The organism is Acidovorax sp. FJL06, assembly GCF_003852545.1.
In the GTDB taxonomy this organism is placed as follows: Bacteria; Pseudomonadota; Gammaproteobacteria; order Burkholderiales; family Burkholderiaceae_C; genus Acidovorax.
In genome coordinates this window covers 1-115,343 of sequence record NZ_QAJR01000025.1, presented here as the reverse complement: position 1 = coordinate 115,343, position 115,343 = coordinate 1, and the positions used below count along the sequence as shown (strand labels likewise).

The 115,343-nt window shown below is 63.3% G+C and carries 91 protein-coding genes, 1 tRNA gene, 1 pseudogene and 1 riboswitch (1 of these 94 running past the window's edge); of the genes and pseudogenes, 43 read left to right on the top strand and 50 right to left on the bottom strand.

What is annotated here, in order from left to right; translation table 11 throughout:
- From rimP to DBV10_RS14835, 5 genes are all read right to left on the bottom strand, one after another.
- Positions 1 to 17, bottom strand: partial view of a ribosome maturation factor RimP gene (gene rimP / locus DBV10_RS14855; RefSeq protein WP_124514387.1) — the beginning only. It extends 577 nt beyond the left edge of the window; 17 of the gene's 594 nt are visible here — the first part of the coding sequence; the start codon lies at positions 15 to 17; its stop codon lies off the left edge, out of view.
- Between the two features lie 272 nt (positions 18 to 289).
- On the bottom strand, positions 290 to 3,652 hold the full coding sequence (locus DBV10_RS14850) for a DEAD/DEAH box helicase (protein WP_124514421.1): 3,363 nt from the start codon (positions 3,650 to 3,652) through the stop codon (positions 290 to 292).
- Positions 3,653 to 3,814: 162 nt separating this feature from the next.
- On the bottom strand, positions 3,815 to 4,219 hold the full coding sequence (locus tag DBV10_RS14845; protein WP_124514386.1) for a thioredoxin family protein: 405 nt from the start codon (positions 4,217 to 4,219) through the stop codon (positions 3,815 to 3,817).
- An 83-nt stretch (positions 4,220 to 4,302) separates the two neighbouring features.
- Entirely contained in the window at positions 4,303 to 5,586 is a 1,284-nt protein-coding gene (locus DBV10_RS14840) for a cytochrome c (protein WP_124514385.1), read from the bottom strand.
- 17 nt (positions 5,587 to 5,603) lie between these two features.
- Positions 5,604 to 6,446, bottom strand: a complete 843-nt coding sequence (locus DBV10_RS14835) for a c-type cytochrome (protein ID WP_124514384.1) — start codon at positions 6,444 to 6,446, stop codon at positions 5,604 to 5,606.
- Between the two features lie 152 nt (positions 6,447 to 6,598).
- On the opposite strand from DBV10_RS14835, the gene DBV10_RS14830 reads away from it, so the two are divergent.
- The 3 genes from DBV10_RS14830 to DBV10_RS14820 all read left to right on the top strand — a co-directional run bounded on the left by DBV10_RS14830 (position 6,599) and on the right by DBV10_RS14820 (position 9,434).
- A complete protein-coding gene (locus DBV10_RS14830; RefSeq protein WP_124514383.1) occupies positions 6,599 to 8,086 on the top strand; it encodes a PLP-dependent aminotransferase family protein in 1,488 nt (495 codons plus the stop codon).
- Between the two features lie 223 nt (positions 8,087 to 8,309).
- Positions 8,310 to 8,660: a hypothetical protein gene (locus DBV10_RS14825; RefSeq protein WP_124514382.1), complete on the top strand. Its 351-nt coding sequence runs from the start codon at positions 8,310 to 8,312 to the stop codon at positions 8,658 to 8,660.
- Between the two features lie 210 nt (positions 8,661 to 8,870).
- On the top strand, positions 8,871 to 9,434 hold the full coding sequence (locus DBV10_RS14820; RefSeq protein ID WP_233589934.1) for an ATP-binding protein: 564 nt from the start codon (positions 8,871 to 8,873) through the stop codon (positions 9,432 to 9,434).
- Here DBV10_RS14820 and DBV10_RS14815 read toward each other — a convergent pair.
- Positions 9,431 to 10,399 (bottom strand): DMT family transporter, encoded by a 969-nt coding sequence (locus DBV10_RS14815; protein ID WP_124514380.1) that lies wholly within the window; start codon positions 10,397 to 10,399, stop codon positions 9,431 to 9,433. The two genes, DBV10_RS14820 and DBV10_RS14815, sit on opposite strands and share 4 nt — an antisense overlap.
- A gap of 95 nt (positions 10,400 to 10,494) precedes the next feature.
- Between DBV10_RS14815 and DBV10_RS14810 the strand changes: the two genes are divergently transcribed.
- Complete coding sequence (locus tag DBV10_RS14810) at positions 10,495 to 11,361, top strand: LysR family transcriptional regulator (protein ID WP_124514379.1); 867 nt, start codon at positions 10,495 to 10,497, stop codon at positions 11,359 to 11,361.
- A 108-nt stretch (positions 11,362 to 11,469) separates the two neighbouring features.
- Here DBV10_RS14810 and DBV10_RS14805 read toward each other — a convergent pair whose 3' ends face one another.
- The 3 genes from DBV10_RS14805 to DBV10_RS14795 are packed head-to-tail and all read right to left on the bottom strand — an operon-like array spanning position 11,470 to position 13,302.
- The gene (locus DBV10_RS14805) at positions 11,470 to 12,123 is read right to left on the bottom strand and encodes a DsbA family protein (RefSeq protein WP_124514378.1); all 654 of its coding nucleotides are present in this window, start codon (positions 12,121 to 12,123) and stop codon (positions 11,470 to 11,472) included.
- 3 nt (positions 12,124 to 12,126) lie between these two features.
- Positions 12,127 to 12,399, bottom strand: a complete 273-nt coding sequence (locus DBV10_RS14800; RefSeq protein ID WP_233589933.1) for a hypothetical protein — start codon at positions 12,397 to 12,399, stop codon at positions 12,127 to 12,129.
- Between the two features lie 36 nt (positions 12,400 to 12,435).
- Positions 12,436 to 13,302, bottom strand: a complete 867-nt coding sequence (locus DBV10_RS14795; protein WP_124514376.1) for an MBL fold metallo-hydrolase — start codon at positions 13,300 to 13,302, stop codon at positions 12,436 to 12,438.
- A gap of 117 nt (positions 13,303 to 13,419) precedes the next feature.
- Between DBV10_RS14795 and DBV10_RS14790 the strand changes: the two genes are divergently transcribed.
- Positions 13,420 to 14,313 carry a LysR family transcriptional regulator gene (locus tag DBV10_RS14790; protein WP_124514375.1) on the top strand — a complete coding sequence of 298 codons (894 nt, stop codon included), beginning with the start codon at positions 13,420 to 13,422 and terminating at the stop codon, positions 14,311 to 14,313.
- A 158-nt stretch (positions 14,314 to 14,471) separates the two neighbouring features.
- On the opposite strand, the gene DBV10_RS14785 is transcribed toward DBV10_RS14790, so the two are convergent.
- The 4 genes from DBV10_RS14785 to DBV10_RS14770 all read right to left on the bottom strand — a co-directional run bounded on the left by DBV10_RS14785 (position 14,472) and on the right by DBV10_RS14770 (position 19,589).
- Positions 14,472 to 16,592: an alpha/beta hydrolase domain-containing protein gene (locus DBV10_RS14785; protein ID WP_124514374.1), complete on the bottom strand. Its 2,121-nt coding sequence runs from the start codon at positions 16,590 to 16,592 to the stop codon at positions 14,472 to 14,474.
- A 176-nt stretch (positions 16,593 to 16,768) separates the two neighbouring features.
- Positions 16,769 to 17,764 carry a Bug family tripartite tricarboxylate transporter substrate binding protein gene (locus DBV10_RS14780; RefSeq protein ID WP_370451177.1) on the bottom strand — a complete coding sequence of 332 codons (996 nt, stop codon included), beginning with the start codon at positions 17,762 to 17,764 and terminating at the stop codon, positions 16,769 to 16,771.
- A gap of 58 nt (positions 17,765 to 17,822) precedes the next feature.
- A complete protein-coding gene (locus tag DBV10_RS14775; protein WP_124514373.1) occupies positions 17,823 to 18,197 on the bottom strand; it encodes a hypothetical protein in 375 nt (124 codons plus the stop codon).
- A 21-nt stretch (positions 18,198 to 18,218) separates the two neighbouring features.
- Entirely contained in the window at positions 18,219 to 19,589 is a 1,371-nt protein-coding gene (locus DBV10_RS14770; protein WP_124514372.1) for an acyclic terpene utilization AtuA family protein, read from the bottom strand.
- A 127-nt stretch (positions 19,590 to 19,716) separates the two neighbouring features.
- On the opposite strand from DBV10_RS14770, the gene DBV10_RS14765 reads away from it, so the two are divergent.
- Complete coding sequence (locus DBV10_RS14765) at positions 19,717 to 20,613, top strand: LysR family transcriptional regulator (protein WP_124514371.1); 897 nt, start codon at positions 19,717 to 19,719, stop codon at positions 20,611 to 20,613.
- 96 nt (positions 20,614 to 20,709) lie between these two features.
- Here the strand turns inward: DBV10_RS14765 and DBV10_RS14760 are convergent, their stop codons facing one another.
- The 4 genes from DBV10_RS14760 to DBV10_RS14745 form a co-directional block, all read right to left on the bottom strand.
- Positions 20,710 to 22,923 (bottom strand): ATP-binding protein, encoded by a 2,214-nt coding sequence (locus tag DBV10_RS14760; protein ID WP_124514370.1) that lies wholly within the window; start codon positions 22,921 to 22,923, stop codon positions 20,710 to 20,712.
- Positions 22,905 to 24,131: a hypothetical protein gene (locus DBV10_RS14755; protein WP_124514369.1), complete on the bottom strand. Its 1,227-nt coding sequence runs from the start codon at positions 24,129 to 24,131 to the stop codon at positions 22,905 to 22,907. Before DBV10_RS14755 ends, DBV10_RS14760 begins: the two co-directional genes overlap by 19 nt.
- Before the next feature lie 98 nt (positions 24,132 to 24,229).
- Positions 24,230 to 24,730 carry a hypothetical protein gene (locus tag DBV10_RS14750; protein ID WP_124514368.1) on the bottom strand — a complete coding sequence of 167 codons (501 nt, stop codon included), beginning with the start codon at positions 24,728 to 24,730 and terminating at the stop codon, positions 24,230 to 24,232.
- 41 nt (positions 24,731 to 24,771) lie between these two features.
- Positions 24,772 to 25,704 carry a hypothetical protein gene (locus DBV10_RS14745; protein ID WP_233589932.1) on the bottom strand — a complete coding sequence of 311 codons (933 nt, stop codon included), beginning with the start codon at positions 25,702 to 25,704 and terminating at the stop codon, positions 24,772 to 24,774.
- A 173-nt stretch (positions 25,705 to 25,877) separates the two neighbouring features.
- Here DBV10_RS14745 and DBV10_RS14740 point away from each other — a divergent pair, with 173 nt between their 5' ends.
- Positions 25,878 to 26,225 carry a FlxA-like family protein gene (locus DBV10_RS14740; protein WP_124514367.1) on the top strand — a complete coding sequence of 116 codons (348 nt, stop codon included), beginning with the start codon at positions 25,878 to 25,880 and terminating at the stop codon, positions 26,223 to 26,225.
- 31 nt (positions 26,226 to 26,256) lie between these two features.
- Here the strand turns inward: DBV10_RS14740 and DBV10_RS14735 are convergent, their stop codons facing one another.
- The 5 genes from DBV10_RS14735 to DBV10_RS14715 all read right to left on the bottom strand — a co-directional run bounded on the left by DBV10_RS14735 (position 26,257) and on the right by DBV10_RS14715 (position 32,778).
- Entirely contained in the window at positions 26,257 to 26,883 is a 627-nt protein-coding gene (locus tag DBV10_RS14735) for a hypothetical protein (protein ID WP_199740112.1), read from the bottom strand.
- Between the two features lie 104 nt (positions 26,884 to 26,987).
- The gene (locus tag DBV10_RS14730) at positions 26,988 to 28,640 is read right to left on the bottom strand and encodes an ABC transporter ATP-binding protein (RefSeq protein WP_124514366.1); all 1,653 of its coding nucleotides are present in this window, start codon (positions 28,638 to 28,640) and stop codon (positions 26,988 to 26,990) included.
- Between the two features lie 190 nt (positions 28,641 to 28,830).
- A complete protein-coding gene (locus tag DBV10_RS14725) occupies positions 28,831 to 29,880 on the bottom strand; it encodes an ABC transporter permease (RefSeq protein ID WP_199740111.1) in 1,050 nt (349 codons plus the stop codon).
- A 13-nt stretch (positions 29,881 to 29,893) separates the two neighbouring features.
- Positions 29,894 to 30,937: a microcin C ABC transporter permease YejB gene (locus DBV10_RS14720; RefSeq protein WP_124514364.1), complete on the bottom strand. Its 1,044-nt coding sequence runs from the start codon at positions 30,935 to 30,937 to the stop codon at positions 29,894 to 29,896.
- Positions 30,938 to 30,948: 11 nt separating this feature from the next.
- A complete protein-coding gene (locus DBV10_RS14715) occupies positions 30,949 to 32,778 on the bottom strand; it encodes an extracellular solute-binding protein (RefSeq protein ID WP_233589931.1) in 1,830 nt (609 codons plus the stop codon).
- 104 nt (positions 32,779 to 32,882) lie between these two features.
- Between DBV10_RS14715 and fabI the strand changes: the two genes are divergently transcribed.
- Positions 32,883 to 33,683, top strand: coding sequence for an enoyl-ACP reductase FabI (gene fabI, locus DBV10_RS14710; RefSeq protein WP_124514363.1), 801 nt, complete (start codon positions 32,883 to 32,885; stop codon positions 33,681 to 33,683).
- A 104-nt stretch (positions 33,684 to 33,787) separates the two neighbouring features.
- On the top strand, positions 33,788 to 34,696 hold the full coding sequence (locus DBV10_RS14705) for a DNA ligase (protein WP_124514362.1): 909 nt from the start codon (positions 33,788 to 33,790) through the stop codon (positions 34,694 to 34,696).
- Between the two features lie 90 nt (positions 34,697 to 34,786).
- Here DBV10_RS14705 and DBV10_RS14700 read toward each other — a convergent pair whose 3' ends face one another.
- On the bottom strand, positions 34,787 to 37,066 hold the full coding sequence (locus DBV10_RS14700; protein ID WP_124514361.1) for an arginine/lysine/ornithine decarboxylase: 2,280 nt from the start codon (positions 37,064 to 37,066) through the stop codon (positions 34,787 to 34,789).
- Between the two features lie 147 nt (positions 37,067 to 37,213).
- Between DBV10_RS14700 and DBV10_RS14695 the strand changes: the two genes are divergently transcribed.
- The 5 genes from DBV10_RS14695 (at position 37,214) to DBV10_RS14675 (ending at position 41,187) form a co-directional block, all read left to right on the top strand.
- Positions 37,214 to 37,639 (top strand): NfeD family protein, encoded by a 426-nt coding sequence (locus DBV10_RS14695; protein WP_124514360.1) that lies wholly within the window; start codon positions 37,214 to 37,216, stop codon positions 37,637 to 37,639.
- A gap of 42 nt (positions 37,640 to 37,681) precedes the next feature.
- Positions 37,682 to 38,599 carry an SPFH domain-containing protein gene (locus tag DBV10_RS14690; RefSeq protein WP_124514418.1) on the top strand — a complete coding sequence of 306 codons (918 nt, stop codon included), beginning with the start codon at positions 37,682 to 37,684 and terminating at the stop codon, positions 38,597 to 38,599.
- Between the two features lie 83 nt (positions 38,600 to 38,682).
- Positions 38,683 to 38,772 (top strand) — tRNA-Ser (locus DBV10_RS14685).
- 736 nt (positions 38,773 to 39,508) lie between these two features.
- Entirely contained in the window at positions 39,509 to 39,772 is a 264-nt protein-coding gene (locus DBV10_RS23400; RefSeq protein ID WP_370451176.1) for a helix-turn-helix transcriptional regulator, read from the top strand.
- Positions 39,769 to 41,187: a YfjI family protein gene (locus DBV10_RS14675; protein ID WP_124514358.1), complete on the top strand. Its 1,419-nt coding sequence runs from the start codon at positions 39,769 to 39,771 to the stop codon at positions 41,185 to 41,187. The genes DBV10_RS23400 and DBV10_RS14675 overlap by 4 nt, the downstream gene beginning before the upstream one ends.
- 279 nt (positions 41,188 to 41,466) lie before the next feature.
- Here the strand turns inward: DBV10_RS14675 and DBV10_RS14670 are convergent, their stop codons facing one another.
- Complete coding sequence (locus DBV10_RS14670; RefSeq protein WP_158616823.1) at positions 41,467 to 42,063, bottom strand: inovirus-type Gp2 protein; 597 nt, start codon at positions 42,061 to 42,063, stop codon at positions 41,467 to 41,469.
- A 436-nt stretch (positions 42,064 to 42,499) separates the two neighbouring features.
- Here DBV10_RS14670 and DBV10_RS14665 point away from each other — a divergent pair, with 436 nt between their 5' ends.
- From DBV10_RS14665 to DBV10_RS14645, 5 genes are all read left to right on the top strand, one after another.
- Positions 42,500 to 44,245 (top strand): class I SAM-dependent DNA methyltransferase, encoded by a 1,746-nt coding sequence (locus tag DBV10_RS14665; RefSeq protein ID WP_124514356.1) that lies wholly within the window; start codon positions 42,500 to 42,502, stop codon positions 44,243 to 44,245.
- Entirely contained in the window at positions 44,242 to 45,588 is a 1,347-nt protein-coding gene (locus DBV10_RS14660) for a restriction endonuclease subunit S (RefSeq protein WP_124514355.1), read from the top strand. Before DBV10_RS14665 ends, DBV10_RS14660 begins: the two co-directional genes overlap by 4 nt.
- The gene (locus tag DBV10_RS14655) at positions 45,585 to 46,451 is read left to right on the top strand and encodes a GIY-YIG nuclease family protein (protein WP_124514354.1); all 867 of its coding nucleotides are present in this window, start codon (positions 45,585 to 45,587) and stop codon (positions 46,449 to 46,451) included. The genes DBV10_RS14660 and DBV10_RS14655 overlap by 4 nt, the downstream gene beginning before the upstream one ends.
- A 28-nt stretch (positions 46,452 to 46,479) precedes the next feature.
- Positions 46,480 to 49,620, top strand: coding sequence for a type I restriction endonuclease subunit R (locus DBV10_RS14650; RefSeq protein ID WP_124514353.1), 3,141 nt, complete (start codon positions 46,480 to 46,482; stop codon positions 49,618 to 49,620).
- Between the two features lie 137 nt (positions 49,621 to 49,757).
- Complete coding sequence (locus tag DBV10_RS14645; RefSeq protein ID WP_370451175.1) at positions 49,758 to 50,843, top strand: DUF4184 family protein; 1,086 nt, start codon at positions 49,758 to 49,760, stop codon at positions 50,841 to 50,843.
- Between the two features lie 131 nt (positions 50,844 to 50,974).
- Here the strand turns inward: DBV10_RS14645 and DBV10_RS14640 are convergent, their stop codons facing one another.
- Both DBV10_RS14640 and DBV10_RS14635 read right to left on the bottom strand, forming a co-directional pair.
- Positions 50,975 to 52,885: a tetratricopeptide repeat protein gene (locus DBV10_RS14640; RefSeq protein WP_124514351.1), complete on the bottom strand. Its 1,911-nt coding sequence runs from the start codon at positions 52,883 to 52,885 to the stop codon at positions 50,975 to 50,977.
- Complete coding sequence (locus tag DBV10_RS14635) at positions 52,882 to 55,707, bottom strand: AAA family ATPase (protein WP_124514350.1); 2,826 nt, start codon at positions 55,705 to 55,707, stop codon at positions 52,882 to 52,884. Before DBV10_RS14635 ends, DBV10_RS14640 begins: the two co-directional genes overlap by 4 nt.
- 225 nt (positions 55,708 to 55,932) lie before the next feature.
- On the opposite strand from DBV10_RS14635, the gene DBV10_RS14630 reads away from it, so the two are divergent.
- Complete coding sequence (locus tag DBV10_RS14630; RefSeq protein ID WP_124514349.1) at positions 55,933 to 56,244, top strand: transposase; 312 nt, start codon at positions 55,933 to 55,935, stop codon at positions 56,242 to 56,244.
- 140 nt (positions 56,245 to 56,384) lie between these two features.
- Here the strand turns inward: DBV10_RS14630 and DBV10_RS14625 are convergent, their stop codons facing one another.
- From DBV10_RS14625 to DBV10_RS14605, 5 genes and pseudogenes are all read right to left on the bottom strand, one after another.
- Positions 56,385 to 57,410, bottom strand: coding sequence for a phage capsid protein (locus tag DBV10_RS14625; protein ID WP_124514348.1), 1,026 nt, complete (start codon positions 57,408 to 57,410; stop codon positions 56,385 to 56,387).
- Between the two features lie 111 nt (positions 57,411 to 57,521).
- On the bottom strand, positions 57,522 to 58,550 hold the full coding sequence (locus tag DBV10_RS14620) for a YqaJ viral recombinase family protein (RefSeq protein WP_124514347.1): 1,029 nt from the start codon (positions 58,548 to 58,550) through the stop codon (positions 57,522 to 57,524).
- Positions 58,551 to 58,690: 140 nt separating this feature from the next.
- Complete coding sequence (locus DBV10_RS14615) at positions 58,691 to 59,665, bottom strand: DUF932 domain-containing protein (RefSeq protein ID WP_121506776.1); 975 nt, start codon at positions 59,663 to 59,665, stop codon at positions 58,691 to 58,693.
- Between the two features lie 56 nt (positions 59,666 to 59,721).
- Positions 59,722 to 60,054, bottom strand: coding sequence for a hypothetical protein (locus DBV10_RS14610; protein WP_124514346.1), 333 nt, complete (start codon positions 60,052 to 60,054; stop codon positions 59,722 to 59,724).
- 193 nt (positions 60,055 to 60,247) lie between these two features.
- Positions 60,248 to 60,757: pseudogene (locus DBV10_RS14605) on the bottom strand (DNA/RNA non-specific endonuclease); the annotation flags it as partial.
- 952 nt (positions 60,758 to 61,709) lie between these two features.
- Here DBV10_RS14605 and DBV10_RS14600 point away from each other — a divergent pair.
- From DBV10_RS14600 to DBV10_RS14570, 7 genes are all read left to right on the top strand, one after another.
- Complete coding sequence (locus DBV10_RS14600) at positions 61,710 to 63,800, top strand: ATP-binding protein (protein WP_124514345.1); 2,091 nt, start codon at positions 61,710 to 61,712, stop codon at positions 63,798 to 63,800.
- A 410-nt stretch (positions 63,801 to 64,210) separates the two neighbouring features.
- Complete coding sequence (locus tag DBV10_RS14595) at positions 64,211 to 64,675, top strand: hypothetical protein (protein WP_124514344.1); 465 nt, start codon at positions 64,211 to 64,213, stop codon at positions 64,673 to 64,675.
- Positions 64,676 to 64,741: 66 nt separating this feature from the next.
- Positions 64,742 to 66,235 carry a DUF2779 domain-containing protein gene (locus DBV10_RS14590; RefSeq protein ID WP_233589938.1) on the top strand — a complete coding sequence of 498 codons (1,494 nt, stop codon included), beginning with the start codon at positions 64,742 to 64,744 and terminating at the stop codon, positions 66,233 to 66,235.
- A gap of 1 nt (position 66,236) precedes the next feature.
- Positions 66,237 to 67,211 (top strand): YafY family protein, encoded by a 975-nt coding sequence (locus DBV10_RS14585; protein WP_124514342.1) that lies wholly within the window; start codon positions 66,237 to 66,239, stop codon positions 67,209 to 67,211.
- A 66-nt stretch (positions 67,212 to 67,277) separates the two neighbouring features.
- A complete protein-coding gene (locus tag DBV10_RS14580) occupies positions 67,278 to 68,516 on the top strand; it encodes a DUF6361 family protein (protein ID WP_124514341.1) in 1,239 nt (412 codons plus the stop codon).
- Positions 68,510 to 70,342, top strand: coding sequence for a phospholipase D family protein (locus DBV10_RS14575; RefSeq protein ID WP_124514340.1), 1,833 nt, complete (start codon positions 68,510 to 68,512; stop codon positions 70,340 to 70,342). Before DBV10_RS14580 ends, DBV10_RS14575 begins: the two co-directional genes overlap by 7 nt.
- On the top strand, positions 70,339 to 73,665 hold the full coding sequence (locus tag DBV10_RS14570; RefSeq protein ID WP_124514339.1) for a helicase C-terminal domain-containing protein: 3,327 nt from the start codon (positions 70,339 to 70,341) through the stop codon (positions 73,663 to 73,665). Before DBV10_RS14575 ends, DBV10_RS14570 begins: the two co-directional genes overlap by 4 nt.
- A gap of 560 nt (positions 73,666 to 74,225) precedes the next feature.
- Here DBV10_RS14570 and DBV10_RS14565 read toward each other — a convergent pair.
- The 3 genes from DBV10_RS14565 to DBV10_RS14555 all read right to left on the bottom strand — a co-directional run bounded on the left by DBV10_RS14565 (position 74,226) and on the right by DBV10_RS14555 (position 81,185).
- Positions 74,226 to 76,439: a hypothetical protein gene (locus DBV10_RS14565; protein WP_124514338.1), complete on the bottom strand. Its 2,214-nt coding sequence runs from the start codon at positions 76,437 to 76,439 to the stop codon at positions 74,226 to 74,228.
- Between the two features lie 246 nt (positions 76,440 to 76,685).
- Positions 76,686 to 77,954: an integrase arm-type DNA-binding domain-containing protein gene (locus DBV10_RS14560; protein WP_124514337.1), complete on the bottom strand. Its 1,269-nt coding sequence runs from the start codon at positions 77,952 to 77,954 to the stop codon at positions 76,686 to 76,688.
- 468 nt (positions 77,955 to 78,422) lie between these two features.
- A complete protein-coding gene (locus DBV10_RS14555; protein ID WP_124514336.1) occupies positions 78,423 to 81,185 on the bottom strand; it encodes a DUF349 domain-containing protein in 2,763 nt (920 codons plus the stop codon).
- Between the two features lie 1,113 nt (positions 81,186 to 82,298).
- On the opposite strand from DBV10_RS14555, the gene DBV10_RS14545 reads away from it, so the two are divergent.
- The 4 genes from DBV10_RS14545 (at position 82,299) to DBV10_RS14530 (ending at position 86,253) form a co-directional block, all read left to right on the top strand.
- Complete coding sequence (locus DBV10_RS14545; protein ID WP_124514334.1) at positions 82,299 to 83,138, top strand: lytic transglycosylase domain-containing protein; 840 nt, start codon at positions 82,299 to 82,301, stop codon at positions 83,136 to 83,138.
- Between the two features lie 51 nt (positions 83,139 to 83,189).
- Positions 83,190 to 83,346, top strand: a riboswitch (ZMP/ZTP riboswitch).
- 35 nt (positions 83,347 to 83,381) lie between these two features.
- A complete protein-coding gene (gene glyA / locus DBV10_RS14540) occupies positions 83,382 to 84,626 on the top strand; it encodes a serine hydroxymethyltransferase (protein WP_124514333.1) in 1,245 nt (414 codons plus the stop codon).
- A gap of 21 nt (positions 84,627 to 84,647) precedes the next feature.
- Positions 84,648 to 85,097 (top strand): transcriptional regulator NrdR, encoded by a 450-nt coding sequence (nrdR, locus tag DBV10_RS14535; RefSeq protein ID WP_124514332.1) that lies wholly within the window; start codon positions 84,648 to 84,650, stop codon positions 85,095 to 85,097.
- A gap of 253 nt (positions 85,098 to 85,350) precedes the next feature.
- A complete protein-coding gene (locus DBV10_RS14530; RefSeq protein WP_124514417.1) occupies positions 85,351 to 86,253 on the top strand; it encodes a DMT family transporter in 903 nt (300 codons plus the stop codon).
- A 10-nt stretch (positions 86,254 to 86,263) separates the two neighbouring features.
- Here the strand turns inward: DBV10_RS14530 and DBV10_RS14525 are convergent, their stop codons facing one another.
- Positions 86,264 to 88,063, bottom strand: coding sequence for a bifunctional UDP-sugar hydrolase/5'-nucleotidase (locus tag DBV10_RS14525; protein ID WP_199740110.1), 1,800 nt, complete (start codon positions 88,061 to 88,063; stop codon positions 86,264 to 86,266).
- Between the two features lie 36 nt (positions 88,064 to 88,099).
- Positions 88,100 to 89,197, bottom strand: coding sequence for a chorismate synthase (gene aroC, locus DBV10_RS14520; RefSeq protein WP_124514331.1), 1,098 nt, complete (start codon positions 89,195 to 89,197; stop codon positions 88,100 to 88,102).
- A gap of 201 nt (positions 89,198 to 89,398) precedes the next feature.
- Between aroC and DBV10_RS14515 the strand changes: the two genes are divergently transcribed.
- Positions 89,399 to 91,633, top strand: a complete 2,235-nt coding sequence (locus tag DBV10_RS14515) for an EAL domain-containing protein (protein ID WP_124514330.1) — start codon at positions 89,399 to 89,401, stop codon at positions 91,631 to 91,633.
- 59 nt (positions 91,634 to 91,692) lie between these two features.
- On the opposite strand, the gene DBV10_RS14510 is transcribed toward DBV10_RS14515, so the two are convergent.
- Positions 91,693 to 92,142 carry a CBS domain-containing protein gene (locus DBV10_RS14510; protein WP_124514329.1) on the bottom strand — a complete coding sequence of 150 codons (450 nt, stop codon included), beginning with the start codon at positions 92,140 to 92,142 and terminating at the stop codon, positions 91,693 to 91,695.
- Positions 92,143 to 92,267: 125 nt separating this feature from the next.
- On the opposite strand from DBV10_RS14510, the gene DBV10_RS14505 reads away from it, so the two are divergent.
- Positions 92,268 to 93,578, top strand: coding sequence for an O-acetylhomoserine aminocarboxypropyltransferase (locus tag DBV10_RS14505; RefSeq protein ID WP_124514328.1), 1,311 nt, complete (start codon positions 92,268 to 92,270; stop codon positions 93,576 to 93,578).
- A gap of 2 nt (positions 93,579 to 93,580) precedes the next feature.
- A complete protein-coding gene (locus DBV10_RS14500) occupies positions 93,581 to 94,402 on the top strand; it encodes an alpha/beta fold hydrolase (protein WP_124514327.1) in 822 nt (273 codons plus the stop codon).
- A 30-nt stretch (positions 94,403 to 94,432) separates the two neighbouring features.
- Here the strand turns inward: DBV10_RS14500 and DBV10_RS14495 are convergent, their stop codons facing one another.
- Positions 94,433 to 95,683, bottom strand: coding sequence for a DUF418 domain-containing protein (locus tag DBV10_RS14495; protein ID WP_124514326.1), 1,251 nt, complete (start codon positions 95,681 to 95,683; stop codon positions 94,433 to 94,435).
- 189 nt (positions 95,684 to 95,872) lie between these two features.
- Between DBV10_RS14495 and DBV10_RS14490 the strand changes: the two genes are divergently transcribed.
- A complete protein-coding gene (locus DBV10_RS14490) occupies positions 95,873 to 96,211 on the top strand; it encodes an Mpo1-like protein (protein WP_124514325.1) in 339 nt (112 codons plus the stop codon).
- A 79-nt stretch (positions 96,212 to 96,290) separates the two neighbouring features.
- On the opposite strand, the gene DBV10_RS14485 is transcribed toward DBV10_RS14490, so the two are convergent.
- The gene (locus DBV10_RS14485; protein WP_124514324.1) at positions 96,291 to 97,553 is read right to left on the bottom strand and encodes a YihY family inner membrane protein; all 1,263 of its coding nucleotides are present in this window, start codon (positions 97,551 to 97,553) and stop codon (positions 96,291 to 96,293) included.
- Positions 97,554 to 97,574: 21 nt separating this feature from the next.
- Between DBV10_RS14485 and DBV10_RS14480 the strand changes: the two genes are divergently transcribed.
- The 4 genes from DBV10_RS14480 (at position 97,575) to DBV10_RS14465 (ending at position 100,617) form a co-directional block, all read left to right on the top strand.
- Complete coding sequence (locus DBV10_RS14480; RefSeq protein ID WP_124514323.1) at positions 97,575 to 98,009, top strand: DUF2069 domain-containing protein; 435 nt, start codon at positions 97,575 to 97,577, stop codon at positions 98,007 to 98,009.
- A gap of 67 nt (positions 98,010 to 98,076) precedes the next feature.
- Positions 98,077 to 99,492, top strand: a complete 1,416-nt coding sequence (locus DBV10_RS14475) for an FAD-binding oxidoreductase (protein ID WP_124514322.1) — start codon at positions 98,077 to 98,079, stop codon at positions 99,490 to 99,492.
- Between the two features lie 18 nt (positions 99,493 to 99,510).
- Positions 99,511 to 99,978, top strand: coding sequence for a GNAT family N-acetyltransferase (locus DBV10_RS14470; protein WP_124514321.1), 468 nt, complete (start codon positions 99,511 to 99,513; stop codon positions 99,976 to 99,978).
- An 18-nt stretch (positions 99,979 to 99,996) separates the two neighbouring features.
- A complete protein-coding gene (locus DBV10_RS14465; RefSeq protein ID WP_124514320.1) occupies positions 99,997 to 100,617 on the top strand; it encodes an SMI1/KNR4 family protein in 621 nt (206 codons plus the stop codon).
- A 59-nt stretch (positions 100,618 to 100,676) separates the two neighbouring features.
- Here DBV10_RS14465 and DBV10_RS14460 read toward each other — a convergent pair whose 3' ends face one another.
- A complete protein-coding gene (locus tag DBV10_RS14460; RefSeq protein ID WP_124514319.1) occupies positions 100,677 to 101,195 on the bottom strand; it encodes a hypothetical protein in 519 nt (172 codons plus the stop codon).
- Between the two features lie 206 nt (positions 101,196 to 101,401).
- Here DBV10_RS14460 and DBV10_RS14455 point away from each other — a divergent pair, with 206 nt between their 5' ends.
- The 4 genes from DBV10_RS14455 (at position 101,402) to xth (ending at position 104,357) form a co-directional block, all read left to right on the top strand.
- Entirely contained in the window at positions 101,402 to 102,256 is an 855-nt protein-coding gene (locus DBV10_RS14455) for a thymidylate synthase (protein ID WP_124514318.1), read from the top strand.
- A 110-nt stretch (positions 102,257 to 102,366) separates the two neighbouring features.
- Positions 102,367 to 102,975, top strand: a complete 609-nt coding sequence (locus DBV10_RS14450; protein ID WP_124514317.1) for a DUF4337 domain-containing protein — start codon at positions 102,367 to 102,369, stop codon at positions 102,973 to 102,975.
- A gap of 41 nt (positions 102,976 to 103,016) precedes the next feature.
- Positions 103,017 to 103,508 carry a dihydrofolate reductase gene (locus DBV10_RS14445; RefSeq protein ID WP_124514316.1) on the top strand — a complete coding sequence of 164 codons (492 nt, stop codon included), beginning with the start codon at positions 103,017 to 103,019 and terminating at the stop codon, positions 103,506 to 103,508.
- A 72-nt stretch (positions 103,509 to 103,580) separates the two neighbouring features.
- Positions 103,581 to 104,357 carry an exodeoxyribonuclease III gene (gene xth / locus DBV10_RS14440; protein ID WP_124514315.1) on the top strand — a complete coding sequence of 259 codons (777 nt, stop codon included), beginning with the start codon at positions 103,581 to 103,583 and terminating at the stop codon, positions 104,355 to 104,357.
- Positions 104,358 to 104,528: 171 nt separating this feature from the next.
- Here the strand turns inward: xth and ntrC are convergent, their stop codons facing one another.
- From ntrC to DBV10_RS14390, 10 genes are all read right to left on the bottom strand, one after another.
- Positions 104,529 to 106,172, bottom strand: a complete 1,644-nt coding sequence (ntrC, locus tag DBV10_RS14435; RefSeq protein ID WP_124514314.1) for a nitrogen regulation protein NR(I) — start codon at positions 106,170 to 106,172, stop codon at positions 104,529 to 104,531.
- Positions 106,173 to 106,226: 54 nt separating this feature from the next.
- Complete coding sequence (glnL, locus tag DBV10_RS14430) at positions 106,227 to 107,252, bottom strand: nitrogen regulation protein NR(II) (protein WP_124514415.1); 1,026 nt, start codon at positions 107,250 to 107,252, stop codon at positions 106,227 to 106,229.
- Between the two features lie 82 nt (positions 107,253 to 107,334).
- Complete coding sequence (locus DBV10_RS14425) at positions 107,335 to 107,838, bottom strand: hypothetical protein (RefSeq protein ID WP_124514313.1); 504 nt, start codon at positions 107,836 to 107,838, stop codon at positions 107,335 to 107,337.
- 213 nt (positions 107,839 to 108,051) lie between these two features.
- Positions 108,052 to 109,467, bottom strand: a complete 1,416-nt coding sequence (gene glnA, locus DBV10_RS14420) for a type I glutamate--ammonia ligase (RefSeq protein WP_124514312.1) — start codon at positions 109,465 to 109,467, stop codon at positions 108,052 to 108,054.
- 172 nt (positions 109,468 to 109,639) lie between these two features.
- Complete coding sequence (locus tag DBV10_RS14415; RefSeq protein WP_124514311.1) at positions 109,640 to 110,461, bottom strand: molybdopterin-binding protein; 822 nt, start codon at positions 110,459 to 110,461, stop codon at positions 109,640 to 109,642.
- Positions 110,458 to 111,381, bottom strand: coding sequence for an EI24 domain-containing protein (locus tag DBV10_RS14410; RefSeq protein ID WP_233589930.1), 924 nt, complete (start codon positions 111,379 to 111,381; stop codon positions 110,458 to 110,460). The genes DBV10_RS14415 and DBV10_RS14410 overlap by 4 nt, the downstream gene beginning before the upstream one ends.
- Before the next feature lie 35 nt (positions 111,382 to 111,416).
- Positions 111,417 to 112,430 (bottom strand): sterol desaturase family protein, encoded by a 1,014-nt coding sequence (locus DBV10_RS14405; protein WP_124514309.1) that lies wholly within the window; start codon positions 112,428 to 112,430, stop codon positions 111,417 to 111,419.
- A gap of 96 nt (positions 112,431 to 112,526) precedes the next feature.
- Positions 112,527 to 113,258 carry a polysaccharide deacetylase family protein gene (locus DBV10_RS14400; protein WP_124514308.1) on the bottom strand — a complete coding sequence of 244 codons (732 nt, stop codon included), beginning with the start codon at positions 113,256 to 113,258 and terminating at the stop codon, positions 112,527 to 112,529.
- 116 nt (positions 113,259 to 113,374) lie between these two features.
- Entirely contained in the window at positions 113,375 to 114,358 is a 984-nt protein-coding gene (locus DBV10_RS14395) for a YncE family protein (RefSeq protein ID WP_124514414.1), read from the bottom strand.
- Between the two features lie 169 nt (positions 114,359 to 114,527).
- Positions 114,528 to 115,277, bottom strand: a complete 750-nt coding sequence (locus tag DBV10_RS14390; RefSeq protein WP_124514307.1) for a 16S rRNA pseudouridine(516) synthase — start codon at positions 115,275 to 115,277, stop codon at positions 114,528 to 114,530.
- Between the last annotated feature and the right edge of the window lie 66 nt (positions 115,278 to 115,343).

Sequence of the window (115,343 nt, the reverse complement as noted above, 5' to 3'; positions counted from 1 at the left end):
ACTTGCTGTAGTGCCACGTGTTCAGTTCAATCCCGGAAAAACAAAAAACCCGATAACCCCCGGAGACTTCTCCGGCAGCTTCGAGCTCGAAAAGCAATCGACCAAAAAAAACGGGCGGTTGGTACCCGCCCGTTTGGTCGTGAGGCTCTTATTGTAACGCGTAAAGCATTGATTTGCAAAGATGGCGCGGGCGGCGCCCCCAGCACGCTGTTGTTAACACGCCCGCGCGGCGGCCCGGCGGCTTGGGCGCCTTGAAGACGCGCCCCGCTTATCCAGCAAGCGCTTTGCGCTACAACGACGATAGCGGCTGCAGCAGCTCTGCGAGGTCGCTCTCGGTAAACAGCGGCTCCTTGCGTGCGGCGGCCTCGCTGTAGAGGCTGCCCGCCAGCTGCGCCTTGCGCTCCTGCAGGGCCAGGATGCGCTCCTCGATCGTGCCCTGGGCCACCAGCTTGACCACCCACACGCTCTGCGTCTGGCCGATGCGGTGGGCGCGGTCGGTGGCCTGGTTTTCCACCGCCGGGTTCCACCAGGGGTCGAAATGGATCACGGTGTCGGCCTGGGGCAGGTTCAGCCCCACCCCGCCCGCCTTCAGGCTGATGAGGAACAACGGCACCTGCCCGCTGGTGAACTGCGCGATGATCGCATCGCGCTTGACGCTCTGGCCCGTGAGCTTGACCCAAGGCAGGCCGCGCTTCTTCAGTTCGGCCTCGATCAGCGTGAGCATGCTGGTGAACTGCGAGAACAGCAGAATGCGCCGCCCCTCGGCCAGCATCTCGGGCAACAGGGCCATGAGCTGCTCCAGCTTGGCCGAGGTGGCAACCTTTTTGGCCGCATCCAGCGGCACCAGCTGCGGGTGGCAGCACACCTGCCGCAGCTTGAGCAGCGCGTCCAGGATGGTGATCTGCGACTTCGCCAGGCCTTTGGTCTGCAGCGCCTCGCGCACGGTTTTTTCCATCCCCAGGCGGATGGTTTCGTACAGGTCGGCCTGTGGGCCGGCCAGCTCCACCGGCATCACCGACTCCACCTTGGGCGGCAGTTCGCTGGCCACCAGCGCTTTGGTGCGGCGCAGCATGAAGGGCGTGACCCGCGCGCGCAACTGCGCCAGGCGGGCGGTGTCGCCCAACTTTTCAATGGGCGTGCGGAACAGCTCCTTGAAGCGCTGCTGGCTGCCCAGAAAGCCCGGCATCAAGAAGTGGAACAGGCTCCAGATTTCGCCCAGGTGGTTTTCCATGGGCGTGCCCGACAGGCACAGGCGGTGGTGCGCCTTCAGCTCGCCCACCACCTGCGCGGCGTGGGTGCTGGCGTTCTTGATGTTCTGCGCCTCGTCCAGCACCACCAGATGCCAAGCCTGTGCCAGCCAGCGTTCGCGGTCGCGCTGCAGCAGCGAATAGGGGGCGATGACGATGTCGTGCTCGGTCACCGCGTCGGCCACTGCGTGGCGGCCCGCGCCATGCAGCACCAGGCAGCGCAGGCCGGGGCAAAAGCGCGCGGCCTCGCGCTGCCAGTTGCCCATCAGGCTCACGGGCGCAATGATGAGGGCGGGGTCCGTCAGGCGACCGGCATCCTTCTCGACCTGGATATGGGCCAGCGTCTGCAGCGTCTTGCCCAGGCCCATGTCGTCCGCTAGCACCCCGGCCAGGCCGTGAGCGCGCAGAAACTGCAGCCAGTTCAGGCCCTGCTGCTGGTACGGCCGCAGCAGGGCCTGCACGCCTGTGGGCACGGGCACCGTGGGCAGTGCGCTCGCGCCCTGCAGCTGCGCCACCAGGCTGCGCAGCGCATCCGCGCCCTCCCACACCGCCCCTTCGCCCAGTGCGGCGCTGGTGCGCAGCGCGTCCAGGCGCGAGAGCTTGAGGCTGTCGCCGCTGAAATCGTGCGCGCGGTCGCCCACCAGGTCCAGCAAAGCCGCCATCCAGGGGCGCAGGATGTCGGTCGGCACCCGCACAAAGCCCGATGCACCCGTGCCCCGCAGGTAGGCAAACGGCGGCAGCTGCGGCTGGCCCGTGGCGGGGTCTGGCGGCTGCTGGGCAGCGGCCGCGATCAGCATGGGCAGCAGCGGCAGGATGTTGTGGCGCACGCCATTGATTTCCATGCCCAGCGACAGTGCAAACCAGGGCGACGTGGCCTCGTCCTCACCACGGGGCTGCAGTGCCACGTCCAGGGTGTCGGCGTGGGTGATCCAGCCGTCCAGCGCCGCGTCCAGGGTCAGCGCAAAGCCGGCCTCGCGCAGCACGGCAAAGCCGTTGTCAAACCAGTGCATCCAGTCTTCCTGCGATTCCTCGCCGGGGATGCCGAACAGGCCGTCGTCGGTGGCCAGCAGGCCCAGGTCCATCAGGCGTTCGATGGCATCCAGTTCGGCCACCGCGTCGCGCTGCAGCAGCACCTGGCCGCCGTCGGCGCCGGTGACCAGCACGCCCAGCTCCTGTCCCGCCCACCAGCCCACATGGCCCTGGTAGTCAAAGCGCAGCCGGGCGGTGATGAGGCCGAGGCCGGGCACATCGGCTTCAGGCACGGGCGCCAGGTGCAGGCGTGCCACGGGCTTGGCGCCTTGCACCCGCGTGAGGGGGCTGAGCACCGGCGGCAGCGGCAGCACGCCGCCCAGGCGGCTGGCCACGTCGGCATGGTGCTTTTGCAGGGCAGCGGCGCCCAATGCGGGCGCCTGCAGCAGCATCAACAGCTGCGCGGGGCCCAGGCCCTCGGCCTGCACAGGGCCGCACAGACCCTGGGCGGCGTCCAGGTACAGCGGCGGGTGGTTGCCGCACAGCGTGGCGCTGCGGCTGGGCAATGTGGCCTGCAGGGCCCATGCGCTGTCGCCGCCCTGGGGGGCTGGCGCCTCCTTCCAGGCCCATGCAATGGACTGCGGCGCGCCCCAGCGCAACGGCGCCCCCACGGTGGAGCCCCCCGCATCGGCAAACAAACGGCCTGTGGCGGCGGCCTGCTGCAGCGCCAGCACGCCCACCGCGCCTTCCAGCACGCCCGACGGTGCGCCGCTGTAGGCCGAGTAGTAACCCAGGCTGCGCGGCATGGCACGCAGCAGTTGCAGCAGTTGGCGGTCGGCATCGGTGGCGCAGTCGTACACCGCCTGGCCGGGGCCAGGCTGGGTGCGGATGGCCTTGGGCTTGGCCCAGCCGCCAGTGACCTTGGGGTAGGACACCACGGCTTCGATCTGCATTTGCGGGGCACCAGCACGCGGGCGCCCCACGGTGGAGAGAAGGTACAGATAGCACTCGGGCCGGTCCGCCCGTGCGCCGGACGGTGCTGGCGCGGCCGTGCCTGCGGCCAGGTCCCAGTCGCTCAGCCAGCGCACCAGGCGCGCCTCGGCCTCGGCGCGGGCCTGGGCCTCCTTGCGGTCCTGCAGGGCCTGGAGGGCCTGCGTGGCCTGGGCCGCCCAGGGCTCTGGCGCCGGTCCCGGCCTGCGGCGCAGGTACGCAGCCTTGAGCGTCAAGGCCACTGCATGCTTGCAGTTCACCTCCACCGGGCAACTGCACTCGCCCGACCAGGCGGTGACCTGCCCATTGGGTGCCAGGGCCAGCTCCACAGACAGCGCATAGGGCTCAGGCAGGCTGCCTTGCACCTCGCCGTCGATCAACCAAACACCGTCATGGCCTTCGCGGATGTCGATACTGACCACGGCGTCACGGCGATGGAGGTCCAGGCCGCGCGACCATGCGCCTCTGTCGCACTGGGCCTGCAGCGAGCTGATCGGAAACCAGGGAGCGGGGGAGGAAGACACAAAATTCAAAGAAAAATGCCCCTTGCGCTCGACCACCAAGCGCAAAAAGCTATCAAAAAGTGAGCGATCACAGTACCTGGCGCCTCAGCGGCTGCGGGCGGCGCGCACACGCTCGAACACGCCCTGGGCCTCCTGCCCTGCCCCGGCACCGCTGCCGGCGGTGGCCGCCTGCAGGCTGGCCAACAGCCGCGCCAGCACCGGCGCCTGGGGCAGCAGCGGGCCCAAGAACAGCGCACGCTCGCCGTCGGCAATCAGCAGCGTGGGGAAGGTTTCCACGTCCAGGTCGCCCGCCAGATCGGATTCGTCCTCGATGTCCACCCATTCAAAACGCACATCTGGATGCGCGCGGGCCAGCTCGTCGAACAGGGGGCGGTACACGCTGCAGGTGCCGCACCAGCCTGCGCACAGGCACACGGCCCACCAGCCGCCGGGCGCGGGGGCCGCAGGGCTTGACGGGGTGGGTTCTGGCAACGCGGTCGGGCTTTGCATCAACGGGGCTCCTGGGTGGTCTGGGCTGTTTGCGCGCGGCGGGCGCTGCTGCCGGCACACACCGCCACCACACCACCTCGCCGCTACAAACCGCGCCGTTCGCGGGCGCGATAAACCTCGATGGTACCCACACCGGGCGCCTGGTTGCCCCAGCTGTTGCGCACGTAGGTGGCCACGGCCGCCACATCGTCGTCCGACAACAGGTGCTGGAACGGCGGCATGCCATGCGGGCGCGGGTTGCCCGCCGTGGCCGGCAGGTAGCCGCCCTGCAATATCACCCGCACCACGTTGGTCGGATCGGCCAGCAGCACGGCGCGGTTGCCGGCCAGCGCAGGAAAGGCGCCAAACTCGCCCCGCCCCTGGTCGCCGTGGCATTGCGCACACTGCTGTTCATACACCTTGCCGCCGCGCGCCATGGCCGCCGCGGGCGGTGGGGGCCGTGCCCCGGGCGCGGGGCGATCGGGCTGCTGCGGTAGCGCCTGCAGGTACACCGCCATGGCGTGCGCATCGGCGTCGCTCAGGTACTGCGTGCTGCGGAACACCACCTCGGCCATGGGCCCCAGCACCGAGCCATGGGGCGCGATGCCGGTTTGCAGCAGCGCCATCACGTCTTCGGTGGACCATTGCTTGACGCCCGCCTCGTGGGCCGCATTGAGCGCGGGCGCATACCAGTTCTGCACCGGGATCAGCCCGCCCGTGAAGGCCTTGGAGTCCGTGGTGGCGCCCAGCGCGTTGCGCGGCGTGTGGCAAGCCGTGCAGTGGCCCAGGCCGTTGACCAGGTAGGCGCCCCGGTTGTACTCGGCCGTCTGTGCAGGCTCGGCCACCGGCTCGCCGGGCACAAAGAACAGCGCCCGCCACACGGCCACGGCGGCCTGCGTGTTGAACGGAAAACGCAGCGCATGCGTGCGGTTGGCGTCGGCCGCAGCGGGAAGGCTCTGCAGGTAGGCAAAGATCGCGTCCGAGTCCGCGCGCGTGACCTGGGTGTAGTTGGGGTACGGAAAGGCGGGGTAGAGCAGCCGCCCGTCCTGGCTGCGGCCATGGTGCATGGCGCGCCAGAACTCGGCGGACGTCCAGCGGCCGATGCCGTGGCCCTGGTCGGGCGTGAGGTTGGGGCTGTGCACCACGCCAAACGGCGTCTCGATGCCACGCCCACCCGCAAACGGCGTGCCGCCCTGCGTGGTATGGCAGGCCATGCAGTTGCCCACGCGGGCCAGGTATTCGCCGCGTGCCACCAGCGCGGGCGTGCTCTGCAGCGTCTCGCTGGCGGGCAAAGGCTCTTCGCCGCGCAGGTTCAGGGTGACCAGTGCGGCGGCCGCGATGCCGAAAGCGGCCAACACGGAGGAAAGGGTCCAGAGGATACGTTTCATGGGCTGGGCGTCTCTTCTCAGCGTGCCGCCGCCGCAGCAGCCACCGGCACCTCGGCCACGCCGCCGCAGCGTGCCGGCATGGCCGCCGGCAGCGTGGTGGCGGGTTTGCCGCCGCCCGCCACGGGCTGGGCGGCCAGCCATGCGGACACGGCGCTCACGTCGTCGGGCGTGAGCTGCCGGGCGATGTCGGCCATGCAGTCGGGCGCATGCGCGCGGCGCTGGCCGGTCTTCCAGGCGCCCAGCTGGCTGTTGAGATAGTCGCGCGGCAGGCCCAGCAGGCCCGGAATCGAGGGCACGACGCCCATCATGGCGCTGCCGTGGCAGGCCACGCAAGCCGGGATGCGGCGCGCCGCGTCGCCCTGCTGCACCAGCACCCGGCCGCGCTCCAGCGTGGCGGGCGAGGCCTGCGAGGCCTGCGGGGCGGGCGGCGGCGGGTAGGGCAGGTCCAGCGCGGCGAAATGCGCGGCCATCTCGCGCAGGTAGTCGTCCGTGAGGTGCTCGATGAGGGTGCCCATTTGCGGGTAGCTGCGCCGGCCATCGCGGAAGTTGAGCAGCTGATTGGCCAGGTAGCCCGCCGGTTTGCCGGCGATGCGCGGGAAATAGCCTTCCTGCGTGGCCCGGCCTTCCTTGCCGTGGCAGGCGGTGCAGGCCAGCACGCGCGAGGCCATGGCGTTGGCGGCCGGGGAGGCGGCCGCAGAGGCGGTCGTGGAGCCCGGGGCCGCCACCGGCGGATGGCCGGGAGCGGGCAAAGCCCCGGGCGGCGCCGCGAACGTGGCGCCGCTGGCGCCGGCCCACAACAGCACGGCCAGGGCAGTCCGGCGGAAAACAGAGCGCAGCAAGCGGTGCGGGCGATCGATCATGGGGGGGGGGGTGGAACTGTGATGGGAATAGAAGGCCTTGCCGACTCTAAGCCTGCCCCCAAAAACAGTACAGATTCAGTTTCAAGTTAAAAATACAGATCAGTTTGCCCTGCATCAAGGCCGAAAACCGGTTTTTACGCCTCCCTATTTTTATGAAACGCTACGAGCGCCACGCCGATGCGATGGCCCAGCTCATCCACAGCGGCGCCCTGCGCCCGGGCGACCGCATCCCCTCGGTGCGCGAAGCCAGCCGCACGCGCGGCATCAGCCCCTCCACCGTGTTCGAAGCGTATTACCTGCTGGAGGCCCAGGGGCTCATCCATGCGCGGCCGCGCTCGGGCTACTACGTGAGCGCCCGGCTGCCTGCCGCCGCCGGGCCCCGTCCGGCCGAGCCCCAGCCCTCGCAGCCCGCGCCCACCTCCACCGGCGTGGCGGTGAGCGGGCTGGTGTTCGAGGTGCTGGGCCTGGCGCGCGAACGCGACCTGGTGCCGCTGGGCTCGGCCTTTCCGGGGCTGGAGCTGTTCCCGCTGGAGCCGTTGGCGCGCTGCCTGGCCACCGGCATGCGCAAGCTCGACCCCTGGAACATCGTGCAGAGCCTGCCGCCCGGCGACGAGCGCCTGCGCCAGCAGATCGCGCTGCGCTACGGCCTGCACGGCAGCGCGGTCGACGTGCAGGAGATCGTCATCACCAACGGCGCGATGGAGGCGCTCAACCTCTGCCTGGAGGCCGTCACCCGGCCCGGCGACGTGGTGGTGGTCGAGTCGCCCACCTTCTATGCCGCGCTGCAGGCGCTGGAACGGCTGAACCTGCAGGTGCTGGAAATCGCCACGCACCCGCGCGACGGCATTGACCTGAACGCCCTGGCCGAGGCGCTCCGGCGCCAGCCCCCCCACCAGCCCATCAAGGCCTGCTGGCTGATGCCCAGCTTCCAGAACCCGCTGGGCAGCCTGATGCCCGAGCACCACAAGCGCGCACTGGTGGCCCTGCTCGCGCGCCACCAGGTGCCGTTGATCGAAGACGACGTGTATGGCGAGCTGCACTTTGCGCCGCAGCGCCCGCCCCCGGCCAAGGCCTTCGACAGCGAAGGCCTGGTGATGCACTGCAGCTCGTTCAGCAAAAGCCTGGCGCCTGGCTACCGCGTGGGCTGGGTGGCGGCGGGCCGCTTTGCCACGGCGGTGCAGCGGCTCAAGCTCATGACCACGCTCTCGGCCGCCACGCCCTCGCAGCAGGCGCTGTCGGAGTACCTGGCCCAGGGCGGCTACGACCGGCACCTGCGCCAGCTGCGCCGCAGCCTGGCCCAGCAGCAGGCGATGGCACTGGCGGCGGTGGCCCGGCACTTCCCACCGGGCACGCGCGTCTCGCAGCCCGAGGGCGGGTACTTCCTGTGGGTGGAGCTGCCCGCGCGAGTCGATGCGCTGCAACTGCACCACCAAGCGCTGCAGCGCGGCATCAGCCTGGCGCCAGGACAGATCTTTTCGGCCGACCGCCACTTTGCGAACTGCGTGCGCATCAACTACGGGCACCCGGCGCAAACCCGTTTTGAAGCCGCCCTGACAACGGTAGGAGCACTGGCCACGGCGCTTGCAGCCCCAGGCACCGCCGCATCAGATGCCAAAAAAAATGAAGCACCCAGCGTTTGATGGATCAGCGCCGCAGGGGGTTCAAGGCACAAGAAAAAGCCCCACCCAACAGCACCAGCTTGCACCACACTGACAGGCCCCAGGCACCGTTGGATGCGCCCAACCTCGGGTTCTCCCCACATGGGCACGGCACATGCCCCGGCATACTGACGGCCGCCCGGCTCCCGGGCCCGCAACAGGGCGGCCCCCGCCCATCCGCACCGCAACCCCTTACGCCCCATCCATGGCCGCACCCCAGCATGTCCCGTTTCTGACGGTAGAAGACGAAGATGACTGGGTCGTCTCCTTTGCCCTCGGCCCCCGGGGCGCCCACCGCCTCACGCTGGTGCGCACCCCCCGGCTGGAGTTCATGCTGCGGCCCGAGCAGCGCGGCGTATCGGTAGGCGCCGAGGCCGGCCAGCGCCCCGCCCTGCTGGTGGCCGTGCAGTGGGGTGCCAAAAGCGTGGACGTGGTGTCCACCGCCAAGCGCTACAGCCTGGACATCAGCAAGGTCGACACCACCACCCGTGCCGCCGCACTGAGCTTGCTGGGCAAGATGAATTTCGACCAGCGGTTCCAGTTGGCCAACGCCTGAGTGCCAGGGGCGCCGCAGCCCCCACACAATGGGACGGCAGGTTGACGCCGCCCGCGCCCACCACCTACACTGTCTCTATCGCATCCGATCTTGGAGATCGGATGCGATGCGCACAGCCCTCCCCCCGGTCGAGGGCTTTTTTTCGTCCCTCGCATTGAAAGCTCTCCCTGCTTGCAGAGAGGGCTTTTTGCATTTCTGGAGCCCTTTCCCGTGCACACCACCACCTCACACGCAGGCCCCGACGCCGCTGCAGCCAGCACACCCCGCATTCACCTGGTCATAGGCCCGGTGGGGGCGGGCAAGTCCACCCATGTCCGCCAGCTGGTGCAGCAGCACCATGCCGTGCCGCTGAACCTGGATGACTGGATGGCCACCCTGTTCTCCCCCGACCGACCCGATGCCGATGTGATGGCCTGGTATGTGGCCCGCACGCTGCGCTGCCTGGAACAGATATGGAAGACCGCCGAGGCGGTGCTGAGCACGGGGGCGGATGTGGTGCTGGAGGTGGGCCTGATCCAGCAGCACCAGCGCGATGCCTTCTATGCGCGCATGGGGCCGTGGGCAGGCGCCATGGTGCTGTATGTACTGGACGCCCCCCGCGATGTGCGCCGCGCCCGTGTCAGCCAGCGCAATGCAGAGCGGGGAGAGACCTACTCGATGGCCGTGCCGCCCCACATCTTTGAGTTGGCCAGCGACCTGTGGCAGCCGCCGGGCGAGGCCGAATGCACGCAGCGGACGGTGGTGTTCGTGCCACAGACGGTCGGCCTGCGCTAACCCCCCCGTCCCTCGGTGCCGGCCACCGCCCGCCCCGGCCGCCGAATGCCCCACAGCGCCGCCGCCATCAGCACCACGCCCCCCAGTTGCACCGGGCTCAGCGTGCGGCCATACACTGCCCAGTCCACCAGCACCGCCGTGAGCGGGTAGACGAACTGCAGCACCGCAATGCGCCCGAGCGCCAGGCGTGCCATGCCGGCAAACAGCACCACATAGGCCAGGCCCGTGTGCAGCACGCCCAGGCCCAGCAACCACGCCCAGGCGGCCCCCTGCTGTGGCCAGCCCAGCACAAAGGGGGCCCAGGCCAGAGCCACGGCACCCACCAGGCACTGCCACAGCGCCATCGCAAAGGGGCTGATGGCTTTCTGCGTATTGGCCAGCAGTGTGACCCCCGCGTAACACAGCGAACCGCCCAGACACATCAGCACGCCAGCCAGATAGCCTCCGCCGGTGTGGGCGGATGCTGCGATGGCCGTGCCATCCAGCAGGCCGGTGGTCAGCACCAGGCCGCCCAGCGCGGCCAAGGTGGCCAGCCACTGCGCGGGCGCGACGGCCTCGCGCAGGAAGAGCGCACCGCACACGATGACCCAGATGGGCTGGATGTGGAAGATCACCGTGGCCACGGCGATCGACGTGCGCGGGATGGCCGCAAAGAACAGTGCCCAGTTCATCACCATGAGCACGCCGGTGGCACAGGCCACCCAGCGAGCGCGGCCATGCAGCAGAAGTTGTCGCCCGCGCCCCGTGGCCAGGCACCAGGCCAGCAGCGCCAGGGCACCAAACGCGCAGCGGAACCACACGGTGACGAGCGGGTGCTGGCCCGCCTCTTCCACAAACACGCCGATGGTGCCCAGCAGCACGCCACCGGCAATGAGCAGCCACTGACCGTCCCGCTCGCGGGCGGGGTTGTGCAGGGGCTGAGTGACAAGGGGGGAGGACGCGGCGGCGCTGGTGGGCTGGCTCATGGCGGCAATGGTCGAAGATCCAAGCCATCGAGTAAAGCGCATAGTTCGAACGTTTATCATCCGATAACCGAATACGTCGTACAACGCCTGCCTGCATGAACTACCCGGACTTCCAGATCGACTGGCTGCGCGCCTTGGTGGCCGTGGTAGATGCGGGCTCGCTCTCGGGCGCGGCGCCGCTGGTGCACCGCTCGCAGTCGGCGGTGAGCATGCAGATCAAGAAGCTGGAGACCGCGCTGGGCCGCCCGGTGCTGCTGCGCGGTCCGCGCCATCTGGAGGTGACGCCTGCGGGCGCAGAGCTGCTGTCCTACGCGCGCCGCGTGCTCGACCTGCAGGCCGAGGCACAGGCCGCGCTGTTCGGCCCCCAACTGGCGGGCCGGGTGCGGCTGGGCGTGCCGGACGACTACGCCAGCGCCTACCTCACGCCCGTGCTGCGCAGCTTTGCGCACCGCTACCAGGGCGTGGAGATTGAACTGACCTGCGAGCAGTCCACCGCACTCATCCCCCGCGTGGTGAAGGGCGAACTGGACCTGGCGCTGGTATCGCGCGACAAGCCGCAGCGCGGGCATTTCTTGTTCGACGAGCCACTGGTGTGGGTGGGCGCCGCTCAGTACGAGGTGTGGCGGCGCGACCCGCTGCCCATTGCGGTGTATGAATCGGCCAGCATGGCGCGGCAGGCCACCTTGTCGGCGCTGGCGGCGCGGCGCCGGGCCTACCGCATCGTGTACCACAGCTCCAGCCTGGCGGGCCAACTGGCCGCCGTGGAAAGCGGCCTGGCCGTGGCCGTGCTCACGCGCTGCAGCGTGCCGCCCCATCTGCAGATTTTGCAGAACCTCCCAGCCGAGTTTGACCTGCCTCCGCTCGATGCGATGCACGTGGCGGTGCTGCGCAGCAAGGTGTCGCAGCGCTCACCGGCGGTGGATGCGATGTATGAGCAGATGGTGCGGACGCTGTCGCGGTGAGTGGGGTGGCAGGCCCTTGCTCCATTCGCCCTGAGCCCGTCGCAGGGCTTTCCATCCGCGTGCCCTGGCTTCGACGGACTCAACCCGAACGGTTTGAGGAGCGACGCCTCAACCCACCAGAACCTGCGACAGCAAGCTTTCTCTCGGCCCCAGCAGCGCATCGCCGCCCAGCAAGCGCAGCGCCCCGCCCGGCCCCGCCACCACCAGCTGCGGCACACCGCGTGCCCCCACGGCACGCATCGTGGCCTGGGCGTGGGCCACATGCTCGGCCATGCGGCTGCGCAGCGCAGCATCGGGTGCCAGCGTGAGGGTGGCGGCATCGGCCAGGCCCAGGGTGTGCAGCACCTCCGCGATCACGGCCGGGTCGGTGTTGTCGCGGCCGTCCACGTAACGCGCGTGCTGCAGGGCATGCAGAACCTCCAGCTCGCGATCGGGCGCAGTCTGCGCCACCGCCGTCAGCGCCAGCGTGGCAGGGCCGGAATCAAATCGACCGTTGGCCGCGCCCAGGATCTGGTCACGGTAGGTCTGCGTGAACGGCTGACCCGTGAGCTGCTGGATGCGCTGGTCGTTGGCCCAGGCATAGGCGCCAAACTGCGCGTCCATGGGCCGAGCGCCCGCGCCTGCAAACAGGCCGGTAGGCGCCAGCGCAACCTGCACTCCGTCCTGGCCCTGCAGGTACTGTAAAGCGGGCGCGGCGGCATAGCACCAGCCGCACAAGGGGTCGAACAGGTAGGTCACCGTGGTGGTGGGCATGGCGGGCATGGGTCAGGATCTTTCTTCAAAGTCAGGTGGGGAGGATGCGGCCAGTGCGACCTCGAACGCAGCAATCTCTTCGGCCAGCGTGCCTCGGCTGCGGAAGTGGCGGGCGGCGCGGTCGTACCAGTTCTCGGCATCTTCGAGGTCGCCTTCCTGCAGGTGCAGGATGCCGTGCAGCCACGCGCCGAGCATCGAGCCGTCGTGCTGCACCAGATCGTGCGCCGCGTTCCAGCGCCCGGCGTGCAGGTGCTGCAGGACTTGCTGGAGCGGGTGCGTGGTCACGATCTGGTTCCTTTCAACAACTTGCTTTGACGGCCCTCACCACTTCATCTCACCCTTGTTGACCTTGGCGCCGATGTCCAGCGACAGGCCCATGGGCGCTGCAGGGTAGGCCTTCTTCATCGCGTCGATGAGTTCGGCACTGGTCTTGGTGGCGGCAGCGTTCTTCTCGAAGGCTTGCAGGTAGCCCTTGGTGTAGCTGATGTTGGCGGCATCCAGCGCGCCACCGGCGGGCATGTGGCCGGGCACAACCACGGTGGGCTGCAGCGCGGCCATCTCGTCAAGCTGGGCCACCCAGGCGCTGCGCTCGGCCACGGTTTGCGTGTCGGCCGTCCACACATGGGTGTTGGTGCCGAACACGCCGATGGTGCCGACCACGGCCTTGATGGACGGAATCCACGCATACGGGCGGTGCGCCAGCACACCGGTGGTGCCACGGATCTCGACCGCCTGGCCGTCCACGCTCAGCGTGTTGCCGGCAATGGCCTTGGGCAGCACGGGCGTGCGCGGCGCGTTGGCGCCCATCTTGGGGCCCCAGAACGAGAGCTTGGTGGCCAGCTTGGCGTTGATCTTCTCCAGCACGGCGGGCGTGGTCACCACGTCGGCCTTGGGGAAGATTTCCTTCAGGGTTTCCACGCCAAAGTAGTAGTCGGGGTCGGCCTGGCTCACGTAGATGGTTTTGAGCTCCTTGCCGGTGTCGAGCACGTTGGCGGCGATGCGCAATGCGTCGGCGCGGGTGAAGCCGGCGTCAATGACCATGGCCTCCTTCTCGCCGTAAACCAGCGTGGAGTTCACGTTGAAGCTGTTGCCGTCGGCGTTGTAGACCTTGACCTGCAGGGGCTGGGCGGCCTGCGCGCCGGTGAAGGCGATGGACAGTGTGGCGGCGATGAGGGTGGTGCGGAACATGGTGGTTTCTCCAGGGTTTGAAGGGGGTTTCGTCGTTGACGGGATGAAGTTTATTTGCACCAATCGATCCAATAAACCCAATAAAATGCGCATATTTGTTGCATTAATAGATCAAATATGGACCGCCTGACCGCCATGCGCGTGTTTGTGGAAGTGGCCACCAGCGGCAGCTTCAGCGCCACGGCCGACAAGCTCGATATGTCGCGCGCCATGGTCACGCGCTATGTGGGCGAGATGGAGCAGTGGCTTGAGGCGCGGCTCTTGCAGCGCACCACCCGCAGCGTGACGCTGACCGACGCGGGCGAGCACTGCCTGCGCCGCTGCCAGCAGATGCTGGCGCTGTCGCAGGACCTGGAGGAAGAAACCGCCAGCACCACCGAGGGCGCGCTGCGCGGCCAGCTGCGCATCACCTGCAGCGTGTCGTTTGCCTTTGCGCAGATGGGCGCGGCGATTGCGGACTTTCTGGCGCAGCACCCGCAGCTCAAGATTGATCTGGACGCGAGCGAGGGCTCGCTCAACCTGGTGGAGCGCCGCATCGACCTGGCCATCCGCATCAGCGCCGAGCCCGACCCGCTGCTCGTCGGCCGGCCGCTGGCGCGCTGCGATTCGGTGCTGGTGGCATCGCCCGCCTACCTGGCCGCGCACGGCACGCCGCAACGGCCCGCCGACCTGGCGCAGCACCGGTGCCTGAGCTATGCCAACTTTGGCAAAAGCGTGTGGACGCTGACCCGCGAGGCAGAGACCGAGCGCGTGGGCGTGTCGGGCCATTTCAGTGCCAACGAGGCCACCACGCTGATGCGCGCGGCGCTGGCCGGGGGCGGCATTGCGATGCAGCCCACCTACCTGGTCAACCCCTTGCTGCACAGCGGCGAGCTGCAGGCCGTGCTGCCTGCGTGGGACTTGCCGGTGATGACGATCTACGCGCTGTACCCGTCGCGCAGGCACCTGTCGCCAGCGGTGCGGGCGCTGCTGGATTTTTTGGTGCAGCGGTTTGAGGGTGTGCCTTGGTAGCCGCGCAAGGGCGGCGGCAAAAGCTACTATTTTGATAGCTGCTAGCGCTTGCTAGGGAAGCGCTGCGGGGTGTTTTTTCTTAAATCCCCACGGATACCCGAACGGGGTGGGACCTATCACGCCCCTCCCGCAAGGAGAGAGGGCGTGAAAGCGTCACCTCACGGCAGCACCGCAGCCGCCTTGGCCCGCGCAATCTGCAGGTCCGCGTCGCGCTGCAGCAGCAGGCGCTGCGCCACCAGCGCGTTGGCGGCCTCGGTCACGGCCGCCACGTAACCGTCTTGCGTGCCATACAGCTCTTCCAGCGACGGCCGCGCATCGCCCGCCGCCAGCCGCGCGGCACGCGTCTTGTGGAAGGGGATAAAGCTGCCCGTGAGGTTGGCCAGGTCGGTGATGCCGGGCGTGGCGACGTAGTTGAACTCGATGCTGGTGCCCAGCGGCGCACGCGCCTCCACGCTACGGATGCCGGCGCGGGTGAGGCCCGTGCTTGCATCGACCTGCGGCACCAGGATGGCGTAGTCGCGGCCCAGGTTGCGCGGAGGCAGCACGGTGGCAATGCCGGCTTCGTCCTGCGGGATGTACTGCGGGCCAAAGTCAAACAGCGGGAAGTTGTTGTACAGGCCCCGGTAGCTGAAGTCGGGGAGGGCCGTCTGCACACCACCCACGGCCCAGGTCAGCCCCTTCATGGCCGGGAAGGCCAGCGCCTCGGGCCGCACCAGCGTGCCGTTGTCGATGCGCGGCACCTGGCTGGCAGGCGGCTGCGTGCCGCGCACCACCCAGTCTTCCAGGTTCAAAAACAGTGCGCGGAAGGTGTCGTTGAACTGCACCACCGTGCCCGTGGGATAGGTGGCGCGCGTGGGGGCATAGGCGATGCTGGCCGTGCCCCCTGCCCCGCCGTGCTGGGTGCTGGCGTAGTAGTAGATGCGCGCGTTGTCAGGCTGCGCCAGGTCCTTGGTGCCGTTGGCATCGGTCAGCACGGGCGAGCCCTGCAGCTGCCAGAACTCGGTGCCCGACAGGCCCAGGAAGAACTTGGGGCAGGTGCTGGTGGCTGCGCAGCGCTTCATCACGCCGCCCTGGCGGCCGCTGATGTCGTCCTGGTAGTCCTTGTCCAGCCCGCGCGGTGCCGTCTGGCCGAAGGCCGTGTGGTCGGTGCGCAAGCCCCCGCCGCCGCCCGGCACGGCAAAGCGGGTGTTGATGTTCGTCTGGCGCGCGGCCACATGGGCGTACATGCCGTCGAACACCTTGCCACCATCGAGCGCCTGGTTGAAGCCCAGGTGCAGGAAGGTCTTCATCGCATTGCCCGACTGCGAGGTGCCCTGCCCCAGCGTGTACTGGATGCGGCCCGCCAGCGGGTTGGGGGTGCCGGTGGAGTCGGCCGCCTTGCTGCGGAAGAAGCTCACCGTGTCGCGCAGCGCGGCCAGGCCCACACCCATGACCTTGGGGTCTTTGGCGACATAGACCAGCTCGTACAGATAGGCCGGGTCGAACCCGCCCTTGAGACACACGCTGGTGGCGCTGGCCGTGCCAGGGAAGGCGTTGGTGCCCGTGTCGCAGGTGGCAAATTTCCAGTCGCTCGCGGGCACGGGCACGCGCGCATCGGTCTCGTTGGCGCGGCGGGTGAGCGAGTAGCCGGGCTGGGTGTTGTCCAGGCTCGCGGGTTCATACGGAATCATCGTGCCGTTGAACACGCCGCCGGGCAGCGTCATCGCGGGGCTGGCCACGGTGGGCACCAGTTCGGCACGGTAGGGGCCGGTGATGCTGCTGCCGTCCTTGTTCTTGGCCACGGGCACGGTCACCGTGAGGCGCGCGGCGGTGCTCTTGGGCACATCGCCCTGCCAGGCCGAATACAGCATCACGTAGCCGCGCTCCAGGTACACCGCATCGCTGGGCGTGGCCGTGGGGTTGAGCATGGTGAGGATGTTGCCGCGGTTGGGGGCGTCGTAGCGGAGTACCCCACTCGCCTTCGCCATGTTCTTGGGCTTGAGCATGACGAAGTCGGCCTGGTACTCGACCATGCCGTTGGCGTTGGTGGGTGCCAGCGCCAGGTCCTGGATGACGGCGTTCTTGGGGTCCTTGGGGTCCACCTCGCCGCTGATGGTGCCGGTCACGCGCTCGTATTCGCCCACGTCGCCATAGGTGCCCGGGAAGGCTTCGGTCGCTGTGATGGCCAGCTTGAGGGATGGAGCCTTGGGCGCGTCGCTGCTGCTGCCCCCGCAGGCAGCGATGGCTGCAGTGGCGGCGGCTGTCAGCGCGAGTTTGCCGAATGCGTGAATGGGTCTCATGTTGTCTCCTTGGGGGTTGATATGACCGCTTGAGCGGCTCTGAGAAAAAAAGCGGCGGCGTCCATAGCGCTGCGCGCGGGCAAGGCTTCGCCCAGACCTGCCAACAAAGGCAGGCCGCGAGAAGCACAAAGAAGGGGGTGAAACGGCCCGGCGTGCGGGCCTGCGGCTTACTCGGCTTATTCGGCCTCGATGCCGGCGGCCTTGATCACCTTGCCCCACTTCTGGGTTTCGGCGGCCTGGAACCTGGCCAGCTCATCGGGGGTGGTGGTCCAGGCCTCGGAGCCTGCGTTCTCGAAGAAGCTCTTGGCCGCCGCGCTCTTGGTGGCGGCCGTCAGCAGCTCGTTCAGGCGCGCCACCACCGGTGCGGGCGTGTGGGCGGGCAGGTAGGCCGCAAACCAGTAGCCCATGTCGTAGCCCTTCACGCCCGCTTCGTCGAGCGTGGGCACGTCGGGCAACTGCGCGCTGCGCTTTTGCGTGGAATAGCCCAGGGCGCGCAGCTTGCCCGCCTTGATCTGGGGGACGCCCGTGGAGGTGTCGGTGACCATCAGGTCGATCTGCCCGCCCAGCAGGTCGGTGATGGCCAGCGGGTTGCTCTTGTAGGGAACGTGCAGGATGTCCACGCCCGCGAGCTGCTTGAGCATTTCGCCCGCCATGCGGCTCGACGAGCTGCCGCTGCCAAAGCTCAGCTTGCCGGGGCTCTTCCTGGCGAAGGCCAGCAGCTCGCCCACGTTCTTGTACGGCGCGCTGGCGTTGACCACCAGCACCTGCCCGCCCTTGCCCAGGCCCGTCACGGGCGCAAAGTCCTTCACCGGATCGTACGAGAGCTTCTTGTACAGGTGCTCGTTGGCGGCGTGCGTGGTGTTGGTGGTGATGAGCACGCTGTAGCCGTCGGGCGCCGCCTTGGCCACGGCCGAGGCCGCGATCATGCCGCTGGCGCCGGCCTTGTTGTCGATGACCACGGGCTGCTTGGTATCGGTGGTGATGGACTGGCCCAGCGCGCGCGCCAATTGGTCAGTGGCACTGCCGGCGGCAAAGGGCACGACGAAGGTGATGGCCTTGGCCGGGTAAGCCTGCGCATGGGCAGCCCCGCCCTGCAGCGCGCCCAGCGCCAGTACGGCAGCGGCCATGGCGTGGCGCCGGCCCAGGCTCATCAGCGAAGTGGATCGGGTCATGTTTGTCTCCTTGTGCATAGGTATGAAAGCGAAAAGGGAAAGCTGAAAACGGGGCGCGCTAGGCCGCAGGGCCCACCAAGTGCGGCGCCAGCGATGCAGGCACTTCGACGGGCAGGTCCAGCAGCAGGTAGCTCAGCGCCTTGCCGTGGCTGTCGAGGTTGAGCGCGTCGTTCACGCCGCCGTCGAGCACGTCGTCCAGCACGAGGTTCATGGCCTGCAGCTGGGGCAGCAAGTAGCGCGTGACCTGGCGCGGCTGGCGCAGCGCGAACTGGCGCGCCACGGCGGCTTCGGTGACCTGCTCGACCAGCACGTCCCACAGCGCGGGGTGCCAGGCGATGACGCTGATGTTGGAGCGGTTGCCTTTGTCGCCCGTTCGGCTGTGGGCCAGGCGATAAAGCGGAACAGTGATCGCTGAATCGGTTGCGGAAGTCATGGTGCGGAGGTCCTTCATCGATCAATCGACCATTTCGAAGCGCACGGCCACGGCATCGCGCGGCACCAGGCACGACACAGTGCCCAGGCGGGGGCGCATGGCAGTGCGCACCCCGCCGCCGCCCGCAGGCCCGCAGGTGTAGAGCGCCGTCACCTCGCGCAGCAGGCGCTGGGCGGTGGCCCGGTCGCGGTGCTGCAGCGCCACGCGCAGGCGCACGTCGCGCGCGTTGTTGCGGGCGTCGTCGCCATCGCCTGCGGGGGCGTCCAGCCAGCGGCTGGCGTCGTCGCCCAGCACGCTGGTCACGCCGATCAGGTCGATGCGCAGCGGGCCCAGGCCGGCAAGCCGCTCGCGCAGCACCTCGCCAGCCAGGCGGGCGCGGGCACCGGCGCGGGCACCGGCGTAGGAGATCTCGCCCTCGGCAAACCAGCCCGATTCAAAACACACGTTGACCTTGAGCGTGGCGGGCCGCGCATGGCCCTGCACGCCGGTGAGCTGCACGGCGTCGGTGCCCACGGCCTGCACGCGGGCCTGCGTGATGTCGGCCACCACATCGGGCGTGAGGTAGGCCGCGGGGTCGTGCAGCTCGTAAAGCAGTTGTTCCTTCACCGTGCGTTCGGTGATGCAGCCGCCGGTGCCGGGGGGCTTGGTGATGGTGCAGTGGCCGTCGGCGTCGATCTCGGCGATGGGGTAGCCCAGCTGGGCCAGGCCGGGCACGTCCTTGTAACCCGGGTCCGCGAAGTAGCCGCCCGTGACCTGCGCGCCGCATTCGAGCAAATGCCCGGCCATGGTGGCGCGGGCCAGGCGGTCCCAGTCGTCCAGGGCCCAACCGTAGTGCGCCAGCGCGGGGCCCAGCACCAGCGAAGGGTCGGCCACGCGGCCACAGACCACGATGTCGGCGCCAGCGCGCAGCGCATCGGCAATGGCCTGTGCGCCGATGTAGGCGTTGGCGCTCACGATGGGCTCGGTGGGCATGGCATCGCCCAGCGCGCCCTGCAGCAGTGCGCGGTGTTCGGGGCCGCTCAGGTCGTCGCCTTGCAGCACGGCGATGCGCGGGCGGGAGAGGCCCAGCTCGGCCGCCAGGGCGTGGATGCGGCGGGCCGCACCGTGCGGGTTGGCCGCGCCAAAGTTGCTGACGATGCGCACACCGTGCGCCAGGCACAGCGCCAGCACGGGGCGCAGCAAGTCCACCAGCAGCGGCTCGTAGCCCGCATCGGGGTCGGTGCGGCGCGCCAGTTGCGCCAGTGCCAGCGTGCGCTCGGCCAGGGTCTCGAAGATGAGCACCGCCGGCTGGCCGCTGGCGATGAGTGCCTCCACCACCGGCAAGGCGGCATCCGTGCGGTCGCCCGAGAAGCCGGCGGCACAGCCCACCAGCAGTTTTGCGTTGTTCACCATGGATTCCTTGTCTCCTGGGCCCGACTGTAGGAACACTGCGGTATTCTGTGAAATCGATTGTTACGATCAATCCATCTGAAATTCAAATTAATTGGCCCAGCCGATTTTCCGGCCCGGGACCCACCGCATGAGTACCGCCCACCTCTCCAGCCGCCAGCTCGATGCCTTCATCGCACTGGCCGAGCAGCGCAGCTTCACGCGTGCGGCCGGCCTGTGCCACCTGTCGCAGCCTGCGTTCAGCGCCCTCATCCGCGCATTGGAGGACGACCTGGGCCTGCGCCTGTTCGACCGCAGCACGCGGCATGTGGACCTCACACCCGAGGGGCAGAACTTCCTGGAGTCTGCCCGCCGCATCCGTGCCGAGATCAGCAGCGCGCTGTCGGCCGTGCGCGATGCCGCCACGCTGCAGCGCGGGCGCGTGGCCGTGGCGCTGCTGCCGTCGCTGGCAGCGGGCTGGCTGCCGGGGGTGCTGGCGCAGTACCGCGCGGCACACCCGGGCATTGAGATCGACATTGCCGATGTGCTGTCCGAGCCCTGCATCGACCGGGTGGCCAGCGGCCATGCCGACTTTGCGCTCGCGGCCATCCGCGCCGACACCCCCGCCCTGCAGGCCGAGCCGTTCTGCAGCGACAGCTTCTACCTGGTGTGCCCCGCCGGCCACCCGCTGGCGCGCCGCCGCAAATCGGCCATCACGGCGCAGGACCTGGCGGCCTGGCCCTTCATCCACCTGGCGCGCACCAGCAGCGTGCGGCAGTACCTGGAGGCCGCACTGCACCCGCAGGCCATGCACACGGCGATGGAGGTGGAGCAGCTCGCCACCGTGATGGGCATGGTGCGCGCGGGGCTGGGCATCAGCGTGGTGCCCGCGCTCACGCTGTTCCACTTCGAGCAGCCGGGCCTGGTCACGCGGCCGCTGTCGCTGCCCGGGCTCACGCGGCAGATCTATCTGGTGCGGCGGCGGGACGAAAGCCTGTCGGTGGCGGCGCAGGCGCTGTATGCGCTGGTGATGGCCCAACGGCCGTGATGCGCGGCCTGGTCATCGTCAATGCAATGCAATGCACAAACTATCAAAACAATAGCTAGCAGCGCTTTATGGACAGGCGCTGGAGCCTGATTTCCTTCAAATCCTCATTGCACCGCGTGCCAGCACGGCCAGCTCCTGGTGCAGCAGCAGCTCCACCTCTGCGGGCTCGAACTGGTCCTGCAGCAGCGGGATGGCAAAGCGGTATTCGGCCTCGTGCTTGCGCAGCACATAGGCCAGCTGCAGGCGGGCCAGCGACTGGCGCAGCGCCTGCGCATCGCCCGCGATGCCATGGCTTTGCAGCAGATGGGACAGGGCCAGCAGGCTGCTGTGCCCGGCCTGGGCCGTGTGGTAGACCACGATGCGGTCCAGCCGGCAGGCGGCGTCGTCATGGCTCAGGCGGCCCCAGCCGGCCAGTGCGTCCTGCACGGCCTGCGAGCCCAGGGCCTGCGCGAGGTGCCGCGGCTCGATGGCGCGTTCGCCGGGCTGCAGGGCCTCCAGGCATTCCTGGCACAGGATGGCCACCAGGTTGGCGCGCTGGCCGCTGGCGTCCACGAGTTTTTCGACCAGGGTGTCACTCGCAAAACCCAGGCGCAACTTGCGCAACGGTTCGGTGGCCAGTTCGCGGCAGGCGGCGCGCTCCAGCCCGCCGATGGCCAGCACCTCGCCAAAGTTGCGCAGCGGGCTCTGGTAGTCCAGCACGGCCGTGGCATACAGGTCCCAGAAGCCCGCCAGCATGAACCAGCAGCGGCCCTCCTCGCTGAGCGCGCGCAGGGTGGAGAGCTGGACGTAGCCGTGGGCCGATTCGTCACGGAAGAACAGGTCGGCCTCGTCGATCAGCAGCACCAGCCGCTTGCCTTCGTACTGCGCCTGCAGGTGGTCCACGATGGCTTCCAGCGGCGTGTTGGCCGGCAGGCCGAACTGCAGCGCCATGCGCGGCGCCAGGCGGTGGTCGCGCAGCGAGACATAGTGGCACACGGTGTGCGGGTGGCCCTGCAGGCGCCGCTGCACGGCCTTGAGCAGGCTGCTCTTTCCCAGCTGGCGCCCGCCCACCACCAGGTAGTTGGCAGGTTCGCGGCTGACCACGCGGGCCAGCAACTGCGCGCGGCCGAAGAACGAGCCTTCGCGCGTCACGCCTCCCCGCGTCTGGTACGGCGAGATGCGCGTGATGCGCAGTTGCGCGGCCAGCAGGCGCAGCAGCACCTGCAGGGCCTCGCCGCCCACCAGCCATTCGGTCTGGCTGGCGCTGTCCACCACCACATGCAGGTTGGCGCGGTCATCCCCATGGGCCCGCAGCAGCGGCTGGGGGGCGTCCACGCTGTGTTCCCCCAGCACCAGCAGCACGTCGCTGCCGGTCTGCGCGGCGCGCAGCTGGCGCAGCACGGTGGCCTCGTCCACACCGGGCGTGGGCACGAAGACCAGGCAGCGGTCCAGCGACACGGGCAGGTCGGGCGGGAACTGCCATTCGAACACCTGCCCCGGCAACGCCCAGCCGGTGCTGGGCTGGCTGCGGGCCGAGACCCGCTCGGCCAGCGCACGCACCAGGCCCGCAGCACCATCGGCCGCGCCGGGCTGCGCGCACAGCACCGCACGGCGCCAGTCCACCAGGCGGATGTCGGCCGCCAGCAGTGTGGATTCGCGCCGCCCGGTCCAGCCCAGCAGCCGGTCCAGCCGGGGCAGCCGCGCCAGGGGCGTGCGCCGCAGCCGTGCGGGCTGTAGCTGCGCAGGCCCCAGCAAGGGATGCCGCGCCACCCAGACCACGGCGCCCGCGACGAAAATGCCAGCGCACCAGTAGATGAGCCTGCGCAGGCCTTCGAACGGATCGCGCTCGGACGGCGGCAGGGGCATGAAGTCGTCTGCCCGCCCCTCCAGGCAGTTGATGGGCAGATAGCCGGCGGGGATGGGCGGGCGCCCGGGCCGGCAGCTCCAGGTGGTCGTGCCAGGCTGGAGCTGCACCAGCACCTGCGTGCCGGCAAGCTTGCCCAGCTCGGGGTTCTGCGCAATGTCGGCCTGCAGCACGTAGGGCTTGGGCGAAGTCACGCGCAGCTGGGGGTTGCCGATGGGAGGCGCGTGCTTCTGGATGTCCTGCGGCCAGGCATCCTGCTCGTTGTGCGCCTGCATCATCGCCACGCGCCATTGCACCAACTCGCCCCAGACGATGCCCGCGTTCTCGGCGCCCAGCACCGAGCCCCGCGTGACCGGGTTGAGCTTGGGCGTGAGCAGCGCGCTGCCCACAAACAGCGTGAGGGCCGCGATCACCACCGCGCGGACCACGGCCTTGGACAGCAGCGGGCTCAAACGGTCTGCGAACATGAGTCCAGCACCATGAGGCCTGCGTCGCGGATGGTGGGGCTGCGCCAATGCAGCCGCGCGGCCTCGCCCGTGCCCCGCGCATGGACCAGGTTGCCCCAGAACAAACGGCGCAGCTCGTCGTCCTGCAGGTAGGGGCGCGCACGGCCCAGCTCTTCGGCCTGCAGCAGCTGCGCCAGGCGCTGGCGGGTGGCAGGCGCCTGCGCCAGCGGCAGGAAGGTTTGCCACAGGCGCGGGCTGCTGGCGAGGTGGCTGCGCAATGCGGCGGAGCGGGCCTGCGCCTCGTCCACGCCATGGTCCACCAGCCACTGCAGTCCCTCTTCGAACAGCGCGGGGTGGCCGCCGCTCAGCTGCTGCAGGGCCGCCAGCACCGGCTGCGGCCAGGCCTGCTCGGGCCAGCGCTGGCGGGCCAGTGGGGTGAGGTCTTCCAGCGATGGATCGGGCCAGTGGTTGACCTGGGCAATGTTGAGCAGCGAAAGATCACCGCTGCGGTACTTGAGGTCGGCCAGCGCCTCGCCGCCGCACAGCAGCAGGTGCAGGCGGCCGCTGTGCATTTCGCTCAGGCTGCGCAGGATGCCGGCCAGGGTTTCGCGCAGCTGCGGTGTGCCCTGCTCGAAACGGCTGACCAGGCAGAACAGGCGCTCACCCGCCTGCAGGCGGCGCTCCAGCGCGGACTCGAACTCGTAATCCGAAGCCACATCGCCCAGGCCACACTGGCGGCCGACGGCGGCGAAATATTCGGCCGGCACGGTGCTCACGCTGTAGGGCGGCTGGATGTGCAGCACCGCGCCTTCGCCGTACTGTGCCTTGGCGCGCTGCAGCAGCTCTTGCCGGAACGGTGGCTGGCCCCAGTGCGCGGGCGACAACAGCAGCGAGATGGGGTACGGCACGGCCTGCGCCAGCTGGGCAAACAGCCGGTCCTGGAAGGCCGCAAAGGGCTGCGCCGCGCCCGCCGATTCGGCCTGGAGCGGGAACTCGGGCGCCAAGCCGGCCGCGCTGAGCAGGCGGTTGGCCTCGGTCTCGGTCAGGCGCAGATACCGCGTGCAGGCCACCAGCTTGTCGCGCGAGCGTGGGTTGGGCGCCGACAGGCCGTTGCGCCAGTTGTTCACCGCCTCACGGCTCAGGCCGATTTCGGTGGCCACGCCGGAGGCGCTGGCGCGGATGCGCCGCATGTAAAGCGACAGCAGCTCGGAAAAAGAGTCTTGGGCCATGGACAGGGAGGGTGGGCGCCCCCGGGCGCCAGAAAAGAGGATGGGAAGAGGCAGTCAAAAAAAGGGCCTGCCCGGAGTGTGCCCGGGCAGGCCCCACCTCACAGCAGCCGCTGCACCATGGGCCAGACCTTGGTGCAGCCCAGGCCACAGGCCACCAGCACCGGGCTGTAGAGCACCAGCGCACCGACCACCGTCATCAGCCAGCCGGTCTCTTCGTCTTCTTCGGCTGGCTGCGGCTTCTTCTCTTTTTCTTTTTCTTCTTCTCCCTCCCTCTCCGACTTGTCATCCTTGGCGGCCTGGGCGGCTTTTTTCTCGGCGTCCTCCGGGCCGTCGCCCGTGATCTCCTGCACCAGCATCACCAGCACCACCGCCAGCGAAGCCCCCAGCAACCCCAGGTAACCGTACTGCAGCTCGGTGCGCGCCAGGGGGTAGAAGTACCCGGCCAGCACCACAGCGGGCAGCAGGAAGAAGGCGTGCATCTGCCAGCGGTACCAGTCGATGCCCTCGTCCTTCTTGTCGAGCGCGCCCATCACCAGCTTGTAGGTGATTGCGCCCAGCACGAAGATCAGCCCGCCCCACCATTCGATTTCTGTCAGCATCTTTGAATCGCTCCCTCGTAGTCCGTGAATGTGTGTGGCGCTCAGTGCCCGGCCTTGTTGCCGGTGTGGGCGGCGGAGTCCTCGCCTGCGGGCGGCTCGCCTTGTGGCGCCTCGGCGTCGCCCTCCTCGCCGCCCTCAGCATCGTCGTCACCGTCATCGCCGTGGATGTCCTTGTATTCGCTCAGCATGTAGTACAGCGGCAGCGCGATGGCCAGCACTAGGCCCAGGCCCAGCCACAGCCAGAAGCCCTTGAACAGCAGCACGGTGACCACGGTAAACACGATGGCCTGCAGCAGCCCCTTGAAGCCGGCGCGCAGCAGCAGCACCGCGATCAGGCCCTGCACGGGCGACTTGCCGCTCTTGCCCATGGCGCGGGCCATGTCGATGAAGGCCTGCGCGGCCTCTTCGGCTTTTTTCTTGCGCTCGGCCTCGTCCTTGCGCAGCTTGGCAACGCTGATGGGCTTGGCCGGGTCCTTGGAGTGGCCGTAGGGGTCTTCTTCGTCCCCGTCTGGCGCGCTGTCTGCGCCCCTGCCGCCTTCGCCAGCAGTGCTGCGCTCGTGCGCCGGCTCCACCACGGCGCGCCACTGGGGGTTGGACTCGAAAAAGGCCTTGCGCGAGACCCACTGGCCCTGGTCGAAGTGCATGCGCTCGGTCTCGCCCACCTGGTCGTAGAACACCTCCAGCACCGCCGAGCGCAGGCCATGGGCAAACAGCGTTTCCAGCGCGCGCAAGGGCAGGTCGTCGTGGGTGCCGGTGTCAAAACACAGCAGCAGGTGGGTGCGCTCGGCCGACACCTGCTGGTTGAACCATTGCGCGTCCCACAGGGCGGCCAGGTCTGCGCCGCCCAGCTTGTCGGCCCAGCGCTGCGCCTGCTCGGTGTTGCCGGCGGCCAGGTACTGGTAGACCAGTTGGCCCAGCTTGAGCTTGATCGGGTCTTCGAAGAACAGGTGCAGGGTATGGGCGTTTTGCGACATGGCTCTGGGGACGGGGTGGGTTCGGGTGAAAGTGCACGGATTGTTACCGCGCACCAAGGGCTTGTCCCTCTCGGCGTTGTCCACCGCCCACACCCCACGCTCCCCGCACACCTGACAGGATGTCAACCGCCGCCATGCCCTTGAGATTTCTGCCAGGATGCCGATAACCCGGCATGCAAATCTCCAGCGCCACGGCCTCATCGGGCACCGCCTCCAGCGCCAATGCCGCCAGCAACATCAACAAGCTGCAAAAGCAGCTGCGCGAGCTGACCAACGAGCTGCGCAGCGTGGCCGGGCAAGACATGGAGGCCAAGGCCAAGCAAGAAAAAATCAAGCTGCTGCAGGCCCAGATCCAGATGGTGCAGCAGCAGATTGCCGCCATCCAGCGCCAAGCGCAGCAGGAACAGATGGACAAGGCCCAGGCACAACAGCAGGCCCAGGCCCACCCGCAGGCGCCGGCCAGCACCGCCCCACCGCGCCGCATGCCTGGCCTCGGGGAATCCGTCGATACCTTTGCTTGAAGCGCTGGCAGCCCCCTCCCCCCGCAGGCAGCTACCGGCCTTCCATCAAGGTGATGGCGGCAAAGGGCATGTGGTGCATCAGCTCGCGCAAAACCAGCAGGCTGGCCGCGAAGGCGGGGCTGGCGGGCAGCCCTTCGTGCGCAGCAGGGCGGCCTTGGGCCACGGCCGCAAGCCGGTTGAACAGCCGCTCCATGGCCTCCAGCGACAGCACCCGGGCGGGCCCTGGCGCAATGCCCGCCAGGGTGGCGATCTCGTGCAGCGCGGGGTCGAGGGAACAGAGCAGGACCGTGGCCCCTTCGGGCACCCACTGGCGGTGGCGCACATGGGCCGCATAGACCTCGTCTTCCACCGAGGCGATGGCGTTCTCCAGCTCCAGCGGCGTGGGCAGGGCGCCACGGAAGAAATCACGCGCCGTCTTCTGCTGGCCCAGGGCCAGCGTGAGCATGACCGAAGGCCATGTCGGCTCCGGCCCCGTCGCCAGCACGCTGTGTTCGCCCCCCCAGTGCAGGGCCGTGACCCACTGGCCCGGGGCTGCGAGGGCATGGGCCTGGCGGTAGACCTCCGCAATATCCACCAGAAGCGCCTCGCCGCCGTCCTCGGGCAGGGCGGAAGCGCCCGGCAGCGGGGCCAAGGACTGGGCAGGCATCGATTCAGACATGGTGGCTCCGGCCAGGACACCCCTGCGGGCTGCAGGGAACAAGGGCATCTTTCCACGGCCCAGGGGCTTGCGCAACCGCAGGCAGTCAGGCCATCATCATCCCTTCACCCCGCAATTCCCGGCCCGCCGGCAGCCGCCACCAACCGCTGGGTGTAGGGGTGCTGCGGTGCATCCAGCACCGCATTCACACGGCCCCCCTCCAGCACGGCGCCATCCTTCATCACCACCACGTCGTGCGCCATGGCGCGGATGACATCCACATCGTGCGTGATGAGCAGGTAGCTCAGGCCTTTTTCCTTTTGCAGGCGCTGCAGCAGGCCCAGCACCTGCTGCTGGATGGTCACATCCAGGGCGCTGGTGGGCTCGTCGAGCACCAGCACCTGGGGCTGCACGATGAGCGCCCGCGCTATGGCCAGGCGCTGGCGCTGGCCGCCTGAAAACTCGTGGGGATAGCGCTCCAGCAGGCGGGGGTACTGGTCTTCGGCCAGGCCTACTTCGGCCAGCGCCGTCACCACGCGGGCGCGGCGCTGGGCCACGGTGAGCGCGGGCTCGTGCACCTTGAGCCCCTCGCCCACGATCTCTTCCACCGTGAGGCGCGGCGACAAGGACGAGAACGGGTCTTGAAACACCACTTGCACCCGGCGGCGCAACTGCTGGTTGGCCGGTGTGTTGCGCATGGCGGGCTGCTGCCAGGCCTGGCCCCCCACCTGCAGCTCGCCCGCGCAAGGCAGCAAGCCCAGGATGGCCTGCGCCAGCGTGGATTTGCCCGAGCCGGACTCGCCCACCACCCCCAGCGTCTGCCCCGGCAGCAGCTGCAGCGCCGCGCCGTGCACCGCCACGAATTCGCCCTTCTTGAACCAACCCTTGATACCAGGCAGCGGCGTGGGATAGGCCACGCGCAGGCCCTGCGCCAGCACCACGGGGGGCGTGCCGGCGGGCGGGGCGGCCTCGGCCACATCGCGGCGCGGCTGGCTGGCAATCAGGCGGCGGGTGTAGGCATGCTGCGGGGCGCCAAACACCTCGGCCACAGCGCCCTGCTCCACCAGCACGCCCTGCTCCATCACGGCCACGCGGTCGGCAAAACGGCGCACCAGGTTCAGGTCGTGCGTGATGAGCAGCACGGCCATGCCGGTCTGGCGCTGCAGGTCGCTCAGCAAATCCAGAATCTGCCCGCGCAGGCTCACATCGAGGGCGGTGGTGGGCTCGTCGGCCAGCAGCAGTTTCGGGCTGCTGGCCAGGGCCATGGCAATCATGGCCCGCTGGCGCTGGCCACCGCTGAGCTGGTGCGGAAAGCTGCCCGCCCGCCGCGCAGGCTCGGGGATGCCGGTCTGCGCCAGCAGCTCGATGGCGGCCTGCGCGCACTGGGCACCCGTGAGGCCGCGCTTGAGCTGCAATATCTCGGCAATCTGCGCACCAATGGTCATCAACGGGTTGAGCGCGGTCATGGGCTCCTGGAACACCATGGCGATGTCATCGCCACGCACGCCGCGCATCTCGCGCTCTGTCAGTGCCAGCAGGTCCCCACGCCCTTGCAGATGGGCCTGCCCGGTGATGACGGCATCGCCCACCAGGCGCAGCAGGCTCAGGGCGGTGAGGGTCTTGCCCGAGCCGGATTCACCCACGAGCGCGAGTTTTTCGCCCGCCGCAATGCTGAAGCTGACGCCCCGCACCACCTCCTTGGGGCCGAAGCGGACATGCAGGTTTTTCACCTCTAGCAGTGGCGCGGATGTGGGCGGCGGTGGGAGTGTGACGCTCATGGCTTATCTGTCGTTCACAATGGGCTGGCGTCGCATTGGGCGTCTGCAACTGGCACGCACGAAGCCAGCGGACGCCGCACAAGGGCCGCCAAGCCGCGCATGCGGCGCTCCGCTTGCTTGCGCTGGCGGCGTTCCCCCTCCCGGCGAAGCCAAGAGAGGGGGGAAGGCGCGAAGCGACTCAGGGGGGTGTTCATTGTTTTCTGGGGTCGAGTGCATCACGCAGCGCATCGCCCATGAAGGTTAGCAACAGCAGGGTTGTGACCAGCACGGCAAAGGTCGAGAGCGAAATCCACCACGCGTCAATGCTGTTCTTGCCCTGGCTGAGCAACTCGCCCAGCGACGGTGTGCCAGGCGGCACGCCCAGGCCCAGAAAATCGAGCGAGGTCAGCGCCAGGATGGCCGCACTCATGCGAAACGGCAAGAAGGTCACCACGGGCGTGAGGCTGTTGGGCAGGATGTGGCGCCAGATGATCTGCAGGTTGCCCACCCCCAGCGCACGCGCGGCCTTCACGTAGTCAAGCTGGCGGTTGCGCAGAAACTCGGCGCGCACGTAGTCGGACAGTCCCATCCAGCCAAACAGCGATAGCAGGATGAGCAGCAGCGCAATGCTGGGCGCAAACACCGCGCTGAAGATGATGAGCAGGTACAGCTCGGGCATGGAGCCCCAGATCTCGATGAAGCGCTGGAACGCGAGGTCGGTCTTGCCGCCAAAAAAGCCCTGGATCGCCCCGGTGAGCACACCCAGCAGCACGCCGGTGACGGTGAGCGCCAGGCCAAACAGCACGCTCACCCGAAAGCCATAGAGCAGCTGCGCCAGCAGGTCGCGCCCCCGGTCGTCCGTGCCCAGCCAGTTGTCGGCCGTGGGGGCCGACGGGTTGGGCGTCTTGGCAAAGTAGTTGAGCGTGTTGGGGCCGTAGGGGTTCAAGGTGTACAGCGCCCAGTTGCTGCCTGCACCCAGCCGCTCCTTGATGAACGGGTCGAGGTAGTCGGTGGGCGTCTCGAAGTCGCCCCCGAAGGTTTTTTCGGGGTAGTCCTTGAGCATGGGGAAGTAGGTCTGCCCCTCATAGCGCACGATGAGCGGCTTGTCGTTGCTGACCAGCTCGGCCCCCAGACTGACCAGCACCAGGGCGCAGAAAACGAGCAGGCTCCAGTACCCCAGCCGGTTGCGCCTGAAGCGCAGCCAGGCGCGGCGGGACGGGGAGAGCGAAGACGGTGTAGCAGCAGGACTCATCAGGGCCATCGGTGCGTTCGGGCTAGTCAAACTTCACGCGCGGGTCCACCCACACATAGCAAAGGTCGCTGATGAGCTTGGTCACCAGCCCGATCAGCGTGAACAGGTAGAGCGTGCCCAACACCACCGGGTAGTCGCGGCGGATCACGCTCTCATAGCTGAGCAGACCCAGGCCATCGAGCGAGAACAGGGTTTCGATCAGCAGCGAACCCGCAAAGAACGCGCCGATGAACGCCGCCGGAAAGCCGGTGACGATGGGGATGAGCGCATTGCGGAACACATGCTTCCACAGCACCTGCCGCTCGCTCAAACCCTTGGCGCGTGCCGTGAGCACATACTGCTTGCGGATCTCTTCAAGGAACGCGTTCTTGGTCAGCATGGCCGTGACAGCAAAACTGCCCAGCACCATGGCCGTGACCGGCAGCGCGATGTGCCACAGGTAGTCCACGATGCGCGCGCCCCAGGACAACTGCTCCCAATTGGCCGATGTGAGCCCCCGCAGCGGGAACCATTGCAGCTGCCCGCCGAAGATCACGAGCAGCGCCACGCCCAGCACAAAGCCGGGGATGGCGTAGCCGACGAGGATGAGCAGGGTGGTCACCAGGTCGAACCGCGAACCGGCCCGCACCGCCTTGGCCACCCCAAGCGGCACGGCAACAAGGTAGCTGATGAAGAAAGTCCACAGGCCCAGACTGATGGAGACGGGGAGCTTTTCACGAACGAGGTCCCACACCGCCTTTCGCTGATAAAAACTCTGCCCGAGGTCAAACCGCGCAAAGGAGGAGAGCATCTTCATGAAGCGCTCATGCGCGGGCTTGTCAAAGCCATAGAGCTCCTTGATTTCCTGGATTTGCTTTGGGCTCAGCCCTTGCCGGCCACGGTAGTCTCCCCCTGCTCCAGCACTGGGAGCAGCCCCCTCCCCGCCCGAAGAGCGCCCCTGGAGCTGAGACACCAATTGCTCGACTGGCCCGCCCGGTACGAATTGAATGACCACAAAGGTCAGCAACAGCACCCCCAGCAACGTGGGCACCATCAGCAGGATGCGTTTGAGTATGTAGCTGAGCATGCAGTCTGCACCTAGCGGTTGCTCGTCGACGCCCACCACGTGGCGGCGGCCCAGGAGTCCGGCTGGTAGAAGGGGGGGATGGTCGGCGGCAAGACAAAACCTGCCGGCCGGTAACCCACAAAAAACTCATCGCTGTACCACTGGGGAATCGAGTAGTAACCGTGCGACAAAACCCGGTCCAACGCGCGCATCGCGGCAGACACATCGGACTTGGTCGTTGCGGAGAGGACTGAGCGAATCAGGCTGTCCACCGCAGGATCGGCAATGCCCCACATATTGGCCGATCCCGGCGTGGCAGCGGCCTTGGATCCAAAGTACTCAAAGAGATCGCTCCCGGGTGAGCTTCTCCCGGGGATGCGGAGGCTGCCCAATTCAAACTCGAACTCATCCATGCGCTGTTGATAGAGGGCTCCATCCACATTGCGTATCTTCAAGTCAATCCCCAGCTTCTTTAAAGCAATCTGCATGGGGATCACCAACCGCACCGACGAGGGCTGCGAGTTCAGGTATTCCATCTGGAAAGCCTCGCCTTGGGCATTTCGCAGTGCACCATCGCGATAGACCCAACCGGCCTCTGCCAGCAGCTTTTTCGCCATGCGCAGGTTGTCGCGCAAACTAGAGGGAGGCAGCGTACTGGAAGAGAGCAACGCCGGGCCAAAAACCTCGGGGCGCAGCTTGTTTCGCAGAGGCTCTAGCAAGGCCATTTCTGCGGGCCCCGGCAACCCGGAGGCGTGGAATTCACTGTTGGGGAAGTACCCTTCCACCCGCTTGTACAAGCCGTAGAACATCTGGCGATTGAGCCACTCGAAGTCCATCGTCAGCGCGATGGCCTTGCGGACCCGGATGTCCTGGAATTTCGGATTTCGAAGATTGAAGGTGTAGCCCTGAAAGTCCCCAGGATTGCGGTGCTCAAACACCTGCTTTTTGACCGCACCGGAATCAAATGCCTTGCCCTTGTATTGGCGCGCCCAGTTTTTGGAAACGAACTCCCGCTTCAAATCATATTCACCGGCCTTGAGGCCCTCAAACCGGCTTGTATCGTCGAGGTAGAGCTTGTAGGTGATCCGGTCGAAGTTGTACTGCCCCTTGCGCACCGGCAAGGCGGCGCCCCAGTAATTCTTGTCACGAAGGTAGGTGACATCACGCCCCAGTTGCGCACTGGACGGACGATAGGGTCCTGACGCAATGGGCAGATCCGTGATCACGGCGTCAAATGATTTTCCAGCCCCCCATTTCCGGCTGAACACGGGAATGCTCCCGGCCAGCAGCGGCAATTCGCGGTTGGGGCTGGCAAAGTCAAACTGGACGAGGCGCTCTCCCAGCGCACGTACCGCCTTGATGTCCGCAAAAATGGTTCGAAACTGGGGCGACGCCTGCTTGCTCACCAGCGTGTTGAACGAATGCACTACATCGGCAGCGCCAACCGCAGACCCATCACTGAATCGCGCCTCCTTGCGTATCCGGAAAGTCGCCGATAGGCCATCAGGAGACACAGAAACATCTTCTGCAAGCAATCCATAGCCCGTGGAAGGCTCTTCGGAGTTGCCTGCGAGTAAGGACTCAAAAACCAATTCCAGCATGCCCGCAGGGGCAGTTCCCTTCAGCGTGAACGGATTGAACTTATCGAAATTGGTGACCGCAATGGGTGGCACCAGACGGATCTCCCCTCCCTTTGGGGCATCCGGATTAACGTAGTCGAAATGCGTAAAGCCCGGCGGATATTTCACGTCGCCAAACTGTGCATAGGCATGGGCCGCCCAGGAGGCCGAGCCGAACGCCATGCCACACATGGCGCACAACACGGCACGAACCCAGCGAAAACGGACAGCAACAAGGCACATGCGACAATTCTGCACTACGTTCATCGGCCACCGCAGCGAATAGCGCATAACCACATGCAGCGCGCCAGCGGGGCGCCTTTCCCCATTCCACAAGGAGAACAAACATGGGTTTTCTGACCGGCAAAAAACTGCTCATCACGGGTGTTTTGTCCAACCGCTCCATCGCCTACGGCATTGCCAAGGCCTGCCACGAACAGGGCGCCGAGCTGGCCTTCAGCTATGTGGGCGAGCGCTTCAAGGACCGCATCACCGACTTTGCGGCCGAGTTCAACTCCCAGCTGATCTTTGATTGCGACGTGGGCAGCGACGAGCAGATCGAACGCATGTTTGCCGAACTCTCGCAAACCTGGCCGAAGTTCGACGGCTTTGTGCACAGCATCGGCTTTGCGCCGCGCGAAGCCATCGCGGGCAACTTTCTGGAAGGCCTCTCGCGCGAAGGCTTCCGCATCGCGCACGACATCAGCGCCTACAGCTTCCCGGCCATGGCCAAGGCGGCCCTGCCCTACCTGAACGACAAGTCCTCGCTGATCACCCTGAGCTACCTGGGTGCGCTGCGCTCCATCCCCAACTACAACACCATGGGCCTGGCCAAGGCCAGCCTCGAAGCCTCGGTGCGCTACCTGGCCGAGGCCGTGGGCCGCACTGCAGACGGCCGCAGCATCCGTGCCAACGGCATCAGCGCGGGCCCCATCAAGACGCTGGCCGCCAGCGGCATCAAAGACTTTGGCAAGCTGCTGAGCCGCGTGGCCGATGCATCGCCCCTGCGCCGCAACGTGACGATCGAAGACGTGGGCAATGTGGCGGCGTTCCTGCTGTCCGACCTGGCCTCGGGCATGACGGCCGAGATCACCTATGTGGACGGCGGCTTCAGCCAGACCGCGGGCCTGAGCGCTGACCAGGTCTAAAGCTCTGCGGGGCTGAACAGGCTCAACTACAAACTAGCTTCTACCGCTTATCCAATAAGCGCTAGAAGCTATTTTTTTGATAGCAACCCATCACATATCGCTGTATGCACCGCAGACATTGCCTGGCCTGGCTGGGCCTGATGCCCCTCAGCCCCACCCTTCTGCTGGCCACGCGCCAGGCCTGGGCCGCCGACGCGCCCGCCTTGCTGCTGGCCAATGTGTACCGCCCCGGCATGCCGCTGGCCGACTACTGGGTGAGCGAGAAATACGACGGTGTGCGCGGCTATTGGGATGGCCACACGCTGCGAACGCGCGGTGGCGAAACGGTGGCCGCGCCCGCGTGGTTCACCGCAGGCTGGCCCGCCACCCCCATGGATGGTGAGCTGTGGGCCGGGCGCGGGCGCTTTGGGCACGCCCAGTCCACCACGCGCCAGCAGCAGCCTGATGATGCGGCCTGGCGGCAGATGCGCTTCATGGTGTTTGACCTGCCCGCCCAGGGCGGCCCGTTTGATGAGCGCCTGGCTGCGCTGAAAGCCCTGGTGGCCCAGATCCACCAGCCCTGGGTGCAGGCCGTTTCGCAGCAGCGCATCACCACCGATGCGGCCCTGCAGGCCCTGCTGCAGCGCACCGTGCGCGCCGGGGGTGAGGGGCTGATGCTGCACAAAGGCAGCTCGCTGTACCGGTCAGGCCGCAGCGACGATCTCGTCAAGCTCAAAACCCACGAAGACACCGAGGCGCAGGTGGTGGGCCACCTGCCGGGCAAAGGCAAGCATGCCGGGCGGCTGGGCGCGCTGCTGGTGGAGATGCCCACGGGCCAGCGCTTCAAGCTGGGCGCAGGGCTGACGGATGCCGACCGCGCCGATCCGCCGCCCATCGGCAGCTGGGTGACCTACCGCTTTCGCGGCACCCACGACGGTGGCCTGCCACGTTTTGCGAGTTTTGTGCGGATGCGGCTGGACATGCCTGCCGCAGTGCCCCCACAACCCCCACTCACTGAGCTATCAAAAAAATAGCTGCCAGCGCTTGATGGACAAGCGCTGGCAGCCTATTTTTATTCAAACCCTGTCCACGGCGTCGGCCGTGGATGGGCCTGCCAATGATGGTCAGGACTTGGCCACGCAGTCCGCATAGAAGCGGACCTGGCCGTTTTCATCCTCGACTTCCACCAGGCCGTGGATGTCGGTCTCGAAGCCCGGACACAGCTTGGCGAATTCGCGCGCGAACTTGAGGTAGTCCACGATCTTCTTGTTGAAGACTTCGCCGGGGATCAGCAGTGGAATGCCCGGCGGGTACGGCGTGACCAGGCCCACGGTGATGCGGCCTTCGAGCTGGTCGATCTCCACGCGCTCGGTCTTGCGGTGCGCGATGTGCGCATACGCGTCCGAGGGCTTCATGGCGGGCGTGAGGTCCGACAGGTACATCTCGGTCGTCAAGCGCGCAATGTCGTACTTGGCGTACATCTCGTGCACATGCTGGCACAGGTCCTTGAGGCCCATGCGCTCGTAGCGCTTGTGCTGCTGGCAGAACTCGGGAAGGATGCGCCACATGGGCTGGTTCTTCTCGTAGTCGTCCTTGAACTGCTGCAGCGCGGTGAGCAGTGTGTTCCAGCGGCCCTTGGTGATGCCGATGGTAAACATCACAAAGAAGCTGTACAGGCCCGTCTTCTCGACCACCACGCCGTGCTCGGCCAGATACTTGGTGACGATGGAGGCGGGGATGCCCGTCTTGTCGAACTTGCCATCCAGGCTCAGGCCGGGCGTGACGATGGTGGACTTGATCGGGTCCAGCATGTTGAAGCCGTCGGCCAACTGGCCAAAACCGTGCCACTTGCTGCCCTTCTTGCCCTTGGCATCGCTGCGGATGATCCAGTCTTCGGCGCGGCCCATGCCCTCGTCCACGAGCTTGTCGGGGCCCCAGACCTTGAACCACCAGTCGTTCTTGCCGAAGTCATCCTCGATCTGGCGCATGGCGCGGCGGAAGTCGAGCGCTTCCAGAATGCTTTCTTCCACCAGCGCGGTGCCGCCGGGCGGCTCCATCATGGCGGCAGCCACGTCGCAGCTGGCGATGATGCTGTACTGCGGGCTGGTGCTGGTGTGCATCAGGTAGGCCTCGTTGAACAAAGGCCGGTCGAGCTTCACCGTTTGCGAATCCTGCACCAGCACATGCGATGCCTGGCTGATACCGGCCAGCAGCTTGTGGATGGACTGCGTGGCATACACCACCGAGTGCTGGGGGCGTGCGCGCTTCTTGCCCATGGCGTGGTAGCTGCCATAGAACGGGTGGAAGGCCGCGTGCGGCAACCAGGCCTCGTCAAAGTGCAGGTTGTCCACGTAGCCATCGAGCATGCCCTTGATGGTCTCTGTGTTGTAGAGCACGCCGTCATAGGTCGATTGCGTGAGGGTCAGCACGCGCGGCTTGACCTTCTTGGCGTCCACGCCCTTGAGCAGCGGGTTGGCTTTGATCTTGGCCTGGATGGCTGCGGGCTCGAACTCGCTTTGCGGAATCGGCCCGATGATGCCGAAGTGGTTGCGCGTGGGCTTCATGAACACCGGGATGGCCCCGGTCATGATGATGCTGTGCAGGATGGACTTGTGGCAGTTGCGGTCCACCACCACCACATCGCCAGGGGCCACGGTGTGGTGCCAGACCATCTTGTTGCTGGTGCTGGTTCCGTTGGTCACGAAGAAGCAATGGTCGGCATTGAAGATGCGCGCGGCATTGCGCTCGCTCTCGCCGATGGCTCCGTTGTGGTCCAGCAGCTGGCCCAGCTCTTCCACCGCGTTGCACACGTCGGCGCGCAGCATGTTCTCGCCGTAGAACTGGTGGTACATCTGGCCCACGGGGCTCTTCAAAAACGCCACGCCGCCCGAGTGCCCGGGGCAGTGCCAGCTGTACGAGCCGTCTTCGGCGTAGTCCAGCAGCGCCTTGAAGAAGGGCGGCTGCACGCTTTCGAGGTAGCTCTTGGCCTCGCGGATGATGTGGCGCGCCACGAATTCGGGGGTGTCCTCGAACATGTGGATGAAGCCGTGCAGCTCGCGCAGGATGTCGTTGGGCAGGTGGCGGCTGGTCTTGGTCTCGCCATGCACGTAGATCGGCACCTCGGTGTTCTTGCGGCGCACCTCGCCAATGAAGTTGCGCAGGCTCAGCACCACAGGGTCAAGCCCCTCGCCCAGCGTGAACTCCTCATCGTCGATGGACAAAATGAATGCGCTGGCGCGGCTTTGCTGCTGTGCAAATTGCGACAGGTCGCCATAGCTGGTGACCCCGACCACCTCAAAGCCTTCGGCCTCGATGGCCTGCGCCAGGGCGCGGATACCCAGACCCGAAGTGTTCTCGGAACGATAGTCTTCATCGATGATGATGATGGGAAAGCGAAACTTCATGCGCAGCCTCCGTGCAAACGTGCCCTGCCCGGCCAAAAAACGAAATAGGCGCGAAGTGTAAGGAATAACGTTGACGCGCCTTTGAACTGCCTCCCTTTTGACCCAGAATGTGGTGCACTAAACACAACCGACCCAAGGAGGTTCAGCATGGAGGCATCCACCATCTGGTGGCTGGCAGCGGGGGCCGTGGTCGTTGCGGAGCTGCTTACCGGGACGTTTTATCTGCTGATGGTGGCGCTGGGGCTGGTTGCTGCAGCATTGGCCGCCCACATGGGCCTCTCGGCAACAATGCAAGTCGTGGCGGCTGCGGCGGTTGGCGGTGTTGCCGTGGTGGGCTGGTACTACTTCAAGAAGAAGCGCCCCGAAGACCCCTCAGCCCGCGCCGACCGCAGCGTGAACCTGGATGTGGGGGAAACCATTCTCATCAGCGAGTGGGGTTCCGACGGCACCACCCAAGTGAAATACCGAGGCGCAAGCTGGACCGCGATTCATCGCCCCGGAGTGACGCCTGCCACCGGAATGCACAAAGTTGTCGAACTTGTAGGCAACCGCCTGCTGGTAGAACCTTTGTAACCCTCTTCAGCAATCTCTCCCGAAAGGCTTGATATGGACGGCATTTACATCGCATACGCCATCGCCATAGTGGTCGTTGTCGTCGTGATCCGGAGCTTCAAACAGGTTCCCCAGCAAAACGCCTGGGTTGTCGAAAGGCTCGGCAAGTACCACGGCACGCTGGGCCCGGGTTTGAAGGTCATCATTCCCTTCTTCGACAAGGTGGCCTACAAACACAGCCTCAAGGAAATCCCGCTAGACGTGCCCAGCCAGATTTGCATCACGCGCGACAACACCCAGTTGCAGGTGGACGGCATTTTGTACTTCCAGGTGACGGACCCGATGCGCGCCAGCTACGGCTCCAGCAACTACATCGTGGCTGTCACGCAACTGGCGCAGACCTCGCTGCGCTCGGTCATCGGCAAGCTGGAGCTGGACAAGACCTTCGAAGAGCGCGACATCATCAACGCCCAGGTGGTGCAAGCGATTGACGAGGCCGCGCTGAACTGGGGCGTGAAGGTGCTGCGCTACGAGATCAAGGACCTCACGCCCCCCAAGGAAATCCTGCACGCGATGCAGGCCCAGATCACAGCCGAGCGCGAAAAGCGCGCACTGATCGCTGCCTCCGAAGGCCGCCGCCAGGAGCAGATCAACATCGCCACCGGCGAGCGCGAGGCCTTCATTGCCCGCTCCGAAGGCGAAAAGCAGGCCGTCATCAACAAAGCCCAGGGCGAAGCCGAATCCATCAAGGCCGTGGCCGAAGCCAATGCCCAGGCCATCGAACGCGTGGCCGCCGCCATCCGCCAGCCAGGCGGCGAGCAGGCCGTGCAGCTCAAGGTGGCAGTAAAGGCCGTGGACGCCTACAGCCAAGTCGCCACCAACGCCACCACCACCCTCATCGTGCCCAGCAACATGACCGAGGTGTCAGCGCTGATCGGCTCGGCCATGAAAATGGTGCAGGCGTCGCAGAAAGCGGGCTGAAAACAGGTACACACCAGTTTTTTTGTCCCAATCCCGCTCCGTGCCCAGATCGACCCAATCCTGTGGCTATAATCGAGGGCTTCGGAGAGGTGGATGAGCGGTTTAAGTCGCACGCCTGGAAAGCGTGTGTGGGCTAATCCCCACCGCGGGTTCGAATCCCGCCCTCTCCGCCAATAAGCAAGCAAACAAGCGCCTCTCGGGGCGCTTTTTTGTTTTGTATGCCATTTGGTATACCTTTTGTGCGTGGATAGAAATAGACGCCCTGGGATCACAACAGGCCCTTTGGCAGCGACGTCCCTGGTACTCCCGCATGGCACGCAGCCGCCTCTCACGAAGGTCCTTGCGCCCCCACCAACACGACAAACGGCATCACATTGTGATTGCGCATCGCTTGGAGCTCAGGTACACTGAGTTCACGAGGTCCATCCGCTTCGTGATTAAAAGTCCTAGATATGGATCAGGTCCGGCTTGACCGTATCAATCAGTCACTTGAGCAATTCAAGCGGCTCTGCTAAAAAGATCTACGGCTGGTTCAGGGTAAATCTCTAAATCGCAGCCATATCAATCAGCCGTGTGAGCAATTCACGTGGCGTTACAGAAAAGTCTTTGGCTCGTTCAGGGTTAACTCCCTGAACTACAGCCACATCTGAAGCTTGTTGACATCGCACACAGCGACCCAACCGAGCAAAACCTGATAGCCCTGCACTGTGCGTGAAGGCACGACCACCATGGTCCTGTCAGACACGAGCATCGCAGTCGGCGCCTCTGAGAGCCTTGGATCTGTTCAGACAGTTCTTCAGGCAAGCCCCACCTACAGACGTCTCACCTCGTCGCCAAAGAGCGGCTTGGAATTACCGCGTGATAGGTACGTGACGGCTGTGGCGCTTGGGGCGACAAAGCAGCGGTCACATGTTCGAAAGAAGGATTTCTTCGATGAATCGACTAGTTGTAATGGCACTCAAGTGCCCAGAGGCGGCAAAGTTCCTGGCAATGTCACGAGCCACGTTCTATGACATCCAGAATCCCAAATCGCCCCGCTTTGACCCAACCTTCCCAACCACAGCCAAAGTTCGCCTGGGCGCACGCTCAGTCGCGTGGCTAGCTTCAGACCTTCAAGCGTGGCTTGAAAGCCGCAGAGTCGGTGCACAACCAACCGGGAGGGCTGACCAATGAACGTCCCAGCACAACCATTGCCGACTGTGTTGCCTAGAGAACTCGACCTGCTGGTCAAAGAGATCGCTCAGACAACCCAGGCTCCCTATGAGTTGATCGTCAGCGTCCTGCTGTCGGCGACGGCGCTTTCAGTTCAGCATCGATGTCGTGTGCAACGCAAGCCTGGGCTGGATGGACCTATCGGCCTGTTTCTGATCACCATTTGCGACTCGGGTGAGCGCAAAAGTGCGGTACAGAAGCTGCTGTTCAAGGCCTTTATGGAAATCCAGCGCCGCTGGGGAGACGGGGCAATGCAAGCGGTAGCTAAATACAAGATAGACCGTGCGCTTTGGCGCGAAAAGAAGGAAGCGCTTTCCAATGCCTTGCAGCGGGCCATCAGCAAAGGAGCGCAGGTAGGTGATGTGGAAAAACAACTTCGGGAGCTCCTCGAAACCGAGCCGCAACCTAGCTTTGCACGCAAGCTGATCTATGCCGACACCACCATTGAAGCGCTGCTCGCGGGCCTGTCCGAGTGTGGCAACTCTGCGGCGTTGGTACACGATGAGTTTGCCCAGTTTTGCGACGGGCCTATGGCAAGGCAATTGGGGGCTCTCAATGCACTCTGGAGTGGCTTAGATTGGCCCGTGGATCGCAAAACGAGCGGAAGTTTTGTGCTGCATGACGCCAGCCTGACCTGCTTACTGCAGGCACAGCCAACCGTATTCCAACGTTTTGTTTCAAGACATGGAGTGCAGGCCCTTGGAAATGGCTTTTTTGCACGTGTGCTGCTGTGCTCTCCGATCTCGACACAAGGCCATAGGTTCGAGAATGGACACACGGCAGATAACACGCACATCAACTGGTTCTACGACCGGTGCAAAGAACTACTGGAAAAGAGCGAACCAAGGGTATTGAGGTTTTCAACGCAAGCGCAGTGGCTTTGGAATGATATTGCTAACAGCTACGAATCTAGCACACTACCAGGCGGCAGCTACCACGGAGCAAAGGACTTTGCGTCCAAAGCTGCGGAAAATATTGCAAGAATCGCTGCAGTTTTTCATGCCTTCCTCAATGAAGAGACTGATGAAATTTCCAGCGAAACATTGCAATATGCAGCCAACCTCGTTGACTACTACGGCGGGCAGTTTTTGCAGCTCTTAGGAAGAACCGACCCAGTCACCGAGCAACAATACGACCTAGCAGAACTTGAAAGGTGGATTAGATCAATTCTATATGAAAAGCAATGGAATTACGTCCCCAAAACACACATTCTACAATATGGCCCGAATCGCTTGCGCAACAAAGCAAAGCTAGATTTATTAATTGAAATTTTGGCGATAAATGGAAAAATAACCATCTGGAAGATAAACAAAAAAATTATCATCACAGCCAATGCGACTTCGATGGCAGCTATCCCCTTCAATCCGAACTATTAATAGGCCACAACTCAGATAGTTTCAATTAACTTGATGGTCACTCTGGCTTTTCCAGGGTGATCATTTTTCACGCTCAGATCAGCGCTGACCGACTCCAATCAATTGTCTAAAATCCAAAACTTACAGCCCGCTACCAGCGCTAATTTCCACTATTTTTAGCGGAAATAGCCACATCCGAGGGGTTCCACCCTCGCTCTCACTCAAACACTCTTGATTGAGTCGAAGAACACCCAGGCGTTACCCTGCAAAGGCTTCGACTGGGTGTTGTTGCTTGAGCCTCTAGTTGCGCGGACGTCCGGCGCTACTCTTTTTTTTGATACACACTCCTTTAGTCACAGACTTTTCACGCCCAGATTGCTTGATACCGTCGATGCTCTGCTCGTCTTTCAGCATATAGCCAATGACCTTTTCTTCGAGAGCTGCACGCTTGGCAAAGTCTGAATGATCAATCATGCCGATGCCACATTGCTCGTAGCGACCTTTGTCACGGTTACAGTTGTGAAAAACGCCATTCCCGTCGGTAATCTTTTCATTCCAATATTTGCCTATCTGATCTCCGAGGTGAGCATCCTTACATACCTTTTGCCCATTAAAAAGTAACAGCACATGTGCATGGGGACCTTTTTCTTTCGCGTCTTCGAACTTGAATATATAGCCGACCTGGTCCCGAAACAACGAATGATTTCCTCTGCGATTGTCGAGCATATGTTTGACATCTTTTTTTATCTTCTCCAAGCTACACTCGCTGCCATGCTCCTTGTTATAGCCCAGATCAATCCTCACCGCTAGAAGCTTTGAATATTCATCCTGCAACTCTCGGCAGTATTTAGTAACGCTCTCCAAGTTTCTTCCACTTGCTTTTTTAACTTTAGACATGAAAACACCTCGCATGAATACGACTGCAACCATTTGCAATCACATGATATACAAAGATGTTTACTCACAGTCAAAATGAGATGACCACACGGGATACTCCATCTCACAATGACCAAGGTTTAAAGCGGACATACTCAATTTAATTGTATTAATAACCTATATTAATCGCAAAATCAGTCGCAGGCATACCCAAGGCATCTGAGATCAAATCTCATATGCAACCTTGTATTCAAGATTGCAATAAATATACAAAGTTACGTATGAATAGAAATATGAAATCAAGCCCCCCCTTGCGGAACATAAAGGTAGCGCTGCAATATTCCCTAGCCCCACTATTTTCTTGAATCTAGGCGTCCCATCAGCAGAGCGCCTGCATGTCAGATGAAGTCCGTGAGGCATACTGCACCCAGTAAGCAAATGTCAGTTTCCTGAGCGCATGAACCAACAATCCCTCTCCGCCTTCATCTGGTCGGTCGCCGACCTCCTCCGTGGAGACTACAAACAGTCCGACTACGGGAAAGTCATCCTTCCGTTCACCGTTTTGAGGCGCCTCGACTGCGTGCTGGAGCCCACCAAGGCAGCCGTCTTGTCGGAGCTGGCAGAAAAAGAGGTGCAGGGCATCAATCCCGAGCCCTTCTTGTTGCGCAAGTCAAAGCAGAGCTTCTACAACCAGAGCCCGCTGGATCTGCCCAAGTTGCTGGGAGATCCTGACAACATTGCGCACAACCTGTTCACTTACGTGCAAGGCTTTTCGCCCGCTGTGCGTGATGTGTTCGAGCGCTTCGAATTTCAGGCTCAGGTTGAGCGGTTGGCCAAAGCTGGTCTGCTGTATCAGGTCACAGAGAAGTTCACCCAGATTGACCTGCACCCCGAGGTAGTCAGCAACATGCAAATGGGCCTGGTGTTCGAGGAGCTGATCCGCAAGTTCGCCGAAATCAGCAACGAAACCGCCGGGGAGCACTTCACTCCGCGCGAGGTCATCAGGCTCATGGTCAACCTCATCTTCATTGAGGACGACGACATCCTGAGCAAGCCCGGCGTGGTGCGCACCATCTACGATCCCACAGCTGGCACCGGCGGCATGCTGAGCGTGGCGGGCGAATACCTGGCCGAGCACAACCCGCGGGCACGACTCACCGTGTTTGGCCAGGAGCTCAACCCCGAGTCCTACGCCATCTGCAAGGCCGACATGCTGATCAAGGGCCAGGACGTGGCCAACATCGCCTTTGGCAACACGCTCAGCGACGACGGCCATGGGCATAAGAAGTTCGACTACATGCTCTCCAACCCACCCTTTGGCGTGGAATGGAAGAAAGTCGAAAAGGAAGTGCGCAAAGAACACGAGCAACAGGGGTACAACGGCCGCTTCGGTCCCGGCCTGCCCCGCGTGTCGGATGGCTCCATGCTGTTTTTGCTGCACCTGCTCAGCAAGATGCGTCCGACGGCTGAGGGCGGCAGCCGCTTCGGCATCGTGCTCAACGGCTCGCCGCTCTTCACCGGCGGCGCGGGCTCGGGCGAATCTGAAATCCGCCGCTACGTGCTAGAGAACGACTTATTGGAGGCCATCGTCGGCCTGCCTACCGACATGTTCTACAACACCGGCATCAGCACTTACGTGTGGATCATCAGCAACCGCAAGCCAGCAGCGCGCAAGGGCAAGGTGCAACTGATCGACGCCTCAGGCATGTGGCAGAAGATGCGCAAAAGCCTGGGCAGCAAGCGCAAGGAACTGAGTGATGCTCACATTGAGCGCATCACCCGCCTGTTTGGCAACTTTGTGGAGGCCAAAGAGGACGACGGCACTCCCATCAGCCGCATCTTCGACAACGAAGCCTTTGGCTACCACTCCATCACCGTCGAGCGCCCGCTACGCGACGAAGCGGGTAACGTAGTGCTGGGTATCAAGGGTAAGCAAAAGGGCAAGCCTCAGCCCGATAGCGCGCTGCGCGACACCGAAAACGTTCCCTACACCGAAGACGTGGGCGAGTATTTCAAGCGTGAGGTGCTGCCCCACGCCCCGGACGCCTGGATCGACCCAGAAAAGACCAAGGTGGGCTACGAAATCCCGTTCAACCGGCACTTCTACGTCTTCAAGCCGCCGCGCCCTCTGGCGGAGATTGATGCCGAGCTGAAGCAAACCACCGATCGCATTCTGGACATGATCAAGGGGCTGTCGGCATGAGTTTTCAGCGATACCCGGAGTACAAGGACAGTGGGGTGGCGTGGCTGGGGGAGGTGCCGGGGCATTGGGAAACCTGGAAAGTGGCGCATGCCTTCGGCTCAATTGGCAGTGGTACAACGCCGCCAAGCAGCGAGGAGCATTGGTATGACAGCGTCGGAACTCCGTGGGTGACAACGGGAGAGCTGCGTGAAAACATCATCTTTGAAACGAGCAAATCAGTCACCGACGCCGCTTTGGAAAAGTTCTCAGCTCTTCGCATTCATCCGGCCGGTTCACTAGTTGTCGCCATGTATGGCGCGACGATAGGGCGTCTTGGCATCCTTGGGGTCGATGCAGTGACCAATCAAGCCTGCTGCGTATTGAGTTCCCCAAGGCATCTGGACATAGCCTTTACTTATTACTGGTTGCAGGGATTCAAGCAAATCATTATTGATCTGTTCTCCACAGGTGGAGGACAGCCGAACATCAATCAGGACACAGTTGCCAGCCTACGCATTCCAGCACCAGGGTTACCAGAACAAACCAGCATCGCCACCTTCCTCGACCGCGAAACCGCCAAGATCGACACGCTGGTGGCCGAGCAGGAAAAACTGATCGCCCTGCTACAAGAAAAGCGCCAGGCCATCATCTCCCACGCCGTGACCAAGGGGCTGGACCCGAACGTGCCGATGAAGGACTCGGGCGTGGAGTGGCTGGGGGAGATACCTGCGCATTGGCAAATGTCCCCATTGAAATGGCTCACCCAACCTACGCGACCAATCATGTACGGGATTGTCTTACCGGGGCCTGATGTGGACGAAGGTATCCCCATCCTGAAGGGTGGGAACGTGAAACCGTCCCGTATGAATCTCACTGAGATGGCCCGGACGACGCCAGACATTGAACAACCCTACGCGCGCGCGCGCCTGAAGGCATCTGACCTCGTCTACTCAATTCGCGGAACCATTGGGGATTGCGAAGTTGTCCCACCTGAACTGGAAGGGTCGAACATTACCCAGGATGTAGCGCGTATTGCAATTGATACAAGCGCTTGTCATACGTGGGCTAGATGGACACTACTTTCAGCCCCAGTTCGCGAAGAACTAGCTTGTGGAAGCTTAGGGGCTGCAGTTCGAGGTGTGAATATTTTTGATCTGAAACGAGTAGCTTTTCCAACCCCTCCTCTTGCGGAGCAGGTCGCGATTGCCGCACATATTGACAAGGAGACCGGTCGGCTTGAAGCGCTATTGGCCGAAGCTCAGTCACTAATTGCTCTCCTACAAGAACGCCGCACCGCCCTGATCTCCTCCGCCGTCACCGGCCAGATCGACGTTCGTGGCATTGCCTCTCCACAAGCCGCATGAGCACAACGCCTAAAACCATCCAGATCTTCCTGCCGGGCGGCAGCCCCACAGGCATCCGCGTTGCAGAAATCACCACACGCATCGTCCAGGTCATCGACGTACCTCGAAAGCTGCTCTCGGACTTCTTGGAGATGCCAGAGAGCGATGAAGTCGCGGCCTATTTTCTCGTGGGCGAGTCAGACGACGGGACCGAGTTGAATGTGTACGTGGGCCAGACGGGCGATCTGCGCAAGCGTCTTGCCAAGCATGATGCAGATAAGCCGTTCTGGGAGCGCGCTTTGGTGCTCATCTCACGCACCAAATCCCTCACCCAAACACACGGCCTGTTTCTGGAATGGTGCAGCCTACAGGCCATTAGGAAAGTGAAACGGTACACGGACCTCAATGGAAACGGAGGATCGCGCCCGCACACCCCCGCTCCCATGGAAGCCGATTGCCTTGAAGTCTTTGAGACGGCTCGGACGCTTCTGGCAACCCTGGGGCATCCAATGTTTGACCCTGTTGTGCAGGCACCCCAAGATACGCCACCGCAAGACTATCTTTTTTGTACGGTCAGTGGAGTGGATGGCCGTGGCCTGTACACGCAAGAGGGATTCGTAGTCTTGGCAGGATCGGTGGGACGCAAGGAGAACATGCAGTCCATCGCAGGCACAAGCAACGCGAGCTTTAGAGACAAGCTGGTGGCCAACGGCACGCTCAGTGTGAACGGCGATGCGGTGGTCTTCACGAAGAACCACCTGTTTCGATCTCCCAGCATGGCGGCGGTGGCCCTACTCGGTACGACGGCCAATGGCTGGAACGTCTGGAAGGACAAAGACGGCAAAACCTTGGACGCCCTGAAGCGCCAAGCGATAGGCACCTGATAACAACGAAAGCGGTAGAGGGTAAGGGATGGCACTGCACAACGAAATCCAGTTCGAGCTCGACATTTGCAACCACTTGACCGCCAATGGCTGGTTGTATGGAGCACCAGGCAGCGAAGGCGATGCCAGTGGCTACGACACCCCTCGCGCACTCTTCCCGGCCGACTTGCTGACTTGGATTCAAGCCACACAGCCCGCTGCTTGGGATTCTCTTTCCAAGACCCACGGCAGCTCTGCCGAAGCCATGCTGCTCGACCGCCTGCGCAAGGCGTTGGACGAGCGCGGCACCCTGGAAGTGTTGCGGGTGGGTATCGATATGCTGGGGCTCAAAGTCCCCTTGAAGCTCGCCCAGTTCAAGCCTGCGCTGGCGATGAATCCCGATTTGCAGTCCCGCTACGCAGCCAACCGCCTTCGCGTGGTGCGACAGTGCCGCACCAACCACGACGACATCATCGACCTGGTGCTGTTCCTGAACGGCATTCCTGTGGCCACAGCGGAGCTTAAAACCGATTTCACGCAGGACATCAATGCGGCTGTAGACCAGTACCGCTTTGACCGCCTTCCCAAACCCAAAGGCAAGAACACCACAGAACCTTTGCTGGACTTCCCTCGCGGCGCATTGGTGCACTTTGCGGTCAGCAACCGCGCGGTGATGATGACCACCAAGCTGCAAGGGCCTGCCACCTATTTCCTGCCCTTCAACCTGGGTGATCAGGGTGGTGCGGGCAATCCGGCCAACCCCCACGGCCACCGAACTGCGTACTTGTGGGAGCAGGTGTGGCAGCGAGACAGTTGGCTGGAGATTCTGGGACGCTACCTCGTGACCCAACGGGATGCCAAGAAGAAGATCAAAGCCATTCTGTTCCCACGCTTCCACCAACTCGACGCGACGCGGGCATTGGTTCGGGCCGTGATCGCCGAAGGTCCGGGCCATAAGTACCTGATCCAACACAGTGCGGGTTCGGGCAAGACCAATTCCATTGCCTGGACAGCCCATTTCCTGGCGGATCTGCACGACGCCCAGAACAACAAGGTATTCAGCACGGTGCTGGTGGTCAGTGACCGCAACGTGCTCGACGCCCAGTTGCAAGAGGCCATCTTTGATTTCGAGCGGACGGCTGGCGTGGTGGCCACCATCAAGGGAGAGAGCGCCAGTAAAAGCGGTGAACTGGCAACTGCCCTGTCAGGTAGCAAGAAGATTGTGGTCTGCACCATCCAGACCTTCCCTTTTGCACTCAAGGCGGTACAGGAACTGGCCGCGACCCAAGGCAAGCGCTTTGCCGTCATAGCCGATGAAGCGCACAGCAGCCAGACTGGCGAGGCAGCATCCAAGCTCAAACAGCTCCTGAGCTCTGAGGAGCTCAAGGAACTGGCTGATGGTGGAGAAGTCAGTACGGAAGATTTGCTGGCGATCCAGATGGCGGCACGAGCTGGGCAGGACGCTGGCATCACCTATGTGGCTTTCACCGCCACTCCCAAGGCGAAGACCCTGGAGTTGTTTGGACGCAGACCGAATCCAGATCAGCCCGCAGGCCCGGGCAATCTACCTGCTGCGTTTCACGTCTATTCGATGCGCCAGGCCATCGAAGAGGGTTTCATCCTAGATGTCCTCAAGAACTACACCCCCTACAAGCTGGCTTTCAAGCTTGCCCACAATGGTCAAGAGTGGGATGAAAAATCCGTAGAGCGCAATGAGGCCATGAAAGGCCTTATGCGCTGGGTGCGTCTTCACCCCTACAACGTCAGCCAGAAGGTGGCGGTTGTGGTGGAGCATTTTCGTGAAAACGTACAGCCGCTCCTGAACGGAAATGCCAAAGCGATGGTGGTGGTAGGCAGCCGCGTTGAAGCCGTACGCTGGAAGCTGGCGATAGACAAGTACATCAACGACTACGGCTACAGACTCGACTCGCTGGTGGCCTTCTCTGGCGAGGTCAACGACCCGGACTGCACGCCCGATCCTGTCACCGAAGTCAGTGCCAAGCTCAATCCCAATCTCAAGGGGCGGGATATCCGCGATGCCTTTGCAACGGATGAGTACCAGATTCTGCTCGTCGCGAACAAATTCCAGACGGGGTTTGACCAGCCGCTGCTGTGCGGCATGTACGTAGACAAGCGTTTGGCGGGCATCCAAGCCGTGCAAACGTTGAGCAGGTTGAATCGCGCCTACAACGGCCCCCATGGGCTCAAAGACACGACCTACATCCTCGACTTCGTCAATGACCCCGATGAAGTTCTCGCCGCTTTTCAGACGTACTACGAAACAGCCGAGTTGGCGGGCGTCACAGACCCCCATTTGATCTACGACCTGCGCGCCAAACTGGACGGCAGCGGGCACTACGATGAATATGAAGTGGATCGCGTGGCCGTCGTGGAGCTCAATCCCAACGCGTCGCAATCGATGTTGGTCGCAGCCATAGAGCCTGTGGCGGACAGACTGCTCAAGCGGTACAAGGCAGCGCATCAAATTTTCGTCGCTGAAGAGTCCAAGAAGCCCGGCAGTGCAGAGGCCAAGGCAGCCAAAGATGAGCTCAACGCCTTGACCCTTTTCAAGCGCGACCTGGGAACTTTCGTTCGTGTGTACGCATTCCTCAGCCAAATGTTTGACTATGGAAACACCGCCATAGAGAAGCGGGCCATCTTCTTCAAACGCCTACTGCCCCTGCTGGACTTTGGCCGCGAGCGCGAAGGAGTTGACCTATCCAAGGTCGCCCTCACCCACCACAAGCTCAAAGAGCTTGGCAAGCGCGATCTCCCGCTGGATGAGGAAAGCGATACCGACACGAAGCTCAAGCCGCTGACGGACACAGGCGGCGGCGAGGTGCAGGAGCCCCTGAAGGTGAAGCTCTCTGAAATCCTGTCCAAGGTGAATGATCTGTTCGAGGGAGAACTCACGGACGACGACAAACTCGTCTATGTGAACAACGTCCTCAAGGGCAAGTTGCTCGAATCTGACCTGCTGCACCAGCAGGCCATGAACAACACCAAGGAGCAATTTGCAAATTCACCCGACCTGGCCAGCGAAATCATGAACGCCATCATGGATGCACTAGCAGCCCACGGAAGCATGAGCAAACAGGCACTGGGGTCAGACCGTGTCCGAACCGGACTCAAGGATGTTTTGCTGGGGCCTGCGGGGTTGTATGAGGCATTGAGGGAGCGTGGAGCGTAGTCCCTGCCCTACTGCTCATGAAGAACGGGTCATGTAGAAGCAAAAAAATAGCAAATGTGATTGCCTCAGCTCCGGACAGCCTTGGAACATCTTAAAGAATCACAGCAGATCAGCTAGACAACCTACCGGAGGATAAATTGCCCTTCACCCCATTGCACATGGGTGCCGTGCTCATCGTCAAGCCAAGCCTGGACCAACGGATTAGCCTGATCGCGTTTGGCCTTGCCCAAATCGCGATGGACTTGGAGCCTGGCATCCGCATGCTCATCGGCGCTGACGGGGTGCTTCACGGCATGACCCATACGATTCTTGGCGCGCTGATCATTGCCGCGGCGGTTGTCCTTATGGCACCGCCGATAGGACTTCTGATTCTGAAACGATGGAACAAGGAGGCCACGTACTACAAGCAGAAATGGCTAGTTCAGTCTGGGGTGATGACCAGAATATCCGTGGTGACAGGTGCCCTGTTTGGCACCTTGAGCCATGTGGCGCTAGACAGTCTTATCCATCAAGACATCCAGCCTCTGTTTCCATTTTCGCGAGCCAATCCGATGTTGGGACTACTTTCTCACGATACCGTCTACTTATTGTGCTTCCTGGCTGTAGCCTTAGGATTGATCGCCTGGGTCATCGCTAGGTGGAGATCCAGCAGGACTCTCGCTGATCGAATGCCCGCGCACGATCCAGTCAGTGTTTCTTCCGGGTTCTGGAAGACTTGGACATGGGATTTACGTTCCACCTGGTTCTGGATGCTGCTTTTTGCAGCAACGCCAGGTGTACTCTACGGGGCCTCTTTGTTTGCAATCTTGGCGCTAGTAGCGGCGTTGCTTCTGCATGTACCCCGCTCAAGATCGCGCATCTCAAACAAGGGTGGATCCGCAAAGGAAAATCTGAAGCGTCTGTCGATTGCGGTATTGATCCCCACTGTCACGCTAGCCTACGTCTTCACGGTCGACAAGCAGATCCCCAAATACGCCATGCCGATAGTTAAGGCCATCGAATCGTTCCGCGCTGAGGAAGGCCACTACCCCCCCACGCTTGAAGCACTGCGACCAGGATATCTGGTAAAGGTACCAAGCGTAAGAGCAACGGTGTTTCAGCCGCAGATCAGATACCGCGTGACCGACGGCAAGCCCTACCTCGCGATTCCCTCAGCCTATGGCGATGCATTTGCGGCCCATGAATATGACTTCAGTGCCAACGCTTGGGTTCATTACCAATAATTCATGCAAAGCGGCTCGTGATCCAGACGGTTATCAGTGGCTTACCTGATGATCTGCCCAGGGCTGGCGCCATGCCGGGCTAACACCGACAAAAACTTGGGCCTGCGATACGATGCCCAAGCGTCCTTTGGTCACAAACTAGACCCAGGCAATGCGTCAAGCGCAATCGCCTTCCAGCCCCAACTCCGGTGCTTCTTGTTGAAGTTGAGAATGGCCGTTCCGGCGACTTTCTGACCGTCCAAGAGTTGGCATTCAACAACCAACGGCGGGGGGATAAAGATGTCGCTGTCGGTGAATCCCATGCCGTTGGACAGGCGTACGGCCTCGTTGAATTCCTTGCGGACCTGGGGAGCTGGTCTCTCCTGCGTCGCCTCGGCATGCAGCACCCTGTACATCGTCCCCTTGTCTGTCGACCGTTTCGAGACCTTCACCGCGATCGCATCGCCTTCCTTGAAGGGACCGGGTAACTCGGCCAGGGGAATGACGCCGTCAATCGTCCGGTCGACGATGAAGTGCAGGACCTGCCTTTCCTTATTCACTTGATAGACAACGCCGACCCTCCTGGGAAAGATATCCCATCTGGCTTGGATGGGCCGGGCCTCCAGCGCATAGATCTGGAACCGCTTTTTCTCGTTGAACTCTCCCTTAACCTGCAGGCCATCGCCGATCGCCATGGCCTTGTGACCTAATTTCCATTCGGGGATGCTGGCTTCCAGCGGATCAGACTGCGTCTTGATAAAAATCTTGCGCTTGGGTTTGTTTTCCATGCCCGGGATAACAAAGCGGTCGCCGAGGTTGGCCTCGATCCAAGGCAACTGGCTCAGCAATAGTGTTTCGGCTGCGCCTGCATGCTCCCTGTAGTAATCGGCATTGGATGCGTTGGCAAGCGTGGATGCAAACCACGGCTGCGAAGCGATCCGTTCAGCGGCTTCGGGAACCCGTTGTCCCTCCCTCTCCTTCTGGCGCAAGACCGTCTCGACCTCCAACTTAGCTGCTGGAAAGTCATGCGTCTCGATCATGGATTGCGCGAGCTTGAGTCGGACTTTCCCTGTGAACTTGTCGTCGGCAGGACAGCACAAGGCCTTGCAATAGCAGCCCAGCGCAGCGGCGGGGTCGGTGAGGGCCACGATGTCGCCCAACAACTCCCAGGCCCAGTATTCGTTGGCTTTGGCCTTGGTGACCGCCATACCGAAAGCCAGCGCATCGTCATGCCGACCCAGGCCCAGGAGTCCCTTGGCCTTGTCTAACTTCAACCAGACGTTGTCCGGGAACCGCTCGATGGCCGCATCGAGGTAGGGCAGGATGTAGTTCAGGTCCTGGGCGTCTCCAGACGCTGCGGCTTCCTTGCCGGCCTGCTGAATGACTTTCTCTGCCAAGGACGGGTACTCCTTGCCGTCCTCTGCACGTTGGCGCTGGTAATCGTCGGCCCGCAGGTGCTGTAGGTCCCACAACGGCAAGAACTTCAGAAGGTTCAGCCTTTCCTGGCTGGCTAATTTCGCCGCCAGTTGAAGGAAGCAGGTGTGCAGCAGCGAAGGCTTCTCCACGTCCAGCTTGAGGTAGTCATGCAGGTTGCGCCTGATGGCACTGAAATCGACCGCTTCGGTGTCCAGCAACTGCTTGGCGTGACGATACAGATCCCATCCCAGATTGGTCTGGACCTGTGATTCGAGCGGGCCGAGCCTGCCTGCCTGCCGATACAGGGTCACCGCTTGCGCATGCTGCCCCTGTTTGCTCAGGGTCGAGGCCTGCTTGATCAACTGACCATTTGGGCTGCACAACAGCAGTGCGTTGCGGATCCCCTTCTGTAACACCTCATCGTCGGCAGCCACTTGGAGGCCCTCCAACTGGCGCCGGTAATGTTCCAGGTTCTCAGGGTGCCCTGCCTGCGCGTCACGTTTGATGAGGTCTACCAGGCACCATCCCAGCGCCTTGCGGTCCCATTCGTCCACCTCGGGCGAAGCCATCAACTGCAGCGCCAACTGGTACGCCTCGTCGATGGCTCCTTCCTTGCGCTTGGCAAACACGTCCTTGCTGGTGGTCATGCCCGCACCCCTTGCGTCAGCAATACGCCCACCTCACCCACCAAGGTGCCTGGCGAGCATGCGGTTGCCAGGGGCGCGCATTTCCCGATCTGACCTTTTCCGTTGTACCAAACGTCGTAGACAGCGACTTCACCCCATCGGGTGAACGTGTAGCGCAAGGACCATTGCTGCTCCATGACGGTGCGGATGACGATGCCAGCCTCAACGCACAACTCCGTCACTTTCCGGTGAAAATCATTGAGAAAGGGCTCGGAAAAGCTCTTTTCGCCCACCGCGCCACTCGCGACGGAATCCAGTGGCAACCCCTTCAGCGGCATCAGTAAGTTGACCAATTCAGAACTCAGTTCTGTCAGCAAAGGGGCGACGACATGGGTCACCTTGCATTTGCCGCTGTAGCCGATATTGACCCGAGCCAGTTCGACGCCACGCTTGAACACATAGGCTTCTTGGTACTGGTGGTGCTGGATGCTGTCGATCACGATGGCTGTCAGCTCGATGCTTTTGCGGACTGCGGCCAGCAGCGCCCACAAGAAAGTCGCGCTGTTGGGGATACCGAACGCACCCTCGACGCCCTGCAGGTCTGGAGCTGAACTCTGGGCAGCGCCAGTGGAGGGCGCAGGCGCACTGGTCGGCACCGAATTGGACACTCCAGGTGCAGCGACCACGCCAAGGCCAGGGTTCGAAACGAGTACGGAATCGCTCCAAGGCGTGAGGTTCGGCGGATCGAGTAGGTAGAGGTGTCCTGCCGTGCGGGTAATGGCCGTATAGAACCAGCGAAAGTAGTCGGAAGTCAACTGGCTCATGTGGCTCTTGCACTTGACGAACACATGGTTCCACTCACTGCCCTGGGCCTTGTGGCAGGTGATCGCGTAACCGAACTTGAGTCGCAAGGCATTGAAGTAGGGATCGGATTTCAGTGCGTGCTTGAACTCCACGCTCTTCCTAGGCAGGTCGGAGCTGCGGATACAGAAATCCAGGTAGAGCGCCTTGTTCTGGTCCGAAGAGAGGTTGGTCTCCTTGTTGTACAGGAGGTCTTCCAGGATCTTGGCTCGGAAGAAGTGTGACAGTCCGTCGAGGTCCTTGAAGCCGATCTCCACATCCCGGAACGTCAAGGGGACCTGGATTTCCTCGACGCGCTCGGTGTCCGGGGCCTTGCGCTTCAATGTGACGGTGCGCAGCTCCGGTTCGCCAAGCACCTGGCGGACCAACCCGAAATCGCCGTTGGAGATGAACAACCCATAAGCATCGCTGTTCGAGACAGCCATCACCTTATCGCCGGCTATCAACTGCGCATGGCCCGGGAAAAAGTGCTCGCGGATTCTTCGGTTGTAGTCAGCGACATCTGAGTTGGAGTGGGCGATGATGATGGATTCTCCATTGATCTTGTGGCCGCACGACCCCAGGTAGCGGGCCATCAGATCCTTGTGCGTCACCTCCTCGATGTCTGGGTATCCGAAGTCAATCGACAGTCGGTTGAAGACGCCTTCTTGCAGCGATTGCCGCAGCGGAATCGCGTTGGCGATCACGCCGCTCTCGGACTTCTGCCGGACCACCTGCGTCAACTCGAAGCTCGTCGAACGTACATGGTGTTCACGTAGCAAGTAGTCTTCGTCCAGTGCAGGCGAAAAATTCATCCCCACCGGCGGTAGTTGTGCGTTGTCGCCAATGAAGATCACCTTCTTGCTGTGATCGTTGTGGTCCAGGTTGACGAACTTGAGAAAATCCCGCAAGAGGAAGCCGGTACCGAAACGGAAAAATTCCGCCTCCTGATACACGTCGGAAATCATCGACGCCTCGTCGATGATGTAGACCGTGTCCGCCGAGAGATTGTTCACGCGCAACTGCGCGTAGAACTTGAACGTCTCCGTGCCCTCCTCCTCATCGTCGCGGTACTCGGCGATGTCCTCGAACGAGTAGATAGTCTTGTGGATCGTGTACGCCTCAGACTTGGTCTTGCTGGCGATCACCTTAGATGCCTTCCCTGTCGGTGCAGCCAGGATGAAGTTGCGCCCGATGGCACGGAAATACTCCGTCAAGCCCTTCGTGATGAAGGTCTTGCCGGTGCCCGCGTAGCCCTTGAGGAGGAAGACGCTCTGCGCATCGCTGTCCAGGAACTCCTCGAGTCGATCCACCAGTGCGGACTGTCCATCACTCAGGTCGAACTCGGAAAACGCGTCGCGGATACCGATTTGCTGAGGGGGCGCTGCTGGCTTGAAGTTGATTGACATCGAGGCTTGCGTCGCGTCGGCCTTGAAATCCTGGATCCTTGCTTGGTCCAGCGATTGATAAAGGGAGGCGGCCTTATTCAGGGCCGGCTCCTCAGCGGCCGCCAGACGCGCCAGTTGCTCTTTGGCTTCTGCCAGTTTCCTGGCCAGCTCATCCGGTGCCTCGGTGGGCCTGGTTGCGGGTTCGGGTGGGCGGAAGGGCGGGTAGTGGCCGGATATGTCGCCGCTGTAGGTCTTGTAAAACCACTGGCCGACAAGATAGGCTTCCTCAATCAGGTACAGCGAGGTCTGCGAGTTCATCGACCGGCCATGGGCGGCCTTGTTCCCCAGCAGGCGAACGGCGTGCAGTTTCTGGAGAATGGTCGGACCTACGAGGTCCTGGAAGTCGGGCGACTTGAGCTTTTCAAAAAAACCATCGCCTGGATCGCTGGGAAGCCTCAGGTCTTGGAAGATGATGCCGACGAGCACCTCCGCAAAGCAGCGTAGTTTGATAACGGCAGTCTGGGGGTCGGAATACGCATAACCTTCCGCAAAACGGGCATGTTCATACAAGTTTGGCCAGCGCGACTGAAGCGGGCGGAAATTGCTTAATTCCATTGTTCTTATAGAGCAGTGATGAGTGAATGCTACTTGCTAATCGCCCACCGAATCGCCCCGGATTTGAACTGCCCCTCAGAAGCTGGACAAACTCCAAGGGGTTTCATGAAGAGGTACAAAACAGAGTCCAAGCTGGTAGTGGTTCAAAGCTTCTTGGCACGCGAAGGCGGCGCAAAGCTCTTGGCCCGACGGTGGTCGGTTCCCGAGGAGAAGGTCCGCACGTAGGTGAACCACCACAGCCTGCACGACTTCTACGGTTTGAGCCCCAAGCGCAGCACGTACAGTGCGCAACTCAAGTTGCAGGTGCTAGCTCATCAGAATCGCGAGCAGCGTTCCAGCCGTCAGATCGCGACGCTCTATGACATCCGCAATCCCAACCAGATCGTGGTCTGGCTCAATCCCGATCAAGGCGGCCTGCAGGAGCGTGAGAGCGGGAATGAAGAACAGCCCAAGATAAAGCCAAAACGACGCTCTGACGCACCATCCAGCCCGCCACCACATGCCATTGCAATAGATCCTGCTCGGGAAACCGCATAGCCGCGGCAAGCGGTGCGGAAAGATTCTAGGCGCGGCATCGCGTCCACGCCATGACCATCGGCTCCGTCTCCCACCGCAGCCCCGCCGTGTACACCTGCACCAACGGTGCAGATCGACCGGCGCGCAGCCTCTCTGCTTTGTCAGCCGCTGCCATGGCCCACCCCTGCATCCACAACCGATCCAGAGCGAGTTGCCCCGATGGGCGCCATGCCCTGAGCCTTCAGCCGTTCCCCCAGCTTGTGGCCGAGGTTGCGATGGAGGCCGGATTGCCTCTGTCCTGCGCTCTGTAGCTGCGATGGCCCGTGCCCGGCATCCTGAGGGCCCTGGTCCAGCCCATCTCCGGAACCTCCTTCCGTGTCCGGATAAAACTCCTCGACCACGGTAGCCCCGTCCTCCTCGGACTCCTCAAACTCCCCAAGCGCAAACCCGGCCCTTGCCGCTTCATCCAGCGCCACCTGGTCCATCCCCGCAGCCTTGCGCGCCTCCCATTCCGTCCGGGCGCGCTGGATGGCCTGCACCAGCGTGGTCTCCGCCCTGAGTGTGAGGTCCACGTAGTAGATCGGCGTGCGATGCGATAGCGTGGTGGACTTGCCGCGCAAACGCAGCTCCAGTGGCAAGGTGGACAGCATTCCACCGGACACCGCTTGGAAATACCGCAGCCGTGCCGAGAGCGTGCGAATGCTGTTGAACCCGGTGGTGCGCAGCACAAAGCTGCCCAGTTCATCACTCCCGGTTCCTTCCACATCGACACGCACATTCAAGCGCCCGTAGGGCTTGCAGTTGCCGCCTTCGGCCAATGGACAGGACTGTGGTGACGGGCATGCAAAGCTCTGCATCCCGGACAGGGTGGCCCGCTTGCAGGTTTCCCCGTTGCCCACACACAGGGGCCGTCCGCTGGCGCGGTCGAACATCGTGTAGTTGGCCCGCAGGCTGAGATGAGGATCGTCAAACAACAGGCGCACGGGAATGCTGCGCAGCTTGGTGTTCTTGTCCTTGCGCAACTGCTCATCGAGCGGGTGGTTTACCCAGCCATCGCGGTTTTGCACCTGGCTGGTGATTGTGAATTCGTCATCCTTCTCCGGCAAGCGCTTGCCGTTCTTCTCCACGACTTTGCCAATCGATATCCGGCCAATGACCGGGGGTGTCAATGCCAAACCTTTGAGCATGGTGGTTCCTTTCGAGACAAAAAGAAGCGGACCCCCACCGATGTGGTGGAGGTCCGCTGTGAGTGGTTGATGGGTATGCGATGTGGTGCTCTGCGGTCTGTTTAGCTCCAGCTACTGCTGCACCAGAAACCGCCGACTCCCTGGCTTGGTGAGTGGGTAGGCCTGTGCCAGCTCGGGCTGGTCCTTGAGCAACTGCGCGGTGTCCAGGGCAGTTCCGTCCTTGCTGCGTTTCCAGGACACTTCCCCAGTCTCGAATACCGCCCGTGTGGCTTCGCCCATGCGCTGCTGGATGCGTTGCTTGAGTTGAGCTTCCAGTGCGGTCTGGGCGGTGATGACCTCCCGCACCGCCAGCAGGTCAGAGAACACGGCTGACATCTCCAGGTCGCTGGAGAGATCCAGCGTGGTGCCACTGTCACGGGGATAGAGACAACGCAGAGCCAGGTCCGCAGAGTCCGAGCCATCGGCTGGGGGCTCCTGGTCCCGCTCCACATAGCCCCAGAACTGCTGCTCCAACTGGATGAGCTGAGCGATCATCTCGGCGTTCCGTTCGATCCGGAACACCTGCAGTTCCTGCCCGCCCATGAGCACGGCCACATCGGCGGCCAGCTTGCCGGTCACGGCCAGTTGGTGCATTACCTGCAGTTGCACATACTCGGGCACACCATCGCGCCACAGCCTGGCCCCGTTGATGCCAGCCGTCTTGCATTCCAGGATCTGGACATCCGGAGCGCCCATGACCTCCCGGTCGAGGTTCGCCAGCATCCAAGGATGTTCAGGGTGCTGCAGCACCGCATTGACCCGCCGCACCCGATTGCCCGTGCGCCGGGTGTAGTGCGCTGCCACGATGGGTTCGAGCAGGGTGCCCCAGTACATCGGGCTCTGGTCATCATTGGGATCGACCACGGGCAAACCGGCATCGCGCCCGGTCTTCTCCATCCACAGTTGCAGCTGGGACTTGTAGGGATGCAGGCCCACAGCGGCGGCAGCGTCGGAACTGCCAATACCGCCCTTGCGAACTTCCAGCCAATCGTCACGCTTGAGGGTGTTGGTCTTGACCAGCTTCAAAGCGGGTCGGGCCTTGGGAATTGCCGAGGAAGACGGTGAAGAAACGGAATCCGTATGAACAGAGGGTTGAGACATGGTGACTCCTTGGATGTAGAAACTCCCGCACAACAAAAAGCCCCGGTCCCATTCAAGGGCCGGGGCTTTGCTGCGGAAGGGGGGAAAGAAAGGAAGGAAGGCTCTTTTGCTTCGGCGCTTTGGACCGTTGAACTTGGCACTCACGAAGCCAACTGCAGCGCCTGCTCCAGCGCACGTTGCTTGAGGGCTGCGCCCTGGCCGAACCAGGCGCTGTCGAGCCGGTATTCCTGGCTGCGAGCGCGCCGCTCGTGGTCCACGAACTCGGTGACGGCGCACAGCAGGCCCCAAGCAGTTCCTTTGGCAGCCTGGAGTTCAGCACCGCGGCCCTGGCCCTCGTACATCGCCTGGACCTTCTTGAGGGCGCGCTCGTTCGTGAGACCCATGGCCTGATCGGCATGGGCATCCGTCTGGCACAGCACCTTGAGGAAGTAGTTCATGGACTCATGGCTCTTGACCTTGCGCTCCGAGAGCGTCTTCATGCGGTACATGAAGCTGTCCCATTGGGAGACTGCGATGCCCAACTGCTTCTTCACGGCCTGGGCATCAAAGGTCGTGCTGTGAGGCACCTTGATGGCGCTGGTGGCACCACTGAGGGCAATCGACAGGGTGTTGTTGCAGACCACCCGGATCGTGGTGGGCGTGGCGGTGGTGGCCAGGCTACCGTCGCAGGAGGTGGCGAGCAGCAGATAGCCGTTGACCACATCGTTGCCCTTGAGGGCCGAGGTCTTGCCCGTGCGGGCCAGTGCCCAGAACTTGCGCCCGGCCTTGAGAACACCAGCGGTCTCGAGCTCGTAGCCAGAGACCTCCGTGAGATCCCGGTAGAACTCCAGCACCTCCTTGGGCTGGACCACCTGGTAGCGGCCCGACACCACGGACAAGGGGGCCTTCGTATCGCTGCGGTACAGCACCTTCTGGTCGGGAAACTCCATGGCTTCGCCGTAGAGGTTGGAGCTGTCGTCGGTGGCGAGATACCGCACCGGGGTCTCCCGGATGTGCCATTGCATGCCAGCGGCCTGTGCCCAGACGTCGATGGGTTGTTTCTTGGGCAGTGCATTGCCCAGTTGATGCCAGGGGGTCTGGCCGACATGGGCCATGGTTTCGATGAGGTGGGACATGAGGTGCTTTCGAAGTGAAGATGGGAGAGATGGAGGAAAGAGCAGCGGCCGCAGGGTCAAGAACGGGAGGGGCTAGTGAACACCGCCCCGCAGTCCTGGCATTCGCTGTTGCCGAGGTAGTGCTCGTCAACGACGTCGCCCAAACGGCTGCCAGCGACGGAGCCCGCCGTGGCGCCGAGCAGACCGCCCAGCAGGGCACCGGCGATGCCGCCGATAGCGATACCAACGGGGCCACCAACCGCCCCGAAAGAAGCGCCGACCTGGGCACCGGACCAGGTGCTGGCAGCGCCGCTGGCGGCTCCGGCGACACCGCCGAGGGTTCTTCCGGTATCGCGGCCGACTTGTCGGGTGGTCACGTGGGTGGATTTGCAGATGGGACAAACAGTCATGGAAAGCTCCTTGCGATGGACGCAAAAAAGCCCGGGGCACGCAAACGTGCACCGGGCTTGTGGGTAGGGTGAAATCAGACCAATGAGAGGCTGGTCAGGGCGGGGGTTACCTGGATGGCAATGGGTATATGTGGAACCCAACGGAATTCAAATGCAGCCTGATGCTTCGCGGGGCTGCTTGCGGAGCTGATGGTCAGTGCTGGAATGCGTTTCTTGGCAGGAACTCAACGCCTGTGCGGTTTACGAGCTCCTGATAGCTGATCGGCCGACCCATTGACTCACCGTCCCGGTTTTGTTGCCAATGTGCCCAAACCCGTTGGGTGGTGGCGTCATACACCAGCTTGAAAAGGTAAGTGGGCACCTTCACTCCGTTGGCGCCGATGCGTGGCCACGCATATGTGAACACCGGCCCAGTGATCACAAACACATCCCCCGTGGCACGTTTCACGTAGTGCCGTGTGTCCTGTTCGATCTTGCTCCAGGCGCCACTGTTGTGCTGGGCAATCTGGGGAACCATGTTGGCCAGACTGAAGCTTTGGGCCATGACCGTCGGTGTGTGCATATCCCCCGCAGGCGCCATGTGGCCTCGGCTGTAGCCAGAGTTCTTGTAATCCTCCAGTTCGGCACGCTCAGCACGGGGCAATCGCGCATCTGCAAAGAAGCGTTTGGCCCGCCTCTCATCCGCATCTTCGATGAGCCTGCGCTCGCGCGGCTTTCCCGATGCCCTAGTTTCTTGCCCTTGTGGGGGAGTTCATATACGACGGGTTAGGCGTCGCCTTTCGGAGGTAGCGGTGGGAGTACTTTTGCAGGCTTTCCCGACTCTGTAATGGCGTGCATCACACTCAGTCTTTTCTGAAGCTGCGTGTCAGAGGGGTGAGTGATCTGCACCTCTGGTGCAGTATAGACACCGGCCCAGCATAGAACTGCGTCCTCGGCCAAGTGATACTCCCTTGCGGCTTCTCTCTCTCCCCGGTAGCGGTCGTTCGAAAGCTTCACTTCTGCGCCGTGCTTTGACATCCAAGATAGGGTATTCAAATCCTTGTCGTATTGTGGGCGCGTTCGGGGTAAATACTTGATCTCCACCACACCGATAATCCTACGGGTGTGGCACACGACGATGTCTGGATACCTCGCATCTGGCTGATCAGCGAGGGACACCCGAGGCTCAATGAAAAGTCTTCGCTCGACACCAGAGTTCTTAAATTCGTCCAAGAGATGTCTACAAAAGTAGATCTGCAAACCCCGTTCCGAATTGATCAACTGATCCGAGTATTCACCTTCGATACAGCTATGCCATGCGCGTAGCAATTGGCTGCGGAGCAATGAGCGGGGTTGCATTGTGATGTCTAACGTGATGTGCACCGCAGAACCTGCGGGATAAACTGGATGGTACGGAACATTATGGATGCTGATTCGTCTTGGAAGTGTTGTGCTGTTCACGCATCCAGGTATCAAAATCCGCGACACTTGGCACGCTTCCACTGAGCAACCTGTAGCTTGAAAACCTGCTGCGAACTGACCGCCCCCGTCGGTTCGTATTCGAAGCGTGGCGGCCTGCGCGAGCACACAGTAGCCCTTCCACCCGCACTGCATGCGACACATTACGTCGCAGCCACCCGGATGATGGATCTCATCGACAAGGAGAGACCACCATCATGGCAAAACGTAGAGCGGCAATCTCATACAACCCAGGCAGCATTGAACCGATCATTCGCCTCTGGCTGCTTCGCGTTCTGGTTCCACTGGGGGGGTACCGCCAGTTTGTGCACCCCCATGGGTTCAACAATGACACCTTGGCAGATGTGATCGGGCTCGGTCACTGGATCGATCCCGAAACACGCGAGTTTGATCAGAAAGAAGTGCAATCCGAACTGCGCCAGTTGCACCAGAAGGCTGAGGGGCAGTGGTATGGGGAGCGCCAGTCAACCTTTCTGAGCCAAAACATCGATCAATTGTCCAACCTGGTGGGGTTGAGCATGATCGATTGCAAGGTGTTGGAGTTCACGGTGTCCATTCATAACGAGCGTCTCCTTGATGACGCGTCTGAATGGCTGGGCGATCTGTCTTCCGTCAAGATCATTCATGCCTTGTCCATCATTCTTGATCTGCCCGAGGCAGACATTCGCGCTTCGCTGAGCGCCACCGGCATTCTTGCCAGGTCGGGGTTGGTCATGATGGACCGGAGGGGGCGTGGCGCATTGCGCTACAAGCTGGATCTGCTCTCTGAAGGGTTTGCTGACCTGATGGCTGCCTCCAAAGCCGACCCTATCAGCCTGCTGCGCGGTACCGTGTCTGCGGCAGGCCCTGCTCAACTGAGCTTGGCCGACTACAGCCACATCCAGTCCTCCTTGGAGATTCTGTGTCCCTATCTGCGCAATGCCATGGCCACTGGTCGGCGTGGCGTGAACATCTTCCTGCAAGGTGCACCGGGAACAGGCAAGAGCCAGCTGGCGCGAGCCTTGGCCAAGGAGATGGGGTATGAGCTGTTCGAAGTCGCCAGCGAAGATGCAGACGGTGACCCGATCAATGGAGAACACCGCCTCCGGGCTTTTCGTGCTGCACAGAGTTTCTTCTCGCAACAGCAGGCAATGATCGCTTTTGACGAGGTAGAGGATGTTTTCAACGATGGAAACAGCTTCTTCGGCAGCAAGAGCACCGCCCAGCTGCGCAAGGCTTGGATTAACCGGATGCTGGAAGAGAACCCGGTGCCCACACTGTGGATGTCCAACTCCATGCGAGGTCTCGATCCCGCCTTCATTCGCCGTTTTGACATGGTGTTTGAGTTGCCCATTCCACCCAAGACGCAGCGCGAGCGGATTCTGCAAAGCAGCTGCGGTGAGCTTCTTGATACCAACCAAATTTCGCGCATCGCAGAGGCCGAAGCCCTTGCTCCTGCGGTGGTCGCAAAGGCGAGTTCAGTCATCCGCTTGATCCGGGACGACCTTGGCCCTCAAAAGACGGCAGCTGCCTTGGAGCGCTTGATCTCCAGCACCATGGAAGCCCAGGGACACGGTCCGCTGCTCTCGCACGATCCAAACAGACTGCCCGAGGTTTACGACCCACGCTTCATCCATGCCGATGTGGATCTGGCCGCCGTAGCAGCAGGCCTCGTCGCTGCGCGCTCCGGCAGGCTCTGTCTGTACGGGCCGCCTGGCACCGGAAAGACCGCCTACGGTCGCTGGCTCGCTCAACAGCTCGGCGTTCCTCTGCTCGTCAAACGCGCGTCCGATCTGAAATCCAAGTGGCTGGGTGAGAGCGAAAAGAACATCGCCAAAGCCTTCCGCGAAGCGCAAAACGACGGCGCAATCCTTTTGATCGATGAGGTGGACAGCTTTCTGCAGGACCGACGGGGCGCCCAACACAACTGGGAAGTGAGCGAGGTCAACGAAATGCTGACCCAGATGGAATCCTTCTCGGGGGTTTTTGTGGCCTCGACCAACCTGATGGAAGGGCTGGACCAGGCCGCGCTGCGCCGGTTTGATCTCAAAGTGAAGTTCGACTTTCTGCGTGCCGACCAAGCGTGGGGGCTGCTGTTGCGTCACTGCGACGGACTCGGATTGCAGCAACCGCTGCCGGAGGAGCGTGCCAGGATTTCACGAGTGGTTCCGCTGACACCGGGAGATTTTGCTGCCGTGGTGCGTCAACACCGATTCCGGCCCATCACGTCTGCTACCGCCCTCGTGTCGGCCCTCGAAGCCGAATGCGCGGTGAAACATGGCACGAATCGCTCCATTGGGTTTGTGTGAGAACAAACCCATGGGAAGATTTCATTCAAATATGCAGGAGTTGACCCTGGATGTGCTTTCCAAATCGAAGCCTCTGGCGCTTCGACGGCACAGGGGCTTGATGCGACCCACATCACGATGTGCGTCAGATGCGAGTTGACATGGACCGGCACGTCCTGAAGCACTCGTTCACACTCAGACGTACACACGATTGGATGTGCCCGACATGCGGAAAAGCGCCTCTTCGTATCCGTGAAGACTCATTCGTCAAGGAGGAGCAAAGTTCCTCGCGGGATCACTCCGACGAAGAATGGCAGCCTGAATGGATCCGGTATGTTTACTCCTGCATGCTGGTTTGCTCGAACGTTCAATGCAAAGAGGTCGTGGCGAGTAGTGGCACCGGTAGCGTGGATTGGCATGTTGAGGAAGACATGAACGGAGTACCTCAGCAGGTTCACGAAGATCATTTCAGGCCGAAGTTCTTTCAGCCGCACTTACAAATCTTCCAGATTCCAGAAGCATGTCCATGCTCAGTTGCAAAACCGCTTGAAAACTCATTTGCGCTGTTCTTCGCAGCGCCAGATGCCGCAATAGCCAGTGTCCACACTGCGATGAAAGCATTGCTTGGCGAAATGATGCTTCCGCGATTTGTCGCGCCCAGTGGAGAGCGGCGATCCATCAACTTGCACCAGTCAATTGCTCTACTTGACCCAAAGTACGCTCACTTAAAAGATGTGATCTTGGCAATCAAATGGCTAGCCGATGATGGGAGCCAAGACGAGGGAGTGAGTGTTTCTATTGATGACGTTATGGATGCGTACGAACTCACTGAAAAAATCCTTGAAGAGGTGTACGCGCCGAAGTTGCCAACAACGCTGATGCCAATGACTCCCTGACCGACATCTTGATGACCGTGCGACATGGGAGAATTTCATTCAAACAAGAGGGAGTCTGCCTTGCGTGTGCTTTCCAAATCGAAGCTGCTGGCGTTTCGGCAGTGCCCCAAGCGGCTGTGGCTGGAGGTACATCGCCCGGACCTGCGAGAAGACTCCTCGGCCACCCAGGCCAGCTTCACGGTGGGCAACCAGGTTGGCGACATTGCCAGGCAGGTCTATGACCCCAAGGGCAAGGGCGCGCTGATCGATTTCAAAGTGGGAGGCTTTGAAGCAGCCTTTGCGCAGACGCAAGCGCTCTTGCAATCGAACCAGCCGATCTTCGAGGCCGGGTTCGGCGCCGAAGGGGCTCTGGCCTTTGCCGATGTAATGCTGCCGGTCAAGCGAGGCGGCAAACGGGCTTGGCGCATGGTCGAGGTGAAATCCTCCACCTCCGTCAAGCACTACCACCGGGACGACGCCGCCGTGCAAGCCTTTTTGGCTCGCTCCTCCGGGGTTCCCCTGGCTGGGATTGCGCTGGCTCATATTGACAGTTCATGGGTCTATCCAGGCGGTGGTGACTACAGTGGGCTGCTGGTCGAGAAAGATCTGACCGACGAAGCGCTTTCACGCGGGACAGAGGTTCGCAGTTGGATCGAAGAGTCCCACGGGATCATTGCGAAGAAGAAGGAACCCCGCGTTTCAACGGGCGAACAGTGCAGCGCCCCCTATGAATGTGGTTTCTTCTCCTATTGCCAAAGCCAGGAGCCCCAAGCAGAGCAGCCCTTGCATTGGTTGCCCGGAGCTCAGAGCAAAGCGCTGAAAGCACATGTTGAGGCGCACGGAGTGTGCGAACTGCGCGATGTACCGGATGCGCTGCTTAATGACAAGCAGAGGCGCGTGAAGGCGGTCACGCTCACGGGAGAGTCGTACTTCGACAAGAAGAGTGCGTTGCGAGACTTGGCCCAGCACAAGCTGCCCGCGTTTTTCATGGACTTTGAAACCATCCAGTTCGCTGTACCGATCTGGAAAGGCACGCGCCCCTACCAGCAGATTCCGTTTCAGTTCAGCGTGCACCGCCTCGCACGTACCGGGAAGCTGGAACAGCAGGCGTTCCTCGATCTGTCGGGCGGGGACCCCTCAAAAGCCTTTGCGGAGGCGTTGATAAGTGCCTGCGGTGAACGCGGTCCCATATTTGTCTACAACGCTGGATTTGAGATGGCCCGGATCCGCGATCTGGCGCAGCGTTTTCCACGTTTGTCTGAAGCGCTCCTGGCACTGAACGAGCGCGTGGTTGATCTCCTGCCTGTGGCGCGTGAGCACTATTACCACCCCAGCCAGCAAGGGAGCTGGAGCATCAAGGCGGTCCTCCCAGCGCTGTGCCCAGACTTGAACTACGGTGACCTCGATGGCGTCCAGGATGGCGGCATGGCCATGGAGGCATTTCTGGAGGCGATTTCGCCGCAAACCTCGGCGGCACGCAAGGCTGAGATTGAGCAACAACTTCTGGCGTATTGCGCGCTCGACACCTACGCCATGGTCCGCCTGTGGGCTGCGTTCTCCAACTCATCTTTGAAGATCTGACATGGCGAAACGATCCGACACTCTCGAAACGGTCTTGCTCGCTGTCGAACTCCTGCGCCGAATTCCCCGTGGCCGCAAGATCACGGCCAGTGAACTGCACCAGCAACTCAAGCATGCGGGGATGGAGCGCGAACTGCGCACCATCCAGCGGCAGCTGGAAATGCTCAGCGAGCACTTTGAGATCGAGCGCGACGATAGCAGTAAGCCCTATGGCTATCGATGGCTGGAGCAGGCTAAAGCACTCGCTGTACCCAACCTCACGCCGCAGGAATCCCTGTTACTTCAATTGGCAGAGGAGCATCTCAAGAACTTGTTGCCGCCCCGGCTCATGAAGTCCATGGATGCGTTTTTCAGTCAAGCGAGACGCAATCTGGGTCTGGAGAGCAGCGCCCGCCTGGAACGCGAATGGCCCGGGAAGGTACGAGTGGTGGCGACCAGCCAGCCGTTGCTACCGCCCAAGATTGTTCCAGGTGTGTTTGAGGCAGTGAGCGAAGCGCTGTACAGCAATCACTGGCTGCACATCGAATACAAGAATGCAGGCGGCAAACGCACCAGCGCAGACGTGATGCCGCTGGGCCTGGTGCAACAGGGATCGCGGCTGTATCTCGTTTGCCGTTACCAGGGCTTTGACAACGAACGCAACCTGGCACTGCATCGCATCGCTGGGGCCGAAGTTTCCACGCTCACCTTCGAGCGGCCCAAGACGTTTGACCTCGAGCGCTATGACGATGACGGGCGCTTTGGGTTTGGTGAGGGGGAGAAGGTGCGACTGGTCTTCCGCATTGAACGCAGTGCGGGATTGCACCTTATGGAGTCACCGCTGTCCACTGATCAACAAGTGGTTGAGCGCAAAGATGGGCAACTCGAGATCACTGCCACAGTCATCGATAGCTCAATGCTGGATTGGTGGCTGCGGGGTTTTGGTGAGGCAGTGACCGAAGTACGAAAAATACCTATGAATATCAATGCGAAGTAAAACGATGAGATCCCATCGCGTGAAAGTTGTATGTTTCGGGCAGCATGAATATCGGCAGGAGCCTCGGTGAGCAGTATTGGATGGATCGACTTTTCTTCGACGGACCGCAAGCGCGTGCATGAAGTCCTCGCGCTTATGAAAGAACCGGGCACGCTGGATGAACTGGGCTTTGGACAACTGCGCGATGCATACGCTGATACGCTCTTTCCCGGCTTCTCCACGATTCAAACGCGCGCACGGTATTTCCTCGCCGTGCCGAAGATCATGCGGGATTGGGCGGATTGGCCGGACGCCAAGCGCCGCCGCCAACCACTCGATGAATATCTGAAGATCGCGGAGAACGAATTCGCCAGGATGCTCAAGACTAACCATGATGCGGCGGGCCTGCCGCCTGATGGCGTGATCGGTCACACCGTAGTTGAGCAGGGAGGCGTCGCACGGCGTCCGTCTTCGACCTACTGGAACGGTCTACGCGTGTTTGAAATCGTACGCACGCAAAGCTCGCTCGCGGAGTTCTGTCGCTATTGGCGTCGTGGCGGCGAGGTTCAGCAAGTCGTAAGCTCCGATGAAGGCAGCGACGACACCGGGGAACGCTTCGAGGCTATCGTGCGTCGGCCGCCCGGAGCGCAAGGCGACTGGCCTGCCGGTCTCACTTTGAAGCTGGACGTGGCCGAAGCGCGTTTCCTGCGGGAGCGCTTCACTACGGCGCAGGACCTTGACGACACGGTTTGCGCCCAGTTGCTTTCCAACAACTTGGCCGGGCGGGCACTGAGTGGTGGCCACACCAGCTTTGCCGCGTTCAGCGCATGGGCCGCCCGCCAGCTCGCGCTCAGCCAGCCATGCCGCGACAACATCGCGGCGGCGCAGCGCTTCAGCCTCGCAGTCGAGGGCGCACATATCGTTTTCAACCGGCTGATTGCCGAAGGCATCGACGATGGCGATTTGCGTGCCCGCTGCAATGAGCGCTACGCCGATTGGCGCGCGACAACCAAACTAGCCGGCATCTTCCATCCAGGTGCGGATCTCGAGTGGCTGCGCGTTGCCGACGCGAGTGAAGCCCGCGTCAAGCAGCGGACCATCGAATTCCTCGAGCAATGGAATGCGCTGAATCAAGCTCACACGCCGAAACAGTCCGGTCTCGATGCACTTGTGCGTACCCAGGCCGTCGGAAACAAGCCCGAGCGCTCCCTGTTGATAAAGCTGCCGCGCGAGCGTGCCGACTGGTACGGCATGGGTGCGCTCGACTATCGCTGGCAGACGGTGCGGCGCATGTTGGAAGATATTGTCGAGGTGCTGCCTTGCTGAAGCTAGAAAGTGACCGTCTCGACTACGGCACTCAATTGCGCGCGCCGTCGGGCTATGCCTTGCACTCAGCACTAGCGACCACCTTCTCTCTCGATCTCGAAACGCTCGCGGCCGCTTCGCTCGCCCTCACGCTGGACCAGACGTTGGAAGAAGAGGAGGAAGGTGAACTGTCGGGCGAGCGTGTTGCGTTGCTCGAATCCATCGATCAGCTTCACAAGCGCCTGATGGTGTTCTACCAGCGCGGCAACATCAAGGTGCCAGGTAAGTTCAATCGCCTTTTCGCCTTACTGGAGCCGCTGCTCGTGCCGGTCGTGGCACTCGAAGGTGCAGACGGGGCCTTCGCGTCGTTCCATCCGAAAGTATGGCTGCTGCGTTTCACCGCACTGGATGAGGATGCTGCGGATCGCTGGCGCTTGCTGGTCTTGTCGCGCAACCTCACGTTCGATCGCAGCTGGGATCTCGCCGTATCGATCGATGGCGAAACGGCGCGTCGCGGCAACGGCGATCCGCGCCTCCTCGTATTCCTGCGTTCGCTGGCGCAGGACCCGCACCATGCTGCCGAGATCGAAGCCTGGTGTGATGCCCTCAGACATGTCGCCTGGACGGCGCCCGATCAGTTCGACCCGGCGTTCGAGGTGCTTCCAGGCTTTCAGGGTCACGAGAAGACCGCTGGCGTGCCGCTGGACCTGCCGGCCAAGTTAGACGATCTGCTGGTCATGTCCCCGTTCCTTGATGCTGACGGACAAAGCATGCTCGCTGACCTGGCCAGCCGCACGCGCACCAACGCCATACGCACGCTCATCAGCCGGGGTGACACGCTCGACAAGATTGGCAGCGACGCGCTGAGCAACTGGAATTGCTTGTCGCTCTCGGAGCGAGTGGTTGACGGCGAGGAGCGGCACGAAAGCCGCGCGGCGGAACAACAGAATCTTCATGCCAAGCTCATCGTCGCGAAACACGGCGCGCAGGCCATCTGGCATATCGGTTCGGCCAATATGACGAACGCCGCGTTCGGGCAGCCGGGCAAGCTGGCGTCTCCCCGCAATCGAGAACTGATGCTGCGACTCACGGGCAGGAATGGCAAGCTCGGTCCCAGCGCCTTGCTGGAAACATGGAAGACGTCGAACGTTTTCCATAAACACGAGTTCCGCGATGCCTGGCCGGTCAGCCCAGAGGAAGACAGCGCAATGCGCCGTGCCGTGCATGCCCTCAGTTCCGCCGGGTGGCTGCTCCATGTGAATGAGGTCCCGGGCGAGCCGGGCCGGTTCGACCTCCGGCTTGACACTACGCCGGACGGTTCGGCCATTCGATTGCCTGCGGGCTATGAGGCCACCGTGCGCCTGCTCTGCCGCGACGATCCGCGCGCGCTGGGCGTCTCGATGGCGTGGACCGACGTCAGCCTGACGGATATCAGCGCCTTCCTGTCGGCCGAGATCGTTTCGCCGAAAGAGGTGCGAAAGCGATTCGTCGTGCAGGCAGTGTTGTCCGTCGACATGCTCGAGCGGCGCAAGGCTGCGCTGTTCCGGGATATCGTCGGCGACAGCAGAAAGCTCCTGCGTTACCTCGCATTGATTCTGGACCTGGATCCGTCGCGCACCGACTGGTCGCGCGCCGACGGTAACAGGCGAAGCGCAGACGTATTCGGGCTCGACGGCAAGGGCGCGCTCTATGAGCAACTCCTGCGCGCGGCCTCGAGAGCGCCACGCCGGATGAGCCGTGCTATCGATATCTACCGGCGCATTCGCGCCGAGGTAGAGACTTTACCTGAAGGGCTAGACCCGCTCTTCGAAGGCTTTGCCGCCTACCACCGCGAACGAAACGCATGAAGCATGAAGCACAACAGCGCCTTCAGAACGCGCTTGATGACTTGAAGGATTTTCAGCGCGCAACCGTCACGGACGCGTGCATGCGTCTCGAGGGCCCGAACGGGCTGCACGGCCGGCTGCTGGTCGGCGATGAGGTCGGGCTCGGCAAGACACTGGTGGCGCGCGGAGTCGTGGCTTCGCTCTTGAAGCGCCGCCTGGAATGCGGTCGCGCGGCGCAGCCTCTCAGAGTGGTCTACATCTGCTCGAACCAGGCACTCGCGCAAGAGAACGCTGGCAAGCTTGCCGTCTTCACCGGCAGTGAACAGGAGCGGTGGGTCAGTTCGCTGCAATTCAGCCGTCTCGCGGAACTCGGTCTGCAGCAGGATGACCCCAAACCCGGCGTTCTGATGGAATCGTGCTCGCTCACGCCAGCGACCTCGTTTTCGCTGACCCGGGGTGGTGGGAATGCGCTGGAGCGCTATATCCTCTGGCGTGCCGTGAAGGAGGCTCGTCAGATCCAAGACACCGAGCAACTGGAAGAATTCTTTTGCAACGGCGTGAAGGGCGCATGGGAGGACGCCAGGCGGTCCTGCGAGAGCCGGGAACTCGAGCCCCAGGCGCGTGCTGAGTTCATCGGACGTCTCAAGGAGCGGCCGAGGCTCGACGAGTCTGCGCGAAGCGCGGCGAAAGCGTTGCAACTGAATCTGCATTCGTACGCCACGCTGATCCAGAGCCTTTCCGAAGCGGGCGTGGAATATGTCAGGGCGACCAAACACGGCACGCATCTGGCAACCTGCGTGCGCGGAGGAATCCGGCAGATGTTCGTCGAGGCCTGCGCGCGCAATCTGAAGGCGGATATCTTCATCCTCGATGAATTCCAGCGGTTCTCGGCATTGCTACATGCCGGCTCCGTCACGCCGGATACGGCTGACGGCGAGGACGCCGTCTCGGAGGAGCAGATCATCGCGCGGCGGGTACTGCATGAAGGCACCGGCTACGCGACGCTGCTGCTGTCGGCGACGCCGTTCAAGGCGCTGACGCATCTCGACGACGACGGCGAAGGCCAGGCGCACGAGAAGCAGCTCAACGATCTGCTCGGCTACCTGTGTCGGGACGACGAGATCGTGCTCGGTCGTTACGCGAAGGCGCGCGATGCCCTGCTGCGTCAAATACTGACGCTGCCAGCAGCACCTCTCATGCCGGGCACGCTCAGCACAGCTGAGCGCGACCGCGTCGAGGATGCGCTGCGTCCTTACATCTGCCGCTCTGAGCGGGGCGCAATCGAGCCGGACATCGAGAGGGTCTTCATGACCGCGCGGGCGGACGACCTGGGCGCCTCCCTCAGAACGTCAGAGATCGATGGATTCGTCGCGCTCGACCGGCTTGCTCAGGCGCTCAAGTCGGTTAGCCGTGGTCACGCCGTGAGCGATGTCATGCAGTTCCACAAGGCCGCGCCTTGGAGTCTGTCTTTCCTGAGCGGCTACCAGCTCCGCGAGACGCTGCGGCTGCATGCCAAGGAGACCCCGGTCAGGAAGGCACTGAAGGAAGCCGGCGCGGGCTGGATTCCGCACCGGCGCTTCCGGGACTACAGTCTGAATTTGACGCATGAGGCGCCGAGTGGGCGCTTCGCGCAAGTAATGCGTGCGACCGCACCCGAAGGTTCCGAACGACTGCTCTGGGTGCCGCCGAGCCTGCCCAACTATGCTAGCTGCGGTCCCTTCAAAGACAAGGAAGGCTTCAGCAAGACACTGCTGTTTTCATCGCTCATACTGGCTCCGCGTGCGTTGAGCAGCTATGTTTCGTACGAGTGCGAACGGCGTTTGCTGGGCACAGGGCGCAAGCGTCACGATTATCTGGACAACCGCGACGCGTACAAAGGAACCTTGCTGTTCGATGGTGTCAAGATCGGTCCGGCCTGGGGGCTGATTTATCCGTCGATGCGTCTGGCGGCCGTGCCGATAGGTCATTCCGGAGCCTCGCTTGAGGAAGTCAGGCAGCGTGTGCGCGACGAACTGGGGGCGGATTTTCGCCTGCTGTGCAAGCGTTATGGGCACGGCACGCAGCGATACAGCGCACGCTGGTACGCGCTCGCGCCGTTCCTGCTCGACAGGATTCACGAGGGCGGCGACGACAGGCTGGCAAGCGCGACGCGCTGGGCGGACGCATTCATGCGATTTTCGGTGGCTAGTCCAGCGCGAAAGACGCACGCACAGCGCGTCCTGGAAGCGCTTGCCCGCGCTGATCACGGGCTCGGCGAGCCGCCTGCTGACCTGCTTGGCTGGCTCGTGGATCTTGCGATCGCCGGGCCGGCGGTGTGCATGCGGCGCACGCTCGCTACGGTTTGGGAAAGCGGCGCGGCCGACAACAACGACGAGAAACGACTGGCGCACGCGACGGACTGCGCATCGTCGTTCATCGACAAAATGAACCGCATGGAATCGCAGCGTGTGCTGCGAGCCGTGTTGCCGGGGGTCAAGCCCTGGGTTGCCGTCTCATCGTATGCCGCGATGGGCAATTTGCAGGCTGTGTTCGACGAGTTCCTGCATTTGCTCAAATCTGTTCATCGCGGCATGGATGAGTCCGTCGGGGCGTTTCATATTGCCATTGCGCCGGGGGCGGTGACGATCACGGCGCAGACCGCGCTTCCGCCACTCAAAGGCCAGGTGAAGGAGCATGATTTCACGTTCCACTGCCACTACGCCGTGCCTTTCGGTAATCAGAGCAGCACCGAGGAAGAAGGCATCAAGCGGATCTCCAACGTGCGAGCATCCTTCAATTCGCCGTTCTGGCCATTCATGCTCAATTCGACGTCTATTGGCCAGGAGGGGCTCGATTTCCACTGGTATTGCCGGCGCGTCGTGCACTGGAGCCTGCCAGCCAATCCAATCGATCTCGAGCAGCGTGAAGGGCGCATCAACCGCTACAAATCGCTCGTGGTGCGCCAGCGTGTCGCGCAGGCATATGGCGAAGCCTTGAATTTGCCCGCACCCTCGCAGTCACGCGATGTGTGGACGCATCTTTTCGATCTGGCCGGCAAGGACGAGCGCCGCACGGATCTTGTGCCGTACTGGTACGTCCCGCGTGGCTCCGCTTGCCTTGAGCGGATCGTGCCGGTGGCCCCGTTCAGCAGCGAAATTGACCGGCTTGACGAGATTCTGCGCATTCTCTCCCTCTATCGATTGTCTTTCGGCCAGCCGAGACAACAGGAGCTCATCGAGAACTTGCTTCGACGGGATTACAAGGACGCCGATCTGCGATTGATCCGCGATGCGCTTCTAGTCGATCTCGCACCGATCAACCGTGTTCTCAAAGCGGCAGGCGATTACAGCGCAGGCGCGGCTTGAGGAAACGAGCCAGAAGTTTCCAGAAACAGCCGTTAAGAAGACGCTGTGCTGATGTTCTTCCCTGGCTGGGACCGAACACCTCGACTGCCAGTTCATACGTATGAACTGGCCGCTCCTTTTCGGGTGTGAGCCGGAGCGCAGGACCTCTTGGCTCCAGTTCATACGTATGAACTGGCTACCCCGCTCCAGGTGCAAACCGAATCGCCAGGTTGAAAAGGCTTCAACTCTTGAGAAGATGAAGCCATGAAGAAGTCGAACAAGTTCTCGCCCGAAGTCCGCGAGCGCACGGTGAACATGGTGCACGAGCACCGTTGGGGTACCTTCTTGCGCCGTGCGGCGTCGGAGTGCGGAACGCCAATCAACCTTAGAAATCAATTAGGCGTAAGTCGTTGTTTCTTTTGACTTCTTGTCAAACTGAGCCATTGGTGTTTAGGTGACTTTGCCACTCTACATTCGTCGGTGCGGTTGTTGCGCCACTACAGTTTAGTGAGTGCGAAGCTCGCTTACAGGGGCAAAAAAATGGACTTATGTCGCCTCAACGCCCGACCACAATGCCTCGTTCAAAGACTGTCCGCCCACACGGCAGCCGTCTGAATGACCTCAACAAACCGCCCGGCAGAGAATCCATCCGGATACAGAGTGTCGTCTTTGCCTGGTTCCGCATGTTCCTCCGCCCCCTGATCAAGGGTCGCATTTCCTGCAAACAGCCTATGCGGGTCATTTAGGAGCCGCCTGTCGTCTCGCAGTGCAATCAGCACCTCTTCCAGAGAGACCTTGAGGAAACCTCGGAACAGTTGGTGATCCCATTCGATCGTTGTATCGACAATCCAAGCCGTGACCGTGGACGGGCTGTTCGCAAGACCAAGCGCAGCCGTCAATTCCATGTCCCGTCCAAGCGCACGCTGGACAGCGGGGACCTTCCTGCTCAACTGCAGACCTGCCTTTCGCAGCGTAGAAGTTCGATGTGCCCACGCCTCCTTCACTGAGCGGCGTTGGTAGGTTGATTTGAGCTCCAAGACAAATACATGCCCGTCTCGGGCACAAATTAAATCGATTTCCCCTGCGTTGGCATCCTCTGTATCCAGTGCGGGGATCTCGTACCCGACGACTACGTGGAATCCACGCTTTCTGAAAAGCGCTCCGAGCCGTTCTTCAATTCGACGGGTCTCTTCCCTGGCTTCATTTCGTCGGGCGCCCAACCGTCGAAGGTTATTGATGACTGCCGCAGAGTTGTTCTGTACAGCCATCATCCAGGGCAGCTGGAGCGAGAGTCGCCCCATTTTGAACAAGGGACGCTCTTGCCAGCGGGGACGCAACGTTGCGTCCCCGTCGCGCAACTGCTTCGCCATCGCAGCCCAGTCACATATCATGAAGTCCAGGATTGCCTCTGCAGATCGTGCGGAGCCACTTGGATGCTCTGCCGTAGCCGTCCAAGGCTTAATGCGATCAACTTTGGCTGCTCGATCCGACCAGGTGAGAGGGAAGCGGTTTTGCATGTCGGGCTGAAGCAAGCCGCAAAATGCCAACCGACCTAAAGCGAGAAAAGAATTTCCTGTCTCGGAAAGGCACTGCTGATAGGGCCTGAGGTAGTCTTCAATGAAAAAGGCCGTCATCATTTCGGCCGCCATCAGCACATGAAAGAGCGCTGCAGATGAGCCAGCGTCTGCTCGCACCTGCTCGGCCATGCCATAGACCTCTTGCAAGCGAAGCCATGTGCCTTTAGCCTTGGCCAGGGCATGAAGATTGGCCTCAAGGTGCGCAGGACTTACGCGGGCGAGCAGGTCAGGATCGGCCATGACGGCATCCATTCCCCGATACAACCAGTACTGGTGCAAAAGGTCGAACTTCTTGCCATCTCGACGCCACGCAGTCTGGGCATCGGCATCCGCATCGACGATCTCAAGGCGATCTCCATTTCGCTCAAATCGAATGGAGTCGTCGTAACTGAAGGCGTCTGCAGATCTATCTTCGAAGGCGTTCAGTTCGACCTGCGCGCCCAACAATTCGAGAAATGCCTGATAGCAATCGTGTCGCGGCCTCTCCCCAGACGGGAATAGAAATGGGATCAGATGCTGCCTCATTGACGAGGCGATAGACATTTCAGTCAACTGCACATCGGACGGATCGCAGTTGGAAAGTTTCCAGGCCAATATGTCGTCGATGGCATCCCACGCTTCCTGAGCATCGGGCATCTCTGGTTGGGACCGACCATAGACCAAGTCTGGTATTCGGTGCTCAAAGGCGAAAAGGCTGGCATAAATCAGCAGATCCAGAGGAGCAAGCTCGGACAAGGGCTTTCGAAGACGCTCCACTTCCTCTTGCCGCACTTGATGGGCTTCCCGGAATATGTGAAACACGCGCTTTAGTTCGGCGAGCGCTTCGTGCTGATTTGTATCCAGCCCGCTGATCTCCAACCAACGCGGTGAATCCTGTCGCATCACAAGGCCAGAGTGGCGAGCAGCCCACACAAGCACGTCGGGAGCAATTGTGGCTACCTGCGCCACGATCTCAGGGAATCCCAACCGGTCTTGCCCAAGGTAACGCGTTAAGGCCAAGCCAAGGGTCTCTTGGCGCCAAACATCTGCGGGCAGGTCCTTCAAAAACTCCGAGTTCCAGAAGGCTGTTTGCCGATCTCCGCCACTCCACTTATGTCTACCTTGACCCGCCGGTTTTCCGTCGAGAAATGCCATCGCCGCTTCGTCCGCTGCGGCTGAGATCGTCATGCCTTTTTCGCGAGCTGCTGAGACCAATTTGTCGTAGTAACGCTCATTCATCACCTCATGCTATCTGGTTGCCATCATGAGTCATGCGAATCGATGCCTTCGGGATGCTGCTCGGCTGCGTACCATCCCTGGAAACTGATGAAGATGTTGGTGATCCGAGCTTCGCGAACGCTGTGCTATGGCTTGCTGGAAGGAAGCTCAAAGAGCTCAACAGGAGGCTTGTTGTCAGCTAAAAAACGTTCGTCAATAGTGGCGAAGCAATCCATTTTTTGTGATATCTCCACGCCACATTCAGACTCAATTCTTCTTGATTAAATCAGCTATCCCAGCGTACTTAGAGATTTTCACTTCACGACTAACTGGAGCTGTCGAGCAATAAATCGCCCAAGCATCCATCAGCTCACGCCGTTTCGCCAACTGCGTGCTGCGCGCATATGCGGCCTCCGCTTTATCTTTAAGTTGATGGGCAAGTGCATTTTCGATCACCTCTTTGGGAAATTGCGTCGTGTCACCAGCCCAGTCACGAAAACTTGAGCGAAAACCGTGAACTGTGATGTCTGTGTGACCCATCCTCCGTAGAATCGAGGTGAGCGTCATATCGGACAAAGGTTTGTTTTCCTTTGTGGCACTTGGAAATATTAGCTCGCAACCTTCCAGTTTTGGAAGGTTGCGAAGCAGATCTAGCGCAGACTTGGAAAGTGGGACGGTATGCTCCTTGCCCGCTTTCATTCGCCCCGCGGGTATGACCCACTCTTTGTGGTCAATATCGATTTCGGACCAGGTTGCCAGCCGAACTTCACCAGAACGAGCGGCCGTCAAAATCGCAAACTCAAGGGCCTTGACCCCCAGCCCCTCTTTCGCGCGGAGTTCCACCATGAAGGACGGCACTGACTGATATGCCAAGGCGCTGAAGTGCTCTACCTTCGCAATCTTCGATGGCTTCGCCAGCAGGGTGTCTAAGTGTCCCCGCCAGCGTGCTGGGTTGTCACCCTGCCGGTACTTGCTGGTGGTGGCCCAAGCCAGCACCGTTTCAATACGACCTCTCAAGCGGGCTGCCGTCTCCGTCTTAGTGGTCCAAATGGGTTGCAAGCACTTCACCACCAGGTCGGTATCAATCGAGTTCACCGGTAGCTTGCCCATCAATGGGTAGGCATAGGTCTCCAGTGTGCTCACCCACTGCGCGATGTGCTTGGGGTTCTTCCACTCATGGCGCTTGGCCTCAATGCAGGCCGCCGCACATTCCTCGAACGTCATTTCGCGGGCCTTCACCAAGCGACGCTCGTTCACTTGAGCACGCCGCACGGCAACAGGATCCACCGGCTCTGTTGGATGATGGACCTGCTGCCTAGCCTGAAGCGCCAACTTCCTAGCTTCCGAAAGCCCGACTGCTGCAAGGCTACCCAGTCCCATGTTTCGACGCTTGCCATCCCTGCCGGTGTACCGAAAAACCCAGGATCGGGAAGTGCCTCGGACAAACAAGTACAGCCCCCCACCGTCCCCGTGCCAACCGTCCTTCAGTTTGGTTAGAACAATTGCCGGCAGTTTGCCGGGCGTGTGCGATCCCACAATGAGCCCTCTGTATACCAATTGCGATGATTTTCAGTATACCTTTTTGTATGCCTTTTTAGTTTAGAAAGAGCCAGATTTTGTTGGACATCAATGGACAAGCCAGGCTGACAAAATTCATACATTTCAATAACTTACAGAACTTCATCGACCACTACTGGACGTCCTTGGCTATGGCGGAGGTAGACGCCCTCTCCGCCATTAATAAATGCCACTGCCATCAAAAGCAGCAGGCAGCACCCAAAAAATCCCCGCACGCCGGGGATTTTTTGTTTCTGCAGCACAAAGCAACCCAGGTACCTGCTACCGGGCTTTGCAAGCGATGCCCATTCCAGGCTCGCCTCAATCTACAGCCAACCGCAGCCACGCCAGCACACCCGGCCCGCACACCCGCCGGCTCAAACCGACGGGTGCACAGCCGTCTTCGGCAGCCCCTGCGGGCCACCGCGTGCACCCACCCTGCTTGTTTTACTTGCGCAGCAGCGTCTTCAGCACGTTCTGCAGGCGCCGGGCGCTTGCGGCATCGCTGGCACTGGCCAGCACCCGCGCGGCATCCTGACCCCAGGTCTGGGCCGGGGCCGGATCGTTGCGGCGCGTCAGCAGCTGCAGCTGCAGCATGCGCCGCGCGGCGATGTACTCTGCAGGCGTGGGGGCTTCGGCCGCCATTTCCATGCGCAGCAGGGCTTCGGATGCATCACCCTGGGGCGCGGCAGACAGCGCCTGGGCCCAAGCGGCGCGCACGGGGGCCGTCACGCGGCCACCGAGGTCTTGCGCACTGGGGACCTGGGCTGGATCGCGCTTGTCCCATGCGGCAAGCAGCTGGGTCAGGGTTTCACCATGGGCCTGGGCTGCCAGCTTTTTCAATGCCAGCTGGGCATGCTCCATGGCGTCGCGCTGCGCCCGGAAAGCCGCATCGCCCAGACGGGGGCCACGGTCTTCGTGGGCAGGACGATCCCCCATGCGGCCGCCACGGTCATTGCGATCACCAAAACGGCCTTCGGCACGTGGACCACGGCCAGCATCACGGTCGCCAGGGCGGCCATCGCGGCGGTCCCCTGGGCGCGCACCACGGCCAGGGGCTGCTGGAGCGTCCTTTTTCATGCCCGGGCGGTCGTCGCCACGCACCGCCACCACAGGGCGGGCCGGCTTGGGAGGCGCCACAGGGGCCGCAGTAGGGGCTGCAGCTTCGCCATCGGCCGTGACTCCATCTGCATCGGCATCCGCCACGGGAGCGTCGCCACCACCGGCCTGCTCTGCAGGCGCGGCAGCGCTTTGCTCCGCCTCCACCTTCTGCGCGGAGGCGACCGCTTCGGCCGCCTGGGCCTGGCCACGCAATGCGGCTTCCAGCGCCTGCACGGCGGCACGGATCTGCTGGGCGTCGCCCGTGGCATTGGCGGCCTCCAGAGCCTTGGAGGCATCCAGCACCGCGCGGTCGCGCGCACTCAGTTCAGTCGCAGCCTTTTCTCGGTCAGCCGACTTGCGGTTGAAGGCCTCGTCAATGGGCTTGCGGAAGGAATCCCACAGCTTTTGCTCGTGCTTGCGATCCAGCGGCACGGCCTGCGCCTCGGCCTGCCAGCGCTGCTGCAGGGCCTTGACGGCATCGATGCGCAGCGTGGGCACTGCACCCAGCGTCGTCGCTTCCTCGATCATGGCGTGGCGGCGGGCCAGACTGTCCTTTTGCGCAGCCTCCAGCGGCGCGGCGGCCAGGGCAATGGCCTGCTTCCACTGCGGCTGCAGTTCGGCAAACAACTTTTCACCCACATGGCCCCCTTCGCGCCAGCGGTCGCCAAACTGGTACAGCGCACGGTTGATACCCTTCCAGTCGGTCGACGCGGCGTGTTCTTGCGCCCACGCCTTGACTTCTTCGATCAACGCCAGGCGCTGCGCCTTGTGCTCAGCCGCTTCGGTGCGGATCTTGTCCAGCCAGGCCTCGACGACCTTGTGCGCGGCGTTGCAGGCCTCGTCAAATTTCTTCCACAGGCCGTGGTTGGGGGCGCCGCCCTGGTCTGCCTGCTTCCATTGGTCCCGCAGATTGCGCAGGGTCTCCTGCATCTTGCGACCCCCCAGGGCCTGGCCTTCGGGTCGATTGAGCAATGCCTCGGCCTTGGCGACGAGGTCTTCGCGCACCTGGTCGGCACTCCAGCGCTGCCAGCCTTCCAGTTCACCGGCCGCCACCAGTGCGGTGTGCACCTGCTGCTCCAGCGCGTTGTCGATGTGCTTGCCATGCACCTTGAGCACGGCCCGCAGGGCGGCTGCGGCGCCGGCACTGGCCTTGCCGTGGCCTTCAGCGGTTTCCTTTTCGAGCGTCGCCAGGGCTTCGCGCACCATCTGCGCAGCCTTCTCCACCACCTCAGGGGCCACCTTGGGCTTAGCAGCGCGCGCTGGCTTGGCCGCAGCCGCCGCAGCGGCGGCCGCTTCGGTTGGCAGGCCCCGCGCGGCACGCAGCTCATCAGCCCACACGGGCACGGGAGGCAGCGGCGCAGCAGCGTCTTCGGCCGCAGCCGCCGCCTGGGCCACAGCGGGCTGGAAGGCGTCCCACACCACCAACAGCTGGGTGCGGGAGGCATCCAGCAGCGGGGGGAAGCGGGCTTCCACGCTCGCCCAGCTGGCGTCGCCTGTCAGTTCCTGGGCCTGCTCCTGCCAGCGTGCGACGTCGGCGCGCAGCAGCTCCAGTGCGGCGTGGGCATCGCGCCAGGGCTTGGTCGAGAGCACTTCAATGCGCTGGGCCAGCAGCACGGCAGCTTCGCGCTGCACCTGCACGCGGTGCTGCAGGTCCTCGATGACCTTCACGCGATCAGCAACCTGCACCTTGAGCAGCGACAGGGGCTCCCGCGACAGGGGGGCACCGGCCTTGGCCGCATCGCGCTGCCAGGCCAGGGCGTCTGCAATATTGAGCTTGGGGGCTGCCAGCAGCGCCTGGGCCTTCTCGGCCCATTCGGCGGCGATGGCTTCTTGCCCCTTGGCACGGCGGATTTCATCCAGGCGCTCGCGCACCGCACGGGCGGCCCCCTTGTCCCGGCCGCTCAGCTCCTTGAAGACTTCCTGCAGCTGCTCGGGCGCGGGCTGGGTGGCCAGCCAGTCACGGATGCGGGAGGCGCGCTCACCAGAGGTGGCGGCAGAAAAAGCACCACCGGTCAACGCATCAAGCGGATGCAGCTCTTGGGTTTTGGCCGGGGCCGGATTCACTTCAGGTGCGTCGGACATTTTGCTGCGGGAAAAAAATGGAAACATGGATCCAATGGATAACGAAGGCGCCCTCAAGGCGCATTGCCAAAAGAGGACCTGCCACGACAAACGCACTGCATGCGCGCCGAGGCAACAAAGGGGCTATTTTCACCGGGTTCTGAGCGGGCACCTTTGCGAGCGCCACACCAACCTTCAACAGGTGATCTGGCACAAGACGTGGACAGGCGGCAGACAGGCTGCGGCCCCTCCATGGGAGTCACGCCCTACTGCGGGCGAACAGTCGCCCCACCAGGGACAGCCCCCATTATCTATATATAGACGCCAATGCCCAATGGCCAAGGGATCCCCTGCACGAATCGAGCGGCAAGTGGGCGCTGCGGATCGGGATGGGCTGCAAGGCGCAAAACGCAGCAATAGCCTTGGCTATTGCGAGTATTTGCAACGCCGCAGACCGCCCGAGACCGCAGATGCACACGGCGCGGTGATTTGTGCAGAGGATCCCAAGGGTGAAGCGCAAACAAGAAAGCCCGGCGAACAGGGCCTCATGGCCTGCCCGCCGGGCTTGACGGCTGACACAACGGTCTTTGCCATCGGTCGCGATACGGAGATGAAGGTCCGTATGGCGAGGAGGCAAGGTATTGCCTCCAGGGGTTGCCTTAGAAGCGGCATCTGCTGCACCTTGGCACTGCGTGCCCTCGGAGGGAGACTTCACTTCGTCTGGCGATGCCTGAAATCTACAGGCGCCTCTACCTTACCAAAGTCATCCGCCAGACTCAAATCGGATTCTCAATGACAGCCAGACGACCGATTGAATTTGACATGAGGGTGTCACAGCAACCGTCCGCACCAGGCGCGTTCACCTCCCCACAAAGCCCCTGAAACTGTGGTTTTTTACATATTTTTCATAACTTAAGTGTATAAAAATATCAATTGTTAGTATTGACTATGCATTTAGTGACCTCCTAGAATCCGCCAGCCCCGAAAACGGGCTAGTAAAAACCCCAACCCGCTGCCGACCCCGGCTAAGTCAAACCAGGCACCAAGCACTCCACAGACGTGCAGCCCGGTCTTGATGGCGAACCAATCCAGGCGATTTGCCGGGAAGGCGCAGTCCCATCGACTGCCTGCTTTCCCGTCCCGCCTCAGAAAGGAAGAGCTATGACAGCGTCAGGAAAAATAGTCTCCGGCGTGCGAACCTTCGCGGCCGACGTGACCGAAGGTTTTCTTGAAATCACCCACAACAGCTTTGCCCTCATCGGCCTGGCCGTTGCCTTTGTCATCATTGCCCTCACCGCCCGGCCCGATCTGCGCCAGGCAGGAGAAGAGCAGCTCATCGGCTGGCTGCAAGCCCGCCAGGTGGAAATGCTCGGCATGCCCATCGAGCCCGAAGCCAGCGAGCGCGCCACGGCAGGCAACCCCAAGGACCTGCCCAAGGAGCAGGCTGCGGTGGCCTTCTGGCTGAGCAAGAAGTACCGCGTGGCCCCCGAGCCGCTCAGCGTGCTCGTGGCCGAGGCCTATGACATCGGCACCCGCGCCAAGATCGACCCCACGCTGATCCTGGCCATCATGGCCATCGAGTCGAGCTTCAACCCGTTTGCGGAAAGCGCCGTGGGTGCCCAAGGGCTCATGCAGGTGATGACCCGCGTGCACACCGACAAGTACCAGAATTTCGGCGGCCACTTTGCGGCCTTCGACCCCGTGAGCAATCTGCGCGTGGGCGTCAAGGTCCTGCAGGAATGCATTGCACGCGCCGGCTCGATCGAAGGCGGTCTGCGCTACTACGTGGGCGCAGCCAACATGGCCGACGATGGCGGCTACGCAGCCAAGGTGATGGCTGAGCATTTCCGCCTGCGCCAGGTGGCCGGTGGACGGGCGATGCCGATCACGCCCGCGCCCTCGCTGTCCACCCAGGCCCCCGTGCAAAGCATCCCGGCGGCCGCGCCACGGGCCACGCCACCTGCGGCCACAGACAAGGTGGCCCTGCTTTCGGGCCTCTGAAAATTGCACCGCGCGTCCCCACGAAGGATGCTCCACCACGTCGGCTACACTAGCGGGGTACGCGACTGGCGATAGGCGCTGCATCCGACACACAGGGTGCTGCCGCTGACGTGGAAACCAGCAAGGGCTTGCCTCTTGTGAACCACTGGGAAGCGTGCCGCACGGGGTCCATTCCTTCTGCGTTCCGCCGTTCGCCTGGGCAGCCCTTGTTTCAAGGGACACAAGTTCATAGGACTGCCAATCATGTACGACCGCAATATTCTTGTCGAACAAACCGACCCCGAGCTGTTTGCCGCCATCCAGGCTGAAAACGCCCGGCAAGAGCACCACATCGAGCTGATCGCCAGCGAGAACTACGCCTCCCCCGCCGTGATGTGGGCGCAAGGCACCCAGCTGACCAACAAGTACGCCGAGGGCTACCCCGGCAAGCGCTACTACGGTGGCTGCGAACATGTGGACGTGGCCGAGCAACTGGCCATCGACCGCGTCAAGAAGATCTTTGGCGCCGATGCCGCCAACGTGCAGCCCCATTGCGGCGCGTCGGCCAATGAGGCCGTGTTCCTGGCCTTCCTCAAGCCTGGCGACACCATCATGGGCATGAGCCTGGCCGAAGGCGGCCACCTGACGCACGGCATGCCGCTGAACATGTCGGGCAAGTGGTTCAACGTGGTCAGCTACGGTCTGGACAAGAACGAAGCCATTGACTACGACGCGATGGAAGCCAAGGCCCGCGAGCACAAGCCCAAGCTGATCGTGGCCGGTGCATCCGCCTACAGCCTGCACATCGACTTCGCCCGCTTCGCCAAGATCGCCAAGGAAATCGGCGCCATCTTCATGGTGGACATGGCCCACTACGCGGGCCTGATCGCCGCCGGCGTGTACCCCAACCCCGTGCCCCATGCCGACGTGGTCACCTCCACCACGCACAAGAGCCTGCGCGGCCCGCGCGGCGGCATCATCCTGATGAAGGCCGAGCACGAGAAGGCCATCAACAGCGCCATCTTCCCCGGCCTGCAAGGCGGCCCGCTGATGCACGTGATCGCGGCCAAGGCCGTGGCCTTCAAGGAAGCGCTGCAGCCCGAGTTCAAGACCTACCAGGAACAGGTGGCCAAGAACGCCAAGGTGGTGGCCGAGACGCTGACCGCACGCGGCCTGCGCATCGTGTCGGGCGGCACACAAAGCCACGTGATGCTGGTTGACCTGCGCGCCAAGGGCATCACCGGCAAGGAAGCCGAGGCCGTGCTGGGCGCCGCCCACATGACCATCAACAAGAACGCGATCCCCAACGACCCTGAAAAGCCGATGGTGACCAGCGGCGTGCGCATTGGCGCCCCCGCCATGACCACGCGCGGCTTCAAGGAAGAGGAAGCCCGCATCACGGCGAACCTGATCGCCGACGTGCTGGACAACCCGCGCGACGAAGCCAACATCGCCGCCGTGCGCGCCAAGGTCAACGCCCTGACCGCACGCTTCCCGGTCTACCGTTAAGCAAGCCGGTTCTCAGCGCCCATGAAGTGCCCCTTCTGCAGCCACCTCGAAACGCAAGTCGTCGAAACGCGGGTGTCTGAGGATGGGGTCTTCATCCGCCGCCGCCGCCAGTGCGGTGCCTGCGACAAGCGCTTCACCACCTACGAACGGCCGGAAGTGAACTTCCCGGCCATCGTCAAAAAGGATGGCCGCCGCATCGAGTACGAGCGTGGCAAGCTGCTCGCGTCGTTCAACCTGGCGCTGCGCAAGCGACCCGTGAGCACCGATCAGATCGACAGCGCCATCGAGCGCATCGAGGAAAAGCTGCTCAACCTGGGCCAGCGCGAAGTGCTTTCCAGCCGCATCGGCGAGCTGGTGATGCGCGAGCTCAAGAAGCTCGACAAGATCGCCTACATCCGCTTTGCCAGCGTATACCGCAGCTTTGAAGACATCGACGACTTCCGCGCGATGGTCGATGAAGTGCGCAAGTAGCCACCGAAGTAGCCCTCGGGCTTTTTGAGCCCTGCGTGCCCGCGCACCAAGCGCTAACAGCTATCAATTAAATAGCAATCCGAAGCACAACCGCCTTCCGCGCCTGTTCTGCAGGCAGCAGTGTCACCCAGGCTACACGGCTTGGCGCTCCTGAAACAATAGCTGCCAGGGCTTTCTGTAATTGCGCAAACGGCATTTTTTGCTTAAAAGTCTTCAAAACCACAAGCTGCAGGCCCCGCGCCGGTGCCCGACAATCCTTGCGGTGAAAACCCGCCACTTCCTGCAGCTGGTGCTGCTGTCTGCCCTGTGGGGCGCCTCGTTCCTCTTCATCCGCATTGCCAGCCCCGTGCTGGGCCCCAACGTGATGGCGGCCCTGCGCATTGGCCTGGCCACGCTGACGCTGATCGGCATCATGCGGGTCGCCAACGAGTCCTGGCCCTGGCGCCATTGGCGCGAGCTGTTCGGGCTGGGCACGCTCACCGTCGCCCTGCCCTTCTTGCTGTACGCCTGGGCCGCCCTGCATTTGCCGGCGGGCTACAGCTCGCTGCTCAACACCATGGCCGTGCCGTTTGGCGTGATCGCCGCCGCCTGGATGAAGGAGGACACGCTGAGCGCGCGCAAGTGGCTGGGCTGCCTCTGCGGCTTTGCGGGCGTGGCGCTCATCGTGCAGCTGGGCCCTGTGCAGCCCACGCCCGCCCTGTTGCTGGCGGCGGCGGCCTGCGTGACGGCATCGGCTTGCTATGGCATCTCGACCACCTGGATGAAGCGCGCCACCCAACGCATGTCCCCGCTGTCGATTGCGGCGGGCATCCATGCCGCCGCCCTGGTGCTGTTGCTGCCGGGCGCTGCCTGGAGCCTGCCCGAGGCGCGCTTCACGCCGGGCGCACTGGCCGCCGTGGCCGTGATGGGCATCGTGACCTCGGGCCTGGCCTACTGGCTCAACCTGCGGGTGCTCAAGCATGTCTCGCCCGTGGCCGCCATGAGTTCGGCCTTCATGATCCCGCTGTTTGGCGTGGCCTGGGGCCATGTGTTCCTGGGCGAGGCCCTGGGGCCAGGCATGCTCTGGGGCGGCACACTGGTGCTGGTGGCGACCGGACTGGTCACCGGGTTCAACCCGCTGCAGTGGCTGGGGGCGCTGCGCCGCCGCAGCGGCTGACCCGCCCGCCTCAGCGGGCCACGCGCGTGATGCGGTCGGTGGCAGGCGGAGCCACCGGGCTTTGCTGGCGGAAGTAGGCCTCCAGCGCATCCAGGTCCAGCGCCCCCACGCGCCGGTCCAGGCCCTGGGTCAGCACCGTGAAGTTGTCGCCACCGCTGTCCAGAAAGCTGCTCATGACCACGCGCACCGGTTGCGCGTCTGTCAGTGGCGTGCCGTTCAGCACCATGTGGCTGATGCGCGCACCAGCGGGCTGGCCCAGGTCGTAGCGGTAACTGAACCCGCTGGACACCGACAGCACCCGGGGCCGCTGCACGCTGTTGCCGCCGCTGGCGAATTGCTGCTCCAGCACGGCACGGATCTGCGCCCCGGTAAAGCTGCGCACCACCAGCTGGTTGCCAAAGGGCTGCACTGCATACAGCTGGCCGTAACGCACCAGCCCCTGCCCATCCGGCACCAGGTCAGCGCGCAGGCCGCCGGGGTTCATGAGGGACAGCTGCGCGCCGCCGTCTTCGGGCGCCCGCGTGGCCTGCAGCTGGGCGTCGGCCACCAGGTTGCCCAATGCGCTCTCCAACGCCGCATTGGGCTGGCGCCGCATGGGCCCCTTCGCCTGCCCCACGGGCCGCTGGGCCAGGGGCACGGCGGCCGCGCGGTAGGTGTCGATGATTTTCTGCACGCCCGCATCGGCAGGGAACGCCGGCACGGCCGTGGTCATGGGCACGGCCCCCTGGGCGCCGGTGAAGGCCTCGCCCTGCACCACCACGTTGCGCGCCGTCTTGCGCACCACGCGGCGGGTGTGCGTGTCCACGCGCAGCTGGATGTCGGTGAGCAGCGTTCCGTACTGGCCCGCACTGGTCAGCAGAAAGGGCTTGGCCGGGTTCACGCGGCTGTAGTCGCACACATAGGCCTGGTGCGTGTGGCCGGAGACCACCACGTCCACGGCCGGGTCCAGGCGCTCCAGGATGGGCACGATGTCGCCCGACAGGCCTGCGCAGCTGGTCTCCTGTACGCCGGCGGTGGTGCTGCCCCCTTCGTGGATGGCCACCACAATCACGTCCGCACCCTGGGCCTTGAGCTGCGGAATCAACGCGTTGGCCGTGGCGGCCTCGTCCTCGAACCGCAGCCCCGCCACGCCCGAGGGGCTGACCATGGTGGGCGTGGCCTGCAGCGTGAGGCCGATGAAACCCATGGTGACGGTGACCCCCCCTTCGGTAAACCGCTTGAGCCCCGTGGCCGGCAGCAGGGTGCGGCCGTCTTCGCGCACCGTGTTGGCGGCCAGCAGGCCAAACTTCGCGCCCTCAAAAGGCTTGCTGATGCGGCAAGGCTCGCGGGTCGTGAATTTTTCGCAGCCCCCCTGCTGCAACCGCAGCAGCTCGCGCCAGCCCCGGTCGAACTCGTGGTTGCCCACCGCATTGAAGTCGATCTGCATGCGGTTGACCGCCTCGATCGTGGGCTCGTCCAGGAAGAGCGACGACACCAGCGGCGAGGCGCCCACCATGTCGCCCGCCGACACCACCGCGTGGTGCCGGGACTGGGCCTTGAGGGCGGCCATGGCGCTGGCGAAATACGCCATGCCCCCGGCAGGCGCCAGCACCGGGCCCGCGGGCCCCTGCACCTGGTGCGCCATGTGCGGCGGCTCCAGGTTGCCGTGCAAGTCGTTGAAGCCGATGAGGGTGATGTCGATGTGGGACGGCGCACCGCCCGCATCACCCGATGCAGGCGCGGGTGCCATCGTGCTGCTGCAGCCCACCAGCGACAGCACCCCGGTGGCGAGCGCCAGGCTGCCAACGGCCTTGAACAAGCGGTTGCTCATAGCGAGTGACCGCCTCCAGGGCGGCAAAAAAGGGGATTACAGAAACGAAGCCTGGATGGGCGGCACGGGCGGCACCACGTCGCCGCACTGGGCGCGGTGGCGCAGGGCGTGGTCCATCACCACCAGCGCCAGCAGGGCTTCGGCAATAGGCGCGGCCCGGATGCCCACGCAGGGGTCGTGGCGGCCCTTGGTGATGACCTCGGTGCTCTTGCCATGGATGTCGATGGACTCGCGCGGGCTGATGATGGAACTGGTGGGCTTGATGGCAATACTCACCTCCAGGTCCTGGCCGGTGCTGATGCCGCCGAGCACGCCCCCCGCGTTGTTGGTGCGAAAGCCCTGGGGCGTCATCGAATCGCCGTGCATCGTGCCCCGGTGGGCCACGCTGGCAAAGCCAGCGCCAATCTCCACGCCCTTCACCGCATTCAGGCCCATCAGGGCGTGGGCGATATCGGCGTCGAGCTTGTCATAGAGCGGCTCGCCCAGGCCCACCGGCACGCCGGTGGCCTGCACGCGAATGCGGGCACCGCATGAATCGCCGGCCTTGCGCAGGGCGTCCATGTAGTCCTCGTACTGCTGCACATCGGCCACGGGGGCAAAGAAGGGGTTGCTGCGCACATGCTCCCAGCTCTCGAACGGGATGGGCAGCTCGCCCAGCTGCGTCATGCAGGCGCGGAACTGCGCGCCGTACTGCTGGGCCAGCCACTTCTTGGCCACGGCGCCAGCGGCCACCGTGGGCGCCGTCAGGCGGGCCGACGACCGGCCGCCACCGCGCGGGTCGCGGATGCCGTACTTGTGCCAGTAGGTGTAGTCGGCGTGGCCGGGGCGGAAGCTCTCGGCGATGTTGCTGTAGTCCTTGCTGCGCTGGTCGGTGTTGCGGATCAGCAGGGCGATCGGCGTGCCGGTGGTCTTGCCCTCGTACACGCCGGAGAGGATTTCCACCGCATCGGGCTCGTTGCGCTGCGTGACATGGCGGCTGGTGCCGGGACGACGGCGGTCCAGGTCGGCCTGGATGTCGGCCTCGGAGAGCGGCATGCCCGGCGGGCAGCCGTCGATCACGCAGCCAATGGCCGGGCCGTGGGATTCACCAAAATTGGTGACTGCGAATAGGGTACCGATGGTGTTGCCGCTCATGGCGCCGGATTATCCCAGACCCGTTGGCCCCCCAGGGCCTGCCGACGCGCGTGCCGTGCCTGCAGTGCACGCGCCGTGCCATCGCGCGGGGTGCGTCCAGACGGTCAATCCCGGATGACAGAAACCGGACACACAGGGCATATCACGCTTGGCAGCGCCAAACACGCTTGCTAGGATCCCCAAACCACCTTCGGGACCTTCATGCCTGTTTCTGCTCTGCCAACGCCCGGTCCCTCATTCCCCGACGCAGCACCGCAGCTTTCGACGCTGGCAGATGCCCCGCTGCGCAGGGCGCTGGATGCCAGCGACAACGCCATCGTGATGACCGACAGCGCCCGGCGCGTGGTGTACGTCAACCAGGGCTTCACACGCCTGTTTGGCTTCGAGGCCGAGGAAATGCTCGGCAAGTTCCTGAGCCAGGTGCTGCTGGGCCCGCATTCCGATCCGTCCCTGCTGGCCAGCATCCGCGAGAACGTCATGGAACATGGCCAGTTCCACATCGAGACGCTGCTGTACAGCAAGACCGGCCAGCCGCGCTGGGTGTCGATGGTGATCAATGCCTCGGACGAGGCCTCGGGCGGCCCCGGGGGCAGCGTCACGGTGCTGACCGACATCACGCTCACCAAAATGCACGAGGTCCTGCAGACCCGGGTGTTGGAAGGCATGGTCAGCGAGCTGCCCCTGCGCGAGCTGATGGCGCTGGTGTGCCGCGAGGTCGAGCGCATCGCGCCCGAGGTGACCGCCTCCATTCTTGCTGTCGATGCGCAGGGCCGGCTGCACCCGCTGGCAGCACCGGGCCTGCCCCCCGCCCTCTGCGAGGCCCTTGACGGCCTGCCCATCGGCCCGCGAGCAGGCTGCGGCACAGCGGCGTTTCGCAATGCCCCCATCGTTGCCACCGACATCGCGACGGACCCTTTGTGGGACGACTACCGCCCCCTGTTTGCCCCCACCGGCCTGCGGGCGTGCTGGTCCAACCCCATCCGCAACCACCAGGGCCAGCCGATAGGCACCTTCGCTTTTTACTTTCGGGAGCACCGTGAACCCGAGGCGCTGCACCTCCGGCTGTTGGACGTGTGCCTGCACCTGTGCGCCCTCGCGATCGAGCGGGACAGCACCCACCAGCGCATCCACCAATTGGCGTTTTTTGACGTATTGACGGGGCTGCCCAACCGCGCCATGTTCCGCAGCAGCGCAGAGCGCGCGCTGGCGGGCCTGCAGCGGGGCGGCCACCCCGGCGCCCTGCTGTTCGTGAACCTGGACCGCTTCAAGCAGGTCAACGACACCCAGGGGCATGCGGCCGGCGATGCGCTGCTGTGCGAGGTGGCCACGCGGCTGACACAATGCCTGCGCGCACGCGACCTGATCGGGCGGCTGTCGGGCGACGAGTTCGTGCTGCTGCTGTCCGAATGCGCTACCGAGCAGGCGGTGCAGATGGCCCACCGCATGCTGGAGGCCATCGCCCAGCCCTTGCACATCAATGAACAGGTCCACCTGCCCCATGCCAGCGTGGGCATCGCCATGTTCCCCGACGATGGGGACGGCATCGACACCTTGCTGCTGCACGCCGACCAAGCCATGCACCAGGCCAAGAGCGACCACCGGCACAGCCTGCAGCTTTTCAGCGCCGAGATGAACCGCCGTGCACAAGAGCGCGCCTCGCTGGAGCGCGCGCTGCAACAGGCCTTGGCCGAACGCAGCCTCACCCTGCACTACCAGCCCCAGGTGCTCAGCAGCGCGCCCGGCACCCTGCATGGGGTAGAGGCCCTGGCACGCTGGCACCACCCCACCTGGGGCATGGTGCCCCCTTCGCAGTTCATCCCCGTCGCGGAAGAAGCGGGCCTGATCCACGCGCTCACCCTGTGGCTGCTGGACGAAGCCTGCCGGCAACTGGCGGCATGGCGCACGGCGGGCCACGATGTGCCCTGTGTGGCCATCAACCTGTCGGGCCGCAGTTTTCACCGGCCCGAGTTCGCACAGGAGATTGGCGATGCGCTGACACGCCACGGCCTGCGCGCCAGCGATGTGCTTTTGGAAATTACCGAAAGCGTGATGATGGATGCACGGCCCGTGACCCTGGCCAACATCGACACCCTGCACCAGCAGGGCTTCAAGCTGTCGCTGGATGACTTTGGCACGGGGTACTCCAGCCTCAGCTACCTGCACCGCCTGCCCATCAGCGAGCTCAAGCTGGACATGGCCTTTGTGCAGGACCTCACCACCAGCCCCACGGCCCGCGCGCTCACGGTGTCGGTGCTGAGCATCGCCCACAGCCTGGGCATGGTGGTGGTCGCCGAGGGGGTGGAAACCGCAGGCCAACAACAGTGGCTGCAGGCCCATGGCTGCCCGGTGCTGCAGGGCTATCTGTTTGGCAAGCCACTGCCGCCCGATGGAATCGAGGCCTGGCTGTGCGCCCAGGCGGTGGGTCGCAAACGCTGATCCCAGAGCCGTGGCGGCAACAGCGGCGGCGGCAATGGCACCCCGGGTGCCGCCCAGCCTCAGCCGCGCGGCTCTTCCTCGGGCCAGTCGCGGATATAGGCCTTGAGCATCTTGTTCTCGAAGTTCTGGCTGTCCACCACGGCCTTGGCCACGTCGTAGAAGCTGATCACCCCCATCAGCATCTTGCGGTCCATCACAGGCATGTAGCGCGCGTGGCGGTCCAGCATCATGCGGCGCACTTCGTCCATGTCGGTTTCGAGGGTGCAGGTCAAAGGCGCATCGTCCATGGCCGTGCGCACCAGCATCGTGCCCACGCTGCCGCCGTTTTTCACCACCGCCTGAATCACCTCGCGGAAGGTGAGCATGCCCACCAGGTCGCCGTGTTCCATCACCACCAGGGAGCCAATGTCGCGCTCTGCCATCAGGCCCGCAGCGCCCGCCAGCGGCTCGTCCGGCGAGGCGGTGTAGAGGGTGTTGCCTTTGACGCGAAGGATGTCGCTGACTTTCATGGTGCGGAGTCTCCGGGAGAGCGAGAAGAGAGAGGGGGCCACGGCGCGCGGCAGGCGCCACAAACAATTTGCTACCAAATATAGCCCACAATGCCCGCCTGCATTGACAACATGGGAGACACAAGATGCCCGGTTACGCCGACCCCGGCTTTGACACGCTGGCCCTGCACGCAGGCGCCAGCCCCGACCCCGCCACCGGCGCACGCGCCACGCCCATCCACCTGACCACCTCGTTCGTCTTCGAGTCGAGCGACCATGCCGCGTCGCTGTTCAACCTGGAGCGCGGCGGCCATGTGTACAGCCGCATCAGCAACCCCACCAATGCCGTGCTGGAACAGCGTGTGGCGGCGCTGGAGGGCGGCGTGGGCGCCATCACCACCGCCAGCGGCCAGGCCGCACTGCATCTGGCGATTGCCACGATCATGGGCGCGGGCAGCCACATTGTGGCGAGCACGGCGCTGTATGGCGGCTCGCAGAACCTGCTGCACTACACGCTCTCGCGCTTTGGCATCGAAACCACTTTTGTAAAGCCCGGCGACATCGACGGCTGGCGCGCTGCCGTGCGGCCCAACACCAAGCTGTTCTTTGGCGAAACCGTGGGCAACCCGGGCCTGGATGTGCTGGACATCCCCACCGTGTCTTCCATCGCCCACGAGGCCGGTGTGCCGCTGCTGGTGGACTCCACTCTCACCTCGCCCTGGCTCATCAAGCCGTTCGAGCATGGCGCCGATCTGGTCTACCACTCGGCCACCAAGTTCCTCTCGGGCCACGGCACCGTGGTGGGTGGCATCGTGGTGGACGGCGGCAGTTTTGACTGGGATGGCCCGAAATCGGCCGGCAAGTTTGCCGAGCTGACCCAGCCCTACGACGGCTTCCACAACATGGTGTTCACCGAAGAGAGCACCGTGGGCGCCTTTTTGTTGCGCGCGCGCCGTGAGGGCCTGCGCGACTTTGGCGCCTGCATGAGCCCGCACACGGCCTGGCTCATCTTGCAAGGCATCGAAACCCTGCCGCTGCGCATGCAGCAGCACATGCGCAACACCGAGAAGGTGGTCGAATTCTTGGCTGCGCAGCCCTTTGTATCGCGCGTGGGCCACCCCATGCTGGCATCGCACCCTAGCCACGCCCTCGCGCAAAAGCTGCTGCCGCGCGGTGCGGGCTCGGTGTTCAGCTTCGACCTCAAAGGCAACCGCGAGCAGGGCAAGAAGTTCATCGAAACCCTCAAGGTCTTCAGCCACCTGGCCAATGTGGGCGACTGCCGCAGCCTGGTGATCCACCCGGCCAGCACCACGCATTTCCGCATGAGCGACGAAGCGCTGGCGGGCGCGGGCATCACGCAGGGCACCATCCGCCTGTCGATCGGGCTCGAAGACGCCGATGACCTCATCGATGACCTCAAGCGCGCACTGAAAGCTGCAGAGAAAGCGGGGGCCTGACCATGCATATTCAAGTCAACGGCGCTGCCATCTACTGCTACACCGGTGGCAAGGCGTTTGATGCCGCCAAGCCCACCGTCGTCTTCATCCACGGCGTGCTCAACGACCACAGCGTGTGGGCCCTGCAAAGCCGCTACATGGCCCACCACGGCTGGAACGTGCTGGCCATCGACCTGCCCGGCCACTGCCGCAGCGGTGGCGACGCGCCCGCATCGGTGGAGCAGGCGGCCGATTTCATCGGTGCCCTGCTCGATGCCGCAGGCGTGCAGCGCGCAGCCCTGGTCGGACACAGCTGGGGGTCCCTCATCGCCATGGAGGCCGCCGCGCGGCTCCGGGACCGCATCAGCCACCTGGTGCTGGTGGGCACGGCCTTCCCGATGAAGGTGTCGCCCGCGCTCATCGAGGCCTCGCAGGTCGACCCGGAAAAGGCCATGCGCATGGTCAACGTGTTCTCCCGCAGCACGCTCGCGGCGCCGCCCTCTGCGCTGGGCCCGGGCACCTGGGTGTTTGGCGCGGGCATGGCGCTCTCGCGCAAGGTGCTGCGCAGCAATCCGGCCGTCGTCAACGTGTTCCACCGCGGCTTCGTGGCCTGCGACAGCTATGCCGGTGGCGAGGCGGCCATGGCGCAACTCACCTGCCCGGTGCTGTTTGCGCTCGGTGCGCAGGACCAGATGACGCCCCCGAAGGCCGCGCAGGGCTTGGTCAACGCGGCCCGTGCCGCAGGCCAATCGGTGTCGATCGCCAGCCTGCCGGTGGGCCACCACCAGATGACCGAGGCGCCGGAAGAAACGCTGTTCGCGCTGCGCGACTTTCTGGCCCGCTGAACACCGCACCGCCCGCTCCCTGGCCTGCGGTCAAGGCGTGGCGCGCCGCCATGCGGGCCACTGCCAGAGCGTGACGGCCCGCAGCAGCCATTCCACCGGGCCGTAGGCATGCGTGGCCATCCAGCGGCGGCTCCACGCCAGTTGGATGCCGTACAACGAGAGCACGCCCAGCACCACCAGCCAGGGCGCCACCCGGCCCACCAGCGCCAAACCATAGGCCGTGAAGACCAGCGCCCCCACCAGCGACTGCAGCAGGTAGTTCGACAGCGCCATGCGGCCTGCCGGCTCCAGCAGCGCCCCGAGGCGCTGGCCGGTGGGGCTGCGCTGCAGCAGCCACAGCAACAGCGCCCCATAGCCGAAAGTGAGCAACGGCGCCGTGGCCAGGTCCACCGCCAGCGCGGCCAGCCCCACATACTCAGGCTGCTGCACGCTGCTGGCGCCCACCTGCACAAAGGCATAGAACAAGGCCCCTGCCCCTCCGATGGGCAGGCTCCATGCCATCCACCGCTGGAGATGCGCAGGCTGCTGCGCCACCCGGACCAGATAGCCCGAACGGTGGGCTGCGAGCCCCAGCAGGAACATGGCCAGCGCACAAGGCCCCTGCACAAACACCAGCACAAACCAAACGCCTTCGGCCATGTCACGCCCGCGCTGGGCGATGGCATCCAACGCGCTCGCGCGGTAGGCCTGCGCGGCCTGCAGCGCCTTGGCATGCAGCTCGGCCACCGGCACCTCCAGGGGCGGCACATGCGCCACCAGCCACGCCAGCAGGCCCCAGCCTCCGGCCGTCATGCCCAGCAGCGCCAAGGCCAGCGCCGTGGCGGCAGCAGGTTTCAGCCCGCGCCAGGCCAGCAGCAGCACGCCCAGCAGCGCATAGGTGACCAGAATATCGCCCGCAAACAGCAGCCAGGCATGCGCGAGCCCCAACAGCAAAAGCCCCAACAGGCGCCGCAGAAAACGCGGCACAAAGGCGCTGCCGGATCGCTCCGCCGAATCCATCTGCAGCGCAAAGCTGTAGCCAAACAGCAGCGAGAACAGCAGATAGAACTTGGTTTCGAAGAGGAAGCTCACCAGCCATCGCACCGCGTGGTCCACGGGCCGGGAAAAGGCCGGGTCGGACACGCCCACGCCAAAGTAAGTGGATGCAAAGCTGCCCGCATTGACCAGGAAGATGCCCAGCAGCGCAAAGCCGCGCAGCGCGTCGATGGCACGTTCACGGCCAACGGCGGGGGCTGGGGAAGAAGGATTGGTGGTGGATTCAGCAGAAGTCATCACGGCCATGGTGGCAAAACCTGTTCAAGCACAAGCCGCAGCAACCCCTGTCCATCGCGGCACAGCATTGTCCCGAGCTTGGGCGTATAAATTGTTTGGCAGCGGCGCAGCCCCCAGGAGTTTGCGCACAAGCAAGGCCACGCTCAGATGGCCCAAGGATCACCCATAGATCGCAGACAGCCCCCACCAGGAGACACGATGGACATCAGCGCCCCCCACGCCACCACCACCGACCCGCGCAGCTTCAAGCGCTTTGCCGACTTCTACCCCTTCTACCTGGGCGAGCACGGCAACCGCACCTGCCGGCGCCTGCACTTCGTGGGCTCCACGCTCACGCTGGTCTGCCTGGCCATGCTGGTGGCCACGGGCAAGCCGCAGTACCTGCTGTATGGCCTGCTCTGCGGCTACGGCTTTGCCTGGGTGGGGCACTTCGGCTTTGAGAAGAACAAGCCCGCCAGCTTCAAGCGCCCGCTCTACAGCTTCATGGGCGACTGGGTGATGTACAAGGACCTCTGGACAGGCAAGGTGCCATTATGATTGGAACAAAATGGCCGCTTGCGCCCACCCACAGGGCGCAAGCAGCTATCCATTAAATAGCACCCAACACAACAGCCGGTCACCGCGCCAGCGCGGTGTCGCCCAGCACATCGGCCACTTGCAGGGTCTCCAGGCCCGAGCGCTGCCACAGCGGGCCCAGGCTTTGCACGCGCTCCAGCAGCAGCTTCTGCACCAGGGGGGCCAGCGGGGTGTGGGCCGGGTCGGCCAGCAGCACATAGCGCGGCTCGGGTACATCCGATGCGCCCACCGCCGCATCGGCCACCTCTCCCGCCCAGTCCAGCGCCGTGAGCGCTTCGAGCACGGGTTCGAGCTGCAGCACGTCCACGCGCAGCAGCTGTGCGAGCTGGCTGGGGCGCAGCCCCTTCATGGGCTGGCTGCGCGCGCGGTGCAGCGCCTGCAACACCTCGATGGCGAGCTGAAACGTCCAGCCCGCCACGGTGCCGCGCCGCGCCACACCGGCCAGCAGGCTGGGCAGGTAGGCCGTGACCACGGCCCCCAGCAGCACGATGACCCAGGCCACATAGATCCACACCAGCAGGATGGGCAGCGTGGCAAACGCGCCGTACACCACCGAATAGGTCGGCACCTTGCCCAGGTACAGCGCCAGCACCTTCTTGGCCAGCTCGATGCACACGGCCACGAACAGCCCGCCCGCCCAGGCATGGCGCCACTTCACCGGCGTGTTGGGCACATAGTGGTAGAGCGAGGCCATGCCCCCGGCCAGCACCACGAACTGGATCGAGTCGAACAGCAGCTGCACGCCGTCGGGCAGGCGCTTGACCAGCCCGCCCGAGGCCGACATCACATACGAGGTGAGCGCCAGGCTCGCCCCCATGAGCAGCGGCCCCAGCGTGATGGCCGCCCAGTAGATCAGCACCCGCTGCCCCAGCGGCCGCAGCCGCGGCACGCGCCAGATGTCATTGAGCGTGCGGTCGATGGTGAGGATCAGCGCCAGCGCCGTGGCCAGCAGGACGGAAAAACCCGCCACGCCCAGGCCGCTGGCCTTGGAGGAAAACTGGCTCAGGTAACCCAGCACCTGGCGCGAGATGCTGTCGGGCACCAGGCTGCTCACCAGCCAGCCCTGCAGTGCATCCTGCAGCTTGCCGAAGATGGGAAACGCCGTGAACACCGCCAGCGCCACGGTGAAGAACGGCACCAGCGCCAGGATGGTGGTGAAGGTCAGGCTGCTGGCCGTGAGCCCCAGGTGGTCCTCACGAAAGCGTTCGCGCAGCGTCTGGGCCGTGGTTTTCCACGGGAAGTGCGACAGCTCGGTCATCAGCGCCTCCACGCGCAGTGCGGCTGTCTTTAAGGTCAAGGGCATGGCCGATATGATGCCACCCCAATGACCGCATCCCCGACCGCCCCCGCCTCCCCTCTCCCACCTTCCGACCAGGGCGTTGCCGCCACACGCTGGCTGGCCACGGGCAGTCTGCTCGCGCTGATCGTGTTGTGCCTTGCGTGGGAGCTGGTGCTGGCCCCCGTGCGGCCCGGCGGCACCTGGCTGGCCATCAAGGCCCTGCCGCTGTGCATTCCGCTGGCGGGCATCCTCAAGAACCGCATGTACACCTACCGCTGGGTCAGCCTGGTGATCTGGCTGTACTTCACCGAAGGCGTTGTGCGGGGCTGGAGCGACAAGCCGCCATCGCAATGGTTGGCCTGGGCCGAGGTGGCGCTGTGCCTGGTACTGTTCACGGCCTGCACGCTGCATGTGCGCGTGCGCCAGCGCAACGCCAAGGCAGCTGCGGCAGAGGCCAGCGCAAGTGCGCCGGCCCCCTGATCCCCTGATGCCGCCAGCACAGCGCCCTGCCCCATCCCATCCATGCACTGACCACACCGTTTTGCCCATGACCACTTTGCTTGACACCCTGCGCACCCTCGTTGGCCCCACCCATGTGATCACCGAGGGCGACCTCACGGCCTGGGAGCAGGACTGGCGCCGCCGCGTGCGCGGCAAGGCCCTGGCCGTGGTGCGCCCCGCCAACACGCAAGAGGTGGCCGCTGTGGTCAAGGCCTGCGCGGCGGCGGGCACCGCCATCGTGCCCCAGGGCGGCAACACCGGCCTGGCCGTGGGCTCCACGCCCGACGATTCCGGCACGCAGATTGTGTTGAGCCTCACGCGCATGAACGCGGTGCGCAGCGTGGACACCGACAACCTCACCATGACCGTGGAAGCCGGCTGCATCCTGCAGAACCTGCAGGATGTGGCGCAGAACGCGGGTGTGCTGTTCCCCCTGAGCCTCGCGGCCGAGGGCAGCTGCACCATCGGCGGCAACCTCTCCACCAACGCGGGCGGCACGCAGGTGGTGCGCTACGGCAATGCGCGCGACCTGTGCCTGGGCCTGGAAGTGGTCACCGCCCAGGGCGAGGTGTGGGATGGCCTCAAGGGCCTGCGCAAGGACAACACGGGCTACGACCTGCGCGACCTGTTCATCGGCAGCGAAGGCACGCTGGGCATCATCACCGCTGCGACGATGAAGCTCTACCCCCAGCCCGCCGCCAACCTCACGGCCTGGGCCGCCGTGCCGTCGATGGAACACGCGGTAGCCCTGCTGGGCCTGGCGCACAAGCAGCTGGGCGCAGGCCTCACAGGCTTCGAGGTGATGGGCCAGTTTGCGCTGAGCCTGGTGGGCAAGCACATGCCGCAGCTGCGCGTGCCGTTTCTGGGTGACGAGAACGCCCCCTGGTGCGTGCTGCTGGAAAACTCCGACAGTGAATCCGAGGAACATGCGCGCGGCCGCTTCGAGGCCCTGCTGGAGACCGCCTTCGAGCTGGGCTGCGTGACCGACGCCGTGGTGGCCGAGAACCTCACCCAGGCCCACCAGCTGTGGCACATCCGCGAGAGCATTCCGCTCGCGCAGGCCGAAGAGGGCCTGAACATCAAGCACGACATCTCGGTGCAGATCTCGCGCATCCCCGCCTTTGTGGCGCACACCGACGCGGTGCTGCAGCGCGAGATCCCCGGCGTGCGCCTGGTCAACTTCGGCCATCTGGGCGACGGCAACCTGCACTACAACGTGCAGGCGCCCGCCGATGGCGATGCCAAGGCCTTCCTGCGCGAGCACGAAGAGCATGTGAATCACCTGGTCTACGAAGCCGTGGCCGAGTTCGGCGGCTCCTTCTCGGCCGAACACGGCATCGGCGAACTCAAGGCCGGCAAGCTGGCCAAGTACCAGTCGCCCGTGGCGCTCTCCATGATGCGCGCCATCAAGCAGGCACTGGACCCGCAGGGCACCATGAACCCGGGGCGGGTGCTGCAGTAAACCCACAGGAGACCGATCATGACCGCCGCCGTGACCGTGCGCCCCGCACAGCCCACCGACTATGCCGCCTGGCGCCCGCTCTGGGACGGCTACAACGCCTTCTACGGCCGCTTTGGCGCCACGGCGCTGCCCGAGCCCATCACAGAGGCCACCTGGCAGCGGTTTCACGATGCGGCGGAGCCCATGTTCTGCCTGGTGGCACAGGACGACGCCAGCGGCGAGCTGCTGGGCCTCACGCACTGCGTCTTTCACCGCAGCATGACGCGCATCGAACCCGTCTGCTACCTCAGCGATTTGTTCACCCGCGAGGCCGCGCGCGGCCGGGGCGTGGGGCGGGCGCTCATCCAGGCCGTGTACGACGCAGCCCGTGCCGCCAAATCTTCCCGCGTGTACTGGCAAACGCACGAGACCAATGCCGCCGGGCGCCAGCTGTATGACAAGCTGGCCAAGCACCACGGATTCATCGTGTACGCGCAAGAACTCTGACCGCCCCCAGGACCCGCGATGACACTGCCCGACCTGCACCGCGCCATTGCCGAACACGCCGGCACGTTCACCTGCGAACGCATCAACAAGCCGCAAGAAACCAAAACGGTCAACTTCCAGCACCTTATCCAACCGCCTGCAGCGCTGGATGCGCCGCTGCCCGACGTGGGCCAGCTGCCCGCGTTCTACGCCACCGTGGGCGGCGTCTTGCTGTACCACGACGCCAGCACGGGCGATGCCGCCCGCTACATCGCACCGCCCGCCGAATGGGCCACGCTGCAAGAGGCCTTCAACGGCTGGACCGAGCACCTCAGCGACGAAGAACGCGAAGACATCCTGCCCGACTGGATCGACCACTGCCTGGTGATTGGCGAGACGCCCCACTCGGGCAACTACATCCTGATGGCGACCGATGGTGCGTGCGCCGGACAGGTGTTCGAGTTCGACCACGACGGTTTTGAGTTCACCCAAGCGGCTGACGACCTGGTGGACTATGTGCAGCGCCTGCTGCACCTCGACAGCCAAACGCTGGCCAACATCGCCTCGCACATGCGCTTCATCGACAGGAACACGGGGGCGCAGTGGTGGATTCTGGAAATGAACGACAACCGGGGCCACCGGGTGTGCACCAGCATCTGAGGCATTCCACCTCGGGAACGCGTCCCCAAAATTGATCCCAACCGTGATCTTGGGCAGATCTAATTTGCTGGATACAACCTCAAAGTGAGCTGATGACCTTCAGATGCCGGAGCCCATTCTTTTCGCTTGAGTTCCATGAGCCAATCAGCAGATTTCCACCGTTTGCTTTGCCCAGCCAAGATTGCCTGTTCAAGCCCTTTGGGAATGTGACCAAGCACCTCTGTAGCCAACCTGTTGGCGGCAGGCAAAAGCGCGACATAAGCTCCCGACGCTTCTTGCGGATTATTCACATTGAGCATGAGAGACAAGTACTCAAGTTTGTGGATTTGGCCTGGCTGCGATAGCGAATAGAACGCCAGCGTATTGTTCAAGCGATTACGCCCCGGAGTAGGCGTGACCGCTTTCGGCTGGCTGGAGCATCCCGGGAAATCCCCCTTATCAAAAACTCCTGTTGGCATCCCAATCTTTGCGCCCAACGAACAGAATTTTTCCGGATGAAGATTGGACGTCAAACCGTTCCCCATTGAACAAAGCGGAAGACATAACATTCCGACAAGCAAAAAATCTTTGAGCCGCATACGCGCCTTCCGTGGTGATCTTGTTGTTGAGGCATTCTATGAAATGCGAAATCGCCCTATTAAGATTGCCCCGCCTCAATCACCAGCCTCCTGCACAGGCCCCACGCCAGCCGCATAAAATCCTGCAGTGCGCGCGCCCGGCTATCGCCACCTAGCGGCGGCGTGCCTCGCACCGATCCACCGTGATGAGCTCCTCCTCCCGCCCCATGAACCAGCCCCTTGCCGCTGCAGCCGCCCGCCCCGTGCGCTCCCAGTACGAAGACTTCATGCGCCATGTGTTCACCCACGGCGTGCACAAGTCGGACCGCACGGGCACGGGCACGACCAGCGTGTTCGGCCACCAGATGCGGTTTGACCTGAAAGAGGGCTTTCCGCTGGTCACCACCAAGAAGGTGCACCTCAAATCCATCATCCAGGAGCTGCTGTGGTTCCTCACCGGCTCCAGCAGCAACAATTGGCTGAAAGAGCGCGGTGTGTCCATCTGGGACGAATGGGCGCGCGAGGACGGTGACCTGGGCCCGGTCTATGGCGTGCAGTGGCGCAGCTGGCCCACGCCCGACGGCGGCCACATCGACCAGATCAGCGACGTGATCAAGACCCTCAAGGCCAACCCCGACTCGCGCCGCATCATCGTGAGCGCATGGAACGTTGCCGAGTTGCACAAGATGGCGCTCATGCCCTGCCATGCGTTCTTCCAGTTCTATGTGGCGCCGGCGCAGGACAGTGGCGGGCGCGGCACGCTCAGTTGCCAGCTTTACCAGCGTAGCGCCGACATCTTTCTGGGTGTGCCCTTCAACATCGCCAGCTATGCGCTGCTGACCCACATGGTGGCCCAGCAATGCGACCTGGATGTGGGCGACTTCATCTGGACCGGCGGCGACTGCCACATCTACAGCAACCACCACGAGCAGGTGCAGACCCAGCTGGCGCGCACGCCCTACCCCTACCCCGTGCTCAACATCAAGCGCAAGCCCAGCAGCATCTTCGACTACGAGTACGAAGACTTCGAAGTGGTGGACTACCAGTGCCACCCGGCCATCAAGGCCCCCGTGGCGGTCTGACCTCCGCAAGCCGCCGCACAGCCCCCAACCCCTGACCGATCCCCACGGGCAAGGCGCCCTGGTTGCGCCCTGCCTTTTTTCTTCACAGTCCACATCGAGAACTTGCATCCATGTCTTCCGGCGGATTTCACGTACACGGCCCCCACGACCACGCAGTTGAACATGCCACCCACGGCGACCACGCCGCGGACCACGGCGCCGAGGGCGGCAACGGTTCTTCGATGAACAAGATCGCCATGTTCACGGCCATCGTCGCCACGGTGGGCGCCATCTTCTCGTACATGGGCGGGGCCACGCAGGCCAACGCCGGCCTGCTCAAGAACGACGCAGCCATCAAGAAGACCGAAGCCTCCAACCAGTGGAATTACTTCCAGTCCAAGAGCACCAAGCAGTCGCTTGCCGAGCTGGCCCGTGATCTGACCCCTGCCGAGCCCGAAAAGGCCAAATACCAGGGCAAGGTGGACCGCTACGAAAAGGAAAAGAACGAAATCAAGGCCGTGGCCGAAAAGCTGGAAGCCGACTCCCACACCTTCGACCAGCAAAGCGAAGCCCAGATGCACCAGCACCACCGCTGGGCCCAGGCCACCACCGCACTGCAGGTGGCGATTGCACTGGCTGCGATTGCGCTGCTGACCAGGAAGAAGTGGCTCGAATACGGCATGTACGGCGTGGCCGCCGTGGGCCTGGGCGTGGGCGTGCTCGCGGCCTTGCACGTCTGAGGCATCCGAGAGACTGCCGCCCCACCAAGGAACTGCCCGCCATGCCCCTGCACCTCATCTACGCCCGCGCCGCCAATGGCGTCATCGGCCGGGACAACCGGCTCCCCTGGCACCTGGCCGAGGACATGGCGCATTTCAAGCAGCTCACGCAGGGTTGCCCGGTGGTCATGGGGCGCAAAACCTGGGACTCGCTGCCTCCGCGCTTTCGCCCCCTGCCCGGCCGCACCAACATCGTGGTGACGCGCCAGGCGGACTGGCGGGCCGAGGGCGCTTTGCGTGCGGGCAGCCTGGGCGAGGCCCTGGCGCAGTGCGATGCGGGCCAGACCGTGTGGGTGATCGGCGGCGCGCAAATCTACGCCGAAGCCCTGCCCCTGGCCGACCGCGTGGAAGTGACCGAGATCGACCAGCCCTTCGACGGCGATGCCTACGCCCCTACGCTGGGCCCGGAATGGGCAGAATCGGCACGCAGCAGCCGCCAGGTGGGCAGCAACGGGCTGCCGTTCAGCTTCGTGACCTACCTGCGCGCGGCCTGACCACCACCGCCATTTACTCACTTATTGATAGCTAATAGCGCTTGATGGACGGGCGCCAAAGGCCAAAAATCCATGCAAATAGCCACCTGGAACGTGAACTCCCTGTCGGTGCGACTGCCCCAGGTGCTGGCCTGGCTGGCCGCCAACCCGGTCGATGCGCTGTGCCTGCAAGAGCTCAAGCTCACCGACGACAAGTTTCCCCACGACGCGCTCAAGGAGGCGGGCTATGAAGCCGCAGCCTTTGGCCAAAAGACCTACAACGGCGTGGCCATCCTGAGCCGCCACCCGCTGCGCGACGTGGTGCGCAACATCCCCGGCTTCGCGGATGAGCAGGCCCGCGTCGTCGCTGCCACGCTGGACACGCCTGCGGGCCCCGTGCGCCTGCTCAACGGCTACTTCGTCAACGGCCAGGAGCCGGGCTCGGAAAAGTTTGCCTACAAGATGCGCTGGCTGCAGGCGCTGCAGGACATGGTGCGCGCCGAGATGGCTGCGCACCCGCGCCTGGTGCTGGTGGGCGACTTCAACGTGGCGCCCGAAGACCGCGACTCCTACGACCCCGAAGGCCTGCGCGAAACCATCCACCACACCACCGAAGAGCGCAACCACTTCCAGGCCCTGCTGGCGCTGGGGCTGACCGATGCGTTCCGCATGTTCGAGCAGCCCGAAAAGAGCTTCTCGTGGTGGGACTACCGCATGCTGGGCTTCCAGAAAAACCGGGGCCTGCGCATCGACCACATCCTGGTGAGCGAGGCCCTCAAGCCCACGGTGACGGCCTGTGTGGTGGACCGCGCCCCACGCAAGAACCCGCAGCCCAGCGACCACACACCGGTGGTCGTCACCCTGGGTTGATTTGCTACTAATTCAATAGCTATCAAGACAATAGGGACGAGCGCAAGCGGCATTTTCTACCTTGATCTCTGAATCACCCAAGCCAAAGAGCCCCTGGCAGCTTGCCGCTACCAGGGGCTCTTTTCTATCCGGCTATCCGGCTGTCAGGCTGTCAGGCTGTCAGGCGGGCGCTCACGCCTCATCCGGCGCGTCCAGCCCCAGTTCCTGGATCTTGCGCGTGATGGTGTTGCGCCCGATGCCCAGGCGCTGCGCGGCCTCCATGCGCCGGCCATGGGTGGCCACCAGGGCCGTGCGGATCAGGCGCGACTCAAAGCGCCGCGTGAGCGCATCCCACACCTCGGGCTGACCACCCGCCAGCAGCTTCTGCGCTTCGGTTTCCAGGGCCTGCTCCCAGCTGCAGGCAACCACAGCCGCCGCGACCGGGGCCGGCGTGGCATCGGCCGTGGACCACGAGGGCGTGGCAGCAGCCGAGGCCAGGCCCGCGCCCGCCATGCCGGCTGGCGGGGCCGCTGCGGGGTGCAGCCCGCCCACCAGCTCGGAGGGGGATGCCGCCGCGATGGGGGCCACGGGCATCGCCGTGACCACGGCGGATGCATCAGCGCCGCTGCCGCCAGCCCGTGCAGACGGCTGGTAGACCGGAGCCTCCAGCACCTCGGGCGGCAGGTCCTGCAGCGAGATCACCTGCGCGGGCGCCATCACCGTGAGCCAGTGGCAGATGTTTTCCAGCTGGCGCACGTTGCCGGGGAAAGCGAATTGCTCCAGCCGCACCAACGCCGAATCGGCAATGCGCTTGGGCTCCACACCCAGCTGCCGCGCGCTTTGCTGCAGGAAGTGGCGCGTGAGCATGGGCACGTCTTCGTGCCGCTCGCGCAGCGCGGGCAGGCGCAGGCGGATCACGTTCAAGCGGTGGAACAAGTCCTCGCGGAAGCCGCCCTCCTTGACGCGCTGCTCCAGGTTCTGGTGGGTCGCGGCAATCACGCGCACATGGGCTTTGACGGCCGCATGGCCGCCCACGCGGTAGAACTGGCCGTCGGACAACACGCGCAAGAGGCGCGTCTGCAGGTCAAACGGCATGTCGCCGATTTCATCGAGGAACAGCGTGCCGCCCTCGGCCTGCTCGAAGCGGCCGCGCCGCTGGGTCTGCGCGCCGGTGAACGCGCCACGTTCGTGGCCGAAGAGTTCGCTCTCCAGCAGGTCCTTGGGGATGGCCGCCGTGTTGATGGCCACAAAGGGGCCGTCCGCCACGGGCGAATGCTTGTGCAGCGCGCGCGCCACCAGCTCCTTGCCCGAGCCTGATTCGCCGGTGATGAGCACCGTGACCTGGCTTTGGGAGAGCCGCCCGATGGCGCGGAACACGTCCTGCATGGCGGGCGCCTGGCCCAGCATTTCGGGGGTGGCGGTCTGGCGCTCTTCGGTGACCTCTTCGCGCTGGCTTTCTTCCACCGCGCGGCGGATCAGCTCCACGGCCTTGGGCAGGTCGAACGGCTTGGGCAGGTATTCAAATGCGCCGCGCTGGAAGGCCGACACCGCGCTGTCGAGGTCGGAGTACGCCGTCATGATGATGACGGGCAGGCCAGGCTGCAGCTCGCGCACCTTCTCCAGCAGCTGCAGGCCCGAGCCCCCGGGCATGCGGATGTCGCTCACCAGGACCTGCGGGCCCTGGCGGGCGGGGTCGCCCGCCGTGATGTCGGCCAGCGCATCGAGCACCTCGCGCGGGTGGGTGAAGCTGCGCGTGGGCAGGTTCTCGCGGGCCAGCGCCTTTTCCAGGACGAAGCGGATCGAGGGGTCGTCATCTACTATCCAGATCGGCTTCATATGTTTTTCTTACCTTCCCTGTGGTTGCGTGTCAGGGACCGTCGTGCGCGGTTGTCAAGGCAGCGGAATCAGGATGCGGAAGTCGGTGCGACCCGGCACGCTGTCGCATTCGATCAACCCATGGTGGCGCTGTACGAAGGTTTGCGCCAACGTCAGCCCCAGCCCTGATCCGCCGTCCCGCCCCGACACCAGTGGATAGAAAATCCGCTCCTTGATGGCATCGGGGACGCCCGGTCCGTTATCGATGACATGCAATTCCAGTGCCAGCCGGTAGCGCTGGCGGCCGAACGTGACCTGGCGGGCCACACGGGTGCGCAGCGTGATCACGGCATCGCCCGCCGCAATGCGGTCGGTCAGGGCCTGCGCTGCGTTCTGCACGATGTTCAGCACGGCCTGGATGAGCTGCGCGCGGTCGCCCCGGAACTCAGGGATGGAAGTGTCGTAGTCGCGCTGGACCTTGAGGCCTTGCGGGTATTCGACCAGCACCAGCGAACGCACGCGCTCGCACACCTCGTGGATGTTCACGTCGCCCACCAGGTGCGGGTGGCGGTGGGGCGCCAGCAACCGGTCCACCAGGCTTTGCAGGCGGTCGGCCTCGTGGATGATGACCTGGGTGTATTCGGTCAGCTCGCGGCTTTCCAGCTCCATCTCCAGCAGCTGCGCCGCGCCCCGGATGCCGCCCAGCGGGTTCTTGATCTCGTGGGCCAGGTTGCGGATCAGCTCCTTGTTGGCCTGGGCCTGGTCGCGCAGGCGCTCTTCGCGGTCCTGGCGGGCCTGCTGCTCCAGGGGCCACAGCTCCACCAGGATCTCGCCCACCTGCTCGGCATCGGCCACGTTGACATGCACGGGCACGGGCTCCTGGTGCAGGCGCTTCAGGCTGGCCTCGTAGCGCAGCGCGGCAAAGTCCTTGCCCCGTGCGCCTGCCAGGGCGGTCTGCAGGAGCGCCGGGTCGGTAAAAAAGGCAGAGAAGTCGGCCCCTTCCAGGGTGCGCCGCGACTGGCCCAGGGTGTTTTCCAGGGCCGCGTTGGCAAACTGCACGGCACCATCATCGGCACGCAGCACCGCCACCAGGGTGGACATCAGGTCCAGCGAATGAAAGCGCCCGGTATCGGTGCCGGGCAGTTCAGGAGAAGAAGGGGGGCTCACACGCAGGAGGGGATTGTTAGTTGGCGGGGGCAGGCAGGCGGGCGATCTCGCGCTTGATGCCTGCGATGTCGCTCTCGCTGCGGGCCACGCTGGCCTTGAGTTCGGCCGTGCGCTCCATGTAGCGCTGGGGGTTGCGCAGGTCGAGCGCGTTGCGCTCAGGGGCGCCGTTGTTGTATTCCTTCACGAGTTCGGCATGGCGCGATTCGGCCTTGCGCAGCTCGGATTCCAGGATGGCGCGGGCATCGGAGTCCCGGGCCTTCTGGTCGTTGTTGCTGACCTTGGGGGCTGTGGCGGGCGAGGTAGCGGCTGCGCTGCCAGAGGACGAAGGCGCCGCGCCCGATGCCGGCCGGCTGCCTTGCACCACGGTGACATTGCCCCCTTCCACCAGCTTGCAACCACGCTCCTTGGCCTGGCTGGCGTTGTTCGTGTATTCGTTGCCGCAACGGTAGATGCGGTCTTGCGCCCACGCGGCCGGAACCGTGGAGGCAATGAGTAGCAGGGTGATGAGCGTTTTTTTCATTCAGGTTCCTCGCATGGACATGCAGGAGAGAAAGGAGTATCCACCAATCGCCACACATCGCCAATCGAGCAAGGGCGGACCTGGGCAGGGGTTTATCCAAGGATGCAACACCCACCCCCTTGGTTCCGCCACGGGCCGCACAGACGCATCCGGCCCCATGAAAAAAGGCGGCTTGCGCCGCCTTTTTCTGAGCAATGGTCTGCAGGCAGACGATTACAGCGAGTAGTACATGTCGTACTCGACAGGGTGCACGGCCATGCGGAAGCGGGTCACTTCGTTCATCTTCAGGTCGATGTAGGCATCGATCATGCTGTCGGTGAACACGCCACCCTTGGTCAGGAACGCGCGGTCCTTGTCCAGGTGCTCCAGGGCCTGGTCCAGGCTGTGGCACACGGTGGGCACCAGCTTGTCTTCTTCTGGAGGCAGGTGGTACAGATCCTTCGTGGCGGCTTCGCCGGGATGGATCTTGTTTTCCACGCCGTCCAGACCTGCCATCAGCAGGGCTGCGAAGCCCAGGTAGGGGTTCATCAGTGGATCGGGGAAGCGGGCTTCCACGCGGCGGCCCTTGGGGTTGGCCACGTAAGGGATGCGGATGGAGGCCGAGCGGTTCTTGGCCGAGTAGGCCAGCTTCACCGGGGCTTCGAAGTGGGGCACCAGGCGCTTGTAGCTGTTGGTGCCGGGGTTGGTGATGGCGTTCAGGGCACGGGCGTGCTTGATGATGCCGCCGATGTAGTACAGCGCGAAGTCCGACAGACCGGCATAGCCGTCACCAGCGAACAGGTTCTTGCCGTCCTTCCAGACGGACTGGTGCACGTGCATGCCGGAACCGTTGTCGCCGTGGTAGGGCTTGGGCATGAACGTGGCGGTCTTGCCGTAGGCGTTGGCCACGTTGTGGATCACGTACTTTTGCAGGATGGTCCAGTCGGCGCGCTCGACCAGCGTGCTGAAACGGGTACCAATTTCGTTCTGGCCGGCGCCCGCCACTTCGTGGTGGAACACTTCGACCGGGATGCCCAGGGATTCGAGGATCAGGGACATCTCGGCGCGCATGTCTTGCGTGCTGTCAACGGGAGGCACGGGGAAGTAGCCGCCCTTGACGGTGGGACGGTGGCCACGGTTGCCGCCTTCGAGCTTGGCGCCGGTGTTCCAGGGGGCTTCGTATTCGTCGATTTCGTAGAAGGTGTTGTTGGGCTCAGTGCTCCAGCGAACGCCGTCGAAGATGAAGAATTCTGGCTCGGGACCGAAGTAGGCGGTGTCGCCCAGGCCGGAGGCCTTCAGGTAGGCTTCAGCGCGCTTGGCGATGGAGCGAGGGTCGCGGTCGTAGGCCTTGCCGTCGGTGGGCTCGATCACGTCGCAGGTCAGGATCAGCGTCGTTTCTTCGAAGAAAGGATCGATGTTGGCCGTGCTGGGATCGGGGATCAGCTGCATGTCGGAGGCTTCGATGCCCTTCCAGCCGGCAATCGACGAACCATCAAAGGCGTGGCCCGAAATGAACTTGTCTTCGTCGAAGTGAGAGACGGGCACCGTGGTGTGCTGTTGTTTGCCACGGGTGTCGGTAAAACGGAAGTCAATGAACTTGACTTCGTTTTCCTTCACCATCTTCATCACGTCTGCAACGGTCTTGGCCATCAGGTTCTCCTGGGTAAAGCGCTTGTTGAAAAAAGATTTTGTCGAAATAAAAGCAGTTTGCGTGCCAGCCGAGTGCGCTACCGCACTATGAAGGAGCGCCGCAGACTGCGGGCTGGCACGGCATCCATCAAAAAGCACCAAAACAGTGCAATCCATGGATCGACACTGAACATCACAGGTTACGCACCAACTCGGGGCCGCAATTTGCACCAAAATCGTGCAATCCTTTTTTTAGTTCCTGCCATGCAGCAGGAACCGAAGGCGCAGGCCCTTTGACGCCCAGTTCGATGTGCCGCCCGTATTGTGGATGATCTACGCTGGGCAGACTGAACACCCGCACCTGCGGATGCATTTTTTCGATGTGCTCCATGAGAGGCGTCAATGCCGCCTCCATGGCGCCATAAACCACCACCGACTGCTCGGTCTGAGGGATGCGGTTGAAGAACGCCGCATAGTGCTGGTCGAGCACCCCTTCGATCATGGGCCAGGCCATCACGGGAAAGCCCGGAACAAAGTGCACGGCACCGCCCCCCGGGGCGTCGCAGCTGAAACCCGGGATCTTGTTGTACGGGTTGGGAATGATGCAGGCCCCTGCCGGAAACACCCCCATGTTGAGCCGATGGATGTTGTCGGGCCGGTCGGCCTCGTAGGGCACGCCCTGCTCCCGCGCAACATCCTGCATGCGTTCGCGGATCAGGGCCTCGGCCTCTGGGTGCAGGGCCAGATCGCGCCCCAGGGCCCGGGCCGCGCACTGGCGCGTGTGGTCATCGGGTGTGGCGCCAATGCCGCCACACGAGAACACCACATCGCCCGAAGCGAAGGCGCGCTGCAAGGTGGCTGTGATCCGGTCGGGGTTGTCGCCCACGTAATCTGCATAGGCCAGTGACAGGCCGCGCGCCGCCAGAAGCTCGATCACTTTGGGCATGTGCTTGTCGGCCCGTTTGCCCGACAGGATTTCATCGCCCACGATGATGAGGCCGAAAGAAGGGGTCATGGTGCAGGGGTTCCACGGGTTGGGGGTTCAGCAGCAGGCAAAGACGCCACAGGAGGTGCCGCCGCAGCTGGCGCTCCGACCCCATCCAGCGCAACGGGCGGGGCGGCCACTGGTGCCAACCCGGCGGACTCGGCCCGCAGGCGCTGCAGTGCAGCCAGGCCATAGTGGGTGAACCAGAGCGACGAGAACGCAAAAACGAGGGTGTAGATCCAGATGGCCAGCGGCACGAGCACAAAAAACGCCGCAGCAAAGACCACGCCGGAGGCCCACACAATGCTGGGCGCAGCCCCCAGATAGCCGGTGACGATGCCGATGCCCAACAGGCTGCTGCGGTGGCGGCGGAAGATCTCCTGCCGCTCCTCCTTGCTGGCATGGTCGGCCAGCGCATCAAACACCATCACCCGGTAGGTGAGCCAACCCCAGATCAAGGGCGGCAGCACCAGCACCAGCGGCGGCACAAGCCACAACGGGATCGACACCACCAAAGCCACCAGCGCCAGCACGGTAGAGCTCACCGACCAGGCCACGCTGGCGATGAAAGAACCGCCCTTCTTGCGCTCCAGGTTCGGAAAGCGCCGGTCGGCCACCAAGGCCACCAACGCGGGCGTCATGAGCACCGCCACTGCCAGCAGCGACACCACCACCAGGACAGGCGCCACGGCCAGGACCACCATCAGGGGCGCCATCACAGCCGTGACATCCCCCATGCCCCAGCCCTGCAACCAGCCCCAGACGCTGGCCAGCAGCGTGGAGGCATCCAGCAGTGAGCGCATGCCCAGGACCGCAGCATCCCAGTAGAAGTAGCCCAGGCCCAATGCCAAGGCCACCATCAGCAGCAGCGGCAACAGCGACAGGACAATGACGCGTGGCCGCAGGCAATAGGCCGCGGCGCGCCAGAATGAATCAAGCAGGAGTCCCATGCCGGCAAGCATACCTTGAGCGCTCGCCGGGCGGCTCAGGCTTTGCCCAGCAGCCGCAGGACACCCCGCCATTGCTGGGACCAGAACCCTTTGCCATAGTCGCGCACCCGGCCCTGGGCATCGGGCTCGACCTGATCACGCACGCCGGTGGGGTCAAACCGCCACTCGAAGTTGGCGGTGCGCATCAGCATGTCCCACCAGGGCAACAACACCCCGAAATTGTGCCCCCCCAGCACGACGCGGGGCCCTGCAGACGGCATGCCGCCAGATACCGCCACCGCAGGCTTCACAGTCTCGTGGCCAATGCCGATGCTGTGGTGCAGGCGGTGGAAACGCGGGCTGACCCACAGGCGCTCGCCCCAGCGGCCGAACCACAAGCGCACATTGGCATGCTGAAAGCTCTCGCTGAGCTGGGTGATGGCCACGATGGCAATGAACTGCCCCGGGGCCACACCGATGGTTTGCGCCACGACCACCAAAATCGCGTCCCGCAGCAGGTCGTCGAGCAGGTGGTTGCGGTTGTCGCTCCACATGGTCATCTGTTGCTGCGCATGGTGCAGGGAATGCAGGCGCCACCACCATTCAAAGTGGTGCTGGCCCCGGTGGATCCAGTAGTCCACAAAATCGAACACCACCAGATACAGCAGCAGGCTGACCCAGGGGATGTCGGTGATGCCCGGCCAGATGCCATCCAGCTGGAACGTGCTGACCCCGGCCACACGCAAGGCACCAAACAGGGAATCGGCCAACGGGTCCACCGAGAAGAACAATGCCAACCGAAACACGCCCAGCCGATGGATCAGCGTGTAAAGGATGTCGGTGCGGACGGTGGCACGGTTGGTCACCGGCTCCACCGGCCACAGGCGCTGCAGCGGGCCGATCACGGCCACGATCACCACCAGTTGCAGCAGGCCTACCAGCAGCCAGCCGGAGGCCTCATAGCCGTTTTCCAGCAGGTTGGCCTGCCCCATCGAGAACATCAGTGGCTGCAGCACGCTCTCGAAAAGCCACTGCTGCACACCGTCAAACCAGGCACCGAGCCAGCCCATCACGTCACACTCCATTGTCAGAATACAGGCGACAAGCCCGGCGCCATCGCGCACCGGCGTCCTCGCAGCCCATCGCCATGCTGCGCATTTTGTCCATTAGCGGCCTGCGCCATACCGGGGGTGCTCCCGCAAGGTACGAAAGCAGAAGCCCTGCTGCTTGAGGCCCACAATCAGGGGCTCCAGCACGGCCGGCGCCCAAGGGTCCTTGCGCGACCAGATCCCCAGATGTGCCAACAGAATATCGCCGCTGCGCACCTCGCGCAGCGCCTTGCGCAGCAGGGCCGCGTTACTGGCGCGTTCACTGGGCAGCTCATCCCCCAGAAACCCGGCAGGCGACCAGCCTACATGCGCAAAACCGCAGGCCTGCGCGCTGGCAATCAGCTGGGGAGAAGTTTTTCCTCCGGGCGCACGAAACAGTGACAGCGGAGGCTTGCCCGTCACCACCTTCAGGCGACGGGAAGCGCGGGCAATCTCTTCGCAGTATTCGGCCGCCGACAGCACAGAATCCTGCCCCTCCCGCGCACCGGCAGAAGGACGCACGCGAAACGCCGGGTTGTGCGCATCGCCGAGGTCTGCGCGCCAATAGGTATGGTCCCAGGTGTGGGAGGCGAACTCATGCCCCTCGGTCGCACGCGCGCGCCACCAGGGAGCCCAGTGCTCGCCCAGGCTGCCGTCCCCCTCCTTCGTGCGTTCATTCGCGGCGAAGAAGGTCACGCGGACCTGCTGGCGGTTCAACACATCGGCCACCAATGGGGCAATCTCCATGTGGCCGGTATCAAACGTCAGGTACAGGGGTTTCTGGCAATCCGGTGGGGCAGCGGCCGCCATTTGCACACTGGCCGCACTAGCGCTTGCCAGCAAAGCGGGTAATGCTATCAAAAACGCAGCAAACCAAGAACATCCACCCAGCGCACCGACCCGCATGAATGGACAGGCCTCAGCGTTCAACGTGGCGCGTGGTGCAGCGTCCATACGCCGTGGGGCGACTTGCCCACCGCCACCTGCCGCACGACCTTCTTGGTCTCGGTGTCCACCACAGACAGCTTGCGGGCCCAACGCGAACTCACGTAGATGAAGCGGCCATCGGCAGACACGTCCATGCAGTCGGGACCACCCGGCACAGGGTAGGACTCCACCACCTGCTGCGTGACCATGTCGATCTTGCTGATGGAATTGGCAACCCGGTTGCTCACATAAAGGTGGCGGCCATCGCCGGCAGAGCGGAACGCATGCGCGCCATTGCCGGTCTTGATCTTTTTAATGCTGACAGGCTCACGTCCCGACACGTCGAACACCTCAACGCTGTCGCTGCCCGTCAGGCCCACAAACACGCGTTTGTCGTCCGGGCTGCCATAGACATCCGCAGGCATGGCACCGGTCTTGGTGCGCCATTTGACGGTCTGCGTGGCAATGTCAATGGCGACCAATTCATCGCTGTCCTGCATGGTCGAGTACACCGTGGTGCTGCGGCTGTCGATCCACAAATGGCTGGGTGTGCGCGACGTGGCAACGCGCTGCACCAGAGCCAACTCCTTGCCATCCCAACGGTAAAAATCCACGTGGTTCAGGCGATTGGCCGCCGTGATGAGCCATTTCATGTCAGGACTGAAACGCAGGTGGTACGGGTCCACAATGCCGCGTACAGTGCGCTGGACCTGGGCGGTACGGGGATCAATGAACGTCAGCGTATCGCCCAGTGCATTCGCCACGATGACGGACTTCTCGTCTGGCGTCAGATAGAGGTGATGCGGCTCTTTGCCCGTGGGAATCCGGGTGGTTTCGGTCCATGTCGCCGGATCAATGACGCTGACGTTCGCCTCCAGGGAGTTGAGAACGAACAGCGGTGGCACCTGCGCCACGGCACTCCCAATGGAAAAGCAGAGCCCACAGAGGGCAAGACACACACGTGCAATCGAAAAAATCTTCACAGAACCACTTTCAACACAGCCCTTGAGTGTAGCTCTGCGCCCGCCCGCGATCGACTCCTGCGCAAGTAGCATCCTCGATATGGCGTGAACATTGATAAAAATCATGCCCCCGGGCCGTCTCTGCGCAGGCGGTGCCTGCGGCGTGGGACCCCGTGATACGCCCGCCAACTCAGGGACTGCGAGTCAAGCACAGCAGATCGTCCTCGCTGAGCCATCGCCACGCGCCCGGCGCCAGATCGTCCGGTAAGTCCATGGCACCGATCCGGGAGCGATGCAGCCCTTCCACCCGGTTACCCACAGCAGCCAGCATGCGCTTGACCTGGTGGTATTTGCCCTCCGTCAAGGTCAAATCCAGGCGATGGCTGGCAACCACCTCACAGGCAGCAGCGCGAACCGGCTTGGGGTCATCATCCAGCACCACCCCCGCCAGCAACTTGGACACCTGAGATGCATCCACTGGGTGCTTGGTCGTGACCTGGTACACCTTGGGAACATGCTTCTTGGGTGAACTCATCCGATGGATGAACTGGCCATCGTCGCTCAGCAGCAGCATCCCCGTCGTATCCTGATCCAGGCGCCCAACGGCCTGAATCCCTTGTACGGCACTCTTCGTCGGCCTCTGGCGCAGCGGCGGCGGCAACAAGGTGTAGATACTGGGATAGGTCGACGGCTGTTGGGAGCATTCGGTCCCTGCCGGCTTGTGCAAAAGCACATAGGCTTTGGCGTGATAGGGCCAATCGACGCCCTGCACCCGTAGAAGCAAACCATCGGGATCGTACTCGGCAACCGCGTCTGTGCACGGGCGGTACTCGGCATCCAAAGATGACTCGCGCACAGACACCCAGCCTTGCTGGATTAATCCCGCACAGACGCGGCGCGTGCCAAACCCCTGGGAATACAAAATGTCTTGTAGTTGCATAGCGAAAACAGGGTTGAAGCCATCAGGGCAGCATTTTCATCCCCCCCAAAGCAAAACGCCCTTCTA

What these genes read in the sequence shown, in the direction of transcription:
- DBV10_RS14845 (WP_124514386.1), bottom strand. Translation starts at nt 4,219, where the DNA reads ATGCAAAGCCCGACCGCGTTGCCAGAACCCACCCCGTCAAGCCCTGCG.
- DBV10_RS14840 (WP_124514385.1), bottom strand. Translation starts at nt 5,586, where the DNA reads ATGAAACGTATCCTCTGGACCCTTTCCTCCGTGTTGGCCGCTTTCGGC.
- DBV10_RS14835 (WP_124514384.1), bottom strand. Translation starts at nt 6,446, where the DNA reads ATGATCGATCGCCCGCACCGCTTGCTGCGCTCTGTTTTCCGCCGGACT.
- DBV10_RS14830 (WP_124514383.1), top strand. Translation starts at nt 6,599, where the DNA reads ATGAAACGCTACGAGCGCCACGCCGATGCGATGGCCCAGCTCATCCAC.
- DBV10_RS14825 (WP_124514382.1), top strand. Translation starts at nt 8,310, where the DNA reads ATGGCCGCACCCCAGCATGTCCCGTTTCTGACGGTAGAAGACGAAGAT.
- DBV10_RS14815 (WP_124514380.1), bottom strand. Translation starts at nt 10,399, where the DNA reads ATGAGCCAGCCCACCAGCGCCGCCGCGTCCTCCCCCCTTGTCACTCAG.
- DBV10_RS14810 (WP_124514379.1), top strand. Translation starts at nt 10,495, where the DNA reads ATGAACTACCCGGACTTCCAGATCGACTGGCTGCGCGCCTTGGTGGCC.
- DBV10_RS14805 (WP_124514378.1), bottom strand. Translation starts at nt 12,123, where the DNA reads ATGCCCGCCATGCCCACCACCACGGTGACCTACCTGTTCGACCCCTTG.
- DBV10_RS14795 (WP_124514376.1), bottom strand. Translation starts at nt 13,302, where the DNA reads ATGTTCCGCACCACCCTCATCGCCGCCACACTGTCCATCGCCTTCACC.
- DBV10_RS14790 (WP_124514375.1), top strand. Translation starts at nt 13,420, where the DNA reads ATGGACCGCCTGACCGCCATGCGCGTGTTTGTGGAAGTGGCCACCAGC.
- DBV10_RS14785 (WP_124514374.1), bottom strand. Translation starts at nt 16,592, where the DNA reads ATGAGACCCATTCACGCATTCGGCAAACTCGCGCTGACAGCCGCCGCC.
- DBV10_RS14780 (WP_370451177.1), bottom strand. Translation starts at nt 17,764, where the DNA reads ATGACCCGATCCACTTCGCTGATGAGCCTGGGCCGGCGCCACGCCATG.
- DBV10_RS14775 (WP_124514373.1), bottom strand. Translation starts at nt 18,197, where the DNA reads ATGACTTCCGCAACCGATTCAGCGATCACTGTTCCGCTTTATCGCCTG.
- DBV10_RS14770 (WP_124514372.1), bottom strand. Translation starts at nt 19,589, where the DNA reads ATGGTGAACAACGCAAAACTGCTGGTGGGCTGTGCCGCCGGCTTCTCG.
- DBV10_RS14765 (WP_124514371.1), top strand. Translation starts at nt 19,717, where the DNA reads ATGAGTACCGCCCACCTCTCCAGCCGCCAGCTCGATGCCTTCATCGCA.
- DBV10_RS14760 (WP_124514370.1), bottom strand. Translation starts at nt 22,923, where the DNA reads ATGTTCGCAGACCGTTTGAGCCCGCTGCTGTCCAAGGCCGTGGTCCGC.
- DBV10_RS14755 (WP_124514369.1), bottom strand. Translation starts at nt 24,131, where the DNA reads ATGGCCCAAGACTCTTTTTCCGAGCTGCTGTCGCTTTACATGCGGCGC.
- DBV10_RS14750 (WP_124514368.1), bottom strand. Translation starts at nt 24,730, where the DNA reads ATGCTGACAGAAATCGAATGGTGGGGCGGGCTGATCTTCGTGCTGGGC.
- DBV10_RS14745 (WP_233589932.1), bottom strand. Translation starts at nt 25,704, where the DNA reads ATGTCGCAAAACGCCCATACCCTGCACCTGTTCTTCGAAGACCCGATC.
- DBV10_RS14740 (WP_124514367.1), top strand. Translation starts at nt 25,878, where the DNA reads ATGCAAATCTCCAGCGCCACGGCCTCATCGGGCACCGCCTCCAGCGCC.
- DBV10_RS14735 (WP_199740112.1), bottom strand. Translation starts at nt 26,883, where the DNA reads ATGTCTGAATCGATGCCTGCCCAGTCCTTGGCCCCGCTGCCGGGCGCT.
- DBV10_RS14730 (WP_124514366.1), bottom strand. Translation starts at nt 28,640, where the DNA reads ATGAGCGTCACACTCCCACCGCCGCCCACATCCGCGCCACTGCTAGAG.
- DBV10_RS14725 (WP_199740111.1), bottom strand. Translation starts at nt 29,880, where the DNA reads ATGGCCCTGATGAGTCCTGCTGCTACACCGTCTTCGCTCTCCCCGTCC.
- DBV10_RS14720 (WP_124514364.1), bottom strand. Translation starts at nt 30,937, where the DNA reads ATGCTCAGCTACATACTCAAACGCATCCTGCTGATGGTGCCCACGTTG.
- DBV10_RS14715 (WP_233589931.1), bottom strand. Translation starts at nt 32,778, where the DNA reads ATGTGCCTTGTTGCTGTCCGTTTTCGCTGGGTTCGTGCCGTGTTGTGC.
- fabI (WP_124514363.1), top strand. Translation starts at nt 32,883, where the DNA reads ATGGGTTTTCTGACCGGCAAAAAACTGCTCATCACGGGTGTTTTGTCC.
- DBV10_RS14705 (WP_124514362.1), top strand. Translation starts at nt 33,788, where the DNA reads ATGCACCGCAGACATTGCCTGGCCTGGCTGGGCCTGATGCCCCTCAGC.
- DBV10_RS14700 (WP_124514361.1), bottom strand. Translation starts at nt 37,066, where the DNA reads ATGAAGTTTCGCTTTCCCATCATCATCATCGATGAAGACTATCGTTCC.
- DBV10_RS14695 (WP_124514360.1), top strand. Translation starts at nt 37,214, where the DNA reads ATGGAGGCATCCACCATCTGGTGGCTGGCAGCGGGGGCCGTGGTCGTT.
- DBV10_RS23400 (WP_370451176.1), top strand. Translation starts at nt 39,509, where the DNA reads ATGTTCGAAAGAAGGATTTCTTCGATGAATCGACTAGTTGTAATGGCA.
- DBV10_RS14675 (WP_124514358.1), top strand. Translation starts at nt 39,769, where the DNA reads ATGAACGTCCCAGCACAACCATTGCCGACTGTGTTGCCTAGAGAACTC.
- DBV10_RS14670 (WP_158616823.1), bottom strand. Translation starts at nt 42,063, where the DNA reads ATGTCTAAAGTTAAAAAAGCAAGTGGAAGAAACTTGGAGAGCGTTACT.
- DBV10_RS14665 (WP_124514356.1), top strand. Translation starts at nt 42,500, where the DNA reads ATGAACCAACAATCCCTCTCCGCCTTCATCTGGTCGGTCGCCGACCTC.
- DBV10_RS14660 (WP_124514355.1), top strand. Translation starts at nt 44,242, where the DNA reads ATGAGTTTTCAGCGATACCCGGAGTACAAGGACAGTGGGGTGGCGTGG.
- DBV10_RS14655 (WP_124514354.1), top strand. Translation starts at nt 45,585, where the DNA reads ATGAGCACAACGCCTAAAACCATCCAGATCTTCCTGCCGGGCGGCAGC.
- DBV10_RS14650 (WP_124514353.1), top strand. Translation starts at nt 46,480, where the DNA reads ATGGCACTGCACAACGAAATCCAGTTCGAGCTCGACATTTGCAACCAC.
- DBV10_RS14640 (WP_124514351.1), bottom strand. Translation starts at nt 52,885, where the DNA reads ATGACCACCAGCAAGGACGTGTTTGCCAAGCGCAAGGAAGGAGCCATC.
- DBV10_RS14635 (WP_124514350.1), bottom strand. Translation starts at nt 55,707, where the DNA reads ATGGAATTAAGCAATTTCCGCCCGCTTCAGTCGCGCTGGCCAAACTTG.
- DBV10_RS14625 (WP_124514348.1), bottom strand. Translation starts at nt 57,410, where the DNA reads ATGCTCAAAGGTTTGGCATTGACACCCCCGGTCATTGGCCGGATATCG.
- DBV10_RS14620 (WP_124514347.1), bottom strand. Translation starts at nt 58,550, where the DNA reads ATGTCTCAACCCTCTGTTCATACGGATTCCGTTTCTTCACCGTCTTCC.
- DBV10_RS14615 (WP_121506776.1), bottom strand. Translation starts at nt 59,665, where the DNA reads ATGTCCCACCTCATCGAAACCATGGCCCATGTCGGCCAGACCCCCTGG.
- DBV10_RS14610 (WP_124514346.1), bottom strand. Translation starts at nt 60,054, where the DNA reads ATGACTGTTTGTCCCATCTGCAAATCCACCCACGTGACCACCCGACAA.
- DBV10_RS14600 (WP_124514345.1), top strand. Translation starts at nt 61,710, where the DNA reads ATGGCAAAACGTAGAGCGGCAATCTCATACAACCCAGGCAGCATTGAA.
- DBV10_RS14595 (WP_124514344.1), top strand. Translation starts at nt 64,211, where the DNA reads ATGAACGGAGTACCTCAGCAGGTTCACGAAGATCATTTCAGGCCGAAG.
- DBV10_RS14585 (WP_124514342.1), top strand. Translation starts at nt 66,237, where the DNA reads ATGGCGAAACGATCCGACACTCTCGAAACGGTCTTGCTCGCTGTCGAA.
- DBV10_RS14570 (WP_124514339.1), top strand. Translation starts at nt 70,339, where the DNA reads ATGAAGCATGAAGCACAACAGCGCCTTCAGAACGCGCTTGATGACTTG.
- DBV10_RS14565 (WP_124514338.1), bottom strand. Translation starts at nt 76,439, where the DNA reads ATGAATGAGCGTTACTACGACAAATTGGTCTCAGCAGCTCGCGAAAAA.
- DBV10_RS14555 (WP_124514336.1), bottom strand. Translation starts at nt 81,185, where the DNA reads ATGTTTCCATTTTTTTCCCGCAGCAAAATGTCCGACGCACCTGAAGTG.
- DBV10_RS14545 (WP_124514334.1), top strand. Translation starts at nt 82,299, where the DNA reads ATGACAGCGTCAGGAAAAATAGTCTCCGGCGTGCGAACCTTCGCGGCC.
- glyA (WP_124514333.1), top strand. Translation starts at nt 83,382, where the DNA reads ATGTACGACCGCAATATTCTTGTCGAACAAACCGACCCCGAGCTGTTT.
- nrdR (WP_124514332.1), top strand. Translation starts at nt 84,648, where the DNA reads ATGAAGTGCCCCTTCTGCAGCCACCTCGAAACGCAAGTCGTCGAAACG.
- DBV10_RS14525 (WP_199740110.1), bottom strand. Translation starts at nt 88,063, where the DNA reads ATGAGCAACCGCTTGTTCAAGGCCGTTGGCAGCCTGGCGCTCGCCACC.
- aroC (WP_124514331.1), bottom strand. Translation starts at nt 89,197, where the DNA reads ATGAGCGGCAACACCATCGGTACCCTATTCGCAGTCACCAATTTTGGT.
- DBV10_RS14515 (WP_124514330.1), top strand. Translation starts at nt 89,399, where the DNA reads ATGCCTGTTTCTGCTCTGCCAACGCCCGGTCCCTCATTCCCCGACGCA.
- DBV10_RS14510 (WP_124514329.1), bottom strand. Translation starts at nt 92,142, where the DNA reads ATGAAAGTCAGCGACATCCTTCGCGTCAAAGGCAACACCCTCTACACC.
- DBV10_RS14505 (WP_124514328.1), top strand. Translation starts at nt 92,268, where the DNA reads ATGCCCGGTTACGCCGACCCCGGCTTTGACACGCTGGCCCTGCACGCA.
- DBV10_RS14500 (WP_124514327.1), top strand. Translation starts at nt 93,581, where the DNA reads ATGCATATTCAAGTCAACGGCGCTGCCATCTACTGCTACACCGGTGGC.
- DBV10_RS14495 (WP_124514326.1), bottom strand. Translation starts at nt 95,683, where the DNA reads ATGGCCGTGATGACTTCTGCTGAATCCACCACCAATCCTTCTTCCCCA.
- DBV10_RS14490 (WP_124514325.1), top strand. Translation starts at nt 95,873, where the DNA reads ATGGACATCAGCGCCCCCCACGCCACCACCACCGACCCGCGCAGCTTC.
- DBV10_RS14485 (WP_124514324.1), bottom strand. Translation starts at nt 97,553, where the DNA reads ATGCCCTTGACCTTAAAGACAGCCGCACTGCGCGTGGAGGCGCTGATG.
- DBV10_RS14480 (WP_124514323.1), top strand. Translation starts at nt 97,575, where the DNA reads ATGACCGCATCCCCGACCGCCCCCGCCTCCCCTCTCCCACCTTCCGAC.
- DBV10_RS14475 (WP_124514322.1), top strand. Translation starts at nt 98,077, where the DNA reads ATGACCACTTTGCTTGACACCCTGCGCACCCTCGTTGGCCCCACCCAT.
- DBV10_RS14470 (WP_124514321.1), top strand. Translation starts at nt 99,511, where the DNA reads ATGACCGCCGCCGTGACCGTGCGCCCCGCACAGCCCACCGACTATGCC.
- DBV10_RS14465 (WP_124514320.1), top strand. Translation starts at nt 99,997, where the DNA reads ATGACACTGCCCGACCTGCACCGCGCCATTGCCGAACACGCCGGCACG.
- DBV10_RS14460 (WP_124514319.1), bottom strand. Translation starts at nt 101,195, where the DNA reads ATGCGGCTCAAAGATTTTTTGCTTGTCGGAATGTTATGTCTTCCGCTT.
- DBV10_RS14455 (WP_124514318.1), top strand. Translation starts at nt 101,402, where the DNA reads ATGAACCAGCCCCTTGCCGCTGCAGCCGCCCGCCCCGTGCGCTCCCAG.
- DBV10_RS14450 (WP_124514317.1), top strand. Translation starts at nt 102,367, where the DNA reads ATGTCTTCCGGCGGATTTCACGTACACGGCCCCCACGACCACGCAGTT.
- DBV10_RS14445 (WP_124514316.1), top strand. Translation starts at nt 103,017, where the DNA reads ATGCCCCTGCACCTCATCTACGCCCGCGCCGCCAATGGCGTCATCGGC.
- xth (WP_124514315.1), top strand. Translation starts at nt 103,581, where the DNA reads ATGCAAATAGCCACCTGGAACGTGAACTCCCTGTCGGTGCGACTGCCC.
- ntrC (WP_124514314.1), bottom strand. Translation starts at nt 106,172, where the DNA reads ATGAAGCCGATCTGGATAGTAGATGACGACCCCTCGATCCGCTTCGTC.
- glnL (WP_124514415.1), bottom strand. Translation starts at nt 107,252, where the DNA reads ATGTCCACCCTGGTGGCGGTGCTGCGTGCCGATGATGGTGCCGTGCAG.
- DBV10_RS14425 (WP_124514313.1), bottom strand. Translation starts at nt 107,838, where the DNA reads ATGAAAAAAACGCTCATCACCCTGCTACTCATTGCCTCCACGGTTCCG.
- glnA (WP_124514312.1), bottom strand. Translation starts at nt 109,467, where the DNA reads ATGGCCAAGACCGTTGCAGACGTGATGAAGATGGTGAAGGAAAACGAA.
- DBV10_RS14415 (WP_124514311.1), bottom strand. Translation starts at nt 110,461, where the DNA reads ATGACCCCTTCTTTCGGCCTCATCATCGTGGGCGATGAAATCCTGTCG.
- DBV10_RS14410 (WP_233589930.1), bottom strand. Translation starts at nt 111,381, where the DNA reads ATGGGACTCCTGCTTGATTCATTCTGGCGCGCCGCGGCCTATTGCCTG.
- DBV10_RS14405 (WP_124514309.1), bottom strand. Translation starts at nt 112,430, where the DNA reads ATGGGCTGGCTCGGTGCCTGGTTTGACGGTGTGCAGCAGTGGCTTTTC.
- DBV10_RS14400 (WP_124514308.1), bottom strand. Translation starts at nt 113,258, where the DNA reads ATGGCGGCCGCTGCCCCACCGGATTGCCAGAAACCCCTGTACCTGACG.
- DBV10_RS14390 (WP_124514307.1), bottom strand. Translation starts at nt 115,277, where the DNA reads ATGCAACTACAAGACATTTTGTATTCCCAGGGGTTTGGCACGCGCCGC.